The organism is Psychrosphaera ytuae (assembly GCF_017638545.1).
GTDB lineage: Bacteria > Pseudomonadota > Gammaproteobacteria > Enterobacterales > Alteromonadaceae > Psychrosphaera > Psychrosphaera ytuae.
The window spans coordinates 2,017,388-2,132,730 of record NZ_CP072110.1 but is presented as its reverse complement, the minus strand read 5'-3'; the positions used below and the strand labels follow the sequence as shown (position 1 = coordinate 2,132,730).

Below are 115,343 nucleotides of genomic sequence, written 5' to 3'. Positions count from 1 at the left end.
CAAAGCCATACTTAACCCCTCAGAGCCATCGCCAGTGTCATCAATAGTAAAACCAAGGTTGGATAGTCCTACTCTTAAACTACGTCTAAGTGAAACAGAATCTTCGATTATCAATACTTTCAATGATGCATACCTCTTGGTAAATATTATTCATTATTCCACTTTAGACTTAAGGTTAGCTGAATTTACGCTGACTTTTTTAGCGTTTTTTCGTTTTTGTTCCAAGCCCCCATCTAAGTTTTTAAATTATCAACCTTAAATCATGAATTAAAATACTGAGGGGAATTGGGCATAAGAGCTGGAAAGCTATAAATATTTAAACATAAAAAGGAAAAGTTAGTGAAATTACATACATCTCGTAATACACCTGAAAGAAACTAAGACACTGAAAATCGCAGGCAATAAAAAACGATGGACAGGAGTCCGAGTGTCGTGGTGCCAGGGATGGCAAAGAACGACGACCGAGCGAGGGAGCAAGCATCTTAACGAAACTGTCGGTTTAAACAATAAAGCGTTGAGCTACATTACTCCGGGCATCCTGCCCTCCGCCCTTCGGGCCAGCTAAAGCTGTTCTAATTCGTTCCAGACGAATTAGTCGCATGGGGTTGCCATGCTCGAATAGATAAATCGCAAGCAATAAAAAACCCCTCGCAGTTTCCTGCAAGGGGTTGTTTATTTGGAGCCTGGCGGTTTTGGCCATGGATGGCCTATATTTCCGCCAGCGTCTGGAACAGACGATAGTTCAGTAAATTACAAGCATAAAAAAACGCGCTAACCTCTCGGTCAACGCGTTCAGTATTTGGAGCCTGGCGGTGAGCTACTCTCGCATGGCAAATGCCACACTACCATCGCCGCAGCTGCGTTTCACTTCTGAGTTCGAAATGGAGTCAGGTGGTTCCACAGCGCTATTGCCACCAGGCAAAGCTGTTTTGTAATCGATGTCCTAAAACACCGTTTACGAATATGTTTTAACAATTAGAAAGCTGTATTCAATTAAATAATTTTGATTCTCTGTAGGAGAACACTTAAGCGTTGTATGGTTAAGCCTCACGGGCAATTAGTATTGGTTAGCTTAACGCCTCACAGCGCTTCCACACCCAACCTATCAACGTTGTAGTCTTCAACGACCCTTTAGAGACCTTAAAGGTCTAGGGATGACTCATCTCGAGGCTCGCTTCCCGCTTAGATGCTTTCAGCGGTTATCGATTCCGAACATAGCTACCGGGCAATGCCATTGGCATGACAACCCGAACACCAGCGGTTCGTCCACTCCGGTCCTCTCGTACTAGGAGCAGCCCCTCTCAATCATCCAACGCCCACGGCAGATAGGGACCGAACTGTCTCACGACGTTCTAAACCCAGCTCGCGTACCACTTTAAATGGCGAACAGCCATACCCTTGGGACCGACTTCAGCCCCAGGATGTGATGAGCCGACATCGAGGTGCCAAACACCGCCGTCGATATGAACTCTTGGGCGGTATCAGCCTGTTATCCCCGGAGTACCTTTTATCCGTTGAGCGATGGCCCTTCCATACAGAGCCACCGGATCACTATGACCTACTTTCGTACCTGCTCGACGTGTCTGTCTCGCAGTTAAGCTTGCTTCTACCATTACACTAACCGTACGATGTCCGACCGTACTTAGCAAACCTTCGTGCTCCTCCGTTACTCTTTGGGAGGAGACCGCCCCAGTCAAACTACCCACCAGGCACTGTCCACAACCCCGATTAGGGGCCAATGTTAGAACATCAAACATACAAGGGTGGTATTTCAAGGATGGCTCCACCTGAACTGGCGTCCAAGTTTCAAAGCCTCCCACCTATCCTACACATGTAGGCTCAATGTTCAGTGCCAAGCTATAGTAAAGGTTCACGGGGTCTTTCCGTCTAGCCGCGGGTACACTGCATCTTCACAGCGATTTCAATTTCACTGAGTCTCGGGTGGAGACAGCGTGGCCATCATTACACCATTCGTGCAGGTCGGAACTTACCCGACAAGGAATTTCGCTACCTTAGGACCGTTATAGTTACGGCCGCCGTTTACCGGGGCTTCGATCATGAGCTTCTCCGAAGATAACCCAATCAATTAACCTTCCGGCACCGGGCAGGTGTCACACCCTATACGTCATCTTTCGATTTAGCAGAGTGCTGTGTTTTTAATAAACAGTTGCAGCCACCAGGTCACTGCGACCGGCACCAGCTTAGAGAGCGCGTCTCATCACCAGCACCGGCGTACCTTCTCCCGAAGTTACGGTACCATTTTGCCTAGTTCCTTCACCCGAGTTCTCTCAAGCGCCTTAGTATTCTCTACCTGACCACCTGTGTCGGTTTGGGGTACGGTTCTTAATCATCTGAAGCTTAGAGGCTTTTCCTGGAAGTATGGCATCAATGACTTCCGCTCCGTGGAGCGTCGTCTCGTATCTCAGTTCTAACCGCCCGGATTTACCTAAGCAGTCAACCTACATACTTTCACACGGACAACCAACGCCGTGCTCACCTAGCCTTCTCCGTCCCCCCATCGCAATGATTAAAAGTACAGAAATATTAATCTGTTTCCCATCGACTACGCATTTCTGCCTCGCCTTAGGGGCCGACTTACCCTACCCTGATTAGCATGGGATAGGAACCCTTGGTCTTTCGGCGTGGGGGTTTTTCACCCCCATTATCGTTACTCATGTCAGCATTCGCACTTCTGATATGTCCAGCAAGCTTCTCAACTCACCTTCAACCACTTACAGAACGCTCCCCTACCCAGCGCATAAATGCGCTGCCGCAGCTTCGGTGTCATGTTTAGCCCCGTTACATCTTCCGCGCAGGCCGACTCGACTAGTGAGCTATTACGCTTTCTTTAAAGGGTGGCTGCTTCTAAGCCAACCTCCTAGCTGTCTAAGCCTTCCCACATCGTTTCCCACTTAACATGAACTTTGGGACCTTAGCTGGCGGTCTGGGTTGTTTCCCTCTCCACGACGAACGTTAGCACCCGCCGTGTGTCTCCCGGATATTACTTTACGGTATTCGGAGTTTGCATGGGGTTGGTAAGCCGGGATGGCCCCCTAGCCCAAACAGTGCTCTACCCCCGTAAGTATTCGTCCGAGGCTCTACCTAAATAGATTTCGGGGAGAACCAGCTATCTCCCGGTTTGATTAGCCTTTCACTCCTAGCCACAGGTCATCCCCTAACTTTTCAACGTTAGTGGGTTCGGTCCTCCAGTTGATGTTACTCAACCTTCAACCTGCCCATGGCTAGATCACCGGGTTTCGGGTCTATACCTTGCAACTAGACGGGCAGTTAACCCTCGCTTTCACTACGGCTCCCCTATTCGGTTAACCTTGCTACAAAATATAAGTCGCTGACCCATTATACAAAAGGTACGCAGTCACATAACAAGTATGCTCCTACTGCTTGTACGTATACGGTTTCAGGTTCTATTTCACTCCCCTCACAGGGGTTCTTTTCGCCTTTCCCTCACGGTACTGGTTCACTATCGGTCAATTGGGAGTATTTAGCCTTAGAGGATGGTCCCCCTATCTTCAGTCAAGGTTTCACGTGCCCCGACCTACTTAATATGTCCAACATGGCTTGTCGTGTACGGGACTATCACCCACTATCGTTGCACTTTCCAGAGCATTCCACTAAACCATGCTGATTCGGCTGTTTCCCGTTCGCTCGCCGCTACTTAGGAAATCTCGGTTGATTTCTTTTCCTCCGGGTACTTAGATGTTTCAGTTCTCCGGGTTCGCCTCGCTAAGCTATGTATTCACTTAGCGATACCCTAAAAGGGTGGGTTTCCCCATTCGGAAATCGTGGTCTATAACGGTTTTTATCACCTTAACCACGCTTATCGCAGATTAACACGTCCTTCATCGCCTCCAATTGCCAAGGCATCCACCGTATACGCTTAGTCACTTAACCATACAACCTTAAGTGTTCTCGCTTGATTAAATCACTTATTTCGGCGTTATCTTGTTTCTCAATCAGTCATGTACCTTTCAGTACACTCCTTCAATCGAACCTTCGATAGCGTTGAACTAAGCAATTTACTCTGCGCTTAACTCTCTGAGTCGTATAATTTCATGTCTTTTATTTATTAACGAAACATGTTGTATAGGCATGTTCGTTTTGACATAAATAACGCTTGAGTTTTCTCTTACAGTGATAATCAAAATTATTTTTAAATTGTTGAATAACAAATTTAATAAACAATAATGTTTACCTTATTTATCAGCTTTCCAAATTGTTAAAGAGCATGACGCTATTGCGTCCGGGTTAAAAACCCTAACTGATGAGCACCGTAATGCGCATGGGTTAGGATTCCCTGCCAATTTCGTAATTAATTATTTGTGTAGGCACTTCGAAGGTGTAACTAGTCTATATAAGGAGGTGATCCAGCCGCAGGTTCCCCTACGGCTACCTTGTTACGACTTCACCCCAGTCATGAACCACAAAGTGGTGAACGCCCTCCCGAAGGTTAAGCTATCCACTTCTTTTGCAGCCCACTCCCATGGTGTGACGGGCGGTGTGTACAAGGCCCGGGAACGTATTCACCGTGGCATTCTGATCCACGATTACTAGCGATTCCGACTTCATGGAGTCGAGTTGCAGACTCCAATCCGGACTACGACAAGCTTTATGGGATCCGCTTACTCTCGCGAGTTCGCAACCCTTTGTACTTGCCATTGTAGCACGTGTGTAGCCCATCCCGTAAGGGCCATGATGACTTGACGTCGTCCCCACCTTCCTCCGGTTTGTCACCGGCAGTCTCCTTAGAGTTCCCACCATTACGTGCTGGCAACTAAGGATAAGGGTTGCGCTCGTTGCGGGACTTAACCCAACATTTCACAACACGAGCTGACGACAGCCATGCAGCACCTGTCTCAGAGTTCCCGAAGGCACTAATCTATCTCTAGAAAATTCTCTGGATGTCAAGGGATGGTAAGGTTCTTCGCGTTGCATCGAATTAAACCACATGCTCCACCGCTTGTGCGGGCCCCCGTCAATTCATTTGAGTTTTAACCTTGCGGCCGTACTCCCCAGGCGGTCTACTTAATGCGTTAGCTGCGCAAGACAACTCTTAAGAGTCAAACTGCTAGTAGACATCGTTTACGGCGTGGACTACCAGGGTATCTAATCCTGTTTGCTACCCACGCTTTCGTACATGAGCGTCAGTGTCGACCCAGGTGGCTGCCTTCGCCATTGGTATTCCTTCAGATCTCTACGCATTTCACCGCTACACCTGAAATTCTACCACCCTCTGTCGCACTCTAGCTAAGCAGTTTCAAATGCAGTTCCCAGGTTGAGCCCGGGGCTTTCACATCTGACTTACTTAGCCGCCTGCGTACGCTTTACGCCCAGTAATTCCGATTAACGCTCGCACCCTCCGTATTACCGCGGCTGCTGGCACGGAGTTAGCCGGTGCTTCTTCTGCGAGTAACGTCAAATCAAGCAGGTATTAACTACTTAACCTTCCTCCTCGCTGAAAGTGCTTTACAACCCGAAGGCCTTCTTCACACACGCGGCATGGCTGCATCAGGCTTGCGCCCATTGTGCAATATTCCCCACTGCTGCCTCCCGTAGGAGTCTGGACCGTGTCTCAGTTCCAGTGTGGCTGATCATCCTCTCAGACCAGCTAGGGATCGTCGGCTTGGTGAGCCTTTACCTCACCAACTACCTAATCCCACTTGGGCTTCTCTAAAGGCGAGAGCCGAAGCCCCCTTTGAGCCGTAGCTATCATGCGGTATTAGCAGTCGTTTCCAACTGTTGTCCCCCACCTAAAGGCAAATTCCCAAGCATTACTCACCCGTCCGCCACTCGTCATCAAACTAGCAAGCTAGTTCATGTTACCGTTCGACTTGCATGTGTTAGGCCTGCCGCCAGCGTTCAATCTGAGCCATGATCAAACTCTTCACTTTAAAAAGTTTAATCACTACTCATCGAATTCTGTTCAAATAAATTTTCGTTCAGACACTCAATGAATAGTTTACAAGTTGCTAGCCTGTCTCATAAGAGACTCTAGCTTATTTTGTTACTACTCAACGGAGTGCCCACACAAATAATTAATTACTAAATTGTTAAAGAACGTTTAGTCCGTAGACTGGGTTAAGACTCTGTCTCAACCGGGACGCGCATTTTACATTGCGTCGTTTTGTTGTCAACGTTTTTCTCAATCTTTTTGATAGATTTGAAAAGTTTTAAAATCTCAACCAAACTACTTAAAGGCTTGCTTTTCTGTAGTTCGATGTCTCCCTGACAACGAGGACGCATTATAGGGAGGTTTATTTTATTCGCAAGCTCTTTTTTCAAAAAGTTTTTTGTTTGATTATAAATGCTACAAACCGCATAACTATTGGCTTGTTTGTTCAAAAAGTGTGATATTTAGCGCTTAAAGATCGATATTCGGAGAAAACATGAAAAACCTAAAGTCTTATAAAGGTATTACACCAACTCTTGGTAAAGGCGTGTATATAGAAGAGAGTGCTGTCCTTTATGGTGAAATCACCTTGGGAGATGACGTAAGTATCTGGCCCCTGGTTGCCGCAAGAGGTGATGTAAATACGATTTCTATCGGTGCTCGCTCTAACATACAAGATGGTAGTGTATTACATGTCACTCGTAGATCTCCGTCGAACCCAAACGGCTATCCACTTATTATAGGTGAGGATGTGACAGTTGGACATAAAGCTATGTTACATGGCTGCCAGTTGGGTAATAGGATTTTAGTTGGTATGGGTTGTGTCGTGATGGATGGAGTTGTCGTAGAGGACGACGTTATTATCGGGGCAGGCAGTGTCGTGCCACCCAACAAACGTCTTGAGGCAGGGCACTTATATGTCGGTAACCCTGCGAAATTAGCTCGTCCATTAAAAGAGAGTGAATTGACGTTTTTAAAAGTTTCCTCGGATAATTATGTGAAGTTAAAGAACGAATATCTAGGCGAACTTTAAGACGCCCTCAATATCTCTCTTAACTCTTTAGTAGCAGGGCGTTGACCAAACCAAATGTTAAATGACTCTGCTGCTTGTTCGATCAACATGCCAAGCCCATCAATCACAATGATATCAGGGTTAATCTTTTGGGCGTGTTGCATAAATACAGTCGGGTCGTTTTGATAACACATGTCATAAACAGCCGTAGCATTGTCATATATACAATCGCCAACAGGTGGCAATTGCCCATTTAAAGAGGTGGCCGTGCCATTGATGATAATGTCATAATCGTCATCTAATTCTAAAGTTGGTTTAGCTACAACTGTATTACTTCCAATTTCCTTGGCAATTAAGGACGCTTTTTCAAAAGTACGGTTGGTTATTACTATTTGTTTCGGCTGTTGTTGTAACAAGGCAGGAATACAACCTCGTGTTGCGCCACCAGCTCCTATAACAAGAACCTTTTTATCTTTAATAGTAATGCCATTATATAAAAGGTCTTGTACAAGCCCCTCACCATCCGTGTTGTCGCCATACACTTTTCCATCTTGTATCGTTAATGTATTTGTCGCTTTTGACAATTGAGCTCGTTCTGACACTTGATAACACATGGCAAACGCGCGTTCTTTAAATGGCATAGTCACATTTGCTCCAGCTAGTCCCCCTTTAATGACGTTTAGTAAGTCGTCTTCAAAGTCATCCAAATTACAAAACATTCGTTCGTAGGAGATCTCTACATTACATTGTTGTGCAAAATGTTTGTGTATAATAGGGGACTTCGAGTGCTCGATTGGGTTACCAATCACAAAAAACGTTTTCATAATTAATTATCGTCTGAGTCAAAAATGTTAAAGCAAATAAAAGAACGTGTACTGGGTAAACCTAAAACCAAATATCAATCTCATTTGACCCCTTCTGAGACACCGTATCAAAGAATGGGTGAACAAAGCGTACGTGATTTAGCAAATTTGTTCTATGACGAAATGGAAAACAATCCAGCCGCAGCCGAATTATTAGCTATCCATCCGCAACCAATGGATATAATAAGAGAAAAGTTTTTTGAATTTCTTAGTGGATGGCTTGGTGGCCCCAACCTATTTATGGAAAAGTATGGCCATCCGCGTTTGAGAATGCGACATATGCCATTTGCTATTGATAATAATATGTACCAACAATGGATGATGTGTATGAAGGTAGCATTAGAAAAAGTGCTAAGTGACGATCCTGTGTTGAAAGCCGATCTTGAACAAAAGTTCGATCAGCTCGCTCAACACATGATCAACCAATAACTACTTTTCTAACTGCAGGTAGTCTTGTGGCTTGAGGTATCGTTCGTATAAGTTTGATTCTGGTGTACCAGGCTCAGGGCTGTACTGATATTCCCAACGAACCAAAGGTGGCATAGACATCAAAATGGATTCTGTACGTCCACCAGTTTGCAGTCCAAATAATGTACCTCTGTCATAGACCAAGTTAAATTCGACGTAACGACCTCGACGATATAACTGGAATTGGCGCTGTTCTTCAGTGACAGCTTCATCTTTGCGGCGCTCTACGATAGGGCGGTATGCGTCAATAAAACCATTACCTACGGCTTGCGTAAATGCAAACGAACGGTCAAATCCCCACTCATTGAGATCATCAAAGAATAGTCCGCCGACGCCTCTTGTTTCATCACGATGCTTCAAATAGAAGTATTCATCGCACCACTTCTTATAACGTGGATATACGTCTTCGCCGTATGGCTTACATAGATCGAATGCAGTTTGATGCCAACTTACAACGTCTTCTTCTCTAGGATAGTAAGGGGTTAAGTCAAAGCCTCCACCAAACCACCAAACTGGATCAGCACCTTCTTTTTCAGCAATGAAAAAGCGAACGTTAGCGTGAGTTGTCGGAATATGAGGGTTCTTTGGGTGAATAACTAACGATACACCACATGCATTAAAGCTACGGCCCTCTAGTTCAGGACGGTGTGCCGTTGCAGAAGCGGGCATGTTTTTACCGAAAACATGTGAAAAATTAACACCTGCTTGTTCAAAGACGTGGCCATCTTTTAATACACGACTACGTCCACCACCGCCTTCTTCGCGTACCCACTGATCTTGCTCGAACTCGCTCCCATCCAATTTTGTTAAGGCATTACATATATTATCCTGCAACGCCATAAAAAACGCTTTGGCTTGTTCTAACATCTTGTGTTCTTGCAAAATTAGCTCCTAAAAATCTCACCAGTAATTGAATGTTTAATAACAGAAGGCTTGTCATTTCCACCTAATGCTTCATCGACGTAGATAGCAACTTGGTCTTTAAATACCTCAATTGCCTCAGCCATCGTCGTACTCACAGGCGTACCCGTAATATTGGCACTTGTCGAAACGATAGGTTTATTAAAAGTTTTACATATTCTCTGAATTGTCGGGTGGCCACTCACGCGAATAGCAATGAAATCACTACCACCAGTAATCCATTTAGGTGTAGTCGACTTAGCTGGTAGCAACCAAGTAATCGGCCCTGGCCAAGAAGAAAAAATTTCAGCCCGTTTTTCAATGGGGACGGCATCAAAGTCAAAATAGTCGAGACACTGAGAAACATTTGCTGCAGCTAAAATTAGCCCTTTTTCAATCGGTCTTTGTTTTGCCTCAAGTAACTTTAAAACAGCTTCCTCATTATCCGGGTCACAGCCAATACCCCAGACTGCTTCTGTAGGGTAGACGATCAGCTCGCCTTGTTGCAGCGCTTCAATCTCATTGGTTGGCTTTACAATTGTTTCTGTCATAGCGTTTACTCTGTGTACTATTCTTTAAGTGGTTCTGAATAACTGCAATTAGCATTGGCGCATTTTAGCTGATCATGGTGCTGAATCAAAAACTCATATTCACATTGTGGGCAAGGTTTAGCGACTGGCCTATCATTTAGTAAGTAATCACATTTGGGGTATTGGTCACAGGCATAGAATACCTTACCTTTTTTACTGGACCGTTGATGTAAATCACCTTTTTCACAAACAGGACAAGAAACGGGTTGATAGTCATCGTCATCGGTTTCTTTGACGATAAATGTGCACACGGGGTAATTCATACACCCAATGAACATCCCAAACTTACCTGACTTAACCGCTAGATCACCCTCACACTCTGGACAGCAGACATCGTCTAACACTTTCATAACCGTTACTTCAGTCGAGTTTTTGAGCGGTTTAGTATAGTCGCAGGAAGGATAGGCAGAGCACGCCCAGAATGGCCCTTTTTGACTGGATTTTATACGCAGTTCGGCATCACATTTGGGACAATGCGGTTTAGACTCTTGGGACTGGCCTAAATCAGATTGAGAGAGTTCATCAGATGACATTGAATACCGTATCATTGCAGTTATAAAAGTTGGAGTGGATCTTAGCCGCTCCAACTTGATAAGCAATGTTTTATTGTCAGTTAATGGACAAACCCTGACGGCTCTTCAAAGACTAAGTTTTCCATTTGCTCAAATGCCGCTTCTTTTCCAGGTACATTAAACAATACCATCAGTACTACCCACTTGAGATCTTCAAGGGCGATCACGGGTTCTTCAAGCTCCATTACTCGGTCTATGACCATTTCTCTAGTGGCCACATCTAACAAATTGATTTGTTCTAAAAATAACAAAAACCCTCGACATTCTGTATCGAGTTTCATCATTTCTGGTTGAGTGTACACCCGAGTCGTTAAATCGGTTTGGCCGATTATAAAAGGTGCAATATCGTTTGACTGTAAATCAGCAAGGTCTTCTAGCCACATCAACGCCTTGTATATATCGTCTTCGTGAAAACCTGCTTTTTTAAGTTCTTTGGTTAACTCGCCTTCGTCAACCCATAACTCGGCGTTATCGTTAACGATGTTTTCGAATAGGTACAAAAGGATATCAAACATAGTGGGCCCCTTTGTTTATTTATTATTAGAGTGAGTTGCGACTCTACAATAACCACCAGGTACAGCAATTATCATCCCCTGTATTTCCAAATCTAACAGCGCAATCAGTACCTTATCCATTGGCAAATTTGAACGCTCAGAAATGACATCAACAGGAGTAGTGTCATGATCAACACTAGCTAACAAAACTGAACCTGCCAACTCTTTTTTTACGTTTTGAGACGAGTTTTTGATCAGTAATTCGTACTCTTCTAAGATATCGGCAGTACAAGAAACTAATTTAGCACCGTCTCTTATTAAAGAATGGCATCCAGCCGATACCGCATTAAAAATATTGCCTGGGACTGCAAATACATCTCGTCCTTCTTCAAGGGCATGCCGCGCAGTAATTAAACTGCCACTTTTGGCGGCAGCTTCAACAACAACCGTTCCTAATGACATACCGGAGACGACTCTGTTTCGCCTAGGAAAATGGTATTTTTGAGGCGCTTCATCTGGAATAAACTCACTCACCAGCGCACCGCCTGTCTCCAAAATTCTTTGTGCTAGTTGTTGATGTCGCTTGGGATAAATGTGGTGGTGTCCAGCCCCCATTACCGCAATTGTTTGACCACTTTCTATCGCCGCTAAGTGAGCACAAGCATCAATACCCAAAGCCAAGCCAGATGTTATGACAAACCCTTGTTCAACCAATTCGTTCACCAAGTGCCTAGTCACTTGATTTCCATACGCAGTTGGAGTTCGGCTACCTACAAACGCAATTTGCGGCCGGTTTAATACTTCTAAATTACCTTGTACAAACAGTAAAATGGGCGGTCTCGAAGTTTGCTTTAAATTACTGGGATAGTGATCGCATTCGAGAGTAACTAATTGAATCTGCTCTTTGATTAACTGTTGATAGATAGGCAGTGAGTGGAGTTTGTAATTTACTAAAAAAGCTTGTTGCTCTGCGGATAAGTGACAGAGATGTTCGGCTTTAAACAGATCAAGTAAGGATGACAGGGATTGTGCGTATGTAGTTAATGAAGCAATCCCCAACTTGGGGCATTGTAAAAGAGCAAGCCATTTGAGTGCTTGCTCTTCGGATAGAGTTGTTTTCAAGATTACAGTACTCCATAGGGTTACCTACGATTGTGGAGTACTAACTTGATCTCCTACGTAAACGGGTGATTGATTTTTTGTGATAATGCCATAGCTAACCTTGTCGTAAACACGGAAGATCATCACTTGGCCCACACGCTCATATGGCATTTCGTAAATACCTTTGTCTTCTTCTGAACGAAGTAAATTTTTAACTTGGCCCACAAACTTCTCGTAGCGCGTTGCGTCTTCTTGGTATTTTGGTCCCAATCCTTGATCGACTACGGTCGGTGACTTGCGATTAACTGTCAAAATATGGCCTGGTTGTAATTGGTCCTGTTTGCCTTTGTTTAAAACGACAACCCCAAACTTAGTCACACCCGCTAAGTCAGAAGGTGTCGCAATAATAAGGCCGTCCATTTCCGTTGTAACAGGGCGCATTCTGAAAAACGCAGGTAAATCCTGTCCTTCTCTAATTGGCTTTACGACATCTCCTGCTCGTACTTCTTGTTTCGCTGTAGCAATGCGCAGTTTACCTGGTACGCCATTGTCGGGATCTCCCGAGCTAATTAAATCAGCAACAGCTACTAATACCGCCTCATATCCTAAGTTTTCTTCGGTTTGAGGGTCGATGTAGGATTTGCCTTTGCGGTAAATTGCAAATTTACGCTCAGCCCCAAGATCACCTTTAATATAGAGTAGGTCTCCGGGTAATGCTCGTTTCACAGTGCGATCTGTACCAAGCACATATGGAAGACCTTCTAGCGCATTGTCTTCAAGTGCCTGTTCGTAACTCAAAAATGGTTCAACAACATTAAGTGGCAATAAAGGGATGGGCTCGTCTCGTTTGTAACTCACACGTTTTTGAGGAGATAGTTTTAGTTGGCGCTTACCGAGAACTAATTGAGGCTTGCCCTCAGCGTCGTAAACTAATTTGATGTTGTCACCAGGGTAAATAAGGTGAGGGTTTTTTATCTGAGGATTAAATTTCCATAATTTCGGCCACAACCACGGATCATTAAGATAAAGACTCGAAATATCCCACAACGTATCTCCTTTTTTGACCACATAACTCTTCGGCGCACCTTCGCGAATTGTTAGGGTATCTGCAAATGATGGAGTTACGTATAGTGAACTAATTACAAGCATAAAAGTAATAATACTAATTAGTGCACGCATTCCCTTATTTCCTATTATTATTATTTGCAACATGTTGTTCTGTTAATAGTGAATCTAAACAGTTAAAATTACAAGCTAATCATGTTAATTGGCAAGGCATAGAAGAATTATGGCAATTTTAGATGTTGTTCGTTTTCCAGACGAGCGTCTTCGCACTGTTGCGAAACCTGTTGAAGAGATAAACGATGAAATCAAACAGCTCGTTGACGATATGTTTGAAACTATGTACGACGAAAATGGCGTCGGTTTAGCCGCTACGCAAGTTGATCGCCACGTACGATTATTTGTAGCTGATTGTGGTGATGAAGAGCGCGAACCATATGCATTTATCAACCCGGAGATCATCAAAAAAGAAGGCTCGATGATTAACGAAGAAGGGTGTTTATCTGTTCCACATTGTTACGCAAAAGTAGAACGCGCTGAAAAAGTAACGGTCCGCGCTCAAGATCGCGATGGCAACACCTTTGAATTGGACGCAGAAGGCCTCCTTGCAATTTGTATCCAACACGAAAATGACCACTTAGACGGCAAACTTTTTGTTGACTACTTGTCGCCACTTAAACGTGAGCGAATCAAGAAAAAGCTAGCTAAAGAAGCTCGTTTAGCCGCTAAGCAATAAGAAATAGGATCACAATGTCAGCAACACCGCTAAAAATCATTTTTGCAGGTACTCCAGAATTTGCCGCGAAACACTTGGAGCATTTAATCGAGCAAAACTATGACGTTATTGCTTGTTACACACAGCCAGATCGCCCAGCAGGTCGAGGTAAAAAGCTTCAGCCAAGTGCCGTTAAACAAGTCGCATTAGCGAACGATATTCCGGTGTTTCAACCTCCTAGTCTCAAAAACGAAGAGGCGCAGCAAGAACTTGCTTCTCTCGGTGCTGACCTAATGATAGTGGTCGCCTATGGTTTGATTTTGCCTAAAGTGGTTTTGGATATGCCGAAGCACGGTTGTATTAATGTTCACGGCTCTATTTTACCTAAATGGCGCGGTGCCGCACCTATCCAACGCTCGGTGTTAGCAGGTGATCCGGAAACCGGTGTTACCATTATGCAAATGGATGTTGGGCTAGATACTGGTGATATGTTACACATAGAAACATGCCCAATTGAAAGTCACGATACCAGTGGGTCCATCTACGAAAAACTACAAGCGCTAGGTCCAAAAGCATTGATCAACACAGTTGACAAAATCGCTCAATCGGACATAACTCCAATCCCTCAGGACAATGATTTGGCCACATATGCTCACAAGCTGACCAAAGAAGAAGCCGAAATTAAATGGCAGGATTCAGCAGAGCAAATCGAACGTAACATTCGCGGATACCAACCATGGCCTGTTGCTACAATGCAACTCAATGGCAACACCATTAAGGTTTGGCAGGCGACATTGTTGCCTGAAACGTCCGACAAACCTGCAGGGACAATCTTACGCGCTGATAAGCAAGGCCTCGTTATTGCAACAGGCACGACACCGATTGCTATCACACAGCTACAACCGCCTGGCAAAAAGCCAATGTCCATTGCCGACTTTATCAACGGTCGCAGTGACTGGGTAACTCCGGGTACAGAATTATAATGAAAGCAACAAATGTAAGAGCGAAGGCCGCCGAAGTACTGCTGGCTGTAATGGATAAAGGTCAGTCTTTATCAGAAGCTTTGCCAAATGCACAAAAACAGATCAGCAGTAAGGACCATGCGCTTTTACAAGAAATGTGTTTTGGTGCTATTCGACTGTTTCCTAGATTTGATGCTATTACCAATCAGTTATTATCGAAAAAGATGAAGGGCAAACAACGTGTTTTTCATCATTTAATCATCATTGGTTTGTATCAGATTGAAGAAATGCGGATCCCAGAACACGCCTCCGTTGCCGAAACCGTACAAGCTGCTGTCGCTCTAAAAGCCAGTGGTTTAAAAGGCCTAATTAATGCCTGCTTGCGCAATTACATGCGCAACAAAGATGCCATCCTCAAGAAGATCAATAATGATGTCGTCGAATATTGTCACCCAAACTGGTTCATCAAACGTATCCAAGCTGCGTATCCGACTCAGTGGCAAGCCATTTTGGCTAACAATCTAAAACGCTCTCCAATGTGGTTGCGAGTTCATACTAATAATTGCGCTCTGGATCAGTTTGTATCTGAGTTAAAACAGCACGAAATTGGATGTACCCAACCGCTTCCGAGTGAAACGGCTATCTTGCTTGATAAGCCTATGCCAGTGGAAAAGATCCCAGGTTTTGAACAAGGCTGGTTTACTGTCCAGGACGGTGCTGCCCAACATGCCGCTTTGCTGCTAGAACCAAAAGACGGCGACGTCATCTTAGATGCTTGCGCCGCTCCTGGTGGAAAAACGTTGCACATTTTGGATATGGCAGAAACATCCGTGACAGCAGCAGATATAGATGAATCACGATTAGATAGAGTCAGAGAAAACCTAGCCAGACTTGGTGAAACGGCCTCTGTAATTTGCGGAGACCTGACACTGTCTCAAACCATTGGTGATAGAGAGTTTGACCGTATTTTGCTTGATGCACCGTGTTCAGCCACAGGTGTGATTCGTCGTCATCCAGACATTAAATGGCTACGTCGCTCAGAAGATATCGACAACCTAGCTACGGTACAAAAACAAATTTTACAAACCCTGTGGGGTAAGCTCAAGCCTGGTGGAACACTACTGTATGCTACGTGTTCTATATTACCGAGTGAAAATGTCGATTTAATGCGTGAATTTTTGGCCAGTACAGATAACGCCGAATTATCCTTGATTGATCACCCATTGAATCAATCAGAGTCAGCTGAGAATCCAGGCTGGCAAATTTTCCCGGGTGAGCATAATATGGACGGGTTTTATTATTGCCGAATTAAAAAACAACAATAAAGTCGAACTGTTGGCGAATTTTATATTATGAAAATTATTATCTTAGGGGCAGGCCAAGTAGGTGCCACATTAGCAGAAAACCTATCTGGTGAAGAAAATGACATCACCCTGGTTGATATTGACTCTGAGCCTTTAACAGCCCTGCAAGATAAGTTCGACCTTAATGTTGTCGTTGGGCATTGTTCTCACCCGGATATTTTGCGACAAGCTGGTGCTGAGGATGCACAAATGTTGATTGCGGTTACCCGCAGTGACGAAGTCAACATGATGGCCTGTCAGGTGGCCTACAGTATTTTTAATACACCAACTAAGATTGCTCGTATTCGCTCGCAAGAGTATTTGTTATACCGAGAGCAGTTATTTCAAAATAGTGACCTTCCTGTTGATGAGTATATTGCCCCAGAGCAACTCGTCACCAAATATATCAGCAGATTGATTGATTACCCCGGTGCACTACAAGTATTAGAATTTGCTAACGGCATCGTCTCGCTCGTTGCTGTAAAAGCCTATTACGGCGGTAAGCTGGTTGGTTATGCTATTTCTCACCTTAAAGAAAGCATGCCAGAACTCGAAACTCGCGTTGCGGCAATTTACCGCAAAGGCCAACCTATTAAACCTCTTGGTTCGACGGTTATTGAAGCAGATGACGAGGTGTTTTTTGTTGCGGCAACCAAACACATCCGCCGAGTGATGGAAGAGCTTCAAAAACTAGAGGACTCGTACAAGCGTATCACTATTGTTGGCGGTGGTAACATTGGTTGTGGTTTAGCCAAAACACTTGAAAAGCAATACCGCGTTAAACTGATCGAGCTTGACCCTAAACGCGCGGAAGAGATCAGTCAGTTACTCGAACACACCACTGTATTTGCCGGAGATGCCTCAGATCAAGAGTTGTTAATTGAAGAGCAAATTGATCAAACAGATGTGTTTATAGCAGTAACAAATGATGACGAAGCCAATATTATGTCGGCGATGTTAGCAAAGAGATTAGGCGCACAAAAAACCATGGTATTGATCCAGCGAAGTGCATACATTGAGTTAGTCCAAGGTAAAGATGTAGATATTGCGATATCCCCGCAACAAGCGACTATATCAGCATTATTAACCCACGTGCGACGCGGTGATATCTCAAATGTTTACTCGTTACGCCGTGGCGCCGCAGAGGCAATCGAAGCCATTGCGCGTGGTGACAAAAAGACGTCAAAAGTAGTAGGGCGTACGATTGAAGAGCTTAAATTGCCTCCTCAAACGACCATAGGTGCAATTGTACGAAATAATGAAGTCATCATTGCTCATGACAATACTGTTATCGAGACTGACGACCACGTTATTTTGTTCTTAGTCGATAAGAAATACATCTCTGAGGTGGAAAAGTTATTCCAAGTTACCGCCCTGTATTTCTAAACAGAGAGTTAACATTCAAATAACAAAAAAGCAGCGATAAGTCGCTGCTTTTTTATTTCTAAACGAATTATTTAAAGAGCTTTAAAACGTACTGCCATGCCGCCCGATGACGCCATTTTGATTGTCAAAACGTCTTTTGCAGTGACGGTTTTTGATTCAATCACATAGTCATATGGGTTGGTTTCCCAGTGTGCATTGTCACCGTCTCGATAAATTTGCGCTTCATAGGTTTTGTTGGCATCTAAAAACGTAAGAGAAACGTCAATTGAGCGTGCATCTTCGTTTGTTAACGCGCCTAAGAACCAATCATCCTCTGCGTATCGTTCTGTTCCTTTGGCTTTTCTGGCAATCACGACGTAATCACCTACCTCACCTGATATCGCCACACTCTCTTGCCAATCTGTAGGAACATCAATAATAAACTGGAATGCGTCCTTTTTAGCTAAGTAGTTCTCTGGTAAATCAGCCGCCATTTGAATTGGGCTGTACAGGACAACATAACTTGCCAACTGTTTTACTATGGTCGTCTGTGGACGGTTTTTGTCTGCTTCCAATCCATTAAAGCCCATATCGAAGATACCCGGGGTAAAGTCCATAGGACCTGACAGCATTCGAGTGAACGTTAACATTGGAATATGTGAAGGAGGGTTTGGTGGAGTCCCCCAAGCATTAAACTCCTGACCGCGTGCACCTTCTCGAGCAATCCAGTTTGGATACGTGCGGCGTAGACCTGTATCTTTTACCGGCTCGTGCGTATTGATACTGATCTTACGCTTGGCAGCTTCAGTCACATTGTACAAATACTCATTAACCATAAACTGACCGTCGTGCCATTCTTTGCGCACTATGCCATTTTCATCAATGCGTTTGATGTTGCCACCGTCTGCTACATAGCCTGTTTTAATTTGTTCTACGTTTAAACGTGCGTATAAATCTAATGCACCTTGCATTTGATCGCGATAGTTAGTGACGTTACCAGAGGTTTCGTGGTGACCGATTAGTTTAACGCCTTTTTCTGCACCATAGGCTGACAGTGCTTCAATATCAAAGTCAGGGTAATTTTCAGTAAAACTAAAAACGTCACCATTGAAGAACCAATCGCCATCCCAGCCGATATTCCATCCTTCAACTAGAACACCGTCAAAGCCATACTTTGAGGCAAAGTCCATAAAGTATTTAGTATTTTCGGTTGTTGCACCGTGGCGTTCTCCACTTCCCCAAGTAGACTTATTGATGTGCATTTCCCACCAAATACCGACGTACTTACCTGGTTTTACCCAAGACACATCACCAAGTTTGTTGGGTTCATTTAGATTTAAAATTAAATCTGAATTAATTAAGCCGACGGCACTATCCGCAATTTGAATGGTTCGCCAAGAAGATTGCAGACCATTGTTAGACTTCACTGCAACACCATCAGACCATGGAGTCAAATCAGCGACGTATTTACCAGTACGACGTTGATTCAACGTCATAGCGGCATAGTCAGTCAACGCAGCTTCATGAATACTCAGATGAATACCATTTTCCATTTTAAACGTTGCTGGAGTATGAATATGCGCGGCTTCAGGTACTTTAGTCTCGTTGTAAATGTATTCGTAGCGGTTCCAACCTCGGGCTGGGATCCAATATGCCGTTGTAGAGTCAGCGTTAGCGATACTAAATTCGGTTGACTCTTTTACTAACTCAATCTTTTCAAAGCCAGGTTGATTAGGAACCGTGTATCTAAACCCTAGTCCGTCGTTAAATACTTTAAATTCAAGCGTATATTGAGCGGATAGGTGTTTTGGTTGCTCATTAAATAGCTTCGCCAGCCAACTCTTTGGTTGTTGATGGTTGACAACTTGATCGTGACTAAGTGTCAGACGCACATAGTTATGATGATCGGATACCGTTTGGCGCTCACCCCATGGCTGTTGCCAAGTGGACTGAATAGAATCGCGTTGTGTGTCAGTAATTTTAAAACCTTCGGTGAAGGGAGCCTGCTCTTTAAAAACTAAGCCCAATAAAGAGGGGTCAATCACTGATTGGTCTTTATAATATACTCGGTACTCGGGCTGGGCGTTGTCATCACTCACTTCGACGACAATTTTACCGTCTGGTGATGTTACTTTTACCGTCTCCGCTAAAGCTGAACCACTTAACAAAAGCAGTAACATTGCTGAATTACGAAACATAATCTGTCCTGTTGTCTTTATATAATTTTTATAGGACAAGAATATAAGCGGAGCCGAATCAGTAACAGCTTGGTAAAAATTTTACATACGTATTCAAGGGATTAAGGAGATTTTTTCTAATCCACTGGAGATAAACGCCTCAATAGGACTTTAGTGTCTCGTCTAAGAGACTGGGTGAGCTCCTTTTCACCGCTTAACTTATTGCGCTGGATCAAATCAGGGTTAGCCAGGCCATGTTGAAACTTATCAGTGAGTAATGATAACCCGGATTGGTCATTTACTATTTGTAACGCCCACCGATGGGCCAATACACAACTATCAGCACTTCGAAATCCACTTGCAAAAACCTTTAAATCAAAACAGTGTTGTTCCGTAGACCATTGCTCAAAATGTTCGGTGTTTAACTTTAACCACCTTGTGCACATCTCTTCAACCCATGTATCAAGCTGCTCTGTACCAAAGTACAGGCCCCGTATCGCCAAGGCTTTCTCTGCTAGGTATGTCTGACAAAAACGTCTTTGCCAATAGTGCACCAATAACTTCAATTCCGATTTTGTCTGATCGTTTACTATCTGATCGGAGATCATTAAAACACTGTACTCTCCTGTAGACGTTTCCGGTTTTAAACCAAGGCGCACAGGCACAAACCCATTGTTACGCCAAAACTGAAGTAATGCCGGACTCAACCCAAAACTCGTCAACAACAAATCGGCTTTTTGGTGAGTAACGAGGTGTTCGGTTAACAACTTTAGTGCTGTTGAACCTATGCCATTACTTTGAAGATCAGGGTGAACAGCAATACGGGTCACTCTTGCAAAACGCAATTCACCTGCAGGCGTATATCCACAATGTGCGATTAGGGATTGACTTGATAAATGCCCTCGAGGACGCCTACGACCTTGTGCAATCGCACCAATTAGCTCTTGCTCAAACACTCCTTCATATGACAGCCAAACCGTAGCAACGACTTGATTTTCTGCATAAACGACAAACAGCTCCTGATCAGGGGCATCAAAAATAGCTCTCAAATCATTTGGTGAAGTTTGGTAGTGAGCATGCACTAACATTGAAAATATTGAGTCTAACACCTCACCACTAACCAACTGCTCTGAAGATATGGCCTGTAATCTCAGGTCCTTTGAATCTAATAACTCTGGTTGCGCTATGGTGGGGAGTTCAACATCTAGTTTTAGTGCTTTATTAATAAACTGCTCTAGGTGATCACCTGGATTCCAACGAATAGGCTGAGATAATGTCGTAGCATAAAACTCACAATGATTCGCCTTTGAGTGCGACTCTAACCAAGGCTGTAATTTGTAAAAGTAGCCGCGTCCTGTCCCTTCGTAACCGTGGACCGTTGTTGCAAGTACGAGCTTTTCTGTCTTTTGAGCGAGTCTCTTAATAACAGAAAGTGGGTAAGAAGCCGCTTCGTCAATAACAATTAAGTCCGAGTCTATGGGTTGTAACAAGAGTTGATCGGCACTGACAAAATTGAACATCAACTTCGCCTCTTCAACATGGTCTTTGTATAGGTGATGTTTGAGTACCGTTAGAGAGTCATTACTCGCACTGACAATCGCGATTTTTTTATTCGCCTTGTGCTTCTCAGTCACCTTTGTGATCTGCCTAAGCGTGATCCCCAATAAACTCGATTTACCTCTTCCTCGGTCCGCTGTTATTGAAATAATGACAGGTTCGTTGTTCATTAAGCGAGGAATTATTTCACTAGCTGCCATCGCCTGATCTTGAGTGATGTATAACGAATCCTGGTTTGATATAGGAGTATTCTTTACGGCCTTCGTCGCTGTGAGATTGCTAACAAACCGCTCTACAATGTTTGTATTGTCTAAGCAGTGGCCCTGCTCTTTAAGAAGAGACTCACTGAGCGAAAGGACCCCTTCACTCTGATCAATAACACTGAGGAAGTACTCAACAAAGTTGTTCGGAAGTGACTCTATGGTATGGGGATAAGATGCTATTCTTTGTGATTCTGGGTCGGCAAATGTACACCACTTCTCATCACTAAACGTAATTAAGATCAATAGCCCACCTAGGGTTATGGTTCCGGATAGTGCTGCGAGCGCCTCTAAATTAAACCCTTGGGTTAAATCCATTACCACAACATCGTATTCTTCACCTAAATATTGTCGGTACTTTTTGAGGCGCCATTCATTTTGTCGATTTAAGTTAGCACTTTGAAGGGACTCAGGCGCCAAAAACCAAGCGACGTTCTTGTCAGTAGAAGCAAAAAAGTTGTTTAAGGGTTCAACCGCCTTTCCTGTACCGTCGTCAATAATACGTAAAACGCCACGTTGCTGGTGGCGTTCTAATGCATCAAAAATGGTACTTAAACGGTTCATCTAAATAACGGTGAGTTTTGCATAAGTTGTAACAAGCCACTTGGCGCCAAACTGGTCAAAGTTAACTTGAATACGAGCGTTATCACCATCGCCTTCACAATTTAGAACCGTGCCTTCACCAAACTTTGCATGAGACACTCGTTGCCCTAACGAATACTGTGAACCACTGAACTTTACGTGACTGGCAGTGCTGCTTGAGCGACCACGAGAGCCGGTCGAGCTTGATGGCATACCAGACCCATACCCCATCGAACTTCCATAACCACTGCTACTACTTCGATAGGCAGGTTGGCGCGCCTGTGTAGTCAATTTTACTTGATATAAGCATTCTTCTGGGATTTCAGATATAAAGCGAGAAGGGCGGTGATGGTGTTCTTGACCGTACATACGGCGGGTCTCTGCGTAGGTAATAAACAATCGCTGACGAGCTCGAGTCATACCAACATATGCAAGACGACGTTCTTCTTCTAAACGCTCAGGGGCATCCGCGCTTTGTTGACTCGGGAACATACCCTCTTCAACACCGACTAAAAAGACCAGTGGAAACTCCAAACCTTTCGCACTGTGCAGAGTCATTAACTGAACAGCATCTTCATAGTCATCCGCTTGAGACTCACCCGATTCTAATGACGCATGAGATAAAAATGCAGATAAAATTGGCATTTCTTCCATGTTTTCATCGGGTTCATATTGCTTACATGCGGTAACAAGCTCTTCTAAGTTTTCTACTCGAGTTTGACCCTTTTCGCCTTTTTCTGCCTGGTACATAGCTTTTAAACCAGAGCTTTGGATGGCCTGATCTGCTTGCTCATGTAGCGGTAATTCGGAAATATCTGATTCGAGTTTATCGATAAGGTCGACAAATTTTTGTAATGAGCCACTGGCTCTTGCAGATAAGCGCTGTTCATTGATCAATCGGCTGCTCGCTTGCCACAGTGTGATACTTTGGCTTCTAGCGGCGTCACGAATAGTTTGTAGTGTTTTATCTCCAATACCCCGTGCAGGTGTGTTGATAACACGCTCAAATGCGGCATCATCATCGTGATTTGCGATCAAGCGTAGATATGCCAACGCATCTTTGATCTCCTGACGTTCGAAGAAGCGCAAACCGCCATATATACGATACTTCAGTCCAGCTTGTAACAACGCTTCTTCAAGTACACGAGACTGAGCATTGTTGCGATATAAAATAGCCGCATCCGACAGACTACCACCATCTTCTTGCCACTTTTTGATGTTACCAACCACAAAACGAGCTTCTTCCAACTCATTAAACGAGGAATATACCGCAATTGGATCTCCCTCTTTACCCTCGGTCCATAGATCTTTACCGAGGCGATCACTATTGTTTGAAATAACTGCATTTGCAGCTTTCAGAATATTGGCAGTAGAACGATAGTTTTGCTCGAGACGTATAGTTTCAACATTGTTAAAGTCTTTTTGGAAGTTGTGAATATTCTCAACTCTGGCTCCTCGCCACCCATAAATAGACTGATCATCATCACCAACAATCATCACGTAAGACGGCGGAGCCTCATCTGCAATTCCACCAGCATGACCACCTGATATCAATTGAATCCAAGCGTACTGAATACTGTTGGTGTCTTGAAACTCGTCGACGAGGATATGACGAAATCGCTTTCGGTAATGAGCCAAAATATCATCGTTAGACGCTAAGACTTCGTGGCTGCGCAATAGAATTTCAGCAAAATCGACTAAACCCGCTCGGTCACAAGCTTGTTGATAAGCCTCGTAGACCTTCAACATCATTTGTTCAGTTGGGTCAAAACTCTCAATGTGTTTAGGACGCAGGCCTTCGTCCTTCTTACCATTGATGTACCACATGATCTGTTTAGGCGGAAAGCGTTTTTCATCTATGTTTAAGCTTTTCAATAAGCGGCGAATCAAACGGTGTTGATCATCAGAATCAATAACTTGAAAGCTTTCTGGTAGTTTCGCTTCGCGATAATGAGTACGTAAAAATCGATGTGCCAACCCGTGGAAAGTACCAATCCACATACCATGGTTACTAAATTGAGAGCCAACCGTACCTTGTCCCATTAAAGACTCTAAACGGTGACGCATCTCTGTGGCGGCTTTATTGGTAAAAGTCACCGCCATTATTGAATATGGAGAAACATGTAGAGCTTTGATCAAGTAGCCAATCCTACTAATCAAAACTTTTGTTTTACCCGAGCCCGCACCAGCAAGAACCAACATATTTTGAGGTGGTGCCGTAACGGCTTCGTGTTGACGATCGTTAAGCTCGTTTAACTTTAATGACGCTGCACCGTGTAAATCTGGTTCCTGAGTAGGAATATAAACATCCATTATGTTACTGGGCCTTAAACTGGATAAAAAAACAGGTTTTGATTATAGCAGTTGTAGCAGTTCTTCCAAGTCCGAATATTCTCCCGTTGGTAAAGAAGCCTTACCCGTTAACTCAACATGCTCGGGATTGAACCAAAGGTGAGGACTTCCAGTATTCTGCGCTCCTTTTATATCCGTCAATAGGTTGTCGCCAATGTGGAGTAACTCGCTCTCTTTAATGTCCAACTCTCTGCATGCAGCCTTGAGCATATCTGGATATGGTTTCATTCTTAAACCGTTTTCACCAGCGCGATAGTAACTCACGAAATAAGGCGTTAGCCCCAATCGATGGATGTCGACATTGCCGTTTGTAATTGCAACAAGAGGGTAACGACTAGATAACTGTTTTAAAACTGCAAACACTGACGGCTCTATCGAGAAGTTTGAACGAGCTTGATAAAAAGCAGAAAACGCCTCATCAACCAAACGGTTGGTGAGCTCTTTATCTTGCGTATGGGCTTTTAAACCATGTGCAATGACTGCACGGCGCCACTCTGTAACATCGTGTTTAAGCGATGGGTTCTCATTTAGCACCTGCCATTTCAACGATAACCAAGGCGTGATTCCGGCCTCCTGAACACTAGGCAAATATTGACTTAATACGTCAAACTGAGCACGTTCCGCTTGACGGATGACTTCGTCGTTTACATAAAGTGTGTCGTCTAAATCAAAGCTAATGGCTTTTATCGGTGTTTCTATTTGTTTGTAAAAATGAAGGGGCACAATTACCTCAGAATAAAACAAGTTAATAACGTTACTTCTTACTTATCTTACTTTGGATTGGATCGGACTAAAACCTCTGCCACTTTCATTAAAGGTTATAGCTGTTGTTGTGTTTTTACGCAGTCTCTTCCAGCGTTTTTGGCTTTGTACATGGCTTGGTCAGCCCGCTTTAACAAGTCATCAATGTGTTCATTAATTTTAAATTGAGCAACACCAAAGCTTGCGGTCACTTTAAGGATCTTATCTTGGTGTAAAGTAGAATGATGATGAAACGCTTGACGTAAAATTTCGGCTAGTTTTCGGGCGTCTTCCAGATCACCATCTGGAATTAATATCGCAAATTCCTCACCGCCCATACGTCCAAATATATCGGATTCTCGTAATCGTTCTTCTACTAATCGAGAAACATCCACCAGAACTCGATCACCGACATCATGACCAAATTCATCATTAATGTGTTTAAACAAATCTATATCAAAATTAATGACACTTAGTGGATTGTGCTGACGTTGGGCACGTTTGACTTCTCTGTGTAAGTGCTCCATAAAACTTCGACGATTATCAATGTTGGTAAGGGTATCTGTCATTGCTAACCGTTTAAGGTCGATCTCTAATCGTTCTCGTTGCTGTATTTCTTGACGCAAACGATGATTATCAATATCGCGTTCTTGTTTATTAGCCCAATAGCGCCGAAAGTTCCGATGAATAGTGACAGTAATAGACCAAGCAAAGCCATTCGCTATCATTAGAAACGCAAAACAAAAACTCGATTTAGAACCAGATAAGTGTATTTCATGACGAACAAATACAATGGTCATCAGCGCGATGAATAAGGTAGTCAACAGTTGGTGGTGTAATCGCAACGGCGCATAAATAGAAATCAACAAGTTGACAAATACACTAGCCATTGTGATTTCGAGCAGGGTCACAGGTTCTGTTGTCCAATGCGTATACCCATAAAAAGACAAAAATAAATTAATTACAAAGACAACGGCATAGACAAATACAGCTTGGTCTAATGCTCGGACAGAGACGTTTTTATTTACATAAAAAAAGCACAAAAGACCGACTATGGGCACGACCATTTTTTGGGCGATGGAAAATTGAAAATACTTTGGCTCAATAAAGGTCAGTTGAAGATCGACCATCACAAAAATCGAATAAAAAAGCGAAAAGACAATGAAAGCACGGGCAATTGAGAGGTGATCAACTAAAAAGCGATCCGTCAAATATCGCTGTTCCATTTCTTGATCTTTAAACATGGGAGACCATCGCCTGAGACGAAAATCCCCAAGAGCCCATGAGTTCATAGTTAGTAAGTCCTTAGTTAAGAACTTAACTATAGCTTATCTTTTACGAACTTGGGTTTATCTAGCTAATTTCTGTTCTTAATTGCGTTAAAAAATCTTCCATAAACTCAACCCTCTGTTCAGCAATGCGTTTGGCTGTTGCTGTTTGAAGTGTCGTGGCGGTTTTAAATAGCTTCTCATAAAAATGATCAACGGCAGCAGTTTTGCTATCTGGCTGACGAGCCTGACAAAAAGGGTCGTGTTCGTTATACAATTTACTTCCCAACTTTCCAGCTACGGCATAACACCGAGCAACACCAACAGCACCAAGGCCATCAAGACGATCTGCATCTTGTACCACTTTGGCTTCAAGTGAGGTTGCAGTAATGTTTGCGCTGTAACTATGTGCCTCTACTGCATGAAATACCCCTGCCAATTTATTTTCTGGAAAGCCAATACTCGACAAAAACTCACAAGCCGCTTTTGCAGCAAAGCCACTAGCCCTTTTATTATCAGGATGATTTTTGGGGAAGGTAACACAATCGTGAAGCCAGGCTGCGGCTGTTACAACCCAGATATCAGCTTGCTCGTCCACAGCAATTTGCTTAGCGTTTTTTACCACGCGTTTGATGTGGTTAATATCATGTGCTGTATCGTGAACAACTTGCTCAAGCATAAACTTTTGACAAGCCTCTTCTAAAAAGTCTAATGATAACAATGATGATGGCTCATCACTGTTAAGTTTCGACTCAGATTGAACAGATTCACTTGTTTGGGATTTCAATGTCAGACCTTACTCTCTATAATTGAGGAATATGACTATTATGAGCGTTTGCCGTTTGATAGGCCACTCCAGAAATAGTTTCTTCAAGTATTTAAGGACTCTCTATGTCAACTTTTAAACGAATCAGTATTGTCGATGCCAAACAACTCATCGACGAAGGTAACGCCGCGGTTGCAGACATCCGCGATGAACAATCTTTTGCCGGCGGCCATGTTGAGGGTGCGTTTCACTTGACCAATGGGACACTTAATCAGTTCTGCCAACAGGTAGACTACGAACAAACCGTACTGGTATTTTGCTATCACGGTCACAGTTCTCAAGGCGCAGCACAATATCTTGTTGAGCAAGGTTTTGATGATGTATATAGCGTAGATGGTGGGTTTGAAATGTGGCGCCAAAACTTTCCATTTGTACAATCAGCTGAATAATCGTAACTCAAATTAGACGGGCGATAATGGAACCTATCGGACAACTTCCCAATTTAAGAGCAACAATGGCGCTTGCCGATTACCTCAAACTGCAAAATGTAGAGTTTGATGTTCGGACCGTTAAAGAACCAGAGCAAAACACCGAAAGCTTTATTATTTTTGTTGCCCCCCAGCATTATGAATTTGCCAGAGGACTTTATTTAGAATTTGTTCAAAATCCTCATGATGAGCGTTTTTTAAATGCATCTTGGCAAGTCGGAGAAGTCTCTAAAACTCAATCTTCAATGGGGCTGAGTTCTTTATTCAGCAATATTGCTCCCTTGACCAAATGGTCGAGCCTGGCGTTTGTCATCATATTTGTCGCCTCTTATTTGGGATTTTATCGAGAGATATTTACTGCGCTTCACTTTGATTTAAGTTGGTCTGAGCCATATCGCCTTTTTTCGCCAGCAATTATGCATTTAAGCCTACTTCACTTGGTCTTTAATTTAGCTTGGTGGTGGTATTTAGGTAATCAAGTCGAAAAAACATTAAGCGCCGGTACCTTAATTACGCTGTTTTTAATCAGTGCAGCGGCCTCTAACCTATTACAAGCTGTCATTGAAGGACCCAACTTTGCCGGCTTATCAGGTGTTAACTACGCTCTGGCCGGTTTCGCATGGGGATGTGGGGTATTCCATAAGTCTAAGATCCTAAACTTACCCAATAATTTATTTGGCTTCTTGATCGTCTGGATGGTCCTTGGTTTTACTGAGTGGCTGCCTATCAATATGGCCAACTGGGCACATTTAGGTGGCTTAGTTGCAGGCTTGGGATTGAGCCTGATATTAGTGAAATCAAAAAAAGGAGCTGTTTAGCTCCTTTTTACTTTTAAGTGACACTCGTCACATCAATGATATAGATATTTAGTAAAGATAAGATCTTTAATTAGCGGTTTACCAGTTTCTTTTTCCATCAGCTCTTGTAGCTTTTCTAAAATCAAAGTTCTGACTTCTTCTCTCCCTGTCATTGACTTAATTTTTTGCTCCGGCTGACGGATCAGAATATCAATCATTGCGTCTCTTAATAATGGAGAGTGGTGTTCAATCACAGGTACATTTTGAACGTCTTCAATCATCAACTCAGCGGTAATTCGAACAAAGCCGATTCTGCGCTTGTTACTGATGTAGTTGGTAATAATGTCTGGTTCAAAACCGTAATAACCAACATTTTTTTGCTCTGCGTGCGCTTCAAATGTCGTTAATGACATTATGAAAAACAAGGCGATTAGTACCCGCATTAAATCTATATCCTTCGCTTATTTTGTTTACTGTTGCTAATTCTAGTGAATTTAATAAGTTCTACCACCTTTTATTTTGAGCAATAGCATTAATTTTTGCTACCATAAGCCGTCTTTTTTAATGAGGTTTTTGGTTTGTTTCCACTTGCTCTGCCGGTAAACTGGAGTTTGGCACACACTCATCACGTATTAGCACAATTCCCTAAATTAAAAGACTGGGTTTGTTGTGAAAGCTCTCTTACTGTGAGAGTCAAAGAACTAGGGGTCAGTTTTTCTGTCGAAGTTCTTAATCAATCAGAAACAGTACTCACGCTAGAGCAGCAGCAAACACTCAAAACGACCGATCGCGATGCTTTAATTAGAGAAGTTGTCTTAAAGCAGGGCAATACACCATTGATTTACGCCCAAACTCTCATGCCGCATTCAACAATTTTAGGGAGTGAAGAACGCTTAGCGCACCTAGGCAATCAATCGTTAGGTCAAGTGCTGTTTCAAACCAAAGGTGCCTCACGTGGTGATATCGAGTGCACTGAGGTTACTCACGACAGTGACCTTGCAACGTTTATCGAGAATCACTTAAAACAACCAATGCACGCGCCCGTTTTTATTCGACGTTCTTTGTTTTCCCTCAACAACAAGCCGCTTTTAGTCAACGAATGCTTTTTACCTGCACTGACGGAGGCTCTGTAAGTTATGACGTCAAACAAGAACACCAGCTGGCAACTGTCTTTTACAAATTATCGCGCTTACCATCAATTGATGAGAATGGACAAACCAATAGGGATTTATCTTCTCTTATGGCCGACATTGTGGGCCTTGTGGATGGCGTCCTATGGTGTACCTCACTGGCATTACCTCGTGGTTTTTTGTTTGGGTGTCGTTATCATGCGAGCGGCAGGGTGCGTGATCAATGATTATGCCGATCGAGATTTTGATGGCCATGTGGCCCGAACAGAACAACGTCCGATTCCGGCCGGGAGAGCCTCAGCGAAAGAGGCGTTACAGCTTTTTATAGTATTAATTCTGTTAGCGTTTGGACTAGTACTTACTTTGGACCTCAACGTCATCATACTGTCTATTGGCGGGTTATTACTCGCGACCTGCTACCCCTTCATGAAACGATACACTCACTTTCCTCAAGTGGTGTTGGGCGCAGCTTTTAGTTGGGCAATACCAATGGCTTTTATGGCGGTACAAGCGGATCTGCCGTTAGAGATGTGGCTGTTATATTTTGCTAACCTAAGTTGGACTGTTGCCTACGACACCCTATACGCAATGGTAGATAGAGAAGACGATCTAAAAATTGGAGTTAAGTCGACAGCCATTGCTTTTGGTAAAAACGACTTACTTATGGTCGCGATATTACAAATGTTCACGCTCTATCTATTCTGGCAACTGATTCTATTGCTCAATTGGCAAATGCCAATGATGATCGCAATTGCGTTGGCATTTTTATTATTTTGTAAACAATGGTGGCAATGTCGCAACCGAGAGCCTCAGGCTTGTTTCAAAGCCTTTTTAGATAATCATTATGTCGGTATGGTGTTGTTTTTTGGCTTGGTAATCGAGTACTGGTAACAGTCAATGGACTTCATCGCATTGTATAAAATCATACCTCTTGCCTTAATCTGTTTATTGGGTTTTGTATGTGTGTTTTTGTCGATGTTTACCAAAGACCAAATTAATGCAGTTTCAAAACTGTCCTTCAACGTATTAATACCACTATTTTTATTTCAGAGTACTCGTCAAGCAGATCTGGACGCTGCATTATCTTGGCAATGGTTTTTCACATTTTATGCATCCATTGTTGGATTGTTTATTCTCACTTTTAGCTACCTTAGATGGGTCAAAAAACAACAACGTGGGCCAGCGGCGATGCGAACCCTAACCGCAACTTACAGTAATACTGTTTTGGTTGCGATCCCTGTTCTCGTTGGTTTATTGGGAACCCAAACAGCAGGACAAGCATTTGTTTTGCTGGCGTTTCACAGTGCGATTTTATTCACTCTAGTAGAACTGCTTGCCACCAAGGTCAGTAGCAAAACGATATTTTCTAGTTTCAAAAACCCTATCGTCATGAGTATTGCGGCAGGTTTGTTATTTAATTTATCCGGATTAACTTTGCCAGAGCTTGTATCTACGCCTATGACGCAATTGGGACAAGCTGCAATTCCACTTGCATTATTTTGCTTGGGCGCTTCCATGCGCTTTTTACCGATTAAAGGCAATCGCGTTGATGCCATGATACTTAGTACTATTAAGCTGTTTGTTTTACCTATGATAACGTTTTTGGTCGGGACTTGGGTTGGCTTAGACGCAACAGCGATGTTAATAGTAGTGTTACTGACAGCGAGCCCGACGGGAGTGAATGCGTTTATTATGGCATCTAAACATCAAGTAGAAGAGGGCGTCAGTGCGACCACCGTCGTATTATCGACCATGTTATCTGTCATAAGTATCTCTTTCTGGTCACATTTCCTTTTTAGTGCAGTACCGACTTAAACGACCAATCTAAACAATTTAAAAAAGCCGTACTTGAGATTGCTCAAACTCCAACAATTGTCGCTTTTTATCCAAACCACCAGCATACCCGGTCAGACTGCCATTTGCCCCTATCACTCTATGACAAGGTACAATGATCGCCAATGGGTTTTTACCGTTAGCCGCACCGACGGCTCTTACCGCTTTGGGATTACCGATATGCTCTGCAAGCTGCAGATATGACCACGTTTGACCGTGTGGTATTGTGGTTAACCCTTGCCATACAGTGCGCTGAAACTCTGTACCATACTCGCTTTGAAACGCTAATACCTTGTTAAAGTCATATGCTTGTCGCTTAAAATAAGCGTCTAGTTGTGCTTCTGTTTCGTCTAGTATTTGGCGCGCCTGGACACTAGGCTCGATGTCATCCAAAAGCTGCTTCTGTGAGGTTTGGCTAACAAATTCAACATACCACAAACAAGGTGTAGCAGTACTTTCGTTAATACCTATTTCTATATTGCCAAAAGGTGATTCCATTTGACGTTTAGACAGTTGTTTTGGCATGGGCTGATTTACAACGCTCATAACATACTCCAAAGATTAAACGTCAAATAAGTTCGCCAAGGTGCGGCATTTTCTGCATGTAATCCAGGAAAAATATCCATGGCTTTTTTGACGCCCAAATCCGTGTCTAACCAAATATCAGTATTACCTTGTCCTCGCATTTTCGCGTATTCCACAGTCCAAGGTCCTATTCCTTTTAATTCCAACCAAGCTTCAGGATCTTTTTCAGGATGAGTAATCATATATTTTGCTAGGCGGCTCAATGTTTCTTTGCGACTTTGGGGGATCTTTAAAAACTCTAAGTGGCTCTTAGCCACTCTTTTTGCCGTAGGAAACCAGATGTGGGTTTCACCGTTAATTTTTTTACGTTCGCCCAGCTCATCGGTAAGAGTATTTATAAGATTGGTTGCCGCTTTAACAGAGACTTGCTGGCCCAATATCGCTCTTACCCCTGCTTCAAATAAGCTCCAACAACCAGGGATCCTAAGTCCATTAATCACATTGTGTTCTGGTAAACCAGAGGCTAGTAATCCGGCGTAGATCACCCCGGCGTTTGCATTAAGATCGAGTATTTGACGAACTTTTTGGGTCACCTGATACAAATAACAGCTATCGCTAATTTCGATACTTACGTTAAAGCCTTGTTTATCTGGACGGTGAACTGCATTAAACCATCCTGTAATGGTTGTACCATCAGCACCATTAAACTGGAAGGTTCGGCTGTAGCTACTATTTCCTAGCTTCTCTACACCTGCAATGAGTCGAAATTCAACAAAATCATGCCAACGCTGCCAGTCATAAGGTGGCTGATAACTTAACTGTAATCGAATTGGCTGACTTGATACCGGTAATTTACGGATTTCTGAAGGTGTTTTTGTGGTGATTTTTTTGAAAGCATCATTAAAACGTCTAACATTATTAAACCCTGCGGCAAAGGCAATATCTTGAATCGATAGATGGGTTTGGTGTAACAGAGATTTAGCAAACAATATCTGTTGATGCTGAACATAGTGCTTGGGTGATACACCTAGCTTCTCCATAAATAATTTACGTAAATAGCGATCGGTTATACCTAAGCGCTCACTTAATTTAACTAGGTTTAAATCATGAAACCCCTCTTGATGAATTATTTTGAGTGCGCGTTCGACAGTTGTTTGAGTACCATTCCAAGCAGGGGAAAATGGCGCTGACTCTGGGCGGCATCTCAGACAAGGCCTATAGCCAGACACTAAAGCTTCATTGGCGGTTTGAAAGTACTCAACGTTTTGTTCTTTTGGAGGAGTCGCAGGGCAAATTGGTCGGCAGAATATGCCCGTCGTTTTAACTGCAATATAAAAAACCCCGTCAAATCGAGGATCTCTAGACAATCGAGCCTGCTGATATTGTTCAATTTCCATGTGACTTCACTGATTATTGATTGATAACTCTCAGTGTAATGGAAATTTGCAAATAATGTAGATGAAAACGGAAATGAAGGTTAATTCACTAATTTAAATAATAATTCACTCAGATCAGGTTGCCACTGAAACTCTTTCATCGATACGCGTCGTCCTTTAACCGTTACCCCTTCTTGTAGTAAACAGCTCCTCTGCTCTTGGTATTTTTCTGAGCCGGACTCAAACGCAATTTCACCACTTGAGCGTATCACTCGGTACCAAGGAACAGGAAATCCGTCGACACCATTTTCGGGTATGTATCCCAGACACTTTCCAACAAGACGTGATCGACCGGGCAAACCTGCTAAATCAGCGATTTGACCATAAGAGGAAACTTTTCCTTCAGGAATGGCTTGCACCGTCTTCCAAATTTTCAAGTAATGAGGATTAAGTTCCACATGGAACCTCTTGATTACATTGTTTTAAAAAACTCGTAACGTTGCATTAAGTGTTCTTGTAACGCTGGCTCTTGGAAATGCTGGTGGATGTATTTGATAATTTCAGGGCGACTCATTAATCCACGTTTTTCTTTATAGGCCCAAAATGACGCCATAAGATCATGTTGAATTGCGTCCTGCTCGTGTTTTGGTTTGGTTGCAATATTGTGACTCATAGGCTTACTTCTATTTTCATCGAATAAAGTAAGTTTACTGCCTAAAAGCCACAATTAAAATAACAAAAATACATACTCAATTGGCTGATGTAAGTTTACTCCTGATTTGTTACTAAACTATCCCCTGAGTGCGCTGACATAAATATCTTTTCCGACTTTGAAGCAATTGCCGCACGGTATTTCCGCCAAGTCCTTACAGCAAAACTATTAGACTCAGCCTCACCTAATATCGCTTTTTGAAACAATGCTTCATCTTGGTTTATTGGTTCATAAGTGTGTTTTTCTAAACCCAATAATGTTTGACCATATGTTTCCAATAACTCTGCTTCTTTAATAGTAAAAATACCGCTTCGCCGAAACCCATGAGGAAAATTTTGGTCGTCGAAATAGGTATACTTGCCAACACTTATGTTTTCCATGATCACTCCACCTAACGTTTACATTGAATGGCTGTCTTTATATAGACGATTTAATACAAAAAGGTGTAGTTTTTATTAAGTTTTTAATATTTGTGATCAATTGTTACTGCCTATAGCGGTCCTAAAATATCAATGCTTAAATAAGTCACTAAAAAATATAAACAAGGAATTATCAATGAAACAGCTATTAGTGGGCTTATTTATCATAGCGACATTGACTGGGTGCTCGACCATGACGGTGCAGCCTCAGCAAACCGCCAAAAGAGTCAACCCACCGACCTTTGAAGAAACCTATGCATTTTTCTTTTGGGGATTAGTCGGTGAAGAACGAGTAGACGTAAAAGCTGTGTGTGGCGATAAGAAGCCAGTGCAAATGCAGACTCAAGCAACGTTTACTGATGGGTTATTTTCAGCTGTTACATTGGGAATCTATTCTCCCCATACAGCAAAAGTGTGGTGTGAGTAGGAGAGTATTATGAGAATTTTGTTATCAATATTAGCAGTTGTGCTGACTAGCGGCTGTACTACGATTCACTTTGACAATGGTCCAGTAGATAATCTAAAAACAACAATCGAAACTGAAGATTGGCATCACAATGTCGCGCTTGACCTCTATGAATTATCAAAGCCAGTCGTTGTTTCGGACAAATGTAAAAACAAAGAATGGGTAACAGTGACGACTGAAGAGACGTTTATTAATGGCTTGGCTGCGTCTGTTGTAAATAATGCAGGTCCGATTTGGTACCCTAAAACCATAAGAGTAACCTGCCAAGTAGATTAAGAACTTTAAGAGCATAAAAAAACCCGGCCAATGCCGGGTTTTTAATACGGTTGATATCAAACTGAGCCTTAAAAAAGTACCAGTTAATATCTAAACGCTGATTAGCCTTTACGAATCTGCTGGATAATGCGTAATTGTGCGATCGCTTCAGACAGCTGAATTGCTGCTTCTGCATAATCTAAATCTGCACCTGGATTAGAAAGAGCTTCTTCCGCTTCTTTCTGTGCCGCTAATGCCGCAGTTTCATCCAAGTCATCAGCACGTAAAGCAACGTCTGCCAACACTGATACATAACCAGGTTGAACTTCTAAAACGCCACCCGCAACGTAGAACACTTGTTCTTCGCCGTGCTGCTTAACTACGCGTACCATGCCAGGTTTAATGGCAGTAAGTAAAGGCGCGTGACCTGGGTAAATACCCAAGTCACCTTCACTACCTGACACCTGTAACGTTTCAACGCGGCCAGAGAATAACTTCTCTTCTGCGCTTACTACGTCTAGGTGGACAGTCATTGCAGCCATTTTACGCTCCTAATTAAGCTTCTTATTTCGCTTTTTCTAAAGCTTCTTCAACCGAACCAACCATGTAGAACGCTTGTTCTGGTAGGTCGTCGTATTCACCGTTTAAGATACCTTTAAAGCCAGCAATTGTGTCTTTAAGAGATACGTATTTACCAGGTGCACCAGTAAATACTTCTGCAACGAAGAATGGTTGAGATAAGAAACGCTCAATCTTACGAGCGCGAGATACAGTTTGCTTATCTTCTTCAGATAGCTCGTCCATACCTAGGATCGCAATGATGTCTTTTAACTCTTTGTAACGCTGTAGTACTGTTTGTACACCACGTGCAACGTCATAATGCTCTTGACCGATTACTAGTGGGTCAAGCTGACGTGAAGTAGAATCTAGTGGATCGATCGCTGGGTAAATACCTTTTGATGCGATATCACGAGAAAGTACAACTGTTGCATCTAAGTGAGCGAACGTCGTTGCTGGTGACGGGTCAGTCAAGTCATCCGCAGGTACGTATACCGCTTGGATTGAAGTGATTGAACCAGTCTTAGTTGACGTAATACGCTCTTGAAGTACACCCATTTCTTCAGCTAGTGTAGGCTGATAACCTACCGCAGATGGCATACGACCTAGAAGTGCTGATACTTCTGTACCCGCTAGCGTGTAACGGTAGATGTTATCAACGAAGAAAAGTACGTCACGACCTTCGTCACGGAACTTCTCTGCCATTGTTAGACCCGTTAATGCTACGCGTAAACGGTTTCCTGGTGGCTCGTTCATCTGACCGTAAACTAGAGATACTTTATCTAGTACGTTTGATTCGTTCATTTCATGGTAGAAATCGTTACCCTCACGAGTACGCTCACCAACACCTGCGAATACTGAGTAACCGCTGTGCTCGATTGCGATGTTACGGATAAGTTCCATCATGTTTACGGTTTTACCAACACCGGCACCACCGAATAGACCAACTTTACCACCTTTAGCAAACGGACATACAAGGTCGATAACCTTGATACCAGTTTCTAGTAGTTCAGTTGCGCTTGATTGTTCTTCGTATGAAGGAGCAGCACGGTGAATCGTGTAACGCTCTTCTTCACCAATAGGACCCGCTTCATCGATTGGGTTACCTAATACGTCCATGATACGGCCAAGTGTAGCTGTACCAACTGGAACTTCGATACCTTTACCAGTACCTTCTACTTGTGCACCACGTGCTAGACCGTCAGTAGTACCTAGAGCGATTGAGCGAACAACGCCACCGCCTAACTGCTGCTGAACTTCTAACGTAAGACCCGCTAGGTCTCCGTTAGTTACTTTAATCGCGTCATATACCGCAGGTACTGCATCTTGTGGAAACTCTACGTCCACAACCGCGCCAATGATCTGTACGACCTTACCTTGACTCATGACAATTCCTCTAAATTTGTTTTTAAACCTAAACCGCTGCAGAACCAGCACATATCTCAGAAATTTCCTGAGTGATGGCTGCCTGACGTGCCTTGTTGTATATCAATTGTAATTCGTCAATTAGACCACCTGCGTTATCTGTTGCGGCTTTCATCGCAACCATACGCGCAGCTTGTTCTGACGCAGCGTTTTCTACAACGCCTTGATATACCTGAGATTCAACGTAACGAACCAATAGTGTCTCTAATAACACTTTTGGATCCGGTTCGTAGATATAATCCCATTTGTGAGACATGTCTTCGTTTTCTGCCTTCGGTAAAGGTAGTAACTGATTGATCGTTGGTTCTTGAGTCATGGTATTTACAAACTTGTTGTAAACCACGAACAAGCGGTCGATTTTGCCTTCGTTGTACGCGTCTAACATAACGCGAACCGAACCTACAACGTCTGTAACAGACGGTGCATCACCTAGACCTGAATTAGCTGCAACAACGTTGCCGCCAAAACGGTTGAAGAAAGCAACAGCCTTTGAGCCAATGGCAGCAAAGTCTACTTCTACACCGTTATCCATGTACTTTTGTACATCATTTGCAACTGCTTTGAACTCATTAGTGTTCAAGCCGCCACAAAGGCCTCGGTCAGACGAAATCACCACATAACCTACACGCTTAACCTCACGCTCTTCCAAATATGGATGGCGATACTCAAGGCTACCGCTAGCAATGTGACCAATCACTTTACGCATTGTTTCCGCATATGGACGGCTTGACGCCATACGGTCTTGAGCTTTCTTCATTTTAGAAGCCGCAACCATTTCCATCGCGCTGGTGATCTTCTGAGTGTTTTTAATACTCCCGATCTTACCTTTAATCTCTTTTGCGCCGGACATGTGATTCTCCGTTTAACATTCAACGAAGGTGAGCTTGCTAATGCTTACTCACCTAACCTAATTACCAAGTTTGAGTCGCTTTGAATTTCTCAATGCCTTCTTTCAAACTTGCTTCGATGTCGCCGTTGAAGTTACCGGTCGCATTAACGTCATTCATTAATTCAGTGTACTCACTGTTCATGAACGAGATTAACGCAGCTTCAAAGTCTAATACTTTAGAAACTTCTACGTCCTTCAGGTAACCCTTTTCAGCAGCAAATAATGAAACACCCATGTCAGCGATTGACATTGGAGCGTATTGCTTTTGCTTCATTAGTTCAGTTACGCGCTCACCGTGCTCTAATTGTGCACGAGTTGCGTCATCAAGGTCTGATGCGAACTGAGAGAACGCCGCTAATTCACGGTACTGTGCAAGAGCTAGACGGATACCACCACCTAGTTTCTTGATGATCTTAGTTTGAGCTGCACCACCAACACGAGAAACCGAGATACCAGCGTTAACAGCTGGACGGATACCTGCGTTGAACATGTCTGACTCAAGGAAGATCTGACCATCGGTAATCGAAATTACGTTAGTCGGTACGAATGCTGATACGTCACCCGCTTGAGTTTCAATGATTGGAAGTGCTGTCAATGAACCAGTTTTACCAGTTACTTTACCTTCAGTGTAACGCTCTACGTATGCTTCGTTTACACGAGCAGCACGCTCTAGAAGACGCGAGTGAAGATAGAAAACGTCACCTGGGTATGCTTCACGGCCCGGTGGACGCTTAAGAAGCAATGAAATTTGACGGTAAGCAACAGCTTGCTTAGATAAGTCATCGTATACGATAAGTGCATCTTGACCGTTATCACGGAAGTATTCACCCATTGTACAACCTGAGAAAGGTGCTAAGAATTGCAGCGCCGCAGACTCAGAAGCAGATGCAGCAACAACGATAGTGTTTTCTAACGCACCGTGCTCTTCTAACTTACGTACAACGTTTGCAATAGTTGATGCTTTTTGGCCGATAGCAACGTACACACACTTAATGCCAGAATCTTTCTGGTTAATGATAGCGTCGATTGCTAAAGCTGTTTTACCAGTCTGACGGTCACCGATAACTAGCTCACGCTGGCCACGACCTACTGGAATCATCGCGTCTACAGACTTATAACCAGTTTGTACTGGCTCGTCTACTGATTGACGGTCGATAACACCTGGTGCAATTTTTTCAACTGGTTCGAAACCAGCTGCGTCGATTGGACCTTTACCATCGATTGGAGCACCTAGTGTGTTTACAACACGACCTAATAGTGCGTCACCTACTGGAACTTCTAAAATACGGCCAGTAGATTTAACTTTTGTGCCTTCTTGAAGGTCCGCATATGGACCCATAACTACGGCACCTACAGAGTCACGCTCTAGGTTAAGTGCGATAGCATAGCGATTGCCAGGAAGTTCGATCATCTCACCTTGCATACAGTCTGCAAGACCGTGGATGCGAATGATACCGTCCGTTACTGATACGATAGTACCTTCGTTACGAGCTTCGCTGACAACGTCGAACTGTTCAATTCTTTTCTTGATTAGTTCGGCGATTTCAGTTGAGTTAAGTTGCATGCTCAAATCCCCAATTACGATTGTAAAGTTGTCGATAGACGTTCAAGTTTTCCGCGTACTGTGGCATCAATGACAGTATCACCTGCCTTGATCAACAGGCCACCTACAACGGCGCTATCAACATTACAATTCAGCTTAATTTTGCGTGCTAGACGTTTTTCTAGTGATTCAGCTAATGCTTTTTGCTGAGCATCACTAAGTTCAGTTGCAGAAGTTACTTCAACTTCAATTTCATTCTCATACAGTGCTTTTTGTTCATTGAACAATTCTGCAACTGCAGGAAGAGCAACTAAACGTCCATTTTCAGCCATCACCTTAATAAGGTTTTGGCCTCGTTCATTCAGTTGTTCACCACATACTTTGACAAATAAGTCAGAAGTAACTTCTGGTGAGTGAGAGCCAGCTAAGAAGGCTTTGATGTCTTCGTTTTTTGCAACTTCGGCAACAAACGCTAACATCTCATGCCATTCTGCTACTGCTCCGCTTTCAACAGCGAAATCAAACGCAGCTTTGGCGTAGGGACGAGCTACTGTAGTCAATTCAGACATTTGCTCTATTCCTCTGCTTATAGTTCTGCAACTAGTTTATCTAGGATGTCGCTGTGGGCAGCAGCATCAATTTGACGCTCTAAAATTTTCTCTGCACCAGCAATGGCTAAAACAGAAACCTGTTGGCGAAGCTCTTCTTTGGCACGGTTACGCTCAGCTTCCACTTCTGCGTGACCTGAAGCGATGATTTTCTCACGCTCTTCGTGGCCTTTTTGAGTTTCTTCGTCAACGATTTGTGTTGCACGCTTTTTCGCTTGCTCGATGATTTCAGCAGCTTGAACTTTAGCTTCTTTAAGCTGTTCAGTTGCTTTTTCTTGAGCAAGCTCTAAGTCTTTCTCAGCGCGTTCAGACGCTGCAAGACCATCCGCTATTTTATTTTGGCGTTCTTCAATTGCACCATTTAACGCTGGCCACACATATTTCATTGTGAACCATACGAAGAATGCAAACGCAATCGATTGGCCTAATAGAGTGGCGTTAATATTCACAACCGCTCTCCTTAATTAATTTAATGTTCGAAGAATGACTAATTAATTAAAGTGCGAACATCATGTATAACGCGATAGCTACACCGATCATCGCGATAGCATCGATAAGACCTGCTACGATGAACATTTTAACTTGTAGCTGAGGAGCAAGCTCTGGTTGACGAGCAGCAGATTCTAAGAACTTGCCACCTAATAAACCGAAACCGATAGCAGTACCAAGAGCACCTAAACCGATTAGTAAAGCAACTGCAATGTAAATAATTGGATCCATTTTTAATCTCCAAATGGTTAGTTATGTTTAAAGTTAAAAGTAAAACTGTTTGTAAATCTAAACGTCAGCCACCAGTTTTCAGTTAGCTGACGTCGGGTATTTCTAAATTAGTGGTCTTCGTGCGCCATGCTCAAATAAACGATGGTCAACATCATGAAGATGAACGCTTGAAGAGGAATTACTAATATGTGGAACGCCGCCCAAATAAAGTGCGCAGGTAACTGCCAGAAGCCCATCAGGCCGGCGATTAGGATGAAGATAAGTTCACCTGCATATAAGTTACCGAACAAACGTAGCGCCAATGACATAGGCTTAGCTAACAAAGAGATAAACTCGATGATGAAGTTAAACCAGTACAACCATGGCGTGTTAAATGGATGAGCGTATAGCTCCTTCATGAATCCACCAAAACCTTTGATTTTGATCGAATAGAAGATCATAAGAACGAAAACACCTAACGCTAATGCGGCAGTCGTGTTTAAGTCAGTAGTAGGTACAACTTTGTGGTAAATATGAGAATTACCAGAAGAAATCGTTTCCCAAGATTCGCCACCGATTAGCGCTGCTAATGTAGGTAACCAATCAACCGGAACCAAATCCATAAGGTTCATTAATAGAACCCATACAAAAATTGTTAGCGCTAAAGGAGCGATCAATTTGTTTTTGCCGTGGAAAGTGTCACGAACACTTTGACCCACGAACTCAACGATCATTTCAACAAAACATTGAAATTTTCCCGGTACGCCAGCAGTTGCCTTTTTAGCAACGCTTCGGAATGAAAGTATGAACACCAAACCTAAAAACACAGACCAACCTAGCGTATCAACGTGCCAGGTCCAGAAGCCTTCGCCTACTGTGCCATTGGTTAAATGGTGCTTAATGTAACCATTTACATCACCAGCCATTGTTTATTTCCCAAAAGTTTAAAGTTATTAAAAGAAAATCGTTTGTAAAAACTGGCTTATTTTCATTATCAAAAAGCCCACAAATAACGCCGGAAATACGACCGGAAGGGCTGTGATAACTGCGACAAATAAAGCACCAGTTATAATTATTTTTACGGTTTCTCCGCGATACATTGAGGCGGCAATCATTCTCAATTGCTGTGCGCCTGAATATCTAAATGCATAGACGGTAAACACAAAAGAGGGAAGTACATCTAACATGGCGCCGATAAAAAACGACTGACCAATTTGCACTTCCCAAATAAATCCTACTAAAACCGACAGTAAAATGGCTAAACCAAATTGAAACCCAACAAACTTAAACGCTGTTTTTCGATGTTGCTGTGTAAGGTGTCTCGCCACCGTCAATTTTCCTAACTTATTACAACGCACTGGGCGTTTATTGACCTAAACCTGTTCTAAAAACAATCTGATTTACAGATGAGGTGACAGCTAGGTTAAAATCAGGCGAAATTATACGTTTAAATGGCGCATTTGCAAGTTTAGTGGAGGGGATTACACGTCGAGATAAGATTTGATTTGTGGTTGTTTTTAGTAATTAAATTTCATTTTCGAAGGAGTCAATCTATGTAACTGATAAAACGACTTATTTTTTTGAGAAAAATGGTCAGTAAGTTACTTGTTTGACGAATTCGGTGACAAAAAAACGTTACAATTTAGTTATTTATTTTTTGTCACCTTACGCAAAAAGAGCCCTATTCGACAATAATTAACTCTCTGTAGTTAAGTGCGCAATAATTCCATCTAATTCATCAAGGCTCGAATAAGAAATGACCATTTTGCCTTTGCCTTTTCGGTTGTAAGAAATATCAACCTTGGCGCCCAAGCGTTCAACCAATTGTTGCTCAAGTAATTTCACGTCAGGGTCTTTTTCTGCCACTTTCTTCTCAACTTGTTCTTGAGTAAGACTGTTTACTAATTTCTCGGTATCGCGAACGGTTAAATCTTTTGCTACTACTCGACGCGCGGCAATAATTTGTTGGTCACCGGTTAGTGCCAGTAACACTTTTGCATGGCCAAACTCTAAGTCACCGTGTTCCATCAAAGTTTTAACGTCATCTTCGAGTTTGTTTAGACGTAAGTAATTAGTCACCGAAGTACGAGATTTGCCAACCGCATCTGCAACTTCTTGGTGAGTTAGTTCAAATTCGTCCTGAAGGCGTTGCAATGCGATCGCTTCTTCCATCGCATTTAAATCTTCACGCTGAATGTTTTCAATAAGAGCAATTGCAACCGCAGCTTCATCCGGGACATCTTTGATCAAACAAGGCACTTCATCTAATTGAGCGATTTGTGATGCTCGCCATCTGCGCTCACCGGCAATGATCTCATATTGATCATCATTGATCGGGCGTACAACGATTGGTTGGATAATTCCTTGATTCTTGATCGACGCAGCTAACTCTTCTAATGCTTCAGGAGACATATCCTTACGCGGTTGGTATTTACCTGGTACTAATTGCTCAACAGGTAGATTTACCAAGTTTCTCTTTTCACCAGTATGAGCTTCTTCAGTTGTTGCAGAAGCTGTTTGTGAATTAGTTTGAGTTGCTAATAGGGCGTCTAAACCTCTACCAAGACCACGTTTACGGGGAGACATAACTTTCCTTTACACAAAAACCGCGATTTACGCAGCGTTATTGTTTTTATCTGAACGACGAAGAATTTCACCAGCAAGGGCCAAGTAGGCTTTAGCGCCTGATGAAGATTTGTCGTAATACATCACTGGTGAACCGAAACTCGGAGCTTCCGCCAAGCGAACATTTCGAGGAATAACCGTGCGATATACTTTATCGCCGAAGTGATGTTTGAGTTGTTCTGACACATCATTCGCCAAACGATTGCGAGGATCGTACATAGTGCGAAGAATGCCTTCTATTTTTAAATTCGGGTTAACAATTGCCGCCAATTGGCTAATGGTGTCCATTAGTGCAGTCAAACCTTCCAGTGCATAATACTCACACTGCATTGGAACAATTACCGAGTCGGCCGCGGCCATAGCATTTACCGTCAACATGTTCAGACTCGGTGGACAATCGATAAAAATAAAGTCGTAGTTTTGTTGTACTTTAGAAAGCGCCGTTTTTAATCGTAATTCACGGCCAAACATTTCCATCATTTTAACTTCGGCAGCCGTTACATCACCATTTGCAGCGACGACGTGATAGCCCCCTGAAGTTTCGGTTTGGACAACTTTTTCAAAAGGCGTGTCTTCAACGAGCAGATCGTAAGCGCTGTATTCGACATCATATTTATCGACACCTGAACCCATAGTGGCATTGCCCTGTGGATCTAAGTCTATCAATAACACTTTGCGCTTCGTTGCAGCCATAGATGCAGCTAAGTTGACAGCGGATGTTGTTTTTCCCACTCCACCTTTTTGATTGGCTATTGCTATTATTTTTGCCACGTTACGGTTATTCCCTTTGAAACTGGTTAAGATGTTTTGCTTAACACGACCAAATGACGTTCGCCTTCAAGTTCAGGCACAGACAACTTAATAATTTCTTCAACTTTAACAAAATTCGGTAAGTCTTCAATTTCTTCTTTATCGACCTGACCTTTTAATGCAAAAAAACGACCATCTGGTGCAACCAAATGATGACTCCAGTTCACCATATCGCTGATAGAAGCAAATGCACGACTCAATACACCTGCGTATTGACCTTGATGATCCTCTACGCGACTTTGAATCGGTGAAACATTATTGATTTTCATTTCAAAGCAGGCTTGAGTGATAAATCTTATTCGCTTACCTAATGAGTCTAACAAGCTAAAATCTAAATCGGGATTGGTAATTGCCAACGGCATACCTGGTAAGCCGGGTCCAGTACCTACATCGATAAACTTACCATTAGAATTTGGTGTTTTAGATAAGTAAGGACTCACAACCAAGCTATCAACTATATGTTTGACTAACATTTGTTTTGGATCGCGAACCGACGTCAGGTTATACGCTTTGTTCCACTTATCCAAACGTTCGACGTAACCAACTAAAAGGTCTATTTGCTGTTCTGAAACCGTTAAATCCGTTTGGTCGATCAATTGAATAAGTTTGTTTTTTAACATTTTGATAAGGTCGGAATTGTAAAAATTGGTAGAAGTATAGCGAGCAAAGCCCGCCATACCTAGTGATAATTCTCTGCCTGATTAGTTTTTGTTCTTAGGCAGTTTTGCGAAGAGCGCCCTGTTTTTTGAGATAAACAAGGATCATAGAGATCGCAGCTGGTGTGATACCAGAAATACGAGATGCTTGGCCAACTGTATCAGGACGTGCATCTTCTAACTTTGCGATAACTTCGTTAGACAAGCCACTAATTGCACTGTAATCAAATTCTTTAGGTATTTCAGTGTTTTCATGTTTTTGCTGTTTAGCAATTTCTTGCAGTTGGCGGTCGATGTAACCCTGATATTTGATCTGGATTTCAACTTGTTCTGCAGCTTGTTTATTACTGTTTGCAGGTCCAACACCTTCAATATTCATCAAATCGTCATAACGAACTTCAGGGCGACGCACCAAGTCTTCTAAACTCGCTTCACGAGCGATAGGTGTTTTTAATAACTCGTTAACTTGATCAACCGCTGGGTGATCTTTGTGGATCCAATTTGATTTAAGACGCTCTTTTTCAATTGCGACTTGCTCGATTTTTTCATTAAAAATACGCCAGCGCTCATCACAAACTAAACCTAGCTTACGACCTTTTTCTGTCAGGCGAAGATCAGCATTGTCTTCACGAAGAAGTAGGCGATATTCAGCACGACTTGTAAACATGCGATAAGGTTCTTTAGTTCCAAGCGTTGCAAGATCGTCAATCAATACACCGATATATGCTTGATCGCGACTTGGTGCCCAAGCTTCTTTGTCTTGGACCTGAAGAGCTGCGTTCATACCAGCGATTAAGCCTTGAGCACCAGCTTCTTCATAGCCTGTCGTACCATTGATTTGACCAGCAAAGAACAGTCCGTCAATAAACTTGGTTTCTAGTGTTGGTTTGAGATCTCTCGGATCAAAATAATCATATTCAATGGCATAGCCTGGACGCGTAATGTGCGCATTTTCAAAACCAGCAATTGAATGAACTAATTCAACCTGTACGTCAAAAGGTAAACTTGTCGAGATTCCATTAGGGTATACTTCGTGAGTTGTTAATCCTTCCGGTTCGACGAATATTTGGTGTCGATCTTTATCTGCGAAGCGAACTATTTTATCTTCAATTGACGGGCAGTATCTTGGCCCAATCCCTTCGATAACTCCTGAGTACATTGGTGAACGGTCTAATCCACCTCGAATAACATCATGAGTTTTCTCATTTGTGTAAGTGATAAAACAAGGTATCTGTTGTGGATGACACCCATCTTTACTGATAAATGAAAAATGAGGCGTTGGAGTATCACCTGGCTGAGCTTGCATTACAGAAAAATCGATTGTTCTCGCGTCAATACGAGGTGGTGTACCCGTCTTAAGACGATCTACACGGAATGGTAATTCGCGTAAACGGTCAGCTAAAGCAATAGACGGAGGATCGCCTGCACGGCCTCCAGAGTGGTTTTCTAAGCCAATGTGTATCTTGCCCCCTAAAAATGTACCAACGGTCAGTACAACGGCATTAGAGCGGAATTTAAGACCCATTTGGGTTACTACACCAACAACTCGATCATTTTCTACGATAAGATCATCGCAAGATTGTTGGAATATTTTTAAATTAGGTTGGTTTTCTAAAGTTGTTCTGATTGCTGCTTTGTACAGCTGTCTATCCGCTTGAGCGCGTGTCGCACGAACAGCCGGGCCTTTTGAAGAGTTTAGAGTTCGGAATTGAATACCACCAGCATCTGCCGCAAGTGCCATAGCGCCACCAAGGGCATCGATTTCTTTTACTAAGTGACCTTTTCCGATCCCACCGATTGCAGGATTACATGACATTTGACCAAGTGTATCAACATTGTGAGTCAACAAAAGGGTACTCTGGCCCATGCGCGCAGCTGCAAGAGCAGCTTCAGTACCCGCGTGGCCACCACCAACAACAATGACATCAAATTGTTCAGCAAAGATCATGATTACCTCGAAACTTCAAAAAAGGGATCCTTAAAAAAGGGCGCGTATTCTATCTTGCTTTTAAAGGGATTTAAACGGTTATTTATTGCCCATTTTGTTCCCGTACTCAAGTCATTCAGATCACTAATTAAATATAAGATCTATTTAAAGATCTTTTATTTTTATTACTATTAGCATTTGAATTTCTGTTAGTAAGTCGAATTTTTCATTATTTTTTAGGATCTTCTGAGGATCATATCTTGTGATCTAGCTTGGATCTAATCGCAATAACCTTGTAGACAAAGTGCGATCTTATCCACACCAGAAATAGCGACAGATCTTATTCTTTGGATATTATCAGTTAGATCAAATGATCTTAACGATCTTATACACACCCCTAGCTAACAAAGAATACTACTGTGTGAATATTGTTAATAACTATTAGATAAAATGTGATCAGGCGAAAAAGAGCGCAACAAAGGTGGTGAGATGTGAATTGATCGGATCTAAATAAAATTTTATCTAGATCCAGATCAAGATCGCAAAAACTAGGATAGATCGCTTATTAATGCGTTAAATTGAGGAATAATCAGGTCTTCAGGAAGTTCATCTGACATGGCATCTGCAAGAATTGGTTCTGAAACCGATGCAGATCCCTTGTTGATTAGGGTCGTATGTATTGCTTTAGCAGCGTGACAAAAGGTGTCATAACTTGAGTCTCCTAAACCTATCACAAGGTGTTTAAGGCCCTCTAATGAATCTTTGCTGAGCAACATGTTATATATGGGTTTAAGGTTATTTGGTACTTCACCTGCACCATGTGTTGAAGTACAAAAAAGCCAAATGTCCCCATTGTTTACATCCGGCAGTTCGTCATTTTCTACTAATTGATGAGCTAAATCATGCTCATTTAAAACATCAATTAGTTCATCTGCTACGTATTCTGCAGTACCAGTTTCGGTCCCTACATATATGTATATCATTGTAATTATGTGTCCTATTTAAATTTCTTTGGCTATTTTCCAATACAAAATGAACTAAAGATCCGCCCAAGTAGATCATCAGAGCTAAACTCCCCTGTGATCTCATTTAGATGTTGTTGAGCAATGCGCAATTCCTCTGCCAATATCTCACCAGCTATAAATGAATGTAACTGGTCTTTGCCTTGTAATAAGTGTGAATAGGCACGGTCTATAGCGTCTAAATGCCTGCGTCTTGCCATGAACGTACCTTCTGTACTCCCTTCAAAGCCCACAGCTGCTTTTAAGTGCTGTTTTAACTCTGCAATGCCCAATTGGTTTTGTGCGGATATAGATACCACGGGTAGGTCATTGATTGTTGTAATGCCAGCGTTATCTTCACCGATCAAATCAATTTTGTTCCTGACGATAGTTAACGGCATATTTTCGGGTAATTGATCGATAAATTCGGGCCAGATCTTATGAGGGTCTATGTCGTCATTTGTGGTTGCGTCGACCATAAGCAGCACTTTGTCAGCTTCTTTTATTTCTTTCCATGCGCGTTCAATACCGATTTGTTCTACCGTATCTGGGCTTTCACGTAAGCCAGCTGTGTCGATAATATGTAGTGGCATTCCGTCTATATGGATATGTTCTTTGAGGACATCTCGAGTCGTTCCTGCGATATCCGTTACGATGGCACTTTCCTTTCCTGATAAAGCATTTAGTAGAGAAGATTTACCCGCATTTGGACGTCCAGCGATAACCACTTTCATGCCTTCACGCATAATTGCGCCTTGTTGTGCTTGTTGCTTAACACGTTCAACAGACTCAATAATGTGATCGAGATCTCCAGCTACCTTTCCGTCTGACAAAAAGTCGATCTCTTCATCAGGAAAATCAATCGCCGCTTCGACGTAGATACGCAGTTGGATCATGAGCTCGACGAGTTGATGTATTTTATTCGAAAACTCGCCCTGAAGAGATTGTAAAGCTGACTTTGCTGCTTGTACTGATGTACTTTCTATTAGGTCAGCAATTGCTTCAGCTTGAGCCAAATCGATTTTGTCATTTAAAAATGCGCGTTCGCTGAACTCACCTGCACGGGCCATACGGATGCCATCGATTTTTGTAATTTCTTGTAATAATAAGTCTATTACGACGGGTCCACCGTGACCCTGAAATTCTACAACGTCTTCACCAGTGAATGAGTTAGGGCCTTTAAAAAACAAAACGATTCCCTGATCGAGTACACTGCCGTCCAAGCCTTTAAATGTTAGATAATCTGCATATCGGGGCTTTGGGCATTTGCCCGCTATTTGCTCAGCGACATGCACAGATAAAGGGCCAGAAACACGAATAATGCCAACGCCACCTTTACCAGGGGCTGTTGCTTGGGCCACTATAGTTTCTACATTTTCAAACGGGTTACTCATACTTAATCTCTAAATCTAAAAAAAGAAAAGGCGACACAGGGTCGCCTTTAATTGTACTTCATTTTAAAAAGAAAATGACGGGTCGTTGTTATGACTTTTTCGCCGCTTGCTTTTTGTCAATTGCGCGATAAATCACGACCATTTGGATGATCGAGATAACGTTTGATACCAACCAGTAAAGAACTAGACCTGCTGGGAACCACAAGAAGAATACTGAGAACAGTACAGGCATCCACATCATCATCTTTTGTTGCATTGGGTCGGCAGAAGGCGTCGGTGATAACTTTTGCATTAACCACATTGAAGCACCAAATAATACCGGCAATACATAGTATGGGTCTTTCGCAGAAAGGTCTGTGATCCAAAGGCCAAATGGTGCGTGACGAAGCTCGACACTTTCCAAGAATACCCAATAAAGAGCAAGTAAGATCGGCATCTGGAGCAACAGAGGCAAACAACCACCCATTGGGTTTACTTTCTCTTTGCGGTATAGCTCCATTGTCGCTTGACCAAACTTCTGACGGTCATCACCAAAACGCGCTTTTAATTGCTCCATCTTAGGCTGAAGCGCACGCATTTTTGCCATTGATTCGTATTGTTTTTTGGTAAGAGGGTACATCAGCATTTTCACAACAATAGTGATGATAATAATTGCAATACCCCAGTTACCTACAAATCCGTAAATCGCCGCCAGACCAGAGAATAGGATTTGTGAAATAAAGAATAAGAATCCGTAGTCGACAGTCAAATCTAGAGTGTTGTGAATATTTGCTAACTCTTCTTGATTTTTAGGACCTGCAAACAATGTTGCGGATAGAGTTTCTGTCGCACCTGGTTGAATAACAACTGCTGGTGATTTAACTCCAATGATTGCTGCTGAACCATTGCCTATCGAGCGCGAGTAAATGTTGTTTTGAAGTTCCTGGCTAGGTACCCAAGCGGCAACGAAATAATGTTGAATCATACCAATCCAACCACCTTTGGTGTTTTCGTTTAGCTTGTCATCAGCCATATCATCAAAGTCGTGTTTTTCGTATGCACTGTCCGCGGTTGAATATACACTGCCGCGGTAGGTCGGCATCATCATACTGCTTTCTTGTTCAGTGATCTCTTGTTTCAACTGAAAGAAAGGAACAACTTGAGCTGCTTTGTCAGAGTTGTTTTGTAGTTCAAACGCAACATCAATTGAGTGTAAGCCGCGAGTAAATTTAAACGTTTTCTTTACTGTTAAGCCATCTTCTGTTTGATAAGTCAAAGGTACTGTTAGTTCACTACCTTCGAGCATCCACTCTTGTTGTTCTGCGCGATACAAAGGTCGGCCTTCAGTGGCTGCGTCTGGACCTTGAGGTCCTACTAGACCTGACATAGCAATGTATGCTGGCGTTTGTTTTAACAGGTGGAATTTTTCTTCAGATAGGTGAGTTTCATCGTATTGCAGTAGAGTTGCAGATACTACGTCACCACCTTGTGGATCAATTAAGACTTCTAATGTGTCTGTTACGACTTTGATTAGATCTTTATTCGCTGGCGCTTGAGGCTCAACGAGCGCAACAGAATCCGCCGCTGGTAAATCAGCTTGTGAATTAGTGTTTGCGTTTGGTAATCCAGTTTCCTGTTGAGCAACAGTTTGAGTTACTTGCTGAGGAGCTGGCGTATTGTAATCGACTTGCCATTGTTGGAATAGCAAAAAGCTAACCAAGGCTAAACCAATAACTAAGAACGAACGTTGCGATTCCATAGCGCTTATTTCTCTTCTTTATTTTTGTCTATTGTGGTTGAAGGTGGAACCGGATCGAATCCGCCTTCACTGAAAGGGTGGCATTTTAGAATACGTTTAACACTTAACCAAGTACCTTTTGCTGATCCATGCTGATCAATTGCTTCAATTGTATATTCTGAACAGCTTGGATGAAAACGGCACTTTGCAGGAAACCATGGGCTAATAAGGAGCTGATAGCCTCTTACTATTTTTTTAAGGATTGTTCGCAACGGAGAGCGATTTTTTTCCATAGTTTTTTTAACTGCTTGTTGAGTTTTTCGTTATCTACCTGACCAATGCCATCTCGGGCGAGCACTACTATATCAATATTTGGTAGGTTGTGTTGATTTAACCGAAAACTTTCTCGGGTAATGCGTTTGATTTTATTGCGACCAACGGCAGTTTTTTCTTTTTTCTTAGCGACGATTAATCCTAGACGTGGGTGGTCTAAATCATTGTATTTGGCTAAGAGAGTGAAGTGATCTGAAACAGCTTTGACAGGGTGGTCAAATATTCGCGAGAATTGCGAGGGAGTTACAAGACGTAACTCCCTTGGAAAAGTGAAGTTATCCACTTTATTATGCAGAAAGAGACTTACGTCCTTTTGCACGACGACGCGCTAAAACAGCACGACCGTTTTTAGTTGCCATACGAGCACGGAAACCGTGAGTACGCTTACGCTTTAGAACGCTAGGTTGAAATGTACGTTTCATATTTAATCCATCCGATCGGTTATTACTACTAATTATCCCGCAGGTCGCGACCCCTGCAGGGCCCCAAAAAAGGACGCCGAATAATATAGATTGATCCATAAATAGTCAATTATTTTGATCCATTTATTTTTGTACTAACAGTATATTCACAAAACAATATTTAATACCTGTTGTTATTGTGGATAAGTTAGGAGTTATTCATAAACTTTTGTGGGCAGTTGATTTTGCTGAAATTCGACTTTTTTGTGCTTTATGAAATTCCGTATTCACTGGTAATCAGTCAGCATAAAGGGCTAATTCAATGGATTTATAAGAAGCCATAAATTTAAGCCGATTTATTCTATTTTTTACGGCATTTGTTGGTTGAGTTTGTGGATAATTCTAAGGCATAATAACCGACGCGCTATTGTGCATGAATAATTATAACCGGACATCAAAATAGGACGTTAAGTGTATCAATCACTGTGGCAACATTGCCTGCAAGTTTTGGAACAAGAACTGTCGCAACAGCAGTTTAATATGTGGATCCGCCCACTGCAGCTTCATAGTTCAGATCAGCTTATGACGTTATATGCGCCTAATCGCTTTGTGTTGGATTGGGTCAGAGATAAGTACATGAATCGCATCAATGAACTGTTAGTGCAGTTTAGTGATGGTGCAGCTGTGCCTAGGTTAAACTTTGATGTTGGTTCAAAAGCCGCAGCGCAACCACAAACCTTCAGCCATGCAGCCGAAACGAGTAATGTTCAAGCTAACCAACCACAGGCGATGAGTACACCTGTGATGGGACAAAGTGGTAGTCCTGTTTCTCCTGCGGCTAAACCAAAGGCCGTATTCAAATCAAATATAAATGATACTTACACATTTGATAGTTTCGTTGAAGGTAATAGTAACCAATTAGCACGTGCCGCAGCGATGCAAGTTGCAGATAACCCTGGTGGTGCATATAACCCATTGTTTTTATATGGCGGAACTGGTCTAGGTAAAACTCACTTACTTCATGCGGTCGGCAACGGCATCATGGAAAACAAAAAGGACGCAAAGGTCGTCTATATGCATTCTGAACGCTTTGTTCAGGACATGGTAAAAGCGCTACAGAATAATGCGATTGAAGAGTTTAAGCGTTATTACCGAAGTCTTGATGCACTTTTGATCGATGATATTCAATTTTTTGCTAAAAAAGATCGTTCACAAGAAGAGTTTTTTCATACCTTTAATGCGCTATTAGAAGGTAATAAACAAATCATTTTGACTTCGGATCGTTATCCAAAAGAAATCGACGGAGTTGAAGATAGACTTAAGAGCCGCTTTGGTTGGGGTCTTAATGTTCCAATCGAACCGCCTGAGTTAGAAACTCGGGTCGCTATTTTGATGAAAAAAGCTCATCAAAGTAAGGTTAAATTACCAGAAGAAGTGGCGTTTTTTATCGCTAAGCGACTTCGCTCTAATGTTCGCGAATTGGAAGGGGCATTAAACCGAGTTATTGCAAACGCTAACTTCACTGGACGTCCGATAACAATAGACTTTGTAAAAGAAGCGTTGAGAGATTTACTGGCACTTCAAGACAAATTAGTCACCATTGATAATATTCAAAAAACGGTTGCGGAATATTTTAAAATTCGCGTAGCGGATATTTTATCCAAGCGTCGCAGCCGTTCTGTCGCAAGACCAAGACAAATTGCAATGTCACTAGCAAAGGAATTAACCAATCACAGTTTACCTGAGATTGGAGATGCGTTTGGTGGCCGAGATCACACAACTGTATTGCATGCCTGTCGCAAAATAAAAGAACTAAAAGAAGAAAGTCACGAAATTAAAGAAGACGTGCAAAATTTAATGCGAATTTTGTCGTCATAATGGGGAATGGATAAATGCATTTCATTATAAGTAAAGACGCACTTTTAAAACCATTAACTATGGTCTCCGGCGCGATAGAACGAAAACATACGCTGCCGATCCTATCAAATGTTTTAATTGAAACATCATTAGATTCTGTTCGCTTTACGGGTACAGATATGGAAGTGGAGTTGGTAGCGTCCGCCACACCAGATAATGTTATTCAAGCTGGTGCTATTACCGTTCCCGCTAAAAAACTTTTCGATATTTGTCGTTCTTTACCAGGTGATTCTGAAATTGAATTAAAAGTAGAGGGACACGCCGCTATTTTGAAAGCAGGTAAATCTCGTTTTAGTTTGTCGACACTGCCTGCAAGTGACTATCCTAATCTTGAAGAATGGCAGTCAGAAGAGCAAATTAAACTTCAAAGGCACACTTTACGAGCTCTGATCGAGCGTATCTATTTTTCTATGGCCAATCAGGATGTTCGTTATTATCTCAACGGTATGTCTTTTGAGTTAGAGAGTGATGTAATTCGCACGGTTGCCACAGACGGCCATCGTTTAGCGTTAGCACAACAGCCGATTTCAAATGGTGTGTCTCAGCAAAAACAAGTAATTGTTCCTCGTAAGGCTGTGTTAGAAATCTTACGTTTAGTTGAAGATAATGACGCTGAGCTAGAGCTTCAGCTTGGTAATAATCACATTAGAATTAACGACGCTAATTTCGTATTTACTAGTAAATTAGTTGACGGTCGTTTTCCTGACTATCGCCGTGTTTTACCGCAAGGCGGAGACAAAACCATTGTTGCGGACAAAAACATGTTAAAAGACGTGTTTCAACGAGTTTCTATATTGTCAAACGAGAAGTTCAAGGGGGTTCGTCTTAACCTAAGCCAGGGTGAGTTATTGGTTTCTGCAAATAACCCAGAGCAAGAACAAGCTGAAGAAACGGCGTTAGTTGACTATAACGGTGGCAATTTGGAGATTGGTTTTAACGTCTCATATATCATTGATGTTTTAAATAACATAACGACAGACACGGTTAAAATTATGTTAGCGGATGCTAACAGCAGTGCATTGATTGAAGGCTATGACGACGCATCTAGTTTGTACGTTGTTATGCCAATGAAGCTCTAATTTAGAGATTGAGGAATTGATGCTCGTACAGAAAGTCAACGTTGTTGGGTTTCGAAACATTAGTACTGTTGCCATCGAAACAGATAAAAATGTAAATGTTTTTTTTGGCGAAAATGGTAGCGGTAAAACGAGCCTATTAGAGTCGTTATTTTTTCTGAGCAGAGCAAAGTCATTCAGAACAAATAAACGCGGTGGGTTGATAAACATAGAAGGCGATTATCTTGCAGTGGCCGTGTCGTTGGAGCAAGAGTCCAAGTTACACAAATTAGGTTTAGATCTAGACAAAACTGGTAAGTCTCGACTTAAGCTAAACGGAGACATTTTAAATCGTTTATCGGAAGGTAGTCGATTATTTCCGGTTCAGCTTATAACACCTGAAAGTTTTGATGTGTTTTTTGGTAGCCCTAAAGCTCGAAGAAGCTTTTTAGATTTTGGCTTGTTCCACGTGGAACATGAATATCAAAATTTGTGGAGCAATTTTCAAAAAGCGCAAAAACAAATTAACGTTTTGTTGAGAGCAAACAAAGGTAACACCAAAGAGTTGTTGTTTTGGTATCGAGGTCTAATAGAGGCAGCCAAGAAAGTCGAGTTTTATCGACAGCGTTTTGTAACTGAGTTACTTCAAGTTGAGCTAACAGAGTTGGTTGACACTCTAAGTAATGATAGTAGAACGTCGTTACTTGAAAGTTTAACCTTAAATTATAAAACCAAAGTTTTTGACGGAGAAGTAGAGAGTGATAACGATATTCTCCGTCAAATTGAAAAAGATATTAGATACAAACAAGTTGGATTTGGACCTAGCAAAGCTGACTTGCAGTTCGTTCAAAATGGTACGGACATGACCTCAATGCTATCTAGAGGGCAGAGTAAAATGCTGTTCTATTTGCTTGAGGTCGCAATAGTAAAATTAGTAAAACGCGTTGCTAACAAAAATATGTTGTTACTCGTTGATGACCTTCCATCGGAAGTGGACGAGGTAACGCGTGATACAATGCTCCGATTGCTGATGCAATCAGGAGCACAAATATTCGTTACAGGGATAGAAAGAAAAATAGCAAAGGAATTTATGAAACACACAAATTCTGTGAATGTGTTCCACGTGGAACATGGAACAATTAAACCAGAGAATATGGAGCAGTTATGTCCGTAGAAAATGAATATGGTTCTTCAAGTATTAAGGTCTTAAAAGGCCTAGATGCGGTCCGTAAACGTCCAGGAATGTACATTGGTGATACCGATGATGGTTCAGGCCTTCATCACATGGTATTCGAAATTCTTGATAACTCAATCGACGAAGCGCTAGCTGGTCACTGTAGTGACATCGTTGTAAAAATCCATTTGGACGGTTCTGTTTCCGTTCGAGATAATGGACGTGGAATCCCAACTGAGATTCACCCAGAAGAAGGGGTATCTGCAGCTGAAGTAATCATGACTGTTCTACACGCCGGTGGTAAATTCGGTGGAGAAGACTCTGGTTATAAAGTATCTGGTGGCTTGCACGGCGTTGGTGTATCTGTTGTAAATGCTTTGAGTGACAAATTAGTTTTAACAATTCGTCGTGATGGTAAGCTTCATGAACAGGAATATCATTTAGGTGAGCCTGTCGCGCCGCTGGCTGTTATTGGTGAAGCAACTGAAACAGGCACAGAAGTTCGTTTTTGGCCAAGCGCAGCCATTTTTTCTGATATCACGTTCCATTTTGACATCTTAGTTAAACGTATCCGTGAATTATCGTTCCTTAACTCTGGCGTTTCTATCCGTATTGAAGACGAAAGAGACGAAGACAAAAAAGAACACTTCTTCTTTGAAGGCGGTATCAAAGCTTTCGTTGAGTATTTGAATACCAATAAGTCTGCTGTAAATGATGAAATCTTTTATTTCTCTTTAGAGAAAGACGACGGAATCGTTGTTGAAGTTGCAATGCAGTGGAACGATTCGTATAAAGAACACATCCTTTGTTTTACCAACAACATACCTCAACGTGACGGTGGAACACACTTAAGTGGCTTCCGTGGTGCACTAACCCGTACTCTAAATAACTATATGAGTGCTGAAGGGCTTAACAAAGGAAAAGGCAAGAATGCGGTAGATATCTCTGCGAGTGGCGATGATGCTCGTGAAGGTTTAACAGCTGTTATTTCTGTTAAAGTACCAGATCCTAAATTCTCTTCACAAACAAAAGACAAATTGGTTTCTTCAGAAGTTAAACCTGCTGTCGAACAAGCAATGGGTGAAAAGCTTCATGACTACTTAATGGAAAACCCATCCATTGCTAAAAACATCATCATGAAAATTGTTGATGCAGCGAGAGCTCGTGAAGCAGCACGTAAAGCACGTGAAATGACCCGTCGTAAAGGTGCATTGGATATTGCAGGTTTACCAGGTAAGTTGGCAGACTGCCAAGAAAAAGACCCTGCAAAGTCAGAACTATATATAGTGGAGGGTGACTCGGCCGGTGGTTCAGCGAAACAAGGTCGAAACCGTAAAAATCAAGCAATTCTTCCGCTTAAAGGTAAGATCTTGAACGTTGAAAAAGCGCGTTTTGATAAGATGATATCTTCAGCTGAAGTAGGCACACTTATTACAGCATTAGGCTGCGGCATTGGTCGAGATGAGTATGACCCTGCTAAACTTAGATACCACAATATCATTATCATGACCGATGCTGATGTCGATGGTTCTCACATTCGTACATTATTATTAACCTTCTTCTACAGACAAATGCCTGAATTAATTGAGCGCGGCTACATTTACATCGCTCAGCCACCTCTCTATAAAGTTAAAAAAGGTAAGCAAGAACGTTACATTAAAGATGACGATACGTTAGTAGAATACCTAACAACACTTGCGTTAGAAGGTGCAACTTTACATGTAAACACAGACGCACCGGCTATCAATGGCGCTGAATTAGAAAAGCTAATCGCTCAATATCACAAAGCTGATAATGCGATTCAGCGTTTGAAGAAGAAAATAAACACTGAGATTTTACGTAATCTAATGTTCTTTAAGCCACTAGATTCTGCTTTATTGAGTAATGACTCTGCTATTACAGAGTGGTTAGAGAGCTTTGTTAAACAGTTAAATGAAAAAGAAACAGAGAGCGTTATCTACACTCCTATCGTACAACACGATGATGAGCGCAACTTATATGTTCCTGTAATTCGAGTTCGCCAACACGGTGTTGATCGAGATTTCACACTTAACAAAGACTTCATCGACTCTAAAGAGTTTAAAGACATTAGTTCTGTAGGCGACATTAACCTAAATCTACTTGAAGATACGGCTTACGTTAGTCGTGGCGAAAAGCGTTTCCCAGTAGACGATTTCGGAAAAGCAGTAGAATGGTTAATGAAAGAATCTAAGCGTGGCCTATACATACAGCGATACAAAGGTCTTGGTGAAATGAACCCTGACCAATTGTGGGAAACTACGATGGATCCAGAATCACGTCGTATGCTGCAAGTAACAATTGAAGATGCTATTGGCTGTGATCAATTGTTTACTACATTGATGGGTGATCACGTAGAGCCACGTCGTGCGTTTATCGATCAGAATGCATTAAAAGTTGCTAACCTTGACGTATAAGTTAGTTAACTAAAGAAACAAATTTAAGCCTAGATGTTTACGCACTAGGCTTTCTTTATTTAAAAATTGCGGTTAATGCCGTTTGTAAACGAATGAGTTTGGTGATTTAGAATCATGAGCAAATACAATATCAAAACCTTTCAAGGTTTAATTCTTGCCCTACAAGAATATTGGGCAAAACAAGGTTGTGTCATAATACAGCCATTGGATTTAGAGGTTGGTGCAGGTACATTCCATCCTATGACGTTCTTACGTTCACTTGGCCCTGAGCCAATGAGCTCTGCTTATGTTCAACCATGCCGCCGTCCAACGGATGGCCGTTATGGTGAAAACCCAAACCGTCTACAACATTACTATCAGTTCCAAGTGATGTTAAAGCCATCTCCAGATAACATTCAGGAACTATATCTTGGTTCCCTCGAAGAGCTAGGTATTGATACCTTAGTTCATGATATTCGCTTTGTAGAAGACAACTGGGAATCACCAACACTTGGTGCTTGGGGCTTAGGTTGGGAAGTATGGCTAAACGGAATGGAAGTCACTCAGTTTACGTATTTCCAACAAGTAGGTGGTTTAGAGTGTAAACCTGTTACTGGTGAGATTACCTACGGTTTAGAGCGTTTAGCTATGTACTTACAGGGTGTTGACAGTATCTACGATTTAGTTTGGACTGACGGTCCGATGGGAACCGTGACATACGGAGACGTATTCCATCAAAATGAAGTAGAACAATCTAAGTACAACTTTGAGCTAGCTAATGTTGAAGTGTTGTTTAAAGCGTTTGACGATGCGGAAGCAGCCAGTCAGAAACTAATCGAAGAAGGGTTAGCTTTACCAGCTTACGAACAAGTGATGAAAGCGTCTCACGCATTTAATATGTTAGATGCACGTCATGCGATTTCAGTTACCGAACGTCAACGTTATATCCTACGTGTAAGAACATTATCTAAAGCGGTTGCTCAGGCTTATTACGACTCACGTGAAGCGCTTGGTTTCCCATTATGTAAAACTTCAGATTCGGACAAGTAAGGTAACACCATGAGAGAGAATTTTGTAATCGAATTGGGTACAGAAGAGTTACCTCCTAAAGCCCTTAAAAAATTAGCGGTCAGCTTTAAAGATGGATTTGAAGCACAGTTAAAAGGCGCCGAGCTCGCCTTTGAGCAAATTGAATGGTTAGCAGCACCTCGCCGACTAGCTCTTAAAGTTACTGGCTTAGAGTTCCAACAAGCTGATAAAGTCGTCGAAAAACGCGGTCCAGCAGTTGCAGCTGCTTTCGACGATCAGGGGCAACCAACTAAAGCTGCTATGGGCTGGGCTCGCGGCTGTGGTATTGATGTCGCTGATGCTGATCGCATTAAAACAGATAAAGGTGAGTGGTTATTACATAAAGCTAATGTGCCTGGTAAGTCACTAGACGAACTGTTATCTGGCTTTTTATCGGCGGCTTTAAAACAGCTTCCAATCCCTAAGCCAATGCGCTGGGGTGCGTCTGACGTTGAATTCATTCGTCCAGTCCACACTTTATTGGCGCTTTATGGTGACCGTGTCGTTAATGCTGAAGTGTTAGGTTTAACATCATCTAACGTATCACAAGGCCACCGCTTTCATCACAGAGGCCTTGTAACAATAAGCTCCGCTGATAACTACGTAAAAGAGTTAGAAGCGGCGTATGTCATGGCTGATTTTACAGCGCGTCAAGAAAGTATTAAGACTCAAATGGTTCAAATTTGTGAGCAAGAAAATGCAACATTCACCGCTGACCAAGATCTTCTTGATGAAGTTACAGCCTTGGTTGAGTGGCCTGTGGCGTTAGTGGGTACCTTTGAGGATAAGTTCTTAGACGTTCCTCAAGAAGCACTTATTTACACCATGAAAGATGACCAGAAGTATTTTCCGTTGTTAGACAATACAGGCAACTTGTTACCTAAGTTTGCATTCATTTCTAATATAGAAAGTAAAGATCCACAGCAAGTTATCGAGGGTAACGAAAAAGTGATTCGCCCTAGATTGGCGGACGCTGAATTCTTCTATAATACTGATAAAAAACAGACATTAGAGTCTCGTTTGACTAGCCTAGAAAGCGTTTTATTCCAAAAACAATTGGGTACTTTAAAAGAAAAGTCCGAGCGTATTTCTGAGTTAGCTGGATTTATCGCTAGTAAAATTTCTGCCAATACAGAGTATGCAAAACGCGCTGGTTTATTGTCAAAAACGGATTTAATGACTGAAGTTGTTATGGAGTTTACTGACATCCAAGGCGTTATGGGTAAGTACTACGCATTAAATGACGGTGAAAGTCCTGTTGTTGCAGATGCGTTATATCAACAGTATATGCCTAGATTTGCAGGTGATACGTTACCAGAGTCATTAGAAGCATGTGCGGTGGCTTTGGCTGATAAGTTTGATACGTTAGTGGGAATCTTTGGTATTGGTCAATTCCCTAAAGGGGATAAAGACCCGTTTGCTTTGCGTCGTGCAGCTATTGGTACAATTCGAATCATGGTTGAAAAAGAACTAGATTTGGATTTTGCTGAGATTGCTGACTTTGCCAAAACGTTATTTGGTAACAAACTAACAAATGAGAACGTGAGCAAAGACGTTGTAGACTTTATGTTAGGTCGTTTTGAAGCTCATTATCGTGACCATGGTATTGCTGTCGAATTGATCCGTGCTGTTGAGGTTAAACGCCCAACTTCTGCATTAGATTTTGAACGTCGCCTAAGCGCCGTAGTTGAATTTTCTAAGCTAACAGAAGCATCTGCATTAGCGGCAGCGAATAAGCGTGTTAACAACATTCTGAGCAAGAATGAACAAACTTCTTTTGCCGCAGTGAATGAACAGCTGTTGAATGAAGCCGCAGAAATTGAACTTGTAAAACAAATTAACGCGATTGCAGGTTTAGTAGAAGCTGAGTTTAACGATGGTAACTACACAAATGGCTTAACGAAGTTAGCTGCATTACAACAACCTATTGATAACTTCTTTGAAAATGTCATGGTTAACGCTGAAGATGAAGCCGTTCGTGAAAATAGATATGCGATCTTAGGTCAGTTGCAGGGTCTGTTCATGCATACTGCTGATATTTCTGTGTTGTAATAGAACAAGTAACACACCTTTACAAAATAAAAAACCTCACTTTGAAGTGACCCCATAAAGTTGGACTCATTTCTAAGCGGCAACCAAGGCCTGATTTCGATATTGTATCGGACTCAGGCCTTTTAGTTTGAGCTTAATGCGTTCGTTGTTGTAATAGTGGATGTATTCTTTGATATTTTCAATGAGGTCATTGGCGTCTTTGAAGGTTTCGTTGTGATACATCTCAGTTTTTAATATGCCGAAGAAGTTCTCTGCAACGGCATTATCTAAGCAGTTTCCCTTTCTTGACATACTCTGAAGTAGCCCGTTTTCTTTTAGGTGTTGTTGGTATTTTCTATTCTGATATTGCCACCCTTGGTCTGAGTGTATGAGAGGCTTCTCATGCTTCAGTAGCTTCGCTGTTGCAGCTTTGAGCATGTCTGTGACCAATGGCAATGTCACAGACGTTCGCACCTCATAGCTGATAACCTCTTGATTAAACAGGTCTATCATTGGTGACAGGTATACCTTCTGGTCGTTGACTTTAAACTCTGTTACATCCGTCACCCATTTTTGATTGGGCTGCGTTGCTGTAAACTCGCGCTCAAGGATATTATCGGCGATTTTGCCCACTTCACCTTTATAAGATTTATAGCGCTTAGGCCTTACCTTCGACTTTAGACCTAGTTCATTCATCAGACGTTGAACCCGTTTATGATTAACGAGTAGACCTACTGTTCTGAGGGCACTCGTAATTCTACGATAACCATATCGCCCTTTATGCCTGTGATAGATATCACGTATTTTTATGAGTAAGTCACTGTCGGCACTCGGCTGCTCGAATCTTGAGCGGTGATAATAGTAGACACTTTTCGGTAACTCTACGGCCTTTAATAGATGCCTTAAGCTATGTTTTGCCTTGAACTCTTCGACAACTAACGTCTTGTCTTTGCTTTTTTCTTTCTGGCTTGAGCCAAGGCTTCTAACTTTTTTAGAACATCATTCTCTGCCCGTAAGTACGCTAACTCTTCTCGTAACTCTTCCTCTGTCATCTGCTCTACGGGTTTTGCTGAAGAATCACTCTTTGTCACGGTTGGCCTACCTTTTTTCTGTGGTTTAAGACGGGATATACCACCTTGAGCATAAAGCTTTTGCCACTGAAATAAAATACCAGGAGACGATAGGTCGAAGTGAGCACTGGTATGGCCCAATGACCAATCGTTAGTTTTCATCGTCTTGAGGACATGAGCTTTGAACTCACTAGAATAAGGTGACTGATTATGAATAAAGCTATTTGAGCCGTTTAGCTGGTATACCTGAGACCAATAGCGAATAAGCCGAGCGCTTATATTGTGCTTTTTACTTAAAGCTACAGAGCTTTCCTGCACGGCATGCTGAGCGAGCTTTATTTTAAATATTCTATTGTGTTTGGACATAAAAAGACCCCCAGTAATTGGAATGTCCAACTATTGGGGGTCACTTCACTTCATTGTGAGGTTTTTTGTTTAGTCTGCGACAACTTTATTTCGACCTGTCTCTTTGGCCTTATACAGTCTATCGTCGGCCAATTTAATTGCTGAATTAAAGTCCTTTGGCGAGGTAATTTCTGCAACACCAAAACTACTTCTTAACTGCAAAACAGCGCCATCTTCAAGTTTCAAAGGGTTGTCTGCAAGGGCCGAGCGCATCTTGTTGGCAATCTTTTCTGCTTTGTTTAAAGACATCTTTGGAATGCAAATCAAGAACTCTTCGCCACCGATTCGACATAATACATCCGTATTTCTTAATGTCTTTTTAAACGTATTTACGCAGTGGATTATGGCAAGGTCACCAATATCGTGACCGTGAGTGTCGTTGATCATTTTAAAATGGTCAATGTCTGCAATAATGACTGCGGCTGGCAATAAAACTTCATTATTTTTTTGTAAATAAGGAAAGTACGAATCCTCTAAAAAGCGACGATTTGGAATATTCGTTAAAACGTCTGTGTTGGCGTCCTTTTTGTTATCTAAAGAAACCGACTCCATCATGTTATGGCTTTTAAACCGATAGAACTCATTAATAAAGGAAAAGATAACAATCACGAAACTAGACAGTAAATAGCGACTCTTTTCCGTGTCGGCATACTCTGCGATGATAGCGCCGGGTGTATAAAGAAAATAAGCACTCATTGCCAAAAAAGCCAATGAAAATAGACTTCCGAACTTTGGTCCTGTGATGGAATATACTATCAGTGGATAGTACATCACCCAGTAAAGCGCCGTGTTTTCTGTTCCGCCTGAATAGATCAAGCTGCAATTGAACAGCAACACTCCTGTACACAAAAGTAACCTTCCACCGAGCCTGTGTGACGTGAGATAGAACAATGTAGCACTAGTTACGACCATGACCAGTGCACCAATAAGAGAATATAATAAAAATTGACTGTAAATTTCGTGGTTGCTGATAATGAGCCCACTTAGAACAAATATGGCGATAATAATCATCGTCAAGAGTGACATGTCTTTACGACTTTGTTCTACTAGTTGGACGCGATCAGCTTTTAGATAGCTGTACCACTTTTCATTTCTATTGCCCATGTACCTGTCCCAATAAAAGAAAATCCTTCAACCTTATTGTCCTTTTTTAATTAAAAAAAGAAAGGGGTGATTGTCAGTATCTTGAGCAAGTAATTGATGTCCCATAAAACGGCAAAAAGCAGGGATATCCCTGACTGATGCAGGATCATCAGCCTGGATGAGTAACACATCACCATTGTTCAGGCTTCGAACTTCTTTTCGAACCATCATTACTGGCTCAGGGCAACGTAAGCCCAATGCATCGAGCTCTGCGCTGATTTCGATAGAGGCTATGTCGTCTTGCTGAAACCATTTGTGGGTGTTTTTATCGATCATACTTCACCTAACTGACCTGTTTACTCAACTATAAAAGTAAAAAAAAAAAGTGCAATGGGGAGTTCCCCCATCGCACTTTTTCTAATATTACTAAATGTTATTGTTTAGGGCATCAAACAATTCGCTTTTTAATATGCATAATTGTTCGACTCTCTCTAAATATCACATTATGGACGTTCAAAGATTGTCGCTATACCCTGACCAAAACCGATACACATAGTCGCTAGACCAACTTTTGCACCTGAGTGCTCCATTGCGTTGATAAGCGTCGTTGAGATACGCGCACCAGAACAGCCTAGAGGGTGACCAAGTGAGATAGCACCGCCGTTTACGTTGATGCGGTCCATCTTGTCTTCGATGCCTAAGCCTTTAACAACCGATAATGCCTGAGCTGCAAATGCTTCGTTTAATTCGAATTGTTCAACGTCAGAAATAGACATACCCGCTTTCTTAAGCGCTTGTTCAGTCGCAGGAACTGGACCCCAACCCATCGTTGAAGGCTCACAGCCTGATACGCCCATTGACTTAACTCGTGCTCGGATTTCAAGACCAAGCTCTTTTGCTTTGTCTTCACTCATTACTAACATACCTGCTGCGCCGTTAGATAGGGCAGAAGAGGTTGCTGCAGTTACAGTACCGTTTACTGGGTTAAATACAGGGCGTAAGCCACCAACCGTTTCCATTGTTGTCTCTGGACGAATAACTTCATCGTAGTCACATTTAACTAATGCACCATTGGCATCGTGACCTTCAACAGGGATGATTTCGTTAGCAAAACGGCCTTCAACAGACGCTTCGTGTGCTAGGCGGTGTGAGCGTACACCAAACTCGTCTTGTTGTTCACGAGAGATGTTGTACTTACGCGCAAGCGCCTCAGCAGTCAGACCCATAGAGCCTGCAGCTTGTGCGGTTGAAAGGTTAAGGCTAGGGTGGAAGTCCAAACCGTGTGTCATAGGAACGTGAGTCATATGCTCAACACCACCAATAAGGTAAACGTCACCTTGACCTGCCATGATCTTTGCAGATGCATCATGTAGTGCTTGCATAGAAGAACCACATAAGCGGTTAACGGTTACAGCCGGAACAGAAGTCGGGATACCTGCTAGTAGCGCCGCTTGACGACCAACGTTAAAACCTTGTTCTAGAGTTTGCATTACACAACCCCAGATTACGTCGTCGATTTGCGCTGCGTCTAACTTAGGGTTGCGTTCTAGTAGTGATTTCATCACAGCTGCAGATAAGTCTTCTGCGCGAACGTTCTCAAACATACCGTTTCTGGCTTTCGCCATTGCTGTGCGTACACAATCGATAATTACTACGTTTTTCATTTTCATTGCTCCTATTTGCCAGCGTATGTTGAGTAGAAGTCTTGGCCTGCTTCAGCCATTTGACGTGTTTTGTCAGTTACGTGATAAATCTCACCTAAGTCTTTGTACTTGTCTGCTTTTGCAACGAAGTTGGCAAGGCCAATAGTATCAACGTAACGGAACACACCACCGCGGAATGGAGGGAAACCAATACCGTATAGAAGTGCCATGTCAGCTTCAGAAGGAGAAGCAACAATGCCTTCTTCTAAACAACGGATTGTTTCGTTAACCATAGGGATCATTAGACGGTCGATGATTTCTTCTTTGTCGAAGTCTTTATCGTTAGAAGCAACACCTGCAAGCATTTCTAACGTGCTGTCTAAGATTTCTTTCTTAGGACGGCCACGCTTATCTAAGCTGTGCTGGTAGAAACCTTTAGTGTTCTTCTGACCGTAGAATTCGTTGTTATATAGAACCGAGATAGGGTCGTTTTCAAGTTTCTGCATGCGAGTAGGGAAGGCTTCTGCCATTACATCTGTACAGTGATCGGCTGTGTCGATACCAACAACGTCTAACAACATTGCAGGACCCATTGGCCAACCAAACTCACGCTCCATGACTTTATCAACGTTAGCGAACTTAGCACCGTCGTTAAGTAATAAGCTGAAACCTGCGAAGTATGGGAATAATACGCGGTTTACAAAGAAACCTGCACAGTCGTTAACTACGATGGCTGTTTTACCCATTTTAGTTGCGTAAGCAACGGTAGCAGCAACCGTCTCCTCAGATGTCTTTTCACCGCGGATAACTTCAACTAATTGCATTAGTGGTACCGGGTTGAAGAAGTGCATACCACAGAAGTTTTCTGGGCGCTTAAGGCTTTCTGCTAACTTGTTGATAGAGATAGTAGAGGTGTTAGAAGTGATGATTGTATCTTCACTTACTAGACCTTCAACTTCCGCAAGAACCGCACCTTTTACCTTCGGGTTTTCAACAACTGCTTCGATGATGAAGTTGGTGTCTTTAAGTGCTTCGTTGTTAAGTGTCGGTTCGATGTTGTTAAGCGTTTGCGCTAACTTGTTACCATCGATGCGGCCTTTCTTAAGCTTTTTGTTTAAGATCTTAGACGCTTCAGCCAAACCTTGATCAAGGGCACCTTGGTTGATGTCTTTCATTACGATAGGTGTGCCTTTAGACGCTGATTGGAAAGCGATACCGCCACCCATGATACCTGCACCTAAAACGGCCGCTTTTTTGATTTCGTGTTTGTTCGCTTTACCCGCTTTCTTCGCAAGACCTTTAACGTATTGGTCATTCATGAAGTTACCGATCATAGCGGTTGCTTGATCAGTCTTAGCTAGTTTTGCAAAGTACTTGTTTTCAACACGCATCGCGTCGTCACGCGACATACCCGCGGCTTCGTAGACTGCATCAACTGCTGCAACAGGGGCTGGGTAATGCTTACCTGCTTTTGCCATAACCATTGTCTTAGCAACTGTTACCGCGTTTTCCAACTCAGTTTCGTTGAACTGAATCGGCGCTTTCTTTTGCGCGCGACGTGCTTGCCAGTCTAACTTGCCAGCGATAGCGTCTTGTAGCATTTGTGTTGCTACGTCGATCAGTTTGTCACTGCTTGTTGCTGCATCAACTGCACGCATCTTAAGTGCGTCTTTTGGCTTTTTAGGACGAGCAGAGGTGATCCACTCAAGCGCGTTGTCAGGACCAATAACACGAGGCAAACGAACCGTACCACCAAAACCTGGGATTAGACCAAGGTTGTTTTCTGGAAGGCCAACTTGTGCTGTCTCGTCGATAACACGGAAATCAGTAGCAAGACAAAGTTCAAAACCACCACCCAATGCAAAACCAGTAATTGCAGAAAGTGTAGGGACCTTAATATCTTCAATGCCGTCGAACATGTCTGAGCTTGCTTTAACCCAGTCTACAAGTTCTGCTTCTTCAGCTTTGAAAGAACCTAAAAATTCAGTGATATCTGCACCAACGATGAATGCTGGTTTTGCAGAGCGGAATAATACGGCTTTGATGTTGCTGTCTGCATTGATCGCTGCGGTAGCGTCACGACAGTCTTGGATGGTCTGTTGGTCAAACTTGTTAACAGAGCCTGGTGCATCGAACGTAAAGTGGGCAATACCATGCTCACCCATAGTTACATTGACGGTTTGGCCTTTAAAAATCATTGTTGTACTCCCCAAATTGAATGGTACGACCAGTTGATAATATTTACTGAGTGTGGAGGTTAACTAAGTAAAAATCAATGGTTTCACCCAAATAAAAATGCAAAAACAGTACATATTTCGCGGTTAGCGGGTGTTTTCTCGCTACAGAATTAAGCGTAATTTACAGTTAATTCTGATAAGTTAGTTTAGACTGGTAAGAATAGGCGAAGGTTTGGCGATTTGTTATGCAGTTTTCTAGTTTTTGTTTTGGCTTGACGGTTTTTGTTGCTCTGTCATCTCAGACAATGGCCAATTCGCCAATGTCTCCTGCATCTGTGCACACTAATCCTGAGGCAGTAAATAAGCCAGAATTTATACCTGAATATATAACAGCAGAGCAAATTCAAGCGTTCGAAGAATTCGAACAACTCGCTCAGTCAGGTAAAGAGCCTGCCTACTTAACGAAGGCATCACACTTCTTAAAACACCCTTTATACCCCTATGCTCAGGCTGAATATTTAAAAAGCACTCTATCCATAGATAAAAAAGTAGTTATAAACCAGTTTATAGGGCAATACTCCGGTGCGCCTTTTACCAATGCACTGCAACACAAGTGGCTTAATTATCTCGCCGCCAATACTTTTCACGATGCCTTTATCGCTGCATATGCGCCTGGTGTGTCGGTAAAGTTGGATTGCCAATATTTGCAAATTCAAATTGATAATGGCCACTTAGTAGAACAACTTGACGAGCAGATTTATCAAGTTTGGCTCTCTCAATCCTCACTTCCTAAGCGTTGTGATACAGTTTTAGACGCTTGGTCTGACGCTGGTTTAATGACATCTAAGCGTATATTGGAACGAACTAAGTTAGCGATTAAGCACAATAATCCACGCCTAGCCGACTATCTTGCAAAGCAGCTTGATGATCAAGATCGTTATCTCGCTAAAATGTGGAAGCTCGCCATTAAATCTCCACGTCGGGTGATTCAACCTGGCTTTTGGCTAGATTACTCAACTGAAGAATTCGAAATTTTAAATCACGTTTCAAGTAAGTTGGTGTTTGCAAACCCTGAGAGGTTTAACTCCTGGTGGTCAACGGTGCGTTCTAAGTTTAAGCAAAGTGGCCATGTTGGGCTCATTGATAAGAAAGTCGCCATAGCATTAGCGGTCAATGGTGCACCTACGGCGTTGACAAAGTTGAACCAAATCGAGTCAGAGCTCGTTGACGAGTCTGTAAAACAGTGGCGAATTTCTGCAGCTTTAAGAACGGGAGATTGGCAACAAGTTCTCAACACCGCCAAATCTATGCCTGAATGGCTGCAAGTAGACCCTGGGGTGGTATTTTGGCGTGCACGGGCCGAGTTTGAACTGCATCAATCGGATTGGGCGTTATTACAGTTAAAAGAAGTTGCAGAACGACGCGATTATTATGGTTTTTTAGCAGCTCAATTTTTGGGCATAGATGTGAGTATTCGTCACGAACCATTAAATGTGGCTCAAGAGCAGTTACAAGCCTATTCCGAAGACGACGGTTTTCAGAGAGCCATTACTTTATTTCGATATGGTCGGCTGTTAGATGCACGTAAAGAGTGGAATCTTCTTGTCGAACACTATGATGATCGAGCATTAGAGACTATGGCATATCTTGCAGCCGAACAAGGTTGGCACGACAGGCCTATATTTACTCTGTCGCAGGTGGGCTATCTGAATGATATTGAATTGCGTTTTCCACTCGCTTATGAAGAGGTGATTGTTAGCGCGGCCAAACAGACGAACATGCCTCCAAGTTTGTTATTCGCTGTTGCACGTCGAGAAAGCTCTTTTGTGCCGGACGCGTTTTCTTCAGCGGGCGCCGCTGGGTTAATGCAACTTAAGCCTAGCACGGCAAGTTTTGTTGCAAAGAGAAGAGTATCTCGAAATCAACTATTTCAACCCGAAAGAAATGTACAGTTAGGTGCTAAATATCTTGCAAGACTTATGGCAAAAACAGATCAAAACCCTGTCTTAACGTTAGCTGCATACAATGCCGGTATTCACAAAGTCGAGCGTTGGCTGCCTAATGAACCTATGACAGCAGATGCGTGGATTGAAACAGTGCCATACAAAGAAACGCGAAATTACATCAAAGCTATTTACGCTTATGACTTAGTGTATCAAGCGAGATTAGGTCAGAGGTCAACGTTATTAGCTGACTTAACAAAATTAGCCGTTGAGCCGGAAATCTAAGGCGTTTATTTATTATCAACCAGTTAAGGTGTTACACTGAATCCAAATAATTTAGGAGTAATGTCTATGACTTTAATGAATGACCTAGCAACAACATATCCGGCGCATATCGAGCGATTACAATCTCTAACTAAAAAGATAGTACAAAGCGAGCGACTGGATGGTTTGGTGATTCACAGCGGTCAGCCAATGCGTCAGTTTTTGGATGACATGTATTATCCATTTAAACCAAATCCGCAATTTAAAGCATGGGTACCAGTTATTGATAATCCACACTGTTGGATTGTTATTAATGGTGAAGCAAAACCTAAATTAATCTTTTACCGCCCTGTGGACTTCTGGCATAAGGTTCCTGATGAGCCGACGGAATATTGGACAAAAGAGTTCGATATCGTGATGTTGAAAAACCCATCTGAAGTCGAAAAACTTTTGCCGTATGACAGAGCGAATTACGCCTACCTAGGTGAGCATATTGATGTTGCGACTGCGTTAAATTTTGGACATATTAATCCGGATCCAGTCGTTAACTTTATTCATTATCATCGCGCCTACAAATCTGAGTATGAAAAACACTGTATGCGAGAGGCAAATCGCTTGGCTGTTATGTCTCACCGAGCCGCAGAGCAAACGTTTTTGTCGGGTGGCTCAGAGTATGATATTCAACAAGCTTATCTGGCGGCAAGCCAGCAATGCGAAAACGACACGCCGTACGGTAATATTGTCGCACTGAATGAAAACTGCGCTATTTTGCACTACACCCATTTTTCACGTCAGGTTCCTCAAGAGTCTAGAAGCTTTTTAATTGATGCTGGTGCTGGCTTTAATGGTTATGCAGCCGATATCACACGAACCTACAGTAAAGAAAACAATCGTTTTAAAGAGCTTATTAAGGCTATTGACTTGATTACGGTTCAGATGGGCAATGCGCTTAAGCCTGGCGGGAGTTATGTTGATTTACATGTTCAAACTCACCAGTTAATCGGCGAAGTTTTACGTCAATTTGACATTACCAATGTAAGTGCTGATATTGCGGTAGAATCCGGTTTAACAAGCGTATTTTTCCCGCACGGACTGGGCCACCATTTAGGGTTACAAGTCCACGATATAGGTGGATTTATGGCGGACGAACGTGGTACCCACATCCCTCAGCCAGAACGCCATCCGTTCTTGCGAACAACTCGCCCAATTGAGGCAGATCAAGTCTTTACCATTGAACCGGGCTTGTATTTTATCGACTCACTGTTAGGTGACTTGGTCGGTACCAATAAACACGAAATGGTAAATTGGGATACGGTTGATGCATTTAGACCGTTTGGTGGGATCCGTATCGAGGACAATATTATTGTTCATCGTGAGAAAAATGAGAACATGACGCGTGATCTTGGTTTAGAATAAAGCCAACACACTCAAAACAATAAGAATAACAATGCAATATCGCACTATAATTCGGATCCTTGGCTTGTTGATATGTATATTCAGCTTTGCCATGTTACCGCCCGCCATTGTCTCGGTGATATATCGTGACGGTGGTGGTTTGCCGTTTGTTATTGCATTCATTTTTGCGATTACCGCCGGTCTGACGGTCTTTTATCCCAACCGAAATCAAAAGGCGGATTTAAGAGCTCGAGAAGGCTTTTTAATTGTTGTCTTTTTTTGGTTGGTATTGGGCTCGTTTGGGGCATTGCCATTTATCTTTTCAACAGACCCCAGTATTTCCGTTGCTGATGCGTTTTTTGAGTCGTTTTCTGGTTTAACAACGACTGGTGCGACTGTACTTACAGGTCTTGATACGCTTCCTAAATCGTTCTTGTTCTATCGCCAACAACTGCAGTGGTTTGGCGGTATGGGTATCATCGTTCTTGCTGTAGCGATATTACCGTTATTAGGTGTCGGTGGTATGCAGTTGTATCGAGCAGAAACACCAGGCCCCATGAAAGATAGCAAGATGACACCGCGAATCGCTGATACGGCCAAACACTTGTGGTACATCTATGTGGCACTGACAGCTGCTTGTGCTTTAGCCTACTGGGCTGCAGGAATGTCAGTGTTTGATGCTATTTGTCACTCGTTTTCGACCATCGCAATTGGTGGATTTTCCACTCATGATGCAAGTCTTGCGTATTTTGATAGCCCCGTTATTAACGGAATTTGTGTGTTCTTTTTACTGGTTGCTGCAGCTAACTTCTCCCTCCATTTTGCTGCTTGGCGAGATAAAACTCTAAAGAACTATGTTAGAGATCCTGAGTTTAAGACCTTTTTAATAATTCAATTGGCTTTAGTCGTATTGTGTTGGTACACCTTGGTAAAACAGGGGGTTTTTGAGAACCGCTGGGAAGCTCTGGATCAAGGATTATTCCAAGCGGTCTCTATGTCTACCACTGCGGGTTTTGCTACGACGGACTTTTCTTCATGGCCTTTATTTTTACCAATTCTATTAATATTTAGTTCGTTTATAGGTGGCTGTGCGAGCTCGACTGGTGGTGGCCTTAAAGTAATTCGAGTCTTACTGCTATTCAAACAGGGTATAAGAGAGCTTAATCGATTGGTGCACCCCAAAGCGATTTTTTCGATAAAACTGGGTAAAAAAGCGCTGCCAGATCGCGTACTTGAAGCTGTTTGGGGGTTTTTCTCAGCGTATACATTGGTATTTGTTGTGATCATGTTAGCGCTTATTGCTACAGGGATGGATAACCTTACGGCATTTACTGCGACTGCAGCGTGTCTAAATAACCTAGGTCCTGGTTTAGGAGAGGTTGCAGCAAACTATCAGTCTGTTTCAGATACTGGTAAGTGGATTTTAATGTTGGCCATGGTATTTGGTCGACTAGAGGTGTTTACCTTATTGGTGTTGTTTACCCCGTCGTTTTGGCGAAATTAGCGCCCCATTTAATTATTTAACCAATGCTTTTGATTTGACTCTATTTCGTAGAGCACTAAGTTTACGAATTCTTGAGCTGTGGCTAGCGGTAAATAAGGTATGGTCTTTTTACCGTATGCTAACTGGAGCTCAACGGTTGCCAATCTAGCTTTTCTCATAGCAGGGCTACTTTTCATCGTTGCTTTTTGGACTTTATAAATCGGAAATATGGTTATTGTATGTCCAACTAATCCACTCTTAAAAGCGGCAAAATGTCTGTTATACCAAAGGCCATATCGACGCCATCTGAGGTAACTCAACACAAACCCAACCGGAATAAAAAAATACAAAAGCGCAAATCCAATATCCACATTTATCATTAGGCTTCCTACCAAGAATAAAGGGATTAACCAATTAAAGATAAAGGTTCGAGACCAAAAGCGTTTATGAATACGGCTAAAAGCAAAGTTATCTACGGCAAGCTCGGGAAATGCTTCTCTCATGATTTCTGGGGATGACGAAGGAGGTAAAGTTGGTATTGATAAATTAGTTTTGTTTTTTGCCGAATTGTTTCCGATCACGGCCATTTGATGAAATTGAATCGTGACCCTTTTGAAAAGTTTAAACACCCAGTTTTGTTTTATCGACACTGCCTGAATTCGGTGTTTAGTCATCGTAATTTGATGGCGATCAAACAGTCCAGCAATCCGTTGAAAACGCTCTGTAGTGATAAACAATTGATAGTTGTAAAACTGAATAATTGCGGCAACGACAGATAATAGTAATGCCGATAAAATAACTGCGACGACGAAGATCGCTACGGCAATACTTGTGGCACTCTCGCTTGATGTACCAAATGAGCTAAGAACTGCGGTAATCGAAGGGATAATACTATGCTTGGCGTAATCAACGATGGTTTCCATAAAAGGGGCTAAAAACGCCAATAATAAAAACGTCATGTTGGATGAAAGACCAAATTTGGCGATTTCGATTAAAGAAAGAGATAGGCGAGGCTTCGAGACGGTTTCAGTTGACGATTGATGGTCTGTGTCACCATCACTTGCAAGGTCAAGCTCATTACTATTTGATGCGGTACTTTGCTGTGCTTTAAACACTAAAATATCATTGCGTAATGACTCTGCATACTGGACATCAACGCCTGGAAAACTGATCTCTTTTGCACTGGAGCCTGCGGAATCAAAAATACAATTAACTAATTTAAAGGGCGCAAAGTAAAAGGGCGTCGATAAGTTAACGTTTTGTACTTTGTTAAATTGTAAGGTGGTGGTTTCTTTTTTTAAGACGCCTTTAGTCAGCAATAACTTGTCTTTTTGGACCCGAAACTTAAAGGTTCGGTAGTACAAAATAGAGTAGATTATCACCGCAAAAACAAATACCACTGCGGCAATTGAACCCCAAAAACTTTTGTCATCGACTTGGGTAATAAATACAGCAAGGGCCGGTGCCATATTTATTAAACCGTCTTTCACAAAACGAACCGAAAAGCGCAAGATAAAAAAGACAATAGCAATAGGAGACAGGCGTCGCCATGTGTTATTACTTTTTAGGTCAGCGGTAGATTCACTCAGAGGTTGACTCATCAACGTTGGCCTCGCTCTCTATTTCACTTTCTGTCTTGTCTAAAATTAATTTTTTTAGGCTCGAAGCTCGTTGTAACTCAAGTCCGCTAATAGACAAATCAGATGATAATCCCCCGGCACTAAAAATCCGGATACTGGCTAGGCCCAAATAACGCTCTATGGGACCACGAACTGTTTCGATATGTTGAATACGGTTAAAAGGAATGGCCGTCGTACTGCGCCAAATAAGGCCATGGACATATAAAATATCTTTTGAGCGTACCGCTATACCGCGCTTTTTGTGGCTGGCGAAAATATAAAAAATAATCCAACCTAAAAACATAGAGTACATTCCGCTGGCTATAAGCACTACGCTTAAATCCGGTGAAAGTAAAATATACAAGGTGACAAGAATCGTAGCTAATAAGGCAAAGGTGATACCCCAACTGATCAAGCTTTCTATTGGTGCATTGTCAGCCATAGGTTCAAACGAGACGTGTTCGGCTTTGGGAAGCTCACTTATGGCAACTTGATTGTTTGAAAACACTAAGACGTCCTTGTTTGGCTTTGGGTTATATTTCGCTATCAAATCGCGTTTGAAACGAAAGTGCAACCATTTGCTTAAGAATATCTATGTCTACATCGGCAAGTTTATTGATGTACAGACAAGACTTACCGGTTTTGTGTTTTCCGAGTTGTGCGAGAAGGTGTTGATATTGGCTAAAGCCGTTCATGATATAAAGGGTTAGGTTTTGTTTGCGAGGTGAAAAGCCGACTCTAAACCAGCGGCCTCTGCGACCACTTTCATATTGGTATTCGTATTGGCCAAAACCAATCAAACTATCACCCCACATCACTGGAGGCTGTTGAGTAATGTCAGACATAAGGTTGAGTAACTCTATTGCATCTTCACGCTTTTGCTGGTTCTCAACTGAGGCGACAAACGCCTCCGCACTATTATCGTTAGGCTGCGTTTTTAAGTCTGACATTACGTTCTCCTTTGCTTTAACTCCAGTTTAGAATCACTTTTCCTGATTGACCAGAGCCCATAACATCAAACCCTTGTTGGAAATCATCTACATCAAAATGATGCGTAATGATTGGAGAGATATCTAAACCAGACTGTATAAGGCTAGCCATTTTGTACCAAGTCTCGAACATTTCTCGGCCGTAAATCCCTTTGATCACTAAGCCTTTAAATATAACTTGGTTCCAATCTACCGCCATATCACCTGGGGGAATGCCTAACATAGCCACTTTACCGCCGTGGTTCATATTGTTCAGCATGCTACTAAATGCGCTTGGAACGCCCGACATCTCCAAACCAACATCGAAACCTTCAGTCATGCCTAATTCGTTCATCACTGATTTTAAATCGGTCTCAGCGACGTTGACGGCGCGAGTAGCTCCCATCTTTTTAGCCAACTCTAAACGATAAGGGTTAACGTCAGTAATAACGACATGTCTTGCCCCAACGTGTTTGGCGACGGCTGCGGCCATAATTCCGATTGGGCCAGCACCTGTAATAAGCACGTCTTCGCCAACTAAGTCAAACGACAAGGCCGTATGCACAGCGTTGCCAAATGGGTCAAAAATCGAGGCCAAATCATCAGAAATATTATCCGGGATTTTAAATGCGTTAAATGCAGGAATGACTAGGTATTCTGCAAATGCACCGGTGCGATCTACACCAACACCCGTTGTATTTCGGCATAAATGTACGCGGCCTGCTCGACAGTTACGACAATAACCGCAGGTAATATGACCTTCGCCAGATACGCGGTCACCAATCTCAAATCCTTTTACTTCTTGACCAATTTGAACAACTTCACCAACGTATTCATGGCCAACGGTCATCGGTACAGGAATGGTGTTTTGAGCCCACTCATCCCAGTTGTAAATGTGCATGTCGGTTCCGCAAATCGCTGTTTTACGGATTTTTATCATGATGTCATTGTGGCCAAGCTCTGGGGTTGGCGCATCTGTCATCCATATGCCTTTTTCGGCTTTGGTTTTTGCTAATGCTTTCATGATTAAATGACCTTTAATTCTTTACCCACCTCAATAAAGGCTTGGATGGCTTTGTCTAGTTGTTCACGAGTATGCGCAGCAGAAATTTGAGTACGAATTCGAGCCTGACCTTTTGGTACTACCGGGAAACTAAATCCAATAACGTAGATACCTCGTTCTAACATTTTATCAGCAAAAGACGATGCTAATTTTGCATCACCTAGCATAACTGGAATGATCGCGTGGTCTTTGCCCGCAAGGGTGAAGCCAGCTTCACTCATTTGAGCGCGGAAGTAGTTTGCGTTTTCCCATAACTGGTCACGTAGTTCAGAGCCTTGCTCAAGCATATCAAGTACGCGTAATGACGCAGTAACGATTGAAGGAGCTAAAGAGTTGGAGAATAGGTATGGGCGTGAACGTTGACGTAACCATTCGATCACCTCTTTTTTACCAGAGGTATAGCCACCAGAAGCGCCACCTAAGGCTTTACCTAGAGTACCTGTGATAATGTCGACACGGTCCATAACGTCACAGTATTCGTGTGTACCCCGGCCATTGTCACCAACAAAGCCTACTGCGTGAGAGTCATCAACCATTACTAGCGCGTCGTATTTGTCAGCTAAATCGCATACGGTTTTAAGATCACAAATCACACCGTCCATCGAGAATACACCATCGGTTGCGATAAGCTTAAAGCGTGCGCCGTCTTCATTGGCTTGTTGCAGTTGTCGCTCTAAGTCTGCCATGTCGTTGTTGGCATAGCGATAGCGTTTACACTTGGTCAGTCGAACACCATCGATAATTGATGCGTGATTTAATGAGTCAGAAATAATCGCGTCTTCAGGACCCAAGATAGTTTCAAAAAGGCCAGCGTTAGCATCGAAACACGAGCTGTACAAAATGGTATCTTCGGTTTTTAAAAAGCCGCTGATTTTGCTTTCAAGTTGTTTGTGAATATCTTGAGTACCACAGATAAAACGAACTGAAGCCACACCAAACCCGTGTTGCTCTAAACCACTTTGAGCGGCTTTGATAAGCTCGGGGTTGTTAGCTAAACCAAGGTAGTTGTTTGCACAGAAATTAAGAACCTGTTGCTCTCCAACATCTATGCTCGCACGCTGTTGTGAGGTAATGATTCGTTCTGATTTGTACAAGCCGTCTTGTTTTACTTGCTCGATTTGTTCTTTGATATGTGAAAAAAAGCCTTCTGCTCGCATCGTCGTGATACTCCAATAATGAGTGGCCAATAAAAGTTAGATGAATTGTACTGCTTTTAAAAAGTTACGTCAGCAAACAACACAGACATCCGATTAGCACAGGGTAAAAATAACCTTACAAGCGTGAAAATGACGCTCAAGCACTTTTTATTGGCTTGATTGGGTTAGTTGCCAATACTTCATCACGCTGTGTAAATTAGGAAAGACGCCATCAGCCAATTCTTTATCTTGATCCGAAAATGTCTGCCCACTCTCCACTAAATATTTAAACTGGACGTTTGCGGATCTCGCCGCTTTCATATCTGAGCCTTTGTCGCCGATCATGATTGATTTTGTCATGTCGATGTTGAGTTTTTTAGCTGCGGTGAGCAACATTCCCGGCTCAGGTTTTCGACAATCGCATGCTTTTAAGTACTCTGGTTGCGCATTAGTTGGGTGATGTGGACAAAACTGAACATCGGCAATTTGAACTTCGTGTTTAGCAAATTCACCTTTCATCCAACGAGTTAGCTCGTTAAACGTTTTTTCGTCATAGTATCCCCGTCCAATACCCGATTGGTTAGTCACTATGACGATTTCAAAGCCCTGTTGTTGAAACCATTTTGTGGCCTCAAACACTCCATCGATAAATTCGAATTGCTCAGGTTTAGAGACATAACCATGATCTACATTAACGACGCCATCTCGGTCTAAAAACAGTGCTTTGGTTTGCATCACAGTTCGAAGTCCTTACAGATCAGATCGAAAGTTTGTTTAACTTGGTCCACTGTAATACTTTGCATCAAGTCTGCACCCTTTGCTCGAGTACCCCATTTTAGCTTTTCGACTGGCTTGCCTTGTTGTGCACTGACGTGTTGTTCATAAGCGCTACAAACATAATCCTGATAGAGGTATGGCCCAGTTCGACCTGGATTTGAATGTGCATAAAGACCCAGCACAGGTGTTCTTTGTGTAACGGCCATATGCGCTGGCCCAGTGTCTGGTGCAATTACTAAGGAGGCTCGAGCAAGCATAGCTAACATTTGCTTTAAGGTCGTTTGACCTACAAAGTCATTTAACTCGACGTTACAGTGTTGCTTTATAGCATCGGCCGTTTCTTTATCTAATGGCCCTGGCCCGCCACAAAGCGACACAGTAAACCCTTTAGAAGCAGCATATTCGGCTATTTCGGCATAACGCTCTGGTAACCAGTTTCGCTCTTTTTTACTTGCTGCTGGAGCTATAATGAGCTGTTTTCCCTCACCTATACGCTGCTCGGCAAAGGCTTTATCTTTATCAGAAACAGGAATATCCCAGGTTAAATTACTCAATTCTTCCTCGGGCACACCAACAAGCTGAGCGAAACCGAAAAAGCCCTCTAAAACATGAGGTTCTTTTTTATATTTTATTCTCTCGCCAATAAATAGGCTGTGTAGTTCTTTAGAGCGGCCCCAATCAAATCCAACCTTGCGTTTCGCTTGGATAAAGCGGGTTGCCCAATTGGCTCTAAATGCAACCTGCATGTGTAACAAGACGTCAAAAACACGTTTTCCCAATGCTTTTTTTAGCAGTGTAAAAGCTTCTTTTCCTTTGCTTTTTTCAAAAATAACAAACTCAACGCCGGGTAGATTTTTGAGTAATTGATATTCAACTTTACCTATTACCCAAGTGATTTTGGCTTCGGGGTTATGGCGTTGTATTGCTTGAACAGCAGCGACCGCATGACAGACGTCACCGATAGCAGAAAGTCTTAAAATACAAATGGTTTTTGGGCTAGCAGTCAAAAAGTTACTCCAAAATCAAATTGGCTAAAATAGGGTAGGCTGATGTATGATCATAGCCATTCCAAGATTAAATTTAAACGTATCAAACTTGAATAATTCAACTTCGACGATTAGATGGCAAAAAAAGCAAGAAGGCCAGCAAATTATTTGGACGGATGAGCGCTACGGCGCAGAAATATCTAGCCAGTGGTTTGAGCCGACATATTGGCAAAACCAACAAGCTGTCGTCGGAACATCAAAAGGCCGCTATACCACTCACTTCGTTCGTCATCAGAGCGAAGAAAACGATGTAACTATGGTTCTTCGGCACTATTATCGAGGCGGAATGATACGCCATTTTAATCGCGACAAATTTTTGTACAGCGGCTTAGAGTCCTGTCGAAGCATAAAAGAACTCAAACTTTTAAAGTACATGGTTGAATTGGACTTGCCTGTCCCTAAGCCCGTCGCTGGTAGGGTCACAAGGCATGCTGGCCTTTGGTACAGTAATGACATTCTGATTGAATTGATCAAAGATGCAAAAGATGGGTTTAACCACTTGCTAAACGCTTCTCTACCAGAAGAGACTTGGGAAAAAATAGGTAAAGTGATAAAACAGTTCCACTTATCAGGGATTTATCATGCAGATTTGAATATTCATAATATACTGATATCTAATCAGTTAAATGATATCTATCTGATTGACTTTGATCGTTGTGAGCAACGAGCGGCCAATAAAGACTGGCAAGACGCTAACCTTCAGCGACTTAAACGTTCGTTAGTTAAAGAACTCGGTTTACACAAAACCTTTAATTTTAAAGAACAGGATTGGCAATGCTTGATGGCGGGATATCGAGAATGAAGCAACTAATTGCGTTAGTTCCCTATAACTTAATCATTGGATTATACGGCATAGCTGAACTTGTGAAATACCTTCTATTTCTTATTAATCGTTTTACGCTTCAAGTCTTTAATAATAAAGCGCGTGCTAATGCCAAAATGGACATCGCATGGGGCCAGAAATTAGGCCTGTATCCTAGATCGTTACCCAAAGAAGTTAAAAATAAGTGTGTTCTTATACATTGTGCGTCAATGGGCGAGGTCACGGTTTCTATTGGTGTTATAAAACAAATTTTAGATCAGCACCCTGATCACTATGTGGTGGTAACAACTAATACCTTGACTGGTAAACAGCAGCTGTACCGTAAGTTAAGCGCTGAATATCAACAACGAGTTTTTCATACCTATTTGCCGCTTGATTTGCCTTGGATGATGTCTGCATTGTTGCGTAAAGTTAAGCCCTTAGTGACCTTGATAGTTGAAGTCGAGCTGTGGCCAAATTTAATACGTAAGTGCAAGTCACGCGATATTCCCGTCATTATTATCAATGCAAGAATGACGGAGACGACACTACAAAGTTACAAAAAAGTCAGTTGGTTATCAAAACCTATGATAGCTGCCATTTCTCGTGTCATAGCTCGTAACCAAGCCGATTATGATGGTTATAAGTCTCTTGGTTTTCCAGAGCAAAACATCCAAATTGTCGGTAATCTAAAATTTGATATTGAATTACCCGATGAAAGTGTTGCGCTGCAAAAGCGCGCTCAGTTAAATCTCGATGAGAGGATCGTGTTTATTGCAGGAAGCACTCATCTGGATGAAGAAGAAGTTGTCATCAATGCATATAAAAAGCTCAAGTTTCAGTTTCCCGAGCTGATATTATTGGTTGCCCCCCGTCATCCCGATCGCTTTCACCAGGTCCTTGAGTATCTGATAGTTCAAGACGTAAATGTTATTCAACGTAGCCTCAATGAAGAAATTACAGATAAAACTGACGTAGTATTAATTGATGTTATGGGTGAGTTGAGTACTCTTTATGGAGCTTCAGATTTTGCTTTTGTTGGAGGGTCGATAGCTGACAAAGGTGGTCATAACCCATTAGAAGCCTCAGTGTATTCAAAACCTGTGATTATGGGTCCTCATGTTTATAACAACCCAGAAGTATGTGCCGAACTACAGCAGGTCGGTGGCCTTGCCATTGCTAATAGTGAAGAAGAGTTCTATGACACGGTGCAACTTTGGTGTGAAAATAAAGAAGTGCGGAGTAAAGTTGGAAAAGCTGGACGTCAAGCTATTGAATCTCATGCTGAGCTAACCAGCGTCATCGCCAAAGCTGTGTACGAAATCGTTGAAAAACCTGTTCAATAAGCCACTTATAGATATCACTGCGGGAGTTTTGGCTAAACGGAGCCAAACATTGGGTTTTGCATTTGATCAGGCGGGTTTTATTCAAGATGCCGCCAAGGACTTGGACTCGCTTGAGCTTAAAGCCAGAAGTCATCAAATAACCAGGGCCCTCAGTCGGTATCTCCCTTCGACCTATCAAGAATCGATTGAGATCCTTAATTCAGCGTTACTGCCAATTAACCCAAACTCAGACTTAAAAAACATCACAGCTTCTGAACAAGGGTTAGCAGGCTGGATATTGATGCCCATTAGCGATTATATCGGTATCAATGGCCAGTCTGATATTCCATTAGCATTAGAAGCGTTAAAACAAACCACTCAACGCTTCACCAGCGAATTTGGGATAAGGCATCTACTACTGACTCAGCCTCAATCCTGCTTGTCTATTATGGCTACTTGGCTCGATCATGAGTGCCATCACGTTCGCCGTTTAATCAGTGAGGGTACTAGGCCTTTGTTACCTTGGGCCATGCAGTTACCTGAATTTAAAACAAACCCAAATTGGGTTTTGCCATTACTCGAAATCTTGAAAGATGATCCATCTGAATATGTACGAAGAAGCGTCGCTAATCATATTAACGATATAAGCAAATCACACCCAGAACTTGTTGCAGAGATTAGCGGTCGTTGGTTAGCGTCAATGCCACAACAAAAGGACCTAGCTAGTAACCGACATAAGACAGTCAAACATGCATGTCGTACCTTGATAAAGGCCGGTGATAAGAGAGTATTGGAGCACTTTGGTTTTCAGTCTAACCCGCCGATAGAGGTCTCACTTTCGTTGAGCAAAGATGAGATTAACTTGGGCGAATCAGTGGAAATGAGTTGTTTACTACATAACCCAACGAGTGAACCCCAATCCATCATTATTGACTATCAAGTTAGGCACAAAAGAGCCAATGGTAGCCAATCCGCAAAAGTGTTTAAGTGGAAGACGTTAGAGCTTGGCTCCAATGAACAAGTAATCCTCAAAAAAATGCATCCGTTTAAAGTTATAACGACACGCGTCTATTACGAAGGCACCCAAGGTGTCGATATACAAATAAATGGTGAAATAAGAGCTAGTAAGAACATAGAGCTTAAGATGAAATGAAAAAGCGACTGATTAGTTCAGCCGCTTTTGTCTATGAGGTTCGTTCAAATGTGAACTTAGTTTTTGATCTTTTCGATGATTTTAGTGGTTGAACAACCATCAACAAACTCAATAACGGCAACATCACCACCACGCTTTTGTACTAAGTCTGCACCCACGATAGTTTCAGGCGTGTAATCTCCACCTTTTACCAAAACATCAGGTTCTACTTGCTCAATCAAACGATAAGGTGTGTCATCGTATTGATCCCCATTTACTTCACCAAATGGGATCACCCAATCAACACTTGCTAAGCCACTTATTACCGTTGCTCGCTGCTCAAGTGGGTTAACGGGACGTCCTTCGCCTTTTAAACGAGTAATAGAAGCATCATTGTTAAGTCCCACAACTAAACGGTCACCAAGTGCTTTGGCTTGTTCAAGGTAATGTACGTGACCGGCATGCAAAATATCAAAGCAACCATTGGTAAATACAATTCGTTCACCGCTCTGCTTTGCAAATTTGATGTGCTGTAAAACATCGTCAAATGGAGTTTGGTAATGACTTTGTTTAGAGCTAAACAAGTGTTTGTTTACAACTTGATATAACTCTTCAGGTGAGACGGTTGCTGCACCTAGTTTACTTACTACAATGCCAGCCGCTAAATTCGCAATCTTAGCGGCATCGGCAAGGGCTAAACCACTCGCCATCATCATCGCAAGTGTTGCAATTACTGTATCACCCGCACCAGTTACATCTGATACCTCTAATACTTGAGCTGGCATATCTACTTTTTCATTTTGAGTAATAGCAGACATACCTTGTTCACTGCGAGTAAGCAATATTGAATCTATATTACAGTGCGCCATGATAGCTCGCGCTGACTCGCTGATGGCATCCTCCGACTCTACGCGACCACCGGCAAGGGTAAACTCGTGTTTATTTGGAGTGATGACCGACGCACCGGAATAATCTGACAGATCTTTTGATTTAGGATCAACTAAGACCGTTTTACCTGCGTCACGAGCGACTTTTATCATGTCCCCAACATAGCGAAGCGAGCCTTTGTTGTAGTCAGAAAATACAATAAAATCAAAGTCGTGTAATTCGGCCTTAAACTGCTCTAGCAAAGCACTAGCATGTTGTTCAGCAAACGCTTCTTCAAAATCTAAGCGCACCACTTGCTGCTGACGACTAATCACTCGTAATTTTGTAATCGTAGGCTGGTCGGCTTGTACCATAAGTTTGGACTCTACGTGCTCATGTTGGAGCAGTTGAGTTAAACGAGTGCCATTTTCATCATTACCAACAATGCCCATTAAGGTCACTTTGCCATCAAGATGGGCAATATTTCGGGCTACGTTGGCGGCACCACCGACTTTATCATCCAAGTCAGCGATTTTGACAACAGGAACGGGTGCCTCTGGCGAAATCCGTTGCGAGTCACCAGTCCAGTAACGATCGAGCATTACATCGCCGACGACGAGGATTTTGTTGTCAGACAAGCGTTTAAAAATAGATAAATCAAACATAATGCGTCTTAGTCTGCCTGAGTAATTAACTCATCTATGGCTTCGCATAGCCAATGCCCAATAAACATATGAGCTTCTTGAATGCGCGCAGTAATCTCGTTTTTGATGATGATAGGAAGGGCAGCGATTTCTTTTACTTTTCCACCATCACGACCCGTAAATGCAACAGTGTAAGCGCCAATTTCGTTTGCCGCTTCAAGTGCTAAATTGATGTTTGCACTGGTACCACTTGTGGTTAATCCGATCACAACATCTTCAGGCTTTACGAGAGCTTCAACTTGACGAGAAAACACGGAGTCAAACGAGTAGTCATTTGCATTGGCGGTTAAAATTGAGGTGTCGGTTGTCAATGCGATAGAGGCAAGCGCACGGCGCTCTTTTTTGAATCGCACAACAAATTCAGCTGCTAAATGCTGACTGTCTGCTGCGCTACCACCATTGCCAAAAAATACAATCTTGCCACCATTTTGAAGCGCCTTGTAACACTCATTAGCAAGCGTTTCTGCTTGCGGTAAGTAATCGGCCATTTGCTGAAACAGTTCTAAATGTTGTTTCAAGTTTTGCTGGTAGCTTTGTTGCATATTAAACATCTGGTTGCCCTTGTTCGGAAGATTCGCCATTTGCAAGCGCAGTGTAATGAGCGGTTATCTCACGGACCGGCTCACGATACTCTTGCGTAACATATGGCTTAAATAATAGTAAAACTTTCAGCAAGCCGTGATAAATCATTTCGGTTGTTATTTGGGTGTCTTCGCGACTGGTTTTACAGTAGCTAATCCAAAACGTAACTTGCTGTTTTATGATATTTGCAAAGTCTTCAATATCGTCGGCATCCATTTTAATGACATTGGCAACTTCGAGACTCACAACGAGCTGGTGGATTTTGTCCATCATTTTATTGTGAATGTCCAAGTACTGAGATTTTAACTCAGGATCACGAGCCATAATGACTGGTAGGTTGTCGTATAAAAAGTTGAAGTGATATAGAGCTGAAAAAACAGCGTCTAGGTAGTTCGTCAAAATCTTAACTGGGTCTTGGCTCGGCTTAACCGGTTCAAAAGACACCTGCATGTGGTCTGCGTATTTTGTAAAGATGTTGCGAATGATTTCTTCTTTATTTCTGAAATGGTAATACAGATTACCAGGACTAATACTCAAGTGAGAGGCAATGTGATTGGTTGTTACATTGCGTTCACCTTTGGCATTAAATAGTTCAATACTGGCTTGAACAATACGATCTTTTGTTTTCATATCCTGTCTCTTAATTAGCTTAAACTCGCTAATAACCAATCCTTTGCGATTACGACTAAGGAGGCGAATAAGTTATTTTCTATTGAACTATTGATTAGATCAATAGCTCTATCGCTTTTCTTTAAGCCACTGTATCACAAACATCTCGATCCGCTTTTATTCGATGAAAATAAATCTGTTATAGTGTGTAAAGTGTTTGTTAAGAGGTATTTATTATTATGATTACGGCAATCTACCCAGGAACGTTCGATCCTATTACCAATGGCCATATTGATATCGTTAGACGATCGGCCAAATTATTCGATAAAGTCGTTATTTCTATTGCGATGAGTTCACGCAAGCAGCCTTTGTTTACTCTAGATGAACGTGTTGAACTGGTGAAGGCTGCGCTTGGCGACCTAGATAATGTAGAAGTTGAAGGCTTTAAGGGATTACTCGCCGATTACGCCAAGTCCAAAAACGCTACGGTTCTGATCCGCGGCGTGCGAGCTGTTGCTGACTTCGAATATGAATATCAATTGGCCTCTGTTAATCGTACCTTAAACCCAGAGTTAGAAAGTGTTTTGTTGACACCTAGTTCTGAGACAAGTCATATTTCTTCAACAATTGTAAGGGATGTTGCAGCACATGATGGTGATGTAAGTGCTTTTGTTCCAGAAGTAGTTAAACGCGCGCTGGATAAAAAGTTTAATGACTAAATACGTATCGTCGATGTGGTTTAAAGGGGCGTTGTTGTGGTTAAAAGGAGTGTTAATATCCGTTTTTGCGGTTTTAGGGCTCTCTCACCAAGCACTTGCGGGTCCTGTCTGGCAAGGTCAAGGCGCATACAAGGATGACTTTTTGGTCGGCACGCTTCACATCGGTGATGAGCGAGTAGAATCTCAACTACAATCATTAATGCGTTTAGTAGATCGAGTGGACACTTTGGTTGTAGAAGTCGACTTGTCTGAGATAAGCAATTTAGCTCAGAGTAACGCAGTCCAGAGATACGCATTGTTAAATGAAGGTCAGTCATTAAATCAATTGATTTCTGCGCAGGTGAGAAAAAGAGTCGATGCCTATTTTAATGCGTATGGACTCTCTATTGAGCAATATCAAGCCTTTAAGCCTTGGATGGTAGCAATAATAATGGTTCAGTTGTCTTATCAAGAGTTAGGACTGAACAGTCAGCTTGGGATAGATCAACAACTCATTAAATACGCAAAGCAACAAGGCAAAACCGTTATTCAATTAGAAACCTTTGAGTTTCAGTTGGATATGTTTAATCAGTTATTCAGTCAAAACTCGACTATCAGTTATGACGATATGCTATTAGATACATTAGACGAACTAACACAAATGTCAGAGCTTCCTAACAAAATGTTGTCGGCGTGGCTTGATGGAGACTTAGCTGTATTTGAACAAATCTACCAACAGACTTTGACCAGCAGTACGTTTGATAAAGCACTTGAAGAAATTATTATTAAGCGACGAAATTACGCTTGGAAAGCGAAGCTCGAACCATTACTTTTAGCTAATTCAGTTCTCGTCGCGACGGGAACACTGCATTATGTTGGACAGCACGGATTACCGACAATACTAAAAGGTGAATTTGTGTTGACTGATCAGAGTAATTCACAAAAAAACCAGTAAAAGTTTAGATTAAAGGCTCTAATTAGTGGTAAAAAATGCTGACATTTAGTGCCTTTGTCAATTTAGAAATTCAGGTTCTGTTCGTGCTATTCCATCAAGCTTCGGGCAAAATCGCACTATTGAAATTTACAGGGGATAACCATGGCATTACCATCATCAGCCGAGAAAATTTGGTTTAACGGAAAACTCATTCCTTTTGCAGACGCAAAAGTTCACGTTTTAAGTCACGCAATTCACTATGGCTCGTCAGTATTTGAAGGCGTTCGCGCATACAACACGCCAGACAAAGGTACGTGTATTTTCCGCCTAGACGATCACACCAAGCGTTTGTTCGATTCAGCTAAAATCTATCGCATGACGATACCTTATACTCATGAACAGCTTAACCAAGCACAAAAAGACGTTGTTGTTCAAAATGGTTTTAAATCAGCGTATTTGCGCCCAGCGGCGTTTTACGGTGAAATCGGCTTAGGTTTAGCAGTACCATTTAATACTGAAGCGGACGTGTTAGTTGCCGCAATGGAGTGGGGTGCATACTTAGGTGAAGAGGCACTAGAAAATGGTGTTGATGCAGGTATCTCCAGTTGGAATCGCTTGGCCGCTAACACTATGCCAACGGGTGCAAAAGCAGGTGGTAACTACCTTTCATCACAGCTTATCTCAATGGAAGCTCGTCGCCATGGGTATGGTGAAGGTATTGCACTAGACGTTAACGGTTATGTTTCTGAAGGTGCAGGTGAAAACCTGTTTGTTATCCGTGACAACGTTGTTACAACAACACCGGTTACCGCAGCGATTTTACCAGGTATTACCCGTGATACTATTATCACTTTACTTCGTGATATGGGTTATGAAGTACGTGAACAAAATATTCCGCGCGAGGCTCTTTACCTAGCTGACGAAGTACTGATGTGTGGTACGGCTGCGGAAGTAACACCAGTTCGCAGTGTTGATGGTATTAATGTGGGTGATGGAAAACGCGGCCCAATTACCAAAAAGGTACAAGATGCATTTTTTGGCCTGTTCAATGGCACAACGGAAGATAAGTGGGGCTGGTTAACTCCAGTAAAATAAAGACTTATTTAATCCATAGTTAAAACCGCAATATTTATTGCGGTTTTTTTGTATCAACAGGCAGCATTGAGATCTTTGTCTATACTTATTTTGTCTTTAAGTCGGGGTAAGTTAATGAAAAAAATTGTTTCTACAGGTGTCGCAACTCTTGCGGCTTTTCTCTCTCTGGCAGCACAAGCTAATGAGGATATTCAAATATCAGGCTTTGGATCGCTTGTTGGAGGAGTGATACTCGATGGTGACGGCTACTTTGCCCGAATGCCAGATGCAGCAGGTCAATACAGCGATGGTTTTGAATTCAAAACAGAGTCTCGAGTGGGGGTGCAGGCGAATTATCACATTAAGTCGGATTTGAACCTAACTGGCCAAGTGATGATTCGCGGTGCGAATGATTTTGATCCTGAATTAGAGTGGTTGTATTTAACTTATGACCTGACCCCTAACACTTTCTTGAAAATAGGCCAAATGCGCTTACCTGTATTCCATTATTCAGACTACATGGATGTTGGTGTTGCGTTTCCATGGCTAAGAATTCCCACAGATGCATACTCTCTTGCGTTTACAAATTATCAAGGTGCAAATTTAGACATTAACTTTGATTTTGGTGAAGTGACTTCACAACTCAGAGTTTATGCAGGCCAAGAAGACACTGATCCAAATAAACTCATAACGGCAATAGAACAATACAAAACGGAACAACGTTACAACGACAGAGGTGTATTTCAAGGCGTACGAGGAATAAGAACCACCAAAGATTATCGAGATTTAATTGGGGTAGTGTTGGACAACCAGATGGGTAACTGGGGATTACGTCTTTCTTACTTGGATGGTCGTGAAAAATTTACGTTTTACGATGAAGGTGGGTACCCTTCGCAGCCTTTATTCGGAGGAGAATGGGTCGATACTCAGTTTTTCGATGTTTCACTGCAATATGACAATGGCGACGTATTGGTCAAAGGTGAATGGAATGATTACGACAATATTTATACCTCGTGGTTTGTAACACTTGCCTATCGATTTGATAAATGGACTCCATATGTATTTTATTCAAACTTTGAAGGTGTATTCAGATTTATTGCACCAGGTGGTATTAGAAACGGGTTTGAAGATTCAGAAACAGGGTCGTTAGACGACGACTATAATTCAGTTGGTGTTGGTGCTAGATATGATTTGACGGCTACAACGGCGCTTAAATTTGAGCTTTTAACTTTCAACGATGAAGGTGACGCGGCAGTTTACATTGATAAGGACCGCGACGGTGATACGGACAGTACGTCGCTATTTGTTGCGTTGGACTTTTCTTTTTAGCCGGGGGCTGGGAGTTGCGTTATGAAAACATTATTCGTTTTATTTTTGTTATTGATTACTCCGATTAGCTTTGCGGCTAGTGTTGTCGTTGTGAATGCAGAAAATGAATCAAAAATTACTAGTTCAGACATAAAAAAATTATTTTTAGCTCGTAAAGGTGCCTTTAACAATGGAGACCCAGCGAGGTTAGCAACGCTCGAAAAAAACAATGAAATTCGAGAGGATTTCAATAGCAATATTTTAAACAAATCAGAGTCACAGTATTCTGGCTATTGGGCCAAGATGCGTTTTACTGGCCGAGCAACACCACCACTAGAGTTTTCTAGCTCAATAGAAGTAAGGGAGTTTGTTTCTAAAAATAAAAATGCAATTGGAGTCATGGATGCAGAAGATGTTGATGGGTCTGTTCGAGTTGTATTTGAGTTTTAGGTAATTGTAAGGGCTTTGCACCATGAGTGTTACGAATATGAAAAAGTTAACTGCTTATTCTGTTTTACTTTGTTGTAGTTTATTACCGGAAGAAGTCAGAGCAAATGATGATATAGACGTATCGGGCTTTGGCTCTTTGATCGGTGGTTTCGTGTTAGACGGTGATGGCTATTGGGCTAGGCAGCCTTATGCCGCAGGCCAGTATGAATCGGGCTTTGAGTTTAAGACGGAATCTCGATTAGGCATCCAAGCTCGATACTTTCTTACTGACAGAACGCGTATTACTGGGCAACTAATGATGAGGGGAATACACGACTTTAAGCCAAAACTGGAATGGTTATATGTCAGCCATGACCTAACCAATGATTTATCTCTTCACGTTGGTCAAATGAGGTTACCTGTCTATCACTTTTCGGACTTTATGGATGTAGGGATCGCTTATCCTTGGTTAAGAGTTCCATCGGATGCCTATTCGCTTGCCGTCACCAATTTCCAGGGTGCGGGTTTTCAATATAATCATCACTTTGATGATATTTGGGTATCAGTTAAAGGCTATGGTGGTCAGCAAGATACGGATCCGAACGAATTAATTACCACTATTTCCCAATATCAAAAAAGTCAGCGTTATAACGACGATGGCAATTTTGTGGGCGTTGAGGGCATACGTCGAGTAAAAAACTACCGCGATATGAAGGGTTTAGTATTAGAAGTTGGCTATGAGTGGTTAAGTGTTCGCTATTCATTTCTCGATCATCAAGAGCAATTTTTACGCTTTGAAGAAGGGGAATACCCAAGCAATAGTCAAAGTAGTGGTCGTTGGTATGACATTCATTTTAAAGACTTTTCGGTAAAAGTGGATACGGAGAAGTGGTTCGCGATTTACGAATGGAATGAATATGACGGGATTTATGAATCTTGGATGACCTCGGTCGCGTATAGAGTAGGCAAGTTTACCCCTTATGTGTATTACACCGCGTTTGAAGAACCTAATAGTAGAGACATTGCACCTGGGGGAATTTCAGCAGGATTTGAAGACCCTGATACTGGGACACTTGATGTGAAGTACAATACTCTTGCCTTTGGTTCTCGATATGACATTAACCCAAGGTTAGCTCTAAAAGTGGAATACACTATATTCACTGATAAGGGTGACTCAGCGGTATTTATCGATAAAGATCAAGATGGTATAACAGATTCTAAAGGACTGTTTGTCGGTCTTGATTTTACATTTTAAGGCAGAGTGAAGATGAAAAAGATTGTCATAGTATTACTGTTGTGTTTTTCCATGCCTTTATTTGCAGGCAACGTTATTGTTGTGCACAAGGACAATGACACAAGTTTATCGTTATCAGACGCAAAAAAGATTTATTTGGGTCGCTCTGGTGCGTTTGACAATGGCACAAGAGCGGTGCCTATTACGCTTGCAGAAGGGCACGCTATTCGCGCCGACTTCAATCGAACTATATTGAATAAGTCAGAATCACAATATTCTGGTTATTGGGCGAAAATGTCGTTTACAGGTCGTGCGATTCCGCCAAAAGAGATGACGAACTCAAAAGAAGTCAAAGATTTTGTGGCGGGGAATGTCAACGCTGTCGGAATAATGAATGACGAGTTTGTAGACGAGAGTGTCAGAATCGTCGCTCGGTTTTAGAGATAGCAGATATAAACATTCCATAAAAAAAGAGCCCAACATTGGGCTCTTTTTGATCCAACCATCCAAAAGCCACAAAACTTCTTTGGTTTTACTTTTTTTTCTGTAAGTTAGAAAAAAGTAAAAAATATTAAAACTTTTTCTCACATCCTAGCGACTATATAAATAATCGATAAATGAGGCGGAATGCCAACAGCAAAACTTAGGACAGATTTTGTTTTTTAAGCAAAGCGATGACGCATTAATTAATCAGGCACTAAATGGCAGTGAGCGGGGCTGGAACAAGCTAGTTAAACGCTACGAAAACGTCGTTTATACCTATGCGTTAAAAATGACAGGCAACCAAGCCGATGCCATGGACTTGATGCAAGAAACCTTTATTTCTGTTTGTAACAGTTTGCACCAATTTAAAGGTAATAGCAGTTTCAAAACCTGGTTAATGTCTTTGGCGCATTATCGCTGTGTGGATTTTTACCGGAGAAAACAGCTCGATCGCGATGGTGAAAAAAATGTCGAACATCTGGTTAGCGTTGACTCTTGGAGTCAGCCTTGTGGAGAGCATGAAGTTCAACAATCTCGGGCAGAAGTGGTGAAATTATTAATGCAGTTACCATTTGAACAAAAGCTAGTGGTCGAACTAAAAATGTTTCAGCAACTGACTTTTGAGCAAATAGCTGAACAACTAGGTGGCTCAGTAAATACGGTTAAATCTCAGTTTTATAGCGCTTTGTCTAAGTTAAAACGGTCAATAGAGAGTGAAGAAAATGCCGCATAACGAATCAGTTAATTTAGAAGGTTTATTTTACGCTTGGCTTGCGGGTGAGTCATTGAGTAAAGAGCAATTAAACCTGTTAAAAAATGACTCTGAGTGGGCCGAGCGGATGCAGGTAGCTGAAAATATGAAGTTTCATAATCAGCAATTTGAATCATCTGTAAAAACTCCTGAGTGGGACAGGGTAAGTACTTATACTCGGAGTGTGGTAAACCAGCAAAAAGGCTGGCTTCAAACTACGTTGGTACCGAGCCTAGCGATGACCTTTTCGGTATTTGCGTGTGTTGTTATGTTATTTGATATAAATCTTGTTAAACAGGAAGGGCAATGGCAGGTGTTAACTGGCTCAGATTACCGTGAACAATGGCAACAAGAGCAGCAAGCTGCAATAACGACTCAAATCAATCATCAACTGGACCAAAAACTAAACGACTGGTATGTGCAAAGTAGCGCTCATATAACGAATACTTTTGATAAGTTAGAAACACGACAAGCTGAAAATACAACTCGACTTGCCAACTACTTATTGGAAAGTAGTAGAGCTGAGCGCCAACAGGATATTCAACGTGTTGTTCACTTATTGCAAAGCCAACAATCAGAAGATTTAGCTTATTTGGAAGATGAAATTAATCGTCTCCAATATCAATTTAGATCCGCAAATGAATCAAGACCATCACTATCTACGTCACCTGTGCCATATGCAGTGAGCGATGAGTAGATTTTGGATAAAACGCGAAGTGAGAGTAAGAAGATGAAAAAAAATAAACTTGTTGGACTGATTGTATTGTCATTATCCATATTTAGTGCTGCCTCAGCTGCTAAAGATAATGAGATTGAACGTCAGGTAGAAGCCGCCAAAAAAGACATTCGTATCATGTCTTCAATTATTGAAACTTCATTACAAGAAGCATTAGGTACCCGTGCCAACCACGTTAAAGGTAGCTTTTTGGCGGGCCAAGGGCTGTACTTTGAGCTACGAACATCGAATCATGGTCCAGCAGTATTTAGAGGCCTCAATCGCCACATTGTCAGCGAGTATCCGGGCAATGTTACTTTTATTGAAGCTGCCGATATGGCAGATGTGCCTGTGCCTCCGATTCCATCGGCACCTGAGTTAGCCGAAAAAATAAAGCACGCTGAAGAAATCGTTGAAGCCATTGTCGAAATGGAGTTTGTCACGGAAGATAATCAATTATTTATCGAAATGAGCCGAGATGAATTACAAGAGCTCGAGCGAGAGATGCAAAAGGCGACAGCGCTCTCTCGTACTACTAAAGGTATGTCAGAAAAAGAACAGCGAGAGATCAGAGAAAAGCAGCGAGAGTTACGCAAAAAGCATCATGAACTATCAAAAAAAGCCAACCGTGTAGAGCGAGAAGTGCGATCAGTAGAACGTAAAATTCGCGATGCAGAGCTAACGCGTGAACTTGGCGATGAAAAAAGTGAAAAGAAAATTATTGCACTGCAAGATGTGATGAAAGAACTGAGTGAAAAGCTCAAAGTTATTCACTCAGATATGGCCGAGTTTAAGCAAGATGCTGCAGAAATGGCGAAGCAGGCAAAACAAAAAGTGAAGGATCAGCAACGCGACTTACTGAAATCTTATGTAAATGTGATCTCGGAAGTGACTTGTAGTTTTGGTGGCGGACTGAAGTCTGTCGGTAAAAATGAACACATTACCTTCTATGTCAACGGTTTTGCCGACCAATACTTTGTGTTTAAACAAGGTGATATTCAAAAGTGTGCGACAGGCGATATGAGCTCAAAAGAACTTTTATCTAAAGCCGTCACTTATAGTTTTTAAGTTACAGTAAGATATTAATCGCAAGCAATACAAAAATGAGTCCCGTAAGCCCGTCAAGCCATCGTTGCGATGATGGGTGGGACTTAAAATGTTGGGCAATTTTGTCACCATAATGGACATAGGTAAGGTCAATAGGGTACGCCAAAATCGCATACAACAACCCAAATATGATGATTTGATGGGTACCGGACGTACTCAGTGATAAGTCGACAAACTGTGGAATAAACGCAATAAAAAACAGTGCAACTTTTGGGTTTAGAACTTCAGTCAGCATAGCTTGCCACATGACATTTTTGTGAGTGTTTTTAGGCATGTCTAACGGTGAATCAAAGCTACTGCTTGTATCTGGCTTGAATGCACTATTGAGTGTTTGAATACCGAGAAAAAACAGATAACCGGCCCCTAAATACTGAACGAGCTGGTAGGCAGTTGGACTTGCTTTTAACAGCGCCGATAAACCCAAAACCGCAAGTAAGGTGTGTGCTAAGCCTCCTAACGCAAACCCAGCTGCTGCATATTTTCCTGCTGCTTTTCCTTTGCTCATTGTCTGTGCCAACAGAAAGGCATTCGACGGCCCTGGCGTGACAGCTAGCAGGGTCGACACTAATAAAAAAGAAATAACAGACTCTAGGTTTAGCATTTGGGCAAGGTTCCTAATTGGTGTGTATACAAATCACTCACGTAATTTTCCAAATCAAAATTATTACGTAACAATCTCATTGAATCCGTTTCATTTTTTATACTTCATAGGCACAATGTCAACTTATCATTGTTTTTATTAGGTGGGTGTTTTGCAATTTCAATTTGACCAAATCGACGTCATCGCAAGCGTGTTATTACTCGTGGCGATTGGCTTATTCATCAGTCGTTTAACCATCAATAAATCGTTGCGTCAACGTCAGGCTGAGCTAACTGAATTAATGCAAGCTCATACGGTTCAAGCAGAGAAACTTCAGACCGTCAGCGACGAGTTGTCGCGCACCGAGTCGGTTAAAGTTAATTTTCAAACACAAGCACAGATCAGTCAACGCGATGTTGCTCGTTTAGAGTCAGAGGTTAGTGGCCTTAATACCCGGATAAAAGAGCGAGATAGCTTTGTCACTGAGTTAAAACAGACAAATGAAAAGCTAACTCAACAAATAGAAGCAAAACAGCAAGAGTTAACCGGTGTTCGCAGTGAGTTAGCAGAATTAAAAACAAGCTTAACAGAAAAACAACAGTTCTTTGAAGAGCAGCAATTACAGGTCGAAAAGCAACGCGAACAGCTTAAAGTTGAGTTTGCTAATCTGGCGAACAAAATCTTGGAAGAAAAGAGTCAGTCGTTTAGTCAGTCCAACAAATCAGAGCTTGATGCCATATTAAAACCATTTAAAGAGCAGGTTGAAGGCTTCCAGAAGCGCGTTAACGAAGTGCATTCGGAGTCGATAAAAGGCCAAGCAACAGTAAGCTCAGAGCTGAAAAAAGTACTGGAAGTTGGTATGCAAATGACGGCCGAAGCGAATAACTTAGCGACGGCGTTAAAAGGCGATAAAAAGACGACGGGTAATTGGGGTGAAGTACAGCTTGAGCGAACATTACAGCTAGCCGGGCTGATCAAAGGCTCTCATTACGACACCCAAGAAAATATGAAAGACGAAGAGGGTAATCGTCGACTCCCTGATTTTGTGATTAAGCTGCCAGATGACAAACACATCGTAATTGATAGTAAAGTATCATTGGTTGCCTATGACAAAGCCATTGCCGCCGAGTCAGAAGGCGAGCTAAACGCTGCCCTTGATGAACATTGTGATGCAGTTCGAAATCATATTAACGATCTGTTTAAAAAGGATTATTCAAATCTTGTTGGGTTGCGAAGTCCGAGTTTTGTTCTAATGTTTATGCCAATTGAACCAGCCTACATTGAAGCATTGAAACACCGCAAAGACTTATTTAATTACGGCTATGAGAAAAACGTGATTTTGGTGTCACACACAACCTTGATGCCGATACTCAAAACCGTCGCTAATTTGTGGCGAATCGAGCAAGGCAACACTGAGGCACGAGAGTTAAGTCAGCGTGCCGGTGAAATATATAATCAAGTTTGTGTTGTTGCAGAGCGTTTGCAAAAGCTTGGTCGTACGTTAAACACGGTAAGTAACCAATACAACGACACAGTGAAAGGATTAGCAGGAAAACAAGGTTTAGCCGGCAAGGTAGAGCGATTTGCTCGAATTTCGCAAAAAGTCACAAAAACAATGCCACAATTAGAGCCTAACCATGTAGATGTCGAACATGAGCGATTAGAGCTTATTGCAGAGGCAGTTGAAACCGAATCTGACAGCGAAACTACGATGTCAGAGCCGTCATTGGATACAGAAGGCAAGTAGTATGCAAGACCAGCACGAAGCGTTTAAACAAAAGCGAAAGTTTATCGTTCGCTTAGGAAAAATGTTGCACAAGTACGGTACCCCTGCGTATCGTCTTGAGGCGCATTTAATGACGCTTGCTGATGCGTTGGGATTGCGTTCGTCGTTTATTATTTCACCGACGTCAATGACCTTCGTATTGTGGACAGAAGGGCACGAAGACGAATACACCCATGCTGCTCGAGTCGATCCGGGTGATTTGGACATGGGCTCTTTATCTCGTACCGACGATGTTGTTGATCTTGTTTTAGGTGGTGAACTCAGTGTTGAAGAAGCGCAGTTGCGCCTAGATGAAATTGAGTTTATGCCAAACCCCTACGGGCGCTGGGCAACGGCACTATCTCACGGCTTGACCGGCGGTGCTTTTGCCATGTTGATGAACACCTCTGCTAACACCGCTATTTGGTCCGCATTGTTAGGTTTGGTGGTGTATGTATTTATTCTTTGGTCCGAGCGTTCTAAAGGGATCACTAATATGCTTGAGCCTTTGGTATCGATGATGACCGCAATAGGGGCTTGTGCGATTGCGGCGTATATCGACCCTGGAATCAATATCCATTTGGCCGTATTGTCATCTATTATCGTTTTGGTACCGGGCCTTGCTCTAACCATTGGCCTTCAAGAACTATCTGCTAGACACTTGGTTTCTGGCACCGCGAAAGTAATGGATGCAGTTATGATCCTATTTAAGCTTTATTTTGGTGCTTTTGTTGGGATAGAAATCGGTCATAGTTTATTTGGCGAGGTGGAATATCTCGCTCAGCCAACTTTACCTAAATGGTCAGCGTGGCTTGCAATCTTTATCTTGGGTTGGGCGCTAATCATTGCTTTTAGAACTCGCCGTAGACATATTGTATGGTCTTTGTTGATTGGCTTTGTTGCCTATGGTTCAAGCCATTATGGCTCACTGTATTTTGACTTAGGGATAGGCGCGTTTTTGGGTGCGTTCATGGTTGGTATATACGGTAACTTATTTACTCGTCTTGCCAATGCACCAGCTGTAATCGTCACGATGCAGGGACTGATTGTCTTAGTACCGGGCAGTAAAACCTTTATCAGCCTCAACTCCTATATTGTCGGAGAAGGCTTTGCCTCTGCAGAGTTAGCAGGACAACAATCACTGGTGATCTTGATGTCAATTGTGGCTGGTCTTATCTTTGCAAACTCCGCTCTTCCTCCTAAAAAGAGCTTGTAGTCAACTTTACTAAGTTGCTGAATAACTGAATAAAAGCTCTATATCTTCGTTTCTATGTTTGTGCAAGTGTTGGTTAATATTTGTACAAACAAACGTTTTTCATCGATTAAAATTTGCACTCCTTGATTAATCGTTATACGTTAAATTTGTTGAACAAAAAATAAACATATCAACGCGGCACCACAAAATGTGGTTCGGGATATAACAACAATAAATAATAAAAACATTCAGGGGACAAGGTCAGTAAGTCGAGCGTGTGGGTTTTTCGTCGACTGATGACTCTGGTGCAAGTGGTACAGAATCCTCTTTTTGTTTTTAACAATGGAGGACTTTGTGTGACTGCTAAGCAATCTAGCTGGCTAGTGCTGGCTGCCGTATTTGCTAATACCGCCGTAGCAGATGAAATGCGTCTCAACTTAACGCAAGGGGTGACGGATATCAGTGCAAATGTTTACAGCTTGCATATGATCATCTTCTACATTTGCTGTGTCATTGCTGTATTAGTGTTTGGAGTAATGTTTTGGTCAATGCTCCATCATCGCAAGTCTAAAGGGGTTACGCCTGCGAACTTTCACGAAAGTACCAAGGTAGAAATCATTTGGACGGCAATTCCTTTTATTATTCTCATCGGTATGGCAATTCCCGCCACCACAACACTCATCGCAATGGAAGATACCAGCGACGCCGACTTAACGGTGCAGGTGACAGGCTCTCAATGGAAGTGGCATTACAAGTACTTTGATCACGAACTTGAGTTTTATAGCTTGTTGGCTACTGCGCCTGAACAAATCGCTAACCAGCGTGAAAAGTCAGATAACTACCTGCTAGAAGTGGATCGCCCTTTGGTCATACCTACCGGTCAAAAGGTACGTTTTTTAATAACGTCAGACGATGTAATCCACTCGTGGTGGGTTCCTGAGTTTGCAGTTAAAAAAGATGCGAATCCTGGTTTTATTAACGAGGCTTGGACACGAGTCAATGAGCCTGGGATTTACCGGGGTCAATGTGCGGAGTTATGCGGAAAAGACCATGGCTTTATGCCAATAGTGGTTATCGCAAAGTCTCCGGCAGACTTCAAAGTCTGGGTCGAAGAACAAGAAGAGTTAGCTCGCATTGCCAAAGAAGAAGAGCAAAAGCTTCTGGCGATGAATATGTCATATGACGAACTCATGACCGTTGGCGAAAAGTCTTACATCACAAACTGTGCAGCCTGTCATCAGGTTAACGGTGAAGGTATACCAGGTGTTTTCCCTGCGTTAAAAGGTAGCAAGATTGCACTAGAAGATATGAATGCACACATTGATATCGTCGTAAACGGTAAACCTGGTACTGCGATGCAGGGCTATGGTAAGCAGCTCGGGCTAAAAGACTTAGCCGCAATTATTACTTACGAGCGAAACGCTTGGGGTAATGATACTGGAGACGTTGTTCAAGCGTCACAAGTTTATGCTTATCTCAACGGACAATAGGAGGTCATCATGAGTTCTGTAGATAATACCGCAGTTGATCATCACGATGATCACGAACACCATGGTGCTCCAAAGGGCATCATGCGTTGGTTATTGACAACCAACCACAAAGATATCGGCACATTATACTTATTGTTTTCTCTGCTGATGTTTTTTATCGGCGGAGCAATGGCGATGGTCATTCGTGCCGAGTTATTCCAGCCAGGATTGCAAGTTGTAGAGCCTGACTTCTTCAACCAAATGACCACAGTACACGGTCTTATTATGGTATTCGGTGCCGTCATGCCAGCCTTTGTTGGTTTGGCTAACTGGATGATTCCAATGATGATTGGTGCGCCTGACATGGCATTGCCAAGAATGAACAACTGGAGTTTTTGGATTCTTCCATTTGCATTCCTGATCTTGTTAATGTCTTTGTTTATGGAAGGTGGCGGTCCTAATTTTGGCTGGACCTTCTACGCACCACTTTCTACTACGTACAGTAATGACAGTACCGCATTTTTCGTATTCTCGGTCCACATTATGGGTATTTCATCCATAATGGGCGCGATTAACGTTATCGTTACTATCTTCAACTTACGTGCCCCGGGCATGACCTTTATGAAAATGCCACTATTTGTGTGGACTTGGTTGATTACCGCGTTTTTACTAATTGCAGTTATGCCAGTGTTAGCTGGTGCGGTAACCATGGTGTTGACGGATAAATACTTTGCTACGTCGTTCTTTGACGCAGCAGGTGGTGGCGATCCTGTCATGTTCCAGCACATTTTCTGGTTTTTTGGTCACCCTGAGGTTTACATCATGATCTTGCCAGCATTTGGCATCATCTCACAGATTGTTCCTACCTTTAGCCGCAAAAAACTGTTCGGTTATGCCTCTATGGTGTATGCAACGGCCTCCATCGCTATATTGTCGTTTGTTGTGTGGGCACACCATATGTTTACGACGGGTATGCCGGTCGCCGCCGAGTTGTTCTTTATGTACTTCACCATGTTGATATCAGTGCCTACAGGGGTGAAGGTCTTCAACTGGGTCGCAACCATGTGGCGAGGGGCTATGACCTTCGAAGTTCCTATGATGTTCTCGATTGCCTTTATCGTTCTATTCACCATAGGAGGATTATCGGGGCTCATGTTGGCGATTACACCAGCAGATTTCCAATACCATGACACTTACTTTGTGGTTGCCCACTTCCATTACGTGTTGGTGACAGGAGCCATCTTCTCGATTATGGCGGCAGCGTACTATTGGTTACCGAAGTGGACAGGAAACATGTTTGATGAGGGCTTGGCGAAGTTACATTTCTGGTTATCGTTAATTTCGGTAAACGTGTTGTTCTTCCCGATGCACTTTGTTGGCCTAGCGGGTATGCCACGACGCATTCCTGATTACGCCACTCAATTTGCTGACTTTAACGCCATTATAAGTATTGGTGGTTTTGCCTTTGGCTTGTCACAACTGCTATTTGTTGCTGTTGTATACAAATGCATTAAAGGCGGTGAAAAAGCCACAGATCAGGTGTGGGAAGGTGCTGAAGGATTGGAGTGGGAAATTCCATCGCCTGCGCCTTATCACACGTTTGAAACGCCACCGAAGATCAAATAACGCTTTAAGGGGAATGAAGGATGAGTGAGCAAACACCAAACGCAGTCGACAACACAAGACTAATAAAAAAACTAGTCCTAACGGTCGTGTGTATGTTCGGTTTTGGGTTTGCCCTCGTTCCTTTGTATGACGTTTTTTGTGATATCACAGGATTAAATGGCAAAACGAGTGATCAGGCAGCCACTTTGTCGGAACAAGTAGACAAAGAGCGCTTGGTGACCGTTGAGTTTATCGCACGTACCCAAGGTAATTTACCGTGGACTTTTGCGCCAGAAGTAAAGCGAATGAAAGTTCATCCTGGGGAAATGCACGAAGTGAATTTTTTGGTCGCAAACCAATCTGCAAATGACATGGTGGTTCAAGCAATACCGTCTGTCAGTCCGGGTGTAGCGGCAACCTATTTTAATAAAATCGAGTGTTTTTGTTTTAACCAACAGCCGTTAGAACAAGGGCATGGAGAGGCACTAGGTTTGCAGTTCTATATCGATCCGGATTTACCAAAGGAATATTCCACGGTGACTTTGTCTTATACCTTGTTTGACATATCGAACAAAATCGAAAAAGACGCCTTTGCAGAACTATTTGCGAACGCAGACTAGCTTGCTCAGAGAGGGCAATATTATGACAACTGAATATCAAAAATATTATGTACCGGCGCAAAGCCCTTGGCCCATTGTCGGTGCAATTGGCTTGTTTTTAATTGCATTTGGCGCTGGTGGTTATGTTAATGACGTAACAAAGGGAGAGTCTGGCTATAGCGGTTATATGCTGTTTGCCGGCGTCTGTACCATCATTTTTATGCTGGTGGGATGGTTTAGAAATGTAATTGATGAGTCAATGGAAGGCTTGTATAGCTCGCAAATGGATCGGTCATTTAAACAAGGTATGGCGTGGTTCATTTTTTCTGAGGTGATGTTTTTTGCGGCCTTTTTCGGGGCCTTATTCTACGCCCGAATGATCGCTGTGCCTTGGTTGGGTGGCGCAAGTAACAACGCAATGACTCACGAGGTACTTTGGCCGACCTTCGAAGCTGTTTGGCCACTTGTGAAAACACCAGACGGTACAACGACAGAAGCAATGGGACCTTGGGGACTACCACTGATTAATACCATCATTCTGGTGGTGTCATCGGTAACCTGTCATTTTGCTCACGTAGGTTTAGAGCAAAACAAGCGCAAGCAACTTACCTTTATGTTAGGTATAACAATTTTATTAGGCTGTGTGTTCTTAGCTTTACAAGTAGAAGAGTACATTCACGCGTATCGCGAGATGGGTCTAATGTTATCAAGCGGTGTCTATGGCAACACATTCTTCTTGCTTACGGGCTTTCATGGTATGCACGTTACTTTAGGAACCATAATGTTGATCGTTATGTTCTTGCGCATCGTCATCAAAAACCATTTTACGCCAGAAAACCACTTTGGTTTCCAAGCGACGAGCTGGTATTGGCACTTTGTTGATGTAGTGTGGTTAATGCTGTTTGTATTTGTTTATATTCTTTAACAAAAACAATTACAAACTTCGATATGGATTTGGGTTTGGTTCGATAACGCCAAGCCCAATTAAAACTAAAAGTAATAGGAGTAAACCTGCAGTAAACATTAGTCGTCGACCAATAAAATGTGACATTGAACGGCCTTGTTTGTCGCCCTTGATCATCGCAACACCAGCTTTGAAAAGGTTGAAAACAACACTGATCAATAGCCCCACTATGACGATTTTTATGATTATTTCCATGGTTTTACCTATTTAAGAAGTTAGGGTGTGGCGGAATAACCGTGATTAAAGGCAGAACGTTCAAGCTCAGTTTTTGGCCACTTGTCATCACTTTGACGGCTTTTGTTATTTTGTGCAAGTTGGGCTTGTGGCAACTAGAGCGTGCAAAAGAAAAGCAACGGTTAATCGCAGAGCAACAGGTAGCAGTGCCTTTGACGGAAGATGGCTTACTAGACAAACTTCAGCGAAATGACATTTCAGAACTCAATTTTAGAAATACAAAGTTTGAAGCACATTTTTTCCGAGAACAACAATGGTTGCTGGACAACAAGGTGTTTCAAGGCAAAGTCGGATATGAATTGGTGGTACCGGCCAGAGTTGCTGTTACGGAACAAGTTGTTTTAGTTAGCTTGGGCTGGTGGCCAGCAGGCTCCTCTCGAGGGGAATTACCAAAGATTGAGTTACCACCGGTATTGACCGTGGCAGGGTTAATTAAGGCGAGTGATTTTGACACCTTTACGCTAGGTGAGTCGCAACCGGAACAAGGGTATCCCATGCGAGTGCAAGCGCTATCAACAATTATTGAATATAGCCACCCTCAAAGCGTAATACCGATTGTCGTATTTGCGGAGAGTAACACGATAAAAGGCCACCCAAGACTGTATACACCAGTAGTGATGCCGCCTGAGAAACATCAAGCTTATGCGTTGCAATGGTTTTTGTTGGCGTTTTTTTCGTTAGTTGTATTTTTTGCAGCGTCTTTGCGCAAAGCAACATGAAGAACAGGCACAAGGCAAATAAAGGAAGGGAATATTATGAAAGCGAAGTCATTCTTTAGCATTTTTGTCGCAATGGCAGCAATACCTTTGCTACTGGCGTACTTAACATTGCAGTTCAATTGGTTTACTCCTGCAGCGACCAACAAAGGGCAATTTATGGAGTCAGAAGTGACTTTGCAATTAGATAAATCTTTACCTACGTGGAGCATTGTTTATCAGCCCGCTAATCAAGTCTGTGACACTTTGTGTACAGAACAACTATACGGCCTCAATCAAACTTTTATTGCACTAGGCAAACTTCAAAAACGAGTTGAGGCACTAGTCTTAAGTAATGATCTTGATTTGTCTAAATACCCAGCAACACAAGGTATAGATAAGCATTTTAGTGCGTTAGATGGTGATCATATTTACCTTGTAGACCCTATGGGCAAGGTTGTTTTGAAGTACCCAGCAAGTGAGCAACGTGAAGACACCATTCAAACTTCAAAGTTTATCCTAAGCGACATTAAAAAATTACTTAAATATGCGCGCGTCGGTTAACCGAAACCAACCCACAATAATACTTATAAGAGGTTGATATGTTGGAAATTAGATATAGATTGACTCAAATAGCCTTAGTTTTGGTGTCAGTAGTTGTGATTTTAGGCGCCTTCACACGATTAACGGATGCGGGATTGGGGTGCCCAGATTGGCCCGGCTGTTATGGCTTTCTGACTGTTCCAACTGGAGCAGAGGAAGTCGCAATTGCAGAAATGGCCTTTCCAGAAAGGCCTGTCGAAGCATCAAAAGCGCGCAACGAAATGGTACATCGTTATTTTGCGGGTAGTTTGGGGGTGTTGGTTCTGTTGTTATGGGTATTAAGTCTTAGAGCAAAACAACACGTTAAACTGGCAACCACGTTATTAGCGACCGTTACCTTTCAAGCCGTATTGGGGATGTGGACTGTAACTATGAATCTGATGCCCTTGGTTGTCATGGGTCACTTGTTAGGTGGTTTTACTACCTTTTGCTTGATCTTGTTGTTATTTCTTCGACTGAAAACAAGAGTATTGTTAGCTCGAGAACATATCCAAGATAAACCTTCACCGTTAAAAGGTGACAAATTGTTATTGGGGATGATTAAAGCGGCAACTTTAGTTGTGGTATTACAAATCGCATTGGGCGGTTGGACCGCGGCTAATTATGCTGCGGTGGCTTGCACTGACCTACCTATTTGTGAGCCCGGATGGCAAGAAAAGTTCGACCTATCTCAAGCCTTGAGTGTTCCAACGGGTCATGCCGATTACGAATTTGGGGTTTTTCCTTTCGAGGCACGAATGTCGATACATGTGCTTCACCGATTCGGTGCAATCCTTGCGACGAGCATTATCGCACTATTGTTACTTAGATTATGGCAAAACCACAGTTTAAGGCCTTTGGCTTTAGGTCTTGGTTCGTTGACCCTTATCCAGATAAGTCTTGGAGTTTCAAATGTGGTTTTTCACTTACCATTAGCTGTTGCGGTAGCACACAATTTTGTCGGTTTGTTGTTACTAGCGACGCTTGTGATTGCTTGGTATCTAGTTCAGTCGCGAAGGAAAACCTCGTTATCCGTTCACATTAATTCGTCATCTCAGTCTTCACAATTACCTTTGGAACAAGGAGCGTAACTATGCAAGTAAGTTCAGTTTCTAAACCTCGTCAGTCCCTACTAGGGTTGTTAAAGGACTTATATGAGATCACTAAGCCCAAAGTTGTGTTTATGTTGGTCATTACAGCAATTGTGGGGATGGTTTTAGCACAAGAGGGTTGGCCAAATGGCGAACGTCTCATTATTGCATCTTTGGGGATAGGTTTGTTATCGGCAGCGGCAGCAGCCATGAATCATATTGTAGATCAAAAAATTGATGCCAAAATGGCTCGTACATACAATCGGCCGATCGCGAAAGGGCGTGTAACCAACGAGCAAGCGGTTGGATTTGCATTTTTGCTTGCAGGATTAGGATTTGGTTTGCTTTATGCTTGGATAAATCCACTGACTGCTTGGTTAACGTTAGCGAGTTTGTTTGGGTATGCGGTTGTTTACACCCTGTTTCTAAAGCGAATGACCCCACAAAATATCGTTATAGGCGGCCTCGCTGGTGCAATGCCACCACTTTTAGGCTGGGTTGCAATGACGGGTGAGTTACACCCTTTTTCATTATTGCTGGTTATGATTATTTTTACGTGGACACCACCGCACTTTTGGGCGCTGGCCATTCACCGAAGAGATGACTATGCCCGTGTTAATATTCCTATGCTCCCAGTCACCCATGGGTTGTCATTTACCAAAAATGCCATTGTGCTGTACACGGTCTTGTTGACATTGGTGTGTTTTTTACCTTATTTGGTCGCAATGACAGGGCTTATTTACCTAGTTTCGAGTACTATCCTCAATGTCATCTTTTTGCATTATGCTTGGCGTCTTAAAACAACAGAAAGCCCAACGATAGCAATGGATACATTTAAGTTTTCCATTTGGCATTTGTTGGTAATATTTGTTGCACTGTTAGTAGATCACTTTTATCTGATCCGTTGGTGATCATGTCATACACGTTATATTAAGGTACTTAAAATCAATGAAAAAAAGCCAATCTATTTACGTTGTTATCATTGCGCTCATTTCTTTTATTTTGGGGATCAGTTTGTACAAAGGGGGTCAAGATAGTGTTGACCCTACAACTTTGGTTTACAAATCACCGCGAGGGTTAAAGAGTTTTGCCATGCAATCGCACACCGGCAGTGTTTTTACCAATGAGCAATTGCAGGGTAAATGGAGCTTTTTGTTTTTAGGTTACTTATCCTGTCCGGACATTTGTCCAATGACCATGATGAAATTGAGTCAAATACTGCCTGAGTTAAAACAAGTGGCAGACAACAGCCAAGTCGTTTTTGTTTCAGTCGATCCCAAGCGAGATACGGTTGCGAAGGTGGCTCAATACGTAGACTATTTTCATCCTGATATCATTGGTTTACGAGCCGAACACAAGGACTTATACCCTATGGTAAGAGACCTTGGGTTAATGTATTCGATTCCAAGCAACGACATTGAAGATAATTATTACGTGGACCACAGCGGTTCGATCGTGTTGATTAATCCTCAAGGTCAAATACACGCCATGTTTAAGCCTGTCGTTAAAGCAGGTGAAGTGCCGACTATCGTGCCGGAAATTGTCGTTAAAGACTTCAAAATCATTCAACAATAAAATTTTGGATAAAAATTATATTGTCTAGATTTTTAACAATTTAGGTCTATTCTTAAGATCTCAAGAGGTTTTTCTGGTGATCGATAGAATAGATGAAGCTCAAATCAAAGTTACATATAAGTGAAGCAGAAGAGTTGGCGCAAGCCCTCATCTCTAGCTTAGAATCTTCAGAACCTATCATTCTGGATATCAGTGACGTGACTGATGCTGATACGGCGTCAATCCAAGTACTGTGTGCACTTCAGAAATCACTATCTCTCACCGAAAACAAAATAGAATGGTCTGGTCTCAGTCAGCCGCTGGCCGATGCTGCCAAGCAGTTAGGCGTTCAAGACGTTCTAAATATACCAAGTTAATTTTCATAAACCGGACAAGGAATTATAAATGAAAAGAATACTTGCTGTAGATGATTCAGCATCCATGCGCCAAATGGTGGGTTTTACCTTAAAAAATGCAGGGTATGACGTTACCGAAGCAAAAGACGGTCAAGAAGCTCTCGAGGTGGCAAAAAACAAAGAGTTTGATGTGATCATATCCGACGTCAATATGCCAAATATGGATGGTATCGAGTTAGTAAAAAATTTACGGACGTTACCTCAATTTAAATTTACTCCAATCCTTATGCTAACCACAGAGTCTGGGGCTGGTAAAAAAGGTGAAGGTAAAGCTGCCGGAGCGACAGGCTGGATCGTTAAGCCATTTAATCCAGAGCAACTGCTCGCTGTGATAAAAAAAGTAGCTCGTTAATTTAATCTCCAACTGCAGGAATTAAGCTATGAGTATAGATCTGTCTCAATTCTACGAAGTTTTTATCGACGAGAGCTTCGAAGGTTTGGAAACAATGGAGGCCGAGTTGTTAAACCTTCAACCTGGAGAGGTTGAAAGTGAGATTATTAACAATATTTTTCGGGCTGCACACTCCATAAAAGGAGGCAGTGGAACCTTTGGCTTTAATGCGATTGCTGAGTTTACGCATGAAATTGAAACGCTGTTAGATCAAATTCGCAATGGCGAGAGAGAACTTGAGGCCAATCATATTGATTTAATGCTCAAATCAATCGATTGTTTACGTGATATGTTGCGTGCTATTCAAAACGATGAGCCGCAAGAGTCAGAGGATGCTAAACAGCTCACAGCACAATTCCAGGCTATTTTAGCGGAACAGGCAGCGCCTTCCGGTGCTAGCTCTGATTCAGAAACTGAAGAAGGGGAGCCATCCCAAGCCGTATCAGCACCAGCAGTAACAAAAGTCACTAATATCTTTGACATTAACTTCACACCAGAGCCCCACTTATTTAAAACGGGTAACGAACCTTTATTCATCTTCGACGATTTAGCTGAATTTGGTGAGCTGGAAGTGGTGGCCAATGTTCAATCAATTCCAGAGTTGGCGGAGCTTGTCGCGGAAGATTGTTATTTTTCTTGGAATATCACTCTTGATACTACGCAAACTGAAGAAGAGGTGTTACGGGTTTTTGAGTGGGTCGAAGATGACGCCAAAATAGAGGTCAAGCTCGTCGCTCAGTTTGAGGAAGAAGCAGAAGAGGTTAATGATAGCGACAAAGAAACTACTAAGGCTGAAACGCCTACTCAGGATAATGAGGTCGCGAAGGACTCACCAAAATCAGAGGCGTCAGTAGCAAAAGCAGATGATGATGGAGCCGTCACTCCACCTACCGCTCAAAATACTTCAACCCCTAAAAACGAATTCAGACCGGTTGCGGGAAAAACCAAAGCAACCGAAAAATCAAAGTCCGACTCTAGCTCCATACGCGTAGGAACCGATAAAGTCGACTCTCTGATAAACATGGTGGGTGAGTTAGTAATTACTCAGGCTATGCTTAATGAGCTAGGTGAGGATGAACAATTTGATCACAGTAAATTAACTGCATTACGAGAGGGGTTAGCTCAACTCGCACACAACACCCGAGATTTGCAAGAGAGTGTGATGCGGATCCGGATGTTACCCATTTCATTTGTGTTTTCGCGCTTTCCTAGATTAGTTCGTGACATTTCTCAAAAACTCGACAAACAAGTAGAGCTAACTCTAATTGGTGAGGGGACCGAGCTAGACAAAACCGTTATGGAAAAAATTTCGGATCCTATGGTTCACTTGATTCGGAACTCTCTCGATCACGGCCTTGAGACAACCAGTGAGCGTATCGCTGCAGGCAAAGACGAAACCGGAAATGTGACTCTAAATGCATACCACCAAGGCGGTAATATTGTTATCGAAATCATTGATGATGGGCGTGGGTTAAATACCGAAAAAATAAAACAAAAAGCTATTGCTAACGGCTTAATTGAAGAAACTGATGGGTTATCAGATCAAGAAATCAATGAACTCATTTTCCAACCGGGATTTTCTACAGCCGATCAAGTGAGTGACATATCCGGTCGCGGTGTCGGTATGGACGTTGTTAAGCGTAACATCAATGCCCTTAATGGTACCGTTGAAGTCGCCTCCGAACCAGGAGTAGGCTCGACGTTTACAATCCGGTTACCTCTGACATTGGCGATATTAGACGGTCAACTGGTTAAAGTCGGTGACAATATATACATCATCCCGCTGGTGTCGATTGTTGAGTCACTACAAGTTGATATGAACAAGGTTAACTCTGTCGGTGGTGGCGTAGATGTGCTGCGACTACGAGAAGAATACATTCCCATTTTGCGTTTACACGAATTATTTAATCACCCAGAAGCATGCCAATCACTGCAAGACGGCTTGCTTGTTGTTGTCGAAAGCGACAATGAAAAGGTCGGGCTGTTGGTGGATGACTTACTGGCTCAGCAACAGTTTGTAATTAAAAGCCTCGAGGCAAATTATAAAAAAGTGGATGGTATCTCAGGCGCCACCATTTTAGGTTCAGGCAGTATTTCACTGATTGTTGATATTTCAGGCCTGGTGAAAATGGCCGGGTTGAAAAAGCCAGGTCAGGCAGGACTCGACTTCGCTAAACCGTTATCGGAGGCCGTTTAAATGAATGAAATAGCGAGCTCAAATAGCGGTACAACAGAACCAATAAATTTAATGAACCCAGAGCATGAAAATGCTGACTTGGTGCAATACCTCACATTCATGATGGATGATGAGGAGTACGGCATAGAGATTTTAGCGGTTCAAGAAATCCGGGGTTGGGAAACAACTACGGTGATTCCAAACTCTGAAGACTATGTAAAAGGTGTCATAAACCTAAGAGGAACGGTCGTTCCAGTTATTGATCTTAGACTTCGCTTTAAATTACCTCACGTTGAATACAACGAATTGACGGTAGTAATCATAGTTAAAGTTGAAGTAGACGGTCATGACAAAATCATGGGTATTGTCGTAGATGCCGTGTCAGATGTGTACAACATAGAGAAACAACAAGCAAAAAAGGCCCCTGAAATTGGCGACGCAGAAAATAGAGCCTATATTGAAGGACTAATAAATGTTGGTGACAAGATGGTCGTGCTGTTGGATCTAGAAAAAGTACTAGCAATCTAAATCAAAAATTAGATTAAACGAAATGATAAGGTGGAATTAGTATGGGATGGTTAAGCAATCTATCTAAACCTGGCTCAACAGACAGCGATCTGGTTCTGAAGGCACTCAAGAAGTCTTTGGCGGTGATTGAGTTTGAACCTGATGGGACAATCATAACCGCTAATCAGAACTTTCTTAACGCTATGGGCTATCGCCTAGAAGAAATTCAAGGCCGACATCACAGCATATTTGTGCAGCCAAGTTACGCGGAAACCGACGAGTACCAGGTGTTTTGGCAAAATCTAGGACAGGGTAAATTTTTGTCCAGCGAATTTCTTCGCGTAACGAAAGCGGGTAAAGACATTTGGATTCAAGCCGTTTACAACCCAGTGATCGACGAGAACAATCGAGTCATCAAAGTTGTTAAAGTAGCCATTGATATCACCAAACAAAAAATAATTGCAGCAAATCATCGCGGTCAAATTGACGCTATTAATCGTTCCCAAGCGGTTATCGAATTTGAGCTTGATGGAACTATTATCCACGCCAATGATAACTTTCTCTCTGTTATGGGTTATTCACTTGATGAAGTTAAAGGTCGTCACCATAGCATGTTTGCCCCACCTGGGGTGGCTGAAAGCCATGAATACAAGGCGTTTTGGCAAAAATTAGGGCGCGGCGAATTTGACAGTGGCGAGTATAAGCGCATTGCCAAAGACGGTTCAGAAATTTGGATTCAAGCTTCATATAATCCTGTATATGACTCCGCTGGAAAGCCCTTTAAGGTGGTTAAATTTGCCACCGATATAACCCAAGAAAAACAAGAGAGTGCCGATATTCGTGGGCAACTTGATGCAATTGGTCGTTCTCAGGCGGTAATCGAGTTTGAGCTTGATGGCACTATTATCAAAGCGAATGATAATTTCTTGAATACATTAGGTTATAAATTGGAGGAAATTCAAGGTCGCCACCACAGTATGTTCGCACCTCCAGGCGTCGCTGAAAGTCGAGAATACAAAGACTTTTGGGCCAAACTGGGTGCTGGCAATTTCGACAGCGGTGAATACAAACGAATTGCCAAAGATGGCTCCGAAATTTGGATTCAAGCCTCCTACAACCCTATCTACGATGTCAATGGTGACCCCTACAAAGTTGTTAAATATGCGACAGATATTACTGAACAAAAGCGTTTGGAAGAAGAAGCTAGACGTGCAGCTGATCTGGCTCAGGCGTTAAAAACTTGCCAGGCGAGTGTCATGATAGCGGATAATGATCTGAAGATTGTTTATATGAACAATGACGTAATTCGCATGTTCCGTGAACGAGAATCGGTGTTAAGACAGCACTTTGGTCGATTTGATGTCGATAACTTGATTGGCACTTGTGTCGACGATTTCCATAAAAATGCATCACATCAACGCTCTATGGTTGAAAAGATGTCGCAACCGTACAACACCACAATCAATGTAGGTCCGCTAGTGTTTGAACTTTTTGCGACGCCTTGGATTAATACACACGGTGAGCGACTCGGTACAATTGTGGAGTGGGTCGATAAGACAGAAGAAGACGCAATTGAAAAAGAGATTGCAAATGTTATCGAATCAGCGTCAAACGGTGATTTGAGTATTCGCTTGAGCGTAGATGATAAACAAGGGTTCTTTAAACAATTATCTGAAGGCCTAAATGAAGTAGTGAGTATTTCCGAAGGTGTGATTCAAGATACCGTAAATATGCTTGATGCTTTAGCGCATGGTAATTTGACTCGTCGTATTGAGACCGAGTACCAAGGTATGTTCGATAAGCTTAAGCGAGATGCTAATGCCACCGTTGAAAAACTGACAGAAGTTATCGGCCAAATCGACAAATCAGCGACTACTGTTGCTGCAGGTGCTGAGGAAATGGCGCAGGGTAACGCAGATCTCAGCCAAAGAACCGAAGAACAAGCATCAAGTCTTGAAGAAACAGCTTCCAGCATGGAACAAATGACGGCGACAGTTCGTCAAAATGCAGACAATGCTCAAACAGCCAACAAGCTTGCAGAAAATGCTGCAACTAAAGCCGAATCTGGTGGTGAAATTGTGAGTCAGGCCGTTACAAGTATGGCTGAAATCAATGAGGCGAGTAAGAAGATTGCTGACATTATCGGCGTGATTGATGAAATTGCATTCCAGACCAACCTGTTGGCGCTAAACGCTGCCGTTGAAGCGGCGAGAGCGGGCGAACAAGGCCGAGGATTTGCAGTAGTAGCAGGTGAAGTAAGAAATCTAGCTCAACGCTCAGCGGCCGCAGCAAAAGAAATTAAAGACTTAATACGTGATTCAGTTACAAAGGTCGAAGATGGTACTTCACTGGTTAATCAATCAGGCGAAATGCTGCAAGAAATTGTAGAGGCCGTTCGTAAAGTAAATCAAACCATTGGTGATATAAGTGTGGCTTCGATTGAACAGACTTCTGGAATTGAGCAAGTCAACAAGGCGGTATCGCAAATGGACGAAATGACTCAGCAAAATGCAGCGTTGGTTGAAGAGGCCTCGGCAGCTGGTGAGTCAATGTCAGAGCAAGCACGAGCGATGCGAGAATTACTCAGCTTCTTTAAGTTATCAGAGGGAAGTAGCTCAACATATCACCGACCGCAATTGTCTAATAGTAGTGGGTCGGCAAACAATGGAATAACGCATAAGAAAGAAATTATGAAGCCATCCTCATCTGATGAAGAGTGGCAGGAGTTTTAATCCTGTCACTCCAGCGAGCGGCCTTCTCAAAAAGGATAAGGTGAGTGGACAATAAAGAATTTTTGATGACGGAAAAGGATTACCGGTATATCAGTCGTCGAGTTTATGAAGCATGCGGTATCGTATTATCAGAGCAGAAGAAGGATATGGTATATGCTCGAATTTCTCGTCGAGTCCGCAAGTTTGGTTTAAATTCATTTGCTGAATATATTCAATATTTGGAGCAAAATGAGGAAACTGAATTTGTCGAATTTATCAATTCGCTTACCACCAATTTAACTTCTTTTTTTAGAGAGCGACATCACTTTGAGTTTTTGTCAGGTGTCGCACTGCAAGAAATCAAGCAGCGCCACATTAGAGACAAGCGCGTTAGGATCTGGTCGGCCGGATGTTCTCTTGGCATGGAGCCTTACTCCATCGCAATGACCTTATTTAACCGCTTCCCGAAGGGCTGGGATTTTAAAATACTAGCGACTGATTTGGACACTAACGTTCTAGCAACGGCAACAGAAGGTGTTTATGAATCAAATCAGATCGATGGCATCGCTGACAATCAATTAAAGCAGTTTTTTTTACACGAACCTGCCACTGGGCGTTACAAGACAAAGCCTTCGCTACAGGGCAATATCCACTTTAAACAGCTAAACTTGCTGAAACCTTGGCCTATGAGCGGTCCGTTTGACGTCATCTTTTGCCGTAACGTTATCATTTATTTTGATAATGAAACCAAACAAATGTTGTTTGAGCGCTTTGCGTCTATGTTATGCCCCGGAGGGTATTTGATCTTAGGTCATTCAGAAACAATTAGCCGAGAGCACACTTTGTTCAAAGCCTTAGGTCAAAATATCTACCAAAGGCGGGCGTAATGAATATGGATTTCAAGCCCACTTTACCTAAGTTTGAGCATATTAAACGATATTACGACCAATCTCGTAAAACAGTCGTCGCTAAAATTTTACCCGGCGAATATTACGTAACAACAGAAAACGAGGCAATTTCTACGGTCTTAGGTTCGTGTATTTCAGCGTGTATATGGGACGACAAACGTCAAATCGGTGGTATGAACCATTTTATGTTGCCTTTAAAAGGAATGGATCACACCAAGGCGCAATGGGAGTTCCACGACAGCTATAGCTGTCGATATGGGATTTGGGCAATGGAGTGTTTGATCAATGAGCTTCTCAAATACGGTGCAAACCGAAATGAGATGAAAGTTAAAATTTTTGGTGGTGGAACTATCATTAAAGATATGACAACGCCGATAGGCGAGCAAAATATTCGTTTTGCATTAGATTATATTGCCAATGAAGAGTTACCTATGGTGGGTTCAGATGTAGGTGGGCCCTGGCCTAGAAAGGTGCTTTTTTACCCTGCGTCTGGAAGAGCATTGGTCAAGAGGCTACAGAGTATGCATAACGATACAATTCAACGAAGAGAAGTCCAGTATCAGTCTGTAATTAACGAACCAGAAAGCGTGCAATCTGATATTGAACTGTTTTAGTAGGGCTAAATTATGATCAAAGTATTGGTAGTAGATGATTCAAAGCTTATTCGAATGTTAGTAACAGAAATCATCGAGAAATCTGGTGATATGCAGGTAGTTGGCGAAGCTGAAGATCCCCTAGAAGCACGAACGTTAATTAAACAACTTAATCCAGACGTGCTCACGCTTGATATTGAAATGCCAAAGATGGATGGGATTACTTTTCTAAAGCATTTAATGCGTTTAAGACCAATGCCTGTAGTGATGTTATCTACTTTGACGGCGGAGGGCGCACCGATTACCCTTGAAGCGCTGGAGATTGGTGCTGTCGATTTTTTGGAGAAGCCCAAGGCCAATGTGGCCGCTGAGCTCAGCCGATACGCCGATGTACTGTTGGACAAAATCAGAGCAGCGTCAAAAGTCAGAATTAGTCAATTACTGAGAGCCCGAAAACAGTCAGAGGGGATAAAGCCACCGTCTGCATCAAACTTGACCTTTAAAAAGAATCACTTGGTTGCGATAGGCGCTTCAACAGGAGGCACAGAAGCTATCAAAGAAGTGATTAAGCGTTTGCCAGAGTCTTTTTCGCCGATTGTAGTGACTCAGCATATACCGCCTATTTTCAGTAAAACATACGCCGAGAGGCTGGATCGTACCGTCGCGATGAAAGTACACGAAGCGGTTGATGGTCAGCAAATTGAGCATGGTAATGTTTATATCGCACCTGGTGACCGCCATTTAGTGGTCAAAAAACGCGGTAGTAAATTGTTTTGTGAATTACATGATGGAGAGCCTGTTAATCGACATAAGCCAGCGGTTGATGTTTTATTTGATTCAGTTGCGGAATATATGGGTAAGTACTCCACAGGTGTGGTACTGACTGGCATGGGAAATGATGGTGCGAATGGATTGTTAAACTTAAAAAACGCAGGAGCCAATACGATTACACAAGACGAAGCGAGTTGTGTGGTGTATGGCATGCCAAGAGTTGCAAAAGAGATGGGAGCTGGGCAGATAGAGCTACCCCTTGATAGAATAGCCGACAAACTTATGATGTTGGCGAGTAAAGCGGTGTAATCCACCGCTTTTTTTATTTTCTCTTTTCAAAAGTTTTGACTGCTGTTATTCCGTTAAAGCTGGCTGAGCCAAGTCTTTTGGTAAGGTAATCCAAAGTT

111 protein-coding genes, 3 rRNA genes and 2 pseudogenes (2 of these 116 running past the window's edge) are annotated in these 115,343 nt (G+C 42.3%); 54 read left to right on the top strand and 62 right to left on the bottom strand.

Features of this window, described 5'->3' with window-relative positions:
- From J1N51_RS09640 to J1N51_RS09625, 4 genes are all read right to left on the bottom strand, one after another.
- Positions 1 to 123, bottom strand: partial view of a response regulator transcription factor gene (locus J1N51_RS09640; RefSeq protein ID WP_208830792.1) — the beginning only. It extends 555 nt beyond the left edge of the window; only the first 123 of its 678 coding nucleotides appear in the window; the start codon lies at positions 121 to 123; its stop codon lies off the left edge, out of view.
- A 681-nt stretch (positions 124 to 804) separates the two neighbouring features.
- Positions 805 to 919, bottom strand: a 5S ribosomal RNA gene (rrf, locus tag J1N51_RS09635).
- 117 nt (positions 920 to 1,036) lie between these two features.
- Positions 1,037 to 3,912 (bottom strand): 23S ribosomal RNA (locus J1N51_RS09630).
- A gap of 461 nt (positions 3,913 to 4,373) precedes the next feature.
- A 16S ribosomal RNA gene (locus J1N51_RS09625) occupies positions 4,374 to 5,909 on the bottom strand.
- The 16S, 23S and 5S rRNA genes sit together here, the layout of an rRNA operon.
- Positions 5,910 to 6,404: 495 nt before the next feature.
- On the opposite strand from J1N51_RS09625, the gene J1N51_RS09620 reads away from it, so the two are divergent.
- Complete coding sequence (locus J1N51_RS09620) at positions 6,405 to 6,941, top strand: gamma carbonic anhydrase family protein (protein ID WP_208830790.1); 537 nt, start codon at positions 6,405 to 6,407, stop codon at positions 6,939 to 6,941.
- Here the strand turns inward: J1N51_RS09620 and aroE are convergent.
- Entirely contained in the window at positions 6,938 to 7,744 is an 807-nt protein-coding gene (gene aroE, locus J1N51_RS09615; RefSeq protein ID WP_208830788.1) for a shikimate dehydrogenase, read from the bottom strand. The two genes, J1N51_RS09620 and aroE, sit on opposite strands and share 4 nt — an antisense overlap.
- Positions 7,745 to 7,768: 24 nt before the next feature.
- Here aroE and J1N51_RS09610 point away from each other — a divergent pair, with 24 nt between their 5' ends.
- Entirely contained in the window at positions 7,769 to 8,212 is a 444-nt protein-coding gene (locus tag J1N51_RS09610) for a group II truncated hemoglobin (protein ID WP_208830786.1), read from the top strand.
- Here J1N51_RS09610 and hemF read toward each other — a convergent pair whose 3' ends face one another.
- From hemF to J1N51_RS09580, 7 genes and pseudogenes are all read right to left on the bottom strand, one after another.
- A complete protein-coding gene (gene hemF, locus J1N51_RS09605) occupies positions 8,213 to 9,118 on the bottom strand; it encodes an oxygen-dependent coproporphyrinogen oxidase (protein ID WP_208833395.1) in 906 nt (301 codons plus the stop codon).
- A 17-nt stretch (positions 9,119 to 9,135) separates the two neighbouring features.
- Positions 9,136 to 9,702 carry a Sua5/YciO/YrdC/YwlC family protein gene (locus tag J1N51_RS09600; protein ID WP_208830784.1) on the bottom strand — a complete coding sequence of 189 codons (567 nt, stop codon included), beginning with the start codon at positions 9,700 to 9,702 and terminating at the stop codon, positions 9,136 to 9,138.
- A 17-nt stretch (positions 9,703 to 9,719) separates the two neighbouring features.
- Positions 9,720 to 10,091, bottom strand: a complete 372-nt coding sequence (locus J1N51_RS09595; protein ID WP_232842781.1) for a DNA topoisomerase family protein — start codon at positions 10,089 to 10,091, stop codon at positions 9,720 to 9,722.
- A gap of 69 nt (positions 10,092 to 10,160) precedes the next feature.
- Positions 10,161 to 10,274, bottom strand: a pseudogene (locus J1N51_RS14855) (hypothetical protein); the annotation flags it as partial.
- Positions 10,275 to 10,354: 80 nt separating this feature from the next.
- Positions 10,355 to 10,828, bottom strand: coding sequence for a DUF494 family protein (locus J1N51_RS09590; RefSeq protein ID WP_208830780.1), 474 nt, complete (start codon positions 10,826 to 10,828; stop codon positions 10,355 to 10,357).
- A 15-nt stretch (positions 10,829 to 10,843) separates the two neighbouring features.
- Positions 10,844 to 11,929, bottom strand: a complete 1,086-nt coding sequence (dprA, locus tag J1N51_RS09585; protein ID WP_232842780.1) for a DNA-processing protein DprA — start codon at positions 11,927 to 11,929, stop codon at positions 10,844 to 10,846.
- 24 nt (positions 11,930 to 11,953) lie between these two features.
- Entirely contained in the window at positions 11,954 to 13,087 is a 1,134-nt protein-coding gene (locus tag J1N51_RS09580) for a LysM peptidoglycan-binding domain-containing protein (RefSeq protein WP_208830778.1), read from the bottom strand.
- Between the two features lie 109 nt (positions 13,088 to 13,196).
- Between J1N51_RS09580 and def the strand changes: the two genes are divergently transcribed.
- The 4 genes from def to trkA are packed head-to-tail and all read left to right on the top strand — an operon-like array spanning position 13,197 to position 17,376.
- A complete protein-coding gene (gene def, locus J1N51_RS09575) occupies positions 13,197 to 13,706 on the top strand; it encodes a peptide deformylase (protein WP_208830776.1) in 510 nt (169 codons plus the stop codon).
- Between the two features lie 14 nt (positions 13,707 to 13,720).
- Positions 13,721 to 14,668, top strand: a complete 948-nt coding sequence (fmt, locus tag J1N51_RS09570) for a methionyl-tRNA formyltransferase (protein WP_208830774.1) — start codon at positions 13,721 to 13,723, stop codon at positions 14,666 to 14,668.
- Positions 14,668 to 15,972: a 16S rRNA (cytosine(967)-C(5))-methyltransferase RsmB gene (gene rsmB, locus J1N51_RS09565; protein WP_208830772.1), complete on the top strand. Its 1,305-nt coding sequence runs from the start codon at positions 14,668 to 14,670 to the stop codon at positions 15,970 to 15,972. The genes fmt and rsmB overlap by 1 nt, the downstream gene beginning before the upstream one ends.
- Before the next feature lie 27 nt (positions 15,973 to 15,999).
- A complete protein-coding gene (trkA, locus tag J1N51_RS09560) occupies positions 16,000 to 17,376 on the top strand; it encodes a Trk system potassium transporter TrkA (RefSeq protein ID WP_208830770.1) in 1,377 nt (458 codons plus the stop codon).
- A gap of 71 nt (positions 17,377 to 17,447) precedes the next feature.
- Here the strand turns inward: trkA and J1N51_RS09555 are convergent, their stop codons facing one another.
- The 6 genes from J1N51_RS09555 to J1N51_RS09530 form a co-directional block, all read right to left on the bottom strand.
- Positions 17,448 to 19,553: a glycoside hydrolase family 97 protein gene (locus tag J1N51_RS09555; RefSeq protein WP_208830768.1), complete on the bottom strand. Its 2,106-nt coding sequence runs from the start codon at positions 19,551 to 19,553 to the stop codon at positions 17,448 to 17,450.
- Positions 19,554 to 19,669: 116 nt separating this feature from the next.
- Complete coding sequence (locus J1N51_RS09550; protein ID WP_208830766.1) at positions 19,670 to 21,913, bottom strand: GNAT family N-acetyltransferase; 2,244 nt, start codon at positions 21,911 to 21,913, stop codon at positions 19,670 to 19,672.
- On the bottom strand, positions 21,914 to 24,244 hold the full coding sequence (gene uvrD, locus J1N51_RS09545) for a DNA helicase II (protein ID WP_208830764.1): 2,331 nt from the start codon (positions 24,242 to 24,244) through the stop codon (positions 21,914 to 21,916).
- A gap of 42 nt (positions 24,245 to 24,286) precedes the next feature.
- On the bottom strand, positions 24,287 to 25,006 hold the full coding sequence (locus tag J1N51_RS09540) for an HAD-IA family hydrolase (protein WP_208830761.1): 720 nt from the start codon (positions 25,004 to 25,006) through the stop codon (positions 24,287 to 24,289).
- Positions 25,007 to 25,101: 95 nt separating this feature from the next.
- Complete coding sequence (locus J1N51_RS09535) at positions 25,102 to 26,268, bottom strand: GGDEF domain-containing protein (protein ID WP_208830759.1); 1,167 nt, start codon at positions 26,266 to 26,268, stop codon at positions 25,102 to 25,104.
- 109 nt (positions 26,269 to 26,377) lie between these two features.
- Positions 26,378 to 27,079 carry an HD domain-containing protein gene (locus tag J1N51_RS09530; protein WP_232842779.1) on the bottom strand — a complete coding sequence of 234 codons (702 nt, stop codon included), beginning with the start codon at positions 27,077 to 27,079 and terminating at the stop codon, positions 26,378 to 26,380.
- Between the two features lie 104 nt (positions 27,080 to 27,183).
- Between J1N51_RS09530 and glpE the strand changes: the two genes are divergently transcribed.
- Together glpE and glpG are read left to right on the top strand one after the other, a co-directional pair.
- On the top strand, positions 27,184 to 27,507 hold the full coding sequence (glpE, locus tag J1N51_RS09525; RefSeq protein ID WP_208830757.1) for a thiosulfate sulfurtransferase GlpE: 324 nt from the start codon (positions 27,184 to 27,186) through the stop codon (positions 27,505 to 27,507).
- Between the two features lie 26 nt (positions 27,508 to 27,533).
- On the top strand, positions 27,534 to 28,364 hold the full coding sequence (glpG, locus tag J1N51_RS09520) for a rhomboid family intramembrane serine protease GlpG (protein ID WP_208830755.1): 831 nt from the start codon (positions 27,534 to 27,536) through the stop codon (positions 28,362 to 28,364).
- Between the two features lie 32 nt (positions 28,365 to 28,396).
- On the opposite strand, the gene J1N51_RS09515 is transcribed toward glpG, so the two are convergent.
- Positions 28,397 to 28,786 (bottom strand): flagellar basal body-associated protein FliL, encoded by a 390-nt coding sequence (locus J1N51_RS09515; RefSeq protein WP_208830753.1) that lies wholly within the window; start codon positions 28,784 to 28,786, stop codon positions 28,397 to 28,399.
- 135 nt (positions 28,787 to 28,921) lie between these two features.
- Between J1N51_RS09515 and J1N51_RS09510 the strand changes: the two genes are divergently transcribed.
- Genes J1N51_RS09510 through J1N51_RS09500 form a run of 3 tightly spaced genes read left to right on the top strand, consistent with a single transcriptional unit; the run spans position 28,922 to position 31,288 of the window.
- Positions 28,922 to 29,476, top strand: coding sequence for a chorismate--pyruvate lyase family protein (locus tag J1N51_RS09510; protein ID WP_208830751.1), 555 nt, complete (start codon positions 28,922 to 28,924; stop codon positions 29,474 to 29,476).
- 3 nt (positions 29,477 to 29,479) lie between these two features.
- Positions 29,480 to 30,364 carry a 4-hydroxybenzoate octaprenyltransferase gene (gene ubiA / locus J1N51_RS09505; protein WP_208830749.1) on the top strand — a complete coding sequence of 295 codons (885 nt, stop codon included), beginning with the start codon at positions 29,480 to 29,482 and terminating at the stop codon, positions 30,362 to 30,364.
- A 6-nt stretch (positions 30,365 to 30,370) separates the two neighbouring features.
- On the top strand, positions 30,371 to 31,288 hold the full coding sequence (locus J1N51_RS09500) for an AEC family transporter (RefSeq protein WP_208830747.1): 918 nt from the start codon (positions 30,371 to 30,373) through the stop codon (positions 31,286 to 31,288).
- Between the two features lie 18 nt (positions 31,289 to 31,306).
- Here J1N51_RS09500 and J1N51_RS14780 read toward each other — a convergent pair whose 3' ends face one another.
- From J1N51_RS14780 to maoP, 5 genes are all read right to left on the bottom strand, one after another.
- A complete protein-coding gene (locus tag J1N51_RS14780; RefSeq protein WP_269802004.1) occupies positions 31,307 to 31,852 on the bottom strand; it encodes a methylated-DNA--[protein]-cysteine S-methyltransferase in 546 nt (181 codons plus the stop codon).
- Positions 31,849 to 33,228 (bottom strand): DNA-3-methyladenine glycosylase 2 family protein, encoded by a 1,380-nt coding sequence (locus J1N51_RS09490; protein ID WP_208830745.1) that lies wholly within the window; start codon positions 33,226 to 33,228, stop codon positions 31,849 to 31,851. The genes J1N51_RS14780 and J1N51_RS09490 overlap by 4 nt, the downstream gene beginning before the upstream one ends.
- An 80-nt stretch (positions 33,229 to 33,308) precedes the next feature.
- Complete coding sequence (locus J1N51_RS09485; protein WP_208830743.1) at positions 33,309 to 33,665, bottom strand: MGMT family protein; 357 nt, start codon at positions 33,663 to 33,665, stop codon at positions 33,309 to 33,311.
- A 14-nt stretch (positions 33,666 to 33,679) separates the two neighbouring features.
- The gene (locus J1N51_RS09480) at positions 33,680 to 33,880 is read right to left on the bottom strand and encodes a DUF3283 domain-containing protein (protein WP_208830741.1); all 201 of its coding nucleotides are present in this window, start codon (positions 33,878 to 33,880) and stop codon (positions 33,680 to 33,682) included.
- Between the two features lie 95 nt (positions 33,881 to 33,975).
- The gene (maoP, locus tag J1N51_RS09475) at positions 33,976 to 34,299 is read right to left on the bottom strand and encodes a DUF413 domain-containing protein (protein WP_208830739.1); all 324 of its coding nucleotides are present in this window, start codon (positions 34,297 to 34,299) and stop codon (positions 33,976 to 33,978) included.
- A gap of 175 nt (positions 34,300 to 34,474) precedes the next feature.
- Here maoP and J1N51_RS09470 point away from each other — a divergent pair, with 175 nt between their 5' ends.
- Complete coding sequence (locus tag J1N51_RS09470) at positions 34,475 to 34,765, top strand: Bor family protein (protein ID WP_208830737.1); 291 nt, start codon at positions 34,475 to 34,477, stop codon at positions 34,763 to 34,765.
- Between the two features lie 9 nt (positions 34,766 to 34,774).
- Positions 34,775 to 35,080, top strand: coding sequence for a Bor/Iss family lipoprotein (locus J1N51_RS09465; RefSeq protein WP_208830735.1), 306 nt, complete (start codon positions 34,775 to 34,777; stop codon positions 35,078 to 35,080).
- 101 nt (positions 35,081 to 35,181) lie between these two features.
- On the opposite strand, the gene J1N51_RS09460 is transcribed toward J1N51_RS09465, so the two are convergent.
- The 19 genes from J1N51_RS09460 to rpmH all read right to left on the bottom strand — a co-directional run bounded on the left by J1N51_RS09460 (position 35,182) and on the right by rpmH (position 51,666).
- Positions 35,182 to 35,601 carry a F0F1 ATP synthase subunit epsilon gene (locus tag J1N51_RS09460; protein WP_208830733.1) on the bottom strand — a complete coding sequence of 140 codons (420 nt, stop codon included), beginning with the start codon at positions 35,599 to 35,601 and terminating at the stop codon, positions 35,182 to 35,184.
- Positions 35,602 to 35,623: 22 nt separating this feature from the next.
- A complete protein-coding gene (gene atpD, locus J1N51_RS09455) occupies positions 35,624 to 37,003 on the bottom strand; it encodes a F0F1 ATP synthase subunit beta (protein ID WP_208830731.1) in 1,380 nt (459 codons plus the stop codon).
- Positions 37,004 to 37,031: 28 nt separating this feature from the next.
- On the bottom strand, positions 37,032 to 37,892 hold the full coding sequence (gene atpG / locus J1N51_RS09450) for a F0F1 ATP synthase subunit gamma (RefSeq protein WP_208830729.1): 861 nt from the start codon (positions 37,890 to 37,892) through the stop codon (positions 37,032 to 37,034).
- A 61-nt stretch (positions 37,893 to 37,953) separates the two neighbouring features.
- Positions 37,954 to 39,495: a F0F1 ATP synthase subunit alpha gene (gene atpA, locus J1N51_RS09445; protein ID WP_208830727.1), complete on the bottom strand. Its 1,542-nt coding sequence runs from the start codon at positions 39,493 to 39,495 to the stop codon at positions 37,954 to 37,956.
- Positions 39,496 to 39,509: 14 nt separating this feature from the next.
- Positions 39,510 to 40,043, bottom strand: a complete 534-nt coding sequence (gene atpH, locus J1N51_RS09440; protein ID WP_208830725.1) for a F0F1 ATP synthase subunit delta — start codon at positions 40,041 to 40,043, stop codon at positions 39,510 to 39,512.
- A 17-nt stretch (positions 40,044 to 40,060) separates the two neighbouring features.
- Positions 40,061 to 40,531 carry a F0F1 ATP synthase subunit B gene (gene atpF / locus J1N51_RS09435; RefSeq protein WP_208830723.1) on the bottom strand — a complete coding sequence of 157 codons (471 nt, stop codon included), beginning with the start codon at positions 40,529 to 40,531 and terminating at the stop codon, positions 40,061 to 40,063.
- 46 nt (positions 40,532 to 40,577) lie between these two features.
- A complete protein-coding gene (gene atpE, locus J1N51_RS09430) occupies positions 40,578 to 40,802 on the bottom strand; it encodes a F0F1 ATP synthase subunit C (RefSeq protein ID WP_208830721.1) in 225 nt (74 codons plus the stop codon).
- Between the two features lie 107 nt (positions 40,803 to 40,909).
- Positions 40,910 to 41,707 carry a F0F1 ATP synthase subunit A gene (atpB, locus tag J1N51_RS09425; RefSeq protein WP_208830719.1) on the bottom strand — a complete coding sequence of 266 codons (798 nt, stop codon included), beginning with the start codon at positions 41,705 to 41,707 and terminating at the stop codon, positions 40,910 to 40,912.
- Positions 41,708 to 41,734: 27 nt separating this feature from the next.
- The gene (locus J1N51_RS09420; RefSeq protein WP_208830717.1) at positions 41,735 to 42,109 is read right to left on the bottom strand and encodes an ATP synthase subunit I; all 375 of its coding nucleotides are present in this window, start codon (positions 42,107 to 42,109) and stop codon (positions 41,735 to 41,737) included.
- Between the two features lie 367 nt (positions 42,110 to 42,476).
- Positions 42,477 to 43,367, bottom strand: coding sequence for a ParB/RepB/Spo0J family partition protein (locus J1N51_RS09415; protein ID WP_208830715.1), 891 nt, complete (start codon positions 43,365 to 43,367; stop codon positions 42,477 to 42,479).
- Between the two features lie 27 nt (positions 43,368 to 43,394).
- Positions 43,395 to 44,177 carry a ParA family protein gene (locus J1N51_RS09410; protein ID WP_208830713.1) on the bottom strand — a complete coding sequence of 261 codons (783 nt, stop codon included), beginning with the start codon at positions 44,175 to 44,177 and terminating at the stop codon, positions 43,395 to 43,397.
- A gap of 26 nt (positions 44,178 to 44,203) precedes the next feature.
- Complete coding sequence (rsmG, locus tag J1N51_RS09405) at positions 44,204 to 44,836, bottom strand: 16S rRNA (guanine(527)-N(7))-methyltransferase RsmG (RefSeq protein WP_208830711.1); 633 nt, start codon at positions 44,834 to 44,836, stop codon at positions 44,204 to 44,206.
- Between the two features lie 94 nt (positions 44,837 to 44,930).
- Positions 44,931 to 46,820 (bottom strand): tRNA uridine-5-carboxymethylaminomethyl(34) synthesis enzyme MnmG, encoded by a 1,890-nt coding sequence (gene mnmG, locus J1N51_RS09400; protein ID WP_208830709.1) that lies wholly within the window; start codon positions 46,818 to 46,820, stop codon positions 44,931 to 44,933.
- Positions 46,821 to 47,347: 527 nt separating this feature from the next.
- Positions 47,348 to 47,782, bottom strand: a complete 435-nt coding sequence (locus J1N51_RS09395; protein WP_208830707.1) for a flavodoxin domain-containing protein — start codon at positions 47,780 to 47,782, stop codon at positions 47,348 to 47,350.
- A gap of 32 nt (positions 47,783 to 47,814) precedes the next feature.
- Positions 47,815 to 49,194, bottom strand: coding sequence for a tRNA uridine-5-carboxymethylaminomethyl(34) synthesis GTPase MnmE (mnmE, locus tag J1N51_RS09390; RefSeq protein WP_208830705.1), 1,380 nt, complete (start codon positions 49,192 to 49,194; stop codon positions 47,815 to 47,817).
- Between the two features lie 88 nt (positions 49,195 to 49,282).
- Positions 49,283 to 50,932: a membrane protein insertase YidC gene (gene yidC, locus J1N51_RS09385; RefSeq protein ID WP_208830703.1), complete on the bottom strand. Its 1,650-nt coding sequence runs from the start codon at positions 50,930 to 50,932 to the stop codon at positions 49,283 to 49,285.
- A 5-nt stretch (positions 50,933 to 50,937) separates the two neighbouring features.
- On the bottom strand, positions 50,938 to 51,204 hold the full coding sequence (gene yidD, locus J1N51_RS09380) for a membrane protein insertion efficiency factor YidD (RefSeq protein WP_208830701.1): 267 nt from the start codon (positions 51,202 to 51,204) through the stop codon (positions 50,938 to 50,940).
- A complete protein-coding gene (gene rnpA, locus J1N51_RS09375; RefSeq protein WP_208833391.1) occupies positions 51,159 to 51,527 on the bottom strand; it encodes a ribonuclease P protein component in 369 nt (122 codons plus the stop codon). The genes yidD and rnpA overlap by 46 nt, the downstream gene beginning before the upstream one ends.
- 4 nt (positions 51,528 to 51,531) lie before the next feature.
- A complete protein-coding gene (gene rpmH, locus J1N51_RS09370; protein WP_208830699.1) occupies positions 51,532 to 51,666 on the bottom strand; it encodes a 50S ribosomal protein L34 in 135 nt (44 codons plus the stop codon).
- 450 nt (positions 51,667 to 52,116) lie between these two features.
- Here rpmH and dnaA point away from each other — a divergent pair, with 450 nt between their 5' ends.
- The 6 genes from dnaA to glyS all read left to right on the top strand — a co-directional run bounded on the left by dnaA (position 52,117) and on the right by glyS (position 61,325).
- Positions 52,117 to 53,523, top strand: coding sequence for a chromosomal replication initiator protein DnaA (gene dnaA / locus J1N51_RS09365; protein WP_208830697.1), 1,407 nt, complete (start codon positions 52,117 to 52,119; stop codon positions 53,521 to 53,523).
- 14 nt (positions 53,524 to 53,537) lie between these two features.
- Positions 53,538 to 54,641 (top strand): DNA polymerase III subunit beta, encoded by a 1,104-nt coding sequence (gene dnaN, locus J1N51_RS09360; RefSeq protein WP_208830695.1) that lies wholly within the window; start codon positions 53,538 to 53,540, stop codon positions 54,639 to 54,641.
- 19 nt (positions 54,642 to 54,660) lie between these two features.
- Positions 54,661 to 55,791 carry a DNA replication/repair protein RecF gene (gene recF / locus J1N51_RS09355; RefSeq protein ID WP_208830693.1) on the top strand — a complete coding sequence of 377 codons (1,131 nt, stop codon included), beginning with the start codon at positions 54,661 to 54,663 and terminating at the stop codon, positions 55,789 to 55,791.
- Positions 55,782 to 58,226: a DNA topoisomerase (ATP-hydrolyzing) subunit B gene (gene gyrB, locus J1N51_RS09350; RefSeq protein WP_208830691.1), complete on the top strand. Its 2,445-nt coding sequence runs from the start codon at positions 55,782 to 55,784 to the stop codon at positions 58,224 to 58,226. Before recF ends, gyrB begins: the two co-directional genes overlap by 10 nt.
- A gap of 114 nt (positions 58,227 to 58,340) precedes the next feature.
- Entirely contained in the window at positions 58,341 to 59,255 is a 915-nt protein-coding gene (glyQ, locus tag J1N51_RS09345; protein ID WP_208830689.1) for a glycine--tRNA ligase subunit alpha, read from the top strand.
- Between the two features lie 9 nt (positions 59,256 to 59,264).
- Entirely contained in the window at positions 59,265 to 61,325 is a 2,061-nt protein-coding gene (gene glyS, locus J1N51_RS09340; RefSeq protein ID WP_208830687.1) for a glycine--tRNA ligase subunit beta, read from the top strand.
- A gap of 72 nt (positions 61,326 to 61,397) precedes the next feature.
- Here glyS and J1N51_RS09335 read toward each other — a convergent pair.
- From J1N51_RS09335 to fadB, 6 genes and pseudogenes are all read right to left on the bottom strand, one after another.
- A pseudogene (locus tag J1N51_RS09335) lies at positions 61,398 to 62,237 on the bottom strand (IS3 family transposase); the annotation flags it as partial.
- A gap of 2 nt (positions 62,238 to 62,239) precedes the next feature.
- Entirely contained in the window at positions 62,240 to 62,740 is a 501-nt protein-coding gene (locus J1N51_RS09330) for a helix-turn-helix domain-containing protein (RefSeq protein WP_208830311.1), read from the bottom strand.
- A 69-nt stretch (positions 62,741 to 62,809) separates the two neighbouring features.
- A complete protein-coding gene (locus J1N51_RS09325; protein ID WP_208830686.1) occupies positions 62,810 to 63,883 on the bottom strand; it encodes a GGDEF domain-containing protein in 1,074 nt (357 codons plus the stop codon).
- A gap of 33 nt (positions 63,884 to 63,916) precedes the next feature.
- The gene (gene tusA / locus J1N51_RS09320; protein WP_208830684.1) at positions 63,917 to 64,198 is read right to left on the bottom strand and encodes a sulfurtransferase TusA; all 282 of its coding nucleotides are present in this window, start codon (positions 64,196 to 64,198) and stop codon (positions 63,917 to 63,919) included.
- 167 nt (positions 64,199 to 64,365) lie between these two features.
- Positions 64,366 to 65,526 carry an acetyl-CoA C-acyltransferase FadA gene (gene fadA, locus J1N51_RS09315; protein WP_208830682.1) on the bottom strand — a complete coding sequence of 387 codons (1,161 nt, stop codon included), beginning with the start codon at positions 65,524 to 65,526 and terminating at the stop codon, positions 64,366 to 64,368.
- Between the two features lie 11 nt (positions 65,527 to 65,537).
- Positions 65,538 to 67,703, bottom strand: a complete 2,166-nt coding sequence (gene fadB, locus J1N51_RS09310; RefSeq protein WP_208830679.1) for a fatty acid oxidation complex subunit alpha FadB — start codon at positions 67,701 to 67,703, stop codon at positions 65,538 to 65,540.
- A gap of 224 nt (positions 67,704 to 67,927) precedes the next feature.
- Here fadB and J1N51_RS09305 point away from each other — a divergent pair, with 224 nt between their 5' ends.
- The 3 genes from J1N51_RS09305 (at position 67,928) to J1N51_RS09295 (ending at position 72,788) form a co-directional block, all read left to right on the top strand.
- Positions 67,928 to 69,910, top strand: a complete 1,983-nt coding sequence (locus tag J1N51_RS09305; RefSeq protein ID WP_208830677.1) for a lytic transglycosylase domain-containing protein — start codon at positions 67,928 to 67,930, stop codon at positions 69,908 to 69,910.
- Between the two features lie 75 nt (positions 69,911 to 69,985).
- Positions 69,986 to 71,305: a Xaa-Pro dipeptidase gene (gene pepQ, locus J1N51_RS09300; RefSeq protein WP_208833390.1), complete on the top strand. Its 1,320-nt coding sequence runs from the start codon at positions 69,986 to 69,988 to the stop codon at positions 71,303 to 71,305.
- A gap of 31 nt (positions 71,306 to 71,336) precedes the next feature.
- On the top strand, positions 71,337 to 72,788 hold the full coding sequence (locus J1N51_RS09295) for a TrkH family potassium uptake protein (protein WP_208830675.1): 1,452 nt from the start codon (positions 71,337 to 71,339) through the stop codon (positions 72,786 to 72,788).
- 8 nt (positions 72,789 to 72,796) lie between these two features.
- Here J1N51_RS09295 and J1N51_RS09290 read toward each other — a convergent pair whose 3' ends face one another.
- The 7 genes from J1N51_RS09290 to J1N51_RS09260 form a co-directional block, all read right to left on the bottom strand.
- Complete coding sequence (locus J1N51_RS09290) at positions 72,797 to 74,368, bottom strand: PH domain-containing protein (protein ID WP_208830673.1); 1,572 nt, start codon at positions 74,366 to 74,368, stop codon at positions 72,797 to 72,799.
- Complete coding sequence (locus tag J1N51_RS09285; protein ID WP_208830671.1) at positions 74,349 to 74,894, bottom strand: PH domain-containing protein; 546 nt, start codon at positions 74,892 to 74,894, stop codon at positions 74,349 to 74,351. The genes J1N51_RS09290 and J1N51_RS09285 overlap by 20 nt, the downstream gene beginning before the upstream one ends.
- A 25-nt stretch (positions 74,895 to 74,919) precedes the next feature.
- Positions 74,920 to 75,336, bottom strand: coding sequence for a DUF1801 domain-containing protein (locus J1N51_RS09280; protein WP_208830669.1), 417 nt, complete (start codon positions 75,334 to 75,336; stop codon positions 74,920 to 74,922).
- A 16-nt stretch (positions 75,337 to 75,352) separates the two neighbouring features.
- Entirely contained in the window at positions 75,353 to 76,378 is a 1,026-nt protein-coding gene (tdh, locus tag J1N51_RS09275; protein WP_208830667.1) for an L-threonine 3-dehydrogenase, read from the bottom strand.
- 2 nt (positions 76,379 to 76,380) lie between these two features.
- Positions 76,381 to 77,574, bottom strand: coding sequence for a glycine C-acetyltransferase (locus J1N51_RS09270; protein WP_208830665.1), 1,194 nt, complete (start codon positions 77,572 to 77,574; stop codon positions 76,381 to 76,383).
- Between the two features lie 147 nt (positions 77,575 to 77,721).
- Positions 77,722 to 78,288: a D-glycero-beta-D-manno-heptose 1,7-bisphosphate 7-phosphatase gene (gene gmhB / locus J1N51_RS09265; RefSeq protein ID WP_208833389.1), complete on the bottom strand. Its 567-nt coding sequence runs from the start codon at positions 78,286 to 78,288 to the stop codon at positions 77,722 to 77,724.
- Positions 78,288 to 79,337 (bottom strand): glycosyltransferase family 9 protein, encoded by a 1,050-nt coding sequence (locus J1N51_RS09260; protein ID WP_208830663.1) that lies wholly within the window; start codon positions 79,335 to 79,337, stop codon positions 78,288 to 78,290. The genes gmhB and J1N51_RS09260 overlap by 1 nt, the downstream gene beginning before the upstream one ends.
- 46 nt (positions 79,338 to 79,383) lie before the next feature.
- Between J1N51_RS09260 and J1N51_RS09255 the strand changes: the two genes are divergently transcribed.
- From J1N51_RS09255 to J1N51_RS09245, 3 genes are read left to right on the top strand one after another with little or no spacing between them, the layout of a single operon-like run.
- Positions 79,384 to 80,178: a 3-deoxy-D-manno-octulosonic acid kinase gene (locus tag J1N51_RS09255; RefSeq protein ID WP_208830661.1), complete on the top strand. Its 795-nt coding sequence runs from the start codon at positions 79,384 to 79,386 to the stop codon at positions 80,176 to 80,178.
- Positions 80,175 to 81,524, top strand: coding sequence for a 3-deoxy-D-manno-octulosonic acid transferase (locus J1N51_RS09250; protein WP_208830659.1), 1,350 nt, complete (start codon positions 80,175 to 80,177; stop codon positions 81,522 to 81,524). Before J1N51_RS09255 ends, J1N51_RS09250 begins: the two co-directional genes overlap by 4 nt.
- A complete protein-coding gene (locus J1N51_RS09245) occupies positions 81,505 to 82,656 on the top strand; it encodes a DNA alkylation repair protein (protein ID WP_208830657.1) in 1,152 nt (383 codons plus the stop codon). The genes J1N51_RS09250 and J1N51_RS09245 overlap by 20 nt, the downstream gene beginning before the upstream one ends.
- Before the next feature lie 56 nt (positions 82,657 to 82,712).
- Here J1N51_RS09245 and hldE read toward each other — a convergent pair whose 3' ends face one another.
- Genes hldE through J1N51_RS09230 form a run of 3 tightly spaced genes read right to left on the bottom strand, consistent with a single transcriptional unit; the run spans position 82,713 to position 85,418 of the window.
- A complete protein-coding gene (gene hldE / locus J1N51_RS09240; RefSeq protein ID WP_208830654.1) occupies positions 82,713 to 84,167 on the bottom strand; it encodes a bifunctional D-glycero-beta-D-manno-heptose-7-phosphate kinase/D-glycero-beta-D-manno-heptose 1-phosphate adenylyltransferase HldE in 1,455 nt (484 codons plus the stop codon).
- A gap of 8 nt (positions 84,168 to 84,175) precedes the next feature.
- Positions 84,176 to 84,757, bottom strand: coding sequence for a D-sedoheptulose-7-phosphate isomerase (locus tag J1N51_RS09235; protein WP_208830652.1), 582 nt, complete (start codon positions 84,755 to 84,757; stop codon positions 84,176 to 84,178).
- Positions 84,750 to 85,418 carry a TetR/AcrR family transcriptional regulator gene (locus J1N51_RS09230; RefSeq protein WP_208830650.1) on the bottom strand — a complete coding sequence of 223 codons (669 nt, stop codon included), beginning with the start codon at positions 85,416 to 85,418 and terminating at the stop codon, positions 84,750 to 84,752. The genes J1N51_RS09235 and J1N51_RS09230 overlap by 8 nt, the downstream gene beginning before the upstream one ends.
- Positions 85,419 to 85,636: 218 nt before the next feature.
- On the opposite strand from J1N51_RS09230, the gene coaD reads away from it, so the two are divergent.
- The 10 genes from coaD (at position 85,637) to J1N51_RS09180 (ending at position 94,091) form a co-directional block, all read left to right on the top strand.
- The gene (coaD, locus tag J1N51_RS09225; RefSeq protein WP_408635830.1) at positions 85,637 to 86,116 is read left to right on the top strand and encodes a pantetheine-phosphate adenylyltransferase; all 480 of its coding nucleotides are present in this window, start codon (positions 85,637 to 85,639) and stop codon (positions 86,114 to 86,116) included.
- The gene (locus J1N51_RS09220; protein ID WP_208830648.1) at positions 86,109 to 87,050 is read left to right on the top strand and encodes a TraB/GumN family protein; all 942 of its coding nucleotides are present in this window, start codon (positions 86,109 to 86,111) and stop codon (positions 87,048 to 87,050) included. The genes coaD and J1N51_RS09220 overlap by 8 nt, the downstream gene beginning before the upstream one ends.
- A gap of 141 nt (positions 87,051 to 87,191) precedes the next feature.
- Positions 87,192 to 88,124: a branched-chain amino acid transaminase gene (locus tag J1N51_RS09215; RefSeq protein ID WP_208830646.1), complete on the top strand. Its 933-nt coding sequence runs from the start codon at positions 87,192 to 87,194 to the stop codon at positions 88,122 to 88,124.
- Between the two features lie 114 nt (positions 88,125 to 88,238).
- Complete coding sequence (locus J1N51_RS09210) at positions 88,239 to 89,432, top strand: porin (protein WP_208830644.1); 1,194 nt, start codon at positions 88,239 to 88,241, stop codon at positions 89,430 to 89,432.
- A gap of 21 nt (positions 89,433 to 89,453) precedes the next feature.
- Complete coding sequence (locus J1N51_RS09205; protein WP_208830641.1) at positions 89,454 to 89,861, top strand: phosphate ABC transporter substrate-binding protein; 408 nt, start codon at positions 89,454 to 89,456, stop codon at positions 89,859 to 89,861.
- Between the two features lie 22 nt (positions 89,862 to 89,883).
- Positions 89,884 to 91,095 (top strand): hypothetical protein, encoded by a 1,212-nt coding sequence (locus J1N51_RS09200; protein WP_208830639.1) that lies wholly within the window; start codon positions 89,884 to 89,886, stop codon positions 91,093 to 91,095.
- A 12-nt stretch (positions 91,096 to 91,107) separates the two neighbouring features.
- Complete coding sequence (locus J1N51_RS09195; protein ID WP_208830637.1) at positions 91,108 to 91,515, top strand: type 2 periplasmic-binding domain-containing protein; 408 nt, start codon at positions 91,108 to 91,110, stop codon at positions 91,513 to 91,515.
- A gap of 214 nt (positions 91,516 to 91,729) precedes the next feature.
- The gene (locus tag J1N51_RS09190; RefSeq protein WP_208830634.1) at positions 91,730 to 92,290 is read left to right on the top strand and encodes an RNA polymerase sigma factor; all 561 of its coding nucleotides are present in this window, start codon (positions 91,730 to 91,732) and stop codon (positions 92,288 to 92,290) included.
- The gene (locus J1N51_RS09185) at positions 92,280 to 93,005 is read left to right on the top strand and encodes a hypothetical protein (protein WP_208830632.1); all 726 of its coding nucleotides are present in this window, start codon (positions 92,280 to 92,282) and stop codon (positions 93,003 to 93,005) included. The genes J1N51_RS09190 and J1N51_RS09185 overlap by 11 nt, the downstream gene beginning before the upstream one ends.
- 33 nt (positions 93,006 to 93,038) lie before the next feature.
- A complete protein-coding gene (locus J1N51_RS09180) occupies positions 93,039 to 94,091 on the top strand; it encodes a hypothetical protein (RefSeq protein ID WP_208830630.1) in 1,053 nt (350 codons plus the stop codon).
- A 1-nt stretch (position 94,092) separates the two neighbouring features.
- Here the strand turns inward: J1N51_RS09180 and J1N51_RS09175 are convergent, their stop codons facing one another.
- On the bottom strand, positions 94,093 to 94,731 hold the full coding sequence (locus J1N51_RS09175) for a LysE family translocator (RefSeq protein WP_208830628.1): 639 nt from the start codon (positions 94,729 to 94,731) through the stop codon (positions 94,093 to 94,095).
- A gap of 151 nt (positions 94,732 to 94,882) precedes the next feature.
- Here J1N51_RS09175 and rmuC point away from each other — a divergent pair, with 151 nt between their 5' ends.
- The 6 genes from rmuC to J1N51_RS09145 all read left to right on the top strand — a co-directional run bounded on the left by rmuC (position 94,883) and on the right by J1N51_RS09145 (position 102,268).
- The gene (gene rmuC / locus J1N51_RS09170) at positions 94,883 to 96,457 is read left to right on the top strand and encodes a DNA recombination protein RmuC (RefSeq protein WP_208830626.1); all 1,575 of its coding nucleotides are present in this window, start codon (positions 94,883 to 94,885) and stop codon (positions 96,455 to 96,457) included.
- Position 96,458: 1 nt separating this feature from the next.
- Complete coding sequence (locus J1N51_RS09165; protein ID WP_208830624.1) at positions 96,459 to 97,691, top strand: threonine/serine exporter family protein; 1,233 nt, start codon at positions 96,459 to 96,461, stop codon at positions 97,689 to 97,691.
- A 404-nt stretch (positions 97,692 to 98,095) separates the two neighbouring features.
- Positions 98,096 to 99,160 carry a cytochrome c oxidase subunit II gene (gene coxB, locus J1N51_RS09160; protein ID WP_208833387.1) on the top strand — a complete coding sequence of 355 codons (1,065 nt, stop codon included), beginning with the start codon at positions 98,096 to 98,098 and terminating at the stop codon, positions 99,158 to 99,160.
- 9 nt (positions 99,161 to 99,169) lie between these two features.
- The gene (ctaD, locus tag J1N51_RS09155; RefSeq protein WP_208830622.1) at positions 99,170 to 100,765 is read left to right on the top strand and encodes a cytochrome c oxidase subunit I; all 1,596 of its coding nucleotides are present in this window, start codon (positions 99,170 to 99,172) and stop codon (positions 100,763 to 100,765) included.
- 20 nt (positions 100,766 to 100,785) lie between these two features.
- A complete protein-coding gene (locus tag J1N51_RS09150) occupies positions 100,786 to 101,364 on the top strand; it encodes a cytochrome c oxidase assembly protein (protein WP_208830620.1) in 579 nt (192 codons plus the stop codon).
- A gap of 22 nt (positions 101,365 to 101,386) precedes the next feature.
- Complete coding sequence (locus J1N51_RS09145) at positions 101,387 to 102,268, top strand: cytochrome c oxidase subunit 3 (protein WP_208830611.1); 882 nt, start codon at positions 101,387 to 101,389, stop codon at positions 102,266 to 102,268.
- A 9-nt stretch (positions 102,269 to 102,277) separates the two neighbouring features.
- On the opposite strand, the gene J1N51_RS09140 is transcribed toward J1N51_RS09145, so the two are convergent.
- Positions 102,278 to 102,502: a DUF2909 domain-containing protein gene (locus tag J1N51_RS09140; RefSeq protein WP_232842777.1), complete on the bottom strand. Its 225-nt coding sequence runs from the start codon at positions 102,500 to 102,502 to the stop codon at positions 102,278 to 102,280.
- A gap of 41 nt (positions 102,503 to 102,543) precedes the next feature.
- Between J1N51_RS09140 and J1N51_RS09135 the strand changes: the two genes are divergently transcribed.
- The 13 genes from J1N51_RS09135 to J1N51_RS09075 all read left to right on the top strand — a co-directional run bounded on the left by J1N51_RS09135 (position 102,544) and on the right by J1N51_RS09075 (position 115,245).
- On the top strand, positions 102,544 to 103,260 hold the full coding sequence (locus tag J1N51_RS09135) for an SURF1 family protein (protein ID WP_208830609.1): 717 nt from the start codon (positions 102,544 to 102,546) through the stop codon (positions 103,258 to 103,260).
- 36 nt (positions 103,261 to 103,296) lie between these two features.
- Positions 103,297 to 103,800 (top strand): hypothetical protein, encoded by a 504-nt coding sequence (locus J1N51_RS09130; RefSeq protein ID WP_208830607.1) that lies wholly within the window; start codon positions 103,297 to 103,299, stop codon positions 103,798 to 103,800.
- 38 nt (positions 103,801 to 103,838) lie between these two features.
- Positions 103,839 to 104,909, top strand: coding sequence for a COX15/CtaA family protein (locus J1N51_RS09125; RefSeq protein ID WP_208830605.1), 1,071 nt, complete (start codon positions 103,839 to 103,841; stop codon positions 104,907 to 104,909).
- Between the two features lie 2 nt (positions 104,910 to 104,911).
- A complete protein-coding gene (cyoE, locus tag J1N51_RS09120; protein ID WP_208830603.1) occupies positions 104,912 to 105,820 on the top strand; it encodes a heme o synthase in 909 nt (302 codons plus the stop codon).
- A gap of 37 nt (positions 105,821 to 105,857) precedes the next feature.
- Positions 105,858 to 106,484 (top strand): SCO family protein, encoded by a 627-nt coding sequence (locus tag J1N51_RS09115; protein ID WP_208830601.1) that lies wholly within the window; start codon positions 105,858 to 105,860, stop codon positions 106,482 to 106,484.
- Positions 106,485 to 106,576: 92 nt separating this feature from the next.
- Entirely contained in the window at positions 106,577 to 106,840 is a 264-nt protein-coding gene (locus J1N51_RS09110) for an STAS domain-containing protein (RefSeq protein ID WP_208830599.1), read from the top strand.
- A 28-nt stretch (positions 106,841 to 106,868) separates the two neighbouring features.
- Positions 106,869 to 107,231, top strand: a complete 363-nt coding sequence (locus J1N51_RS09105; RefSeq protein WP_208830597.1) for a response regulator — start codon at positions 106,869 to 106,871, stop codon at positions 107,229 to 107,231.
- A gap of 28 nt (positions 107,232 to 107,259) precedes the next feature.
- A complete protein-coding gene (locus J1N51_RS09100; RefSeq protein WP_208830595.1) occupies positions 107,260 to 109,467 on the top strand; it encodes a chemotaxis protein CheA in 2,208 nt (735 codons plus the stop codon).
- A 51-nt stretch (positions 109,468 to 109,518) separates the two neighbouring features.
- Positions 109,519 to 109,974, top strand: coding sequence for a chemotaxis protein CheW (locus J1N51_RS09095; protein WP_208833385.1), 456 nt, complete (start codon positions 109,519 to 109,521; stop codon positions 109,972 to 109,974).
- A gap of 41 nt (positions 109,975 to 110,015) precedes the next feature.
- Positions 110,016 to 112,685 (top strand): methyl-accepting chemotaxis protein, encoded by a 2,670-nt coding sequence (locus tag J1N51_RS09090; protein WP_208830593.1) that lies wholly within the window; start codon positions 110,016 to 110,018, stop codon positions 112,683 to 112,685.
- Positions 112,686 to 112,750: 65 nt separating this feature from the next.
- Positions 112,751 to 113,551 (top strand): CheR family methyltransferase, encoded by an 801-nt coding sequence (locus J1N51_RS09085; protein WP_208833384.1) that lies wholly within the window; start codon positions 112,751 to 112,753, stop codon positions 113,549 to 113,551.
- Positions 113,551 to 114,186, top strand: a complete 636-nt coding sequence (cheD, locus tag J1N51_RS09080; protein WP_208830591.1) for a chemoreceptor glutamine deamidase CheD — start codon at positions 113,551 to 113,553, stop codon at positions 114,184 to 114,186. Before J1N51_RS09085 ends, cheD begins: the two co-directional genes overlap by 1 nt.
- Positions 114,187 to 114,198: 12 nt before the next feature.
- Entirely contained in the window at positions 114,199 to 115,245 is a 1,047-nt protein-coding gene (locus J1N51_RS09075) for a protein-glutamate methylesterase/protein-glutamine glutaminase (protein WP_208830589.1), read from the top strand.
- A gap of 45 nt (positions 115,246 to 115,290) precedes the next feature.
- On the opposite strand, the gene J1N51_RS09070 is transcribed toward J1N51_RS09075, so the two are convergent.
- Positions 115,291 to 115,343 carry the 3' end of a polysaccharide deacetylase family protein gene (locus J1N51_RS09070; RefSeq protein ID WP_208830588.1) on the bottom strand. It continues 1,000 nt past the right edge of the window, so 53 of the gene's 1,053 nt are visible here — the last part of the coding sequence; its start codon lies off the right edge, out of view — the gene reads right to left on this strand; its stop codon occupies positions 115,291 to 115,293.

Excerpts from the sequence above, each read along its gene's own strand:
- J1N51_RS09620 (WP_208830790.1), top strand. The coding sequence starts at position 6,405 with ATGAAAAACCTAAAGTCTTATAAAGGTATTACACCAACTCTTGGTAAA.
- aroE (WP_208830788.1), bottom strand. The coding sequence starts at position 7,744 with ATGAAAACGTTTTTTGTGATTGGTAACCCAATCGAGCACTCGAAGTCC.
- J1N51_RS09610 (WP_208830786.1), top strand. The coding sequence starts at position 7,769 with ATGTTAAAGCAAATAAAAGAACGTGTACTGGGTAAACCTAAAACCAAA.
- hemF (WP_208833395.1), bottom strand. The coding sequence starts at position 9,118 with ATGTTAGAACAAGCCAAAGCGTTTTTTATGGCGTTGCAGGATAATATA.
- J1N51_RS09600 (WP_208830784.1), bottom strand. The coding sequence starts at position 9,702 with ATGACAGAAACAATTGTAAAGCCAACCAATGAGATTGAAGCGCTGCAA.
- J1N51_RS09595 (WP_232842781.1), bottom strand. The coding sequence starts at position 10,091 with ATGAAAGTGTTAGACGATGTCTGCTGTCCAGAGTGTGAGGGTGATCTA.
- J1N51_RS09590 (WP_208830780.1), bottom strand. The coding sequence starts at position 10,828 with ATGTTTGATATCCTTTTGTACCTATTCGAAAACATCGTTAACGATAAC.
- J1N51_RS09580 (WP_208830778.1), bottom strand. The coding sequence starts at position 13,087 with ATGCGTGCACTAATTAGTATTATTACTTTTATGCTTGTAATTAGTTCA.
- def (WP_208830776.1), top strand. The coding sequence starts at position 13,197 with ATGGCAATTTTAGATGTTGTTCGTTTTCCAGACGAGCGTCTTCGCACT.
- fmt (WP_208830774.1), top strand. The coding sequence starts at position 13,721 with ATGTCAGCAACACCGCTAAAAATCATTTTTGCAGGTACTCCAGAATTT.
- rsmB (WP_208830772.1), top strand. The coding sequence starts at position 14,668 with ATGAAAGCAACAAATGTAAGAGCGAAGGCCGCCGAAGTACTGCTGGCT.
- trkA (WP_208830770.1), top strand. The coding sequence starts at position 16,000 with ATGAAAATTATTATCTTAGGGGCAGGCCAAGTAGGTGCCACATTAGCA.
- J1N51_RS09555 (WP_208830768.1), bottom strand. The coding sequence starts at position 19,553 with ATGTTTCGTAATTCAGCAATGTTACTGCTTTTGTTAAGTGGTTCAGCT.
- J1N51_RS09550 (WP_208830766.1), bottom strand. The coding sequence starts at position 21,913 with ATGAACCGTTTAAGTACCATTTTTGATGCATTAGAACGCCACCAGCAA.
- uvrD (WP_208830764.1), bottom strand. The coding sequence starts at position 24,244 with ATGGATGTTTATATTCCTACTCAGGAACCAGATTTACACGGTGCAGCG.
- J1N51_RS09535 (WP_208830759.1), bottom strand. The coding sequence starts at position 26,268 with ATGTTTAAAGATCAAGAAATGGAACAGCGATATTTGACGGATCGCTTT.
- glpE (WP_208830757.1), top strand. The coding sequence starts at position 27,184 with ATGTCAACTTTTAAACGAATCAGTATTGTCGATGCCAAACAACTCATC.
- glpG (WP_208830755.1), top strand. The coding sequence starts at position 27,534 with ATGGAACCTATCGGACAACTTCCCAATTTAAGAGCAACAATGGCGCTT.
- J1N51_RS09515 (WP_208830753.1), bottom strand. The coding sequence starts at position 28,786 with ATGCGGGTACTAATCGCCTTGTTTTTCATAATGTCATTAACGACATTT.
- ubiA (WP_208830749.1), top strand. The coding sequence starts at position 29,480 with ATGACGTCAAACAAGAACACCAGCTGGCAACTGTCTTTTACAAATTAT.
- J1N51_RS09500 (WP_208830747.1), top strand. The coding sequence starts at position 30,371 with ATGGACTTCATCGCATTGTATAAAATCATACCTCTTGCCTTAATCTGT.
- J1N51_RS14780 (WP_269802004.1), bottom strand. The coding sequence starts at position 31,852 with ATGAGCGTTGTAAATCAGCCCATGCCAAAACAACTGTCTAAACGTCAA.
- J1N51_RS09490 (WP_208830745.1), bottom strand. The coding sequence starts at position 33,228 with ATGGAAATTGAACAATATCAGCAGGCTCGATTGTCTAGAGATCCTCGA.
- J1N51_RS09480 (WP_208830741.1), bottom strand. The coding sequence starts at position 33,880 with ATGAGTCACAATATTGCAACCAAACCAAAACACGAGCAGGACGCAATT.
- maoP (WP_208830739.1), bottom strand. The coding sequence starts at position 34,299 with ATGGAAAACATAAGTGTTGGCAAGTATACCTATTTCGACGACCAAAAT.
- J1N51_RS09470 (WP_208830737.1), top strand. The coding sequence starts at position 34,475 with ATGAAACAGCTATTAGTGGGCTTATTTATCATAGCGACATTGACTGGG.
- J1N51_RS09465 (WP_208830735.1), top strand. The coding sequence starts at position 34,775 with ATGAGAATTTTGTTATCAATATTAGCAGTTGTGCTGACTAGCGGCTGT.
- J1N51_RS09460 (WP_208830733.1), bottom strand. The coding sequence starts at position 35,601 with ATGGCTGCAATGACTGTCCACCTAGACGTAGTAAGCGCAGAAGAGAAG.
- atpD (WP_208830731.1), bottom strand. The coding sequence starts at position 37,003 with ATGAGTCAAGGTAAGGTCGTACAGATCATTGGCGCGGTTGTGGACGTA.
- atpG (WP_208830729.1), bottom strand. The coding sequence starts at position 37,892 with ATGTCCGGCGCAAAAGAGATTAAAGGTAAGATCGGGAGTATTAAAAAC.
- atpA (WP_208830727.1), bottom strand. The coding sequence starts at position 39,495 with ATGCAACTTAACTCAACTGAAATCGCCGAACTAATCAAGAAAAGAATT.
- atpH (WP_208830725.1), bottom strand. The coding sequence starts at position 40,043 with ATGTCTGAATTGACTACAGTAGCTCGTCCCTACGCCAAAGCTGCGTTT.
- atpE (WP_208830721.1), bottom strand. The coding sequence starts at position 40,802 with ATGGATCCAATTATTTACATTGCAGTTGCTTTACTAATCGGTTTAGGT.
- atpB (WP_208830719.1), bottom strand. The coding sequence starts at position 41,707 with ATGGCTGGTGATGTAAATGGTTACATTAAGCACCATTTAACCAATGGC.
- J1N51_RS09415 (WP_208830715.1), bottom strand. The coding sequence starts at position 43,367 with ATGTCTCCCCGTAAACGTGGTCTTGGTAGAGGTTTAGACGCCCTATTA.
- rsmG (WP_208830711.1), bottom strand. The coding sequence starts at position 44,836 with ATGTTAAAAAACAAACTTATTCAATTGATCGACCAAACGGATTTAACG.
- mnmG (WP_208830709.1), bottom strand. The coding sequence starts at position 46,820 with ATGATCTTTGCTGAACAATTTGATGTCATTGTTGTTGGTGGTGGCCAC.
- J1N51_RS09395 (WP_208830707.1), bottom strand. The coding sequence starts at position 47,782 with ATGATATACATATATGTAGGGACCGAAACTGGTACTGCAGAATACGTA.
- mnmE (WP_208830705.1), bottom strand. The coding sequence starts at position 49,194 with ATGAGTAACCCGTTTGAAAATGTAGAAACTATAGTGGCCCAAGCAACA.
- yidC (WP_208830703.1), bottom strand. The coding sequence starts at position 50,932 with ATGGAATCGCAACGTTCGTTCTTAGTTATTGGTTTAGCCTTGGTTAGC.
- yidD (WP_208830701.1), bottom strand. The coding sequence starts at position 51,204 with ATGGAAAAAAATCGCTCTCCGTTGCGAACAATCCTTAAAAAAATAGTA.
- rpmH (WP_208830699.1), bottom strand. The coding sequence starts at position 51,666 with ATGAAACGTACATTTCAACCTAGCGTTCTAAAGCGTAAGCGTACTCAC.
- dnaN (WP_208830695.1), top strand. The coding sequence starts at position 53,538 with ATGCATTTCATTATAAGTAAAGACGCACTTTTAAAACCATTAACTATG.
- recF (WP_208830693.1), top strand. The coding sequence starts at position 54,661 with ATGCTCGTACAGAAAGTCAACGTTGTTGGGTTTCGAAACATTAGTACT.
- gyrB (WP_208830691.1), top strand. The coding sequence starts at position 55,782 with ATGTCCGTAGAAAATGAATATGGTTCTTCAAGTATTAAGGTCTTAAAA.
- glyQ (WP_208830689.1), top strand. The coding sequence starts at position 58,341 with ATGAGCAAATACAATATCAAAACCTTTCAAGGTTTAATTCTTGCCCTA.
- glyS (WP_208830687.1), top strand. The coding sequence starts at position 59,265 with ATGAGAGAGAATTTTGTAATCGAATTGGGTACAGAAGAGTTACCTCCT.
- J1N51_RS09330 (WP_208830311.1), bottom strand. The coding sequence starts at position 62,740 with ATGTCCAAACACAATAGAATATTTAAAATAAAGCTCGCTCAGCATGCC.
- J1N51_RS09325 (WP_208830686.1), bottom strand. The coding sequence starts at position 63,883 with ATGGGCAATAGAAATGAAAAGTGGTACAGCTATCTAAAAGCTGATCGC.
- tusA (WP_208830684.1), bottom strand. The coding sequence starts at position 64,198 with ATGATCGATAAAAACACCCACAAATGGTTTCAGCAAGACGACATAGCC.
- fadA (WP_208830682.1), bottom strand. The coding sequence starts at position 65,526 with ATGAAAAACGTAGTAATTATCGATTGTGTACGCACAGCAATGGCGAAA.
- fadB (WP_208830679.1), bottom strand. The coding sequence starts at position 67,703 with ATGATTTTTAAAGGCCAAACCGTCAATGTAACTATGGGTGAGCATGGT.
- J1N51_RS09305 (WP_208830677.1), top strand. The coding sequence starts at position 67,928 with ATGCAGTTTTCTAGTTTTTGTTTTGGCTTGACGGTTTTTGTTGCTCTG.
- pepQ (WP_208833390.1), top strand. The coding sequence starts at position 69,986 with ATGAATGACCTAGCAACAACATATCCGGCGCATATCGAGCGATTACAA.
- J1N51_RS09295 (WP_208830675.1), top strand. The coding sequence starts at position 71,337 with ATGCAATATCGCACTATAATTCGGATCCTTGGCTTGTTGATATGTATA.
- J1N51_RS09290 (WP_208830673.1), bottom strand. The coding sequence starts at position 74,368 with ATGAGTCAACCTCTGAGTGAATCTACCGCTGACCTAAAAAGTAATAAC.
- J1N51_RS09280 (WP_208830669.1), bottom strand. The coding sequence starts at position 75,336 with ATGTCAGACTTAAAAACGCAGCCTAACGATAATAGTGCGGAGGCGTTT.
- tdh (WP_208830667.1), bottom strand. The coding sequence starts at position 76,378 with ATGAAAGCATTAGCAAAAACCAAAGCCGAAAAAGGCATATGGATGACA.
- J1N51_RS09270 (WP_208830665.1), bottom strand. The coding sequence starts at position 77,574 with ATGCGAGCAGAAGGCTTTTTTTCACATATCAAAGAACAAATCGAGCAA.
- gmhB (WP_208833389.1), bottom strand. The coding sequence starts at position 78,288 with ATGCAAACCAAAGCACTGTTTTTAGACCGAGATGGCGTCGTTAATGTA.
- J1N51_RS09255 (WP_208830661.1), top strand. The coding sequence starts at position 79,384 with ATGATCATAGCCATTCCAAGATTAAATTTAAACGTATCAAACTTGAAT.
- J1N51_RS09250 (WP_208830659.1), top strand. The coding sequence starts at position 80,175 with ATGAAGCAACTAATTGCGTTAGTTCCCTATAACTTAATCATTGGATTA.
- hldE (WP_208830654.1), bottom strand. The coding sequence starts at position 84,167 with ATGTTTGATTTATCTATTTTTAAACGCTTGTCTGACAACAAAATCCTC.
- J1N51_RS09235 (WP_208830652.1), bottom strand. The coding sequence starts at position 84,757 with ATGTTTAATATGCAACAAAGCTACCAGCAAAACTTGAAACAACATTTA.
- J1N51_RS09230 (WP_208830650.1), bottom strand. The coding sequence starts at position 85,418 with ATGAAAACAAAAGATCGTATTGTTCAAGCCAGTATTGAACTATTTAAT.
- coaD (WP_408635830.1), top strand. The coding sequence starts at position 85,637 with ATGATTACGGCAATCTACCCAGGAACGTTCGATCCTATTACCAATGGC.
- J1N51_RS09220 (WP_208830648.1), top strand. The coding sequence starts at position 86,109 with ATGACTAAATACGTATCGTCGATGTGGTTTAAAGGGGCGTTGTTGTGG.
- J1N51_RS09215 (WP_208830646.1), top strand. The coding sequence starts at position 87,192 with ATGGCATTACCATCATCAGCCGAGAAAATTTGGTTTAACGGAAAACTC.
- J1N51_RS09210 (WP_208830644.1), top strand. The coding sequence starts at position 88,239 with ATGAAAAAAATTGTTTCTACAGGTGTCGCAACTCTTGCGGCTTTTCTC.
- J1N51_RS09205 (WP_208830641.1), top strand. The coding sequence starts at position 89,454 with ATGAAAACATTATTCGTTTTATTTTTGTTATTGATTACTCCGATTAGC.
- J1N51_RS09200 (WP_208830639.1), top strand. The coding sequence starts at position 89,884 with ATGAGTGTTACGAATATGAAAAAGTTAACTGCTTATTCTGTTTTACTT.
- J1N51_RS09195 (WP_208830637.1), top strand. The coding sequence starts at position 91,108 with ATGAAAAAGATTGTCATAGTATTACTGTTGTGTTTTTCCATGCCTTTA.
- J1N51_RS09185 (WP_208830632.1), top strand. The coding sequence starts at position 92,280 with ATGCCGCATAACGAATCAGTTAATTTAGAAGGTTTATTTTACGCTTGG.
- J1N51_RS09180 (WP_208830630.1), top strand. The coding sequence starts at position 93,039 with ATGAAAAAAAATAAACTTGTTGGACTGATTGTATTGTCATTATCCATA.
- J1N51_RS09175 (WP_208830628.1), bottom strand. The coding sequence starts at position 94,731 with ATGCTAAACCTAGAGTCTGTTATTTCTTTTTTATTAGTGTCGACCCTG.
- J1N51_RS09165 (WP_208830624.1), top strand. The coding sequence starts at position 96,459 with ATGCAAGACCAGCACGAAGCGTTTAAACAAAAGCGAAAGTTTATCGTT.
- coxB (WP_208833387.1), top strand. The coding sequence starts at position 98,096 with ATGCGTCTCAACTTAACGCAAGGGGTGACGGATATCAGTGCAAATGTT.
- ctaD (WP_208830622.1), top strand. The coding sequence starts at position 99,170 with ATGAGTTCTGTAGATAATACCGCAGTTGATCATCACGATGATCACGAA.
- J1N51_RS09150 (WP_208830620.1), top strand. The coding sequence starts at position 100,786 with ATGAGTGAGCAAACACCAAACGCAGTCGACAACACAAGACTAATAAAA.
- J1N51_RS09145 (WP_208830611.1), top strand. The coding sequence starts at position 101,387 with ATGACAACTGAATATCAAAAATATTATGTACCGGCGCAAAGCCCTTGG.
- J1N51_RS09140 (WP_232842777.1), bottom strand. The coding sequence starts at position 102,502 with ATGGAAATAATCATAAAAATCGTCATAGTGGGGCTATTGATCAGTGTT.
- J1N51_RS09130 (WP_208830607.1), top strand. The coding sequence starts at position 103,297 with ATGAAAGCGAAGTCATTCTTTAGCATTTTTGTCGCAATGGCAGCAATA.
- J1N51_RS09125 (WP_208830605.1), top strand. The coding sequence starts at position 103,839 with ATGTTGGAAATTAGATATAGATTGACTCAAATAGCCTTAGTTTTGGTG.
- cyoE (WP_208830603.1), top strand. The coding sequence starts at position 104,912 with ATGCAAGTAAGTTCAGTTTCTAAACCTCGTCAGTCCCTACTAGGGTTG.
- J1N51_RS09115 (WP_208830601.1), top strand. The coding sequence starts at position 105,858 with ATGAAAAAAAGCCAATCTATTTACGTTGTTATCATTGCGCTCATTTCT.
- J1N51_RS09110 (WP_208830599.1), top strand. The coding sequence starts at position 106,577 with ATGAAGCTCAAATCAAAGTTACATATAAGTGAAGCAGAAGAGTTGGCG.
- J1N51_RS09105 (WP_208830597.1), top strand. The coding sequence starts at position 106,869 with ATGAAAAGAATACTTGCTGTAGATGATTCAGCATCCATGCGCCAAATG.
- J1N51_RS09100 (WP_208830595.1), top strand. The coding sequence starts at position 107,260 with ATGAGTATAGATCTGTCTCAATTCTACGAAGTTTTTATCGACGAGAGC.
- J1N51_RS09095 (WP_208833385.1), top strand. The coding sequence starts at position 109,519 with ATGAACCCAGAGCATGAAAATGCTGACTTGGTGCAATACCTCACATTC.
- J1N51_RS09090 (WP_208830593.1), top strand. The coding sequence starts at position 110,016 with ATGGGATGGTTAAGCAATCTATCTAAACCTGGCTCAACAGACAGCGAT.
- J1N51_RS09085 (WP_208833384.1), top strand. The coding sequence starts at position 112,751 with ATGACGGAAAAGGATTACCGGTATATCAGTCGTCGAGTTTATGAAGCA.
- cheD (WP_208830591.1), top strand. The coding sequence starts at position 113,551 with ATGAATATGGATTTCAAGCCCACTTTACCTAAGTTTGAGCATATTAAA.
- J1N51_RS09075 (WP_208830589.1), top strand. The coding sequence starts at position 114,199 with ATGATCAAAGTATTGGTAGTAGATGATTCAAAGCTTATTCGAATGTTA.